This window comes from Microbispora sp. GKU 823 (assembly GCF_002027145.1).
Taxonomy (GTDB): Bacteria; Actinomycetota; Actinomycetes; order Streptosporangiales; family Streptosporangiaceae; genus Microbispora; species Microbispora siamensis.
This window is the reverse complement of the sequence record NZ_MWJN01000028.1, coordinates 1-88462: the sequence shown is the minus strand read 5'-3', so window position 1 is coordinate 88462 and position 88462 is coordinate 1. Positions and strand designations below refer to the sequence as shown.

Genomic DNA, 88462 nt, shown 5'->3' with positions numbered 1-88462 from the left:
ATCGCCGACATGTCGTAGGCGTACATGAGGTTGCCGTTGACCAGGCCGTAGAGCCGGTGGCCCGCGTTGTACTCCTTGGCCGTCGTGGTCCGCGCGACCACGTCCGTACGCAGCTCGATCTTGTGGAAGACGACCTCCCCCACGTAGATCTCCACGATGCCGGTCGGGTGCGCGAGGCACACCTCGATCTGGCGCTCGGGCTGGATCCGCCAGAACCCCGTCTCCGTGGACAGGGGCCGGACCTTGTTGCCCTCGGCGTCGAGCAGCCACGTACGGCTCTGATAGGTCAGGAACGGCTTCCCGTTGTGCCCGAAGACGATCTCCTGGCCGAAGTTGGCGCTCTCCATGGTGGGATAGCCGATCACCCCGGCCCCCTCCCAGCGGCCCAGGAGGAAGGCGATCGGCTCGAGGTCGGGATGTACGTCCATGGAGACGAGCTTAGAGGCGCGCGGACGGCCCCTCACACCACGCACGGCATGCGCGGAATGCCCAACTTGTACGGCATGCGCCGACACACCGGCGACCCCGGCGGACTAGGCTCGCAGCATGGCACGATCACTGGTGATCAAGGTGACGGCGGGGGCGGACGCCCCGGAGCGCTGCAACCAGGCGTTCACGGTCGCGGCGGCCGCGCTGGCGAGCGGTGTCCCGGTCTCGTTGTGGCTGACCGGCGAGTCCTCGTGGTTCGCGCTGCCCGGCCGGGCCAAGGAGTTCACCCTGGCCGAGGCCGCCCCGCTGGAGGACATGCTCGACGCCGTGCTCGCCGCGGGCAGGGTCACGCTGTGCACCCAGTGCGCCGCCCGCCGGGACATCACCGTGGACGACGTGATCGACGGCGTGCGCATCGCCGGGGCCTCCACGTTCGTCGAGGAGGCCCTGGGCGAGGGCGTGCAGGCGCTGATCTACTGACCGGCCGGGGTCTGCTGAGCGGCCAGGACCTGCTGACCGATCAGCTCGGCAGCACCGCGCGCAGGCGTTCGTCGCGCAGCGCCTGATACCAGCTGTCGTCGATCGGGGGCAGCGGTCCGGTCACCCAGCTCAGCAGCAGGTCGGCCAGCGCGGGGTTGCGGGCGAGCGCCGGACCGTGCAGATAGGTGCCGATGACGCGGCCCGCGTAGCAGCCCTCCGTGCCGTCGCCGTTGCCGGTGCCGACGAGGGTCCGCGACAGCGGGCGCACGCCGGGGCCGAGCCTGGTCACGCCCATGTGGTTCTCGAAGCCCGTCAGCGTGGGCAGCCCCAGGGCCGGATCAACCTCGGCGGCCAGCTCGCCGACGGCGCGCCGCTCGCCCCGTCCCGAGCTGATGTCCAGCAGGCCGACGCCGGGCACCGGCTGCCCTTCCTCACCGCCGAACACCGTGCCCATGATCTGGTAGCCGGCGCAGACCGCCAGCATGGCCGCGCCGCGCTGGATCGCGGCGTGCAGACCGCCGTCGCGGCGCAACCGCTCCGCCCCGAGGATCTGCGGCCGGTCCTCGCCGCCGCCGATCAGGTAGACGTCGCCCTGCTGCGGCACGGGGTCGGACGAGCGTACGTGTACGGTCCTGGTCGGGATGCCCCGGGCCCGGGCCCGCTGCTCCAGCACCAGGACGTTGCCCTGGTCGCCGTACGTGCTGAGAAGGTCGGGATAGATCCAGACGATGGACAATTCAGACTGCACGGCCGAACTCCGCTCGGATCTGCTGGAACGCGGTGTAGTTGGCGATCACGTCGATCTTGCCGGGCGCGAGGAGGCCCATCGCCTGCTCGAACGAGTCGCAGAGCTGGAAGGGGACGCCGGCGACGGCCAGCCGCAGCGCGAGGTCGAGGCGGCGCTCGCCGGTGACGAGGACGGGCCGGCCGCGCAGGATGCGGTAGTCGACGTCCCACAGCCAGGAGGTGTCGCGGCCGTCCGGCCCCTGCGCGTTGACCGACAGGATGATCGGCAGCGCCGGATCGGCGACGTCGAACGCCTCCAGCCAGCCGGCCGGGTTCTTGGCCAGCAGCAGCCGCAGCGACCTGCCGTCCCGCTCGACGGTCGTGTAACGCCCGGCCACGGAGGTCACCGTACGCAGCCGGGGCAGCGCCCGGCCGGGGTCGAGGCCGAGCGTCGCGGCGACCGCCAGCGCGACGGCGGCGTTCGCCCGGTTGGCCTGGCCGGGAAGCTGGATGTCCAGGCGCCAGTGCTGACCCCAGGGGTCGGTCACGTACTCCCCGTCGAGCACCCAGTTGGGCTGGGGCCGGCGGAAGGTGCACTCGCGGCACGCCCAGTTCGTGTCGGCCATCTGGGCCGGAGTGAGCCCCTGACCTCCGTTGCCGAACCCGGCGCGGTCGAGCGGGCCGCCGCACTCGGGGCAGCACCAGGAGTCCTCCCGCCAGCGCTGCCCCGCCGCCACCCAGGTGACCCCGGCCGCGGCGGACGCGGCCCAGGTGACCAGCGGGTCGTCGCAGTTGGCGATCACGTGGACGGGCCTGCCGGCGAGCGCGCGGCGCCACTTCTGGGCCAGCAGCCAGATCTCGGCCGCCCGGTCCATCTGGTCGCGGCTCAGGTTCATGAGGCAGACGATGCCGGCGTTGGTCGTGTCGAGGACCTCGGGAAGGTACTTCTCGTCGACCTCCAGCACGCCGTACGGCGCGTCCTTGTTGGAGGCGAGCGCCGACACGTGCCCGGCGGGCATGTTGGCGCCGAACGCGTTCGTCGCCACGTCGCCGAGCTCCTGCAGCGCCGAGGTGATCAGACGCGTCGTCGTGGTCTTGCCGTTCGTGGCGCTGACCAGGACGAGCTTGCGGTCGGCCGCGAGCTTGCGCAGCAGGTCGGGCTCCAGCATGAGGCCGACCCTGCCGCCGATCACCGAGCCGTCGCCACGCCCGGTGGCCCTGGACAGCGTCGCGGCCGTGCGGCCCAGGGCGCTGGCGAGCTGCGCCCGCAACGGAAGCTGACTCATGCCGCGATCCTAGTCGGCCACGCGGATGTCACGATCCGAAGGACAGCTCCGCGGGGGTGTCGCCGTCGAACGGCAGCACGAACCGGCGCGGCCAGGACAGAACCGTCTCCAGCCAGCCCGCGCTCATCGTCTGGGCCACGTATTTGACCCGCTCACGCGGCTCGACCCCGATGGCGACCGTCGTCACGTCGCGCTGGATGCCCTCGTGCTCGTCGTCGCCCAGGATGACCCGCCAGGCCAGTGCGCGGTTGCGGTCCACCTCCATCGACAGCGGGTGGTGGCGCAGCGCCTTGGCGCGGTGGCCGAGCAGCTCGGTGCGTACGCCGACCGCGACCCCGCCCTCGGCCGGCTCGGCGCCGTTGACCCCCTGGTGGGGGTACGGCCGGCCCGCGGGGTCGGTGCCGAACAGCGGATACTCCATCGCCGGGGCCGGGCTGCGCAGGTTGGGCGCGGGATGCCCGAACGGGAACAGCCGGTCCACCTCGTGCAGCCAGCGGACCTGGGGGATCACCCAGGCCGCGCCCGGCCGCTCGCCCGCCCGCATCGGCGGCTCGCTCTCCGCGCCGTCCGCCTGGCCCGCCGCGAGCAGCCCGGCGGCGACCTCGGCGGCCTTCTCGGTGAGCAGCGCGGGGTCGAACCACGTGCGCAGCGACCAGGCGCGGCGCGAGACCGACCGCTCGACCAGCGTGGCCAGCAGGCACTCGCGCCGCTTGGCCGGCAGCTCCGCCCAGATGTCGGCGAGCACGCGCGGCACGCCCGGCAGCGACCGGTTCGTCACGAACGCCAGGACGACCGTGTCGGTCCAGATGCGCAGCCACGCCCACTCCGGGGCCACCGCGAGCAGGTCGGCCTCGCGCAGCTCGACCAGCGTGCACGCCTTCCCCGTACGGCACTCGCGCCCGCAGGCGGCCGAGCGGCGCCCGCAGATGGGCGGCACCGGGCCGAGCGTCTCGCGCTCGCGGTCCTCGCCCAGCGGCACCTGGACGCGCAGCGGACGGTCCATGCCGTCGGCGAACACCGCGGCGAAGCCCGGCTGGAGCGACACCACCTGGCGCGACTGGTCCTCGCTCAGGTTCATCGCCGCGCCGACGAGCGCGCGGTCGTCCTCGGCCGGGAGCCGGTGCACGACCTTGAGCGCGGTGTTCTTCACCACGTCGGAGACGAGCTTGGTGGGAATCTGCTCGGCCACGATGATGCCCTCGCCGTACGCCCGGATCTCGGCGAGCATCCCGGCCAGCAGCTCGACGGCGTGGGTGGAGGCCCGCTGGGAGCCCCGGTCGCGCAGCAGCCGGTGGGCCTCCTCGATGACGATGACGTGCCGCAGGCCGCCGACGCCGTCCTCGGCCCGCGGTTCCGAGCGGGCGCGCATCCGCAGGTGCTCGACGATGCGGATGATGAGCGTTCCCATGAGGAACGCCTTGTCCTCGTCGTTGGCAACGTCCTCGATCGCGAGCACGACGTTGCGCTGGAGCAGCCCGCCGATGTCGGCCGGGTGGCCGCCCTCGAAGAACCGGCCCGCGCTGCCGACGCGCAGGCTGCGCAGGCGCAGGCTGATGAAGCCCTCGACGTCGGCCTGGACCTCGTTGCCGTACCCGATCTCCTGGATGACCTCGAGAGCGTGCTGCTGGAGCTGCTCCAGGGTCGGTACGGCCGGCTGCACGGCGGCCCCCGGGATGCCGCCGCCGGTGACCACGTCCCAGCCGTTGGCCTCGTAGACGCGCTGCAGCGCCAGCGACATGATCTGCGGGAACGGCTCCTCAGCGTCGAAGGCCGCCATGAACAGCGCCCTGACCATGTCGATGTGGGCCTGCACCGGATAGCCGGGCTCGGGCGCGAGCGGGTTGACGCTGATCGGCACGTTGTCGGGCGCCGAGGGGTTGATGACGGTCAGCGGCGCCAGGTGCTCGACCCGGCCGGCCATCGCGGCGTACTCCGACTTGGCCGGCTCGATCGCCAGCCACGGAATGCCCGCCTTGGTGAGCTGCTCGAGCAGGTGCCGCACGGTCTGCGACTTGCCCGAGCCGGTGGCGCCGGTGACGAAGGCGTGGCGGTTCAGCGTGGCCAGCGGCACCCGGAATGTTCCGACGGCGCGGTCCTGCCCGTCGACGATCGCGCCGAGGTCCACGGTCTCCGCCGAGCCCTCGACCTCGGCCTCGCTCGTCACGTCGAAGAAGCCCGCGTCGAGCACCCGGACGCCCGGCACCTCGCGGCGCGCAGCCCGGCGAGCGCGGCGAGGGCCCCGGCCGTCGCCGCGAACGGCGCCGCCGCCCCGTCGGCCGAGTCCTGCAGGTTGACGGCCAGCGCCTCGCTGAAGCCGTACACCGACTCGCAGGTGCCGTCGCCGCTCAGGGCGGGCAGCGACATCGCGCTGCGCAGCCGGTAGGGGTGGTGGCTCATCTCCACCGAGCCGACCAGCACCGGAGCGATCTGGCGCAGTTCGTCGGGGCCGGCCGCACCGGCGAGCACCCGGACGTTCCACAGCCCGGCCTCGCGGAAGGCGTCGAGCTCCTGCATCCGGCGCTCGGCCCGCTCGGCGTCGAACCGCGACCGCTCCGAGGCGTCGCCATACTGGCGCAGCACGTTGAGCTGGGTGCGCAGGTGGGCCACCTCGGCGTCGAGCAGGTCGGTCGGCTCGGCGACCACCACCCACGCGAACGGCCGGGACATGAGCGTGACCAGCGTCGACTCGAACAGCGTGGGCCGCTTGGTCTCGTCCGGCTCCGGCTCGCGCCTGCCGTAGAGCGGCGGAGCCTGGCGGCCGGGGCACGGCGTCCAGACGAGGTCGGCGAGGTCGGCCAGCCACTCGTCACCGATCTCCACGCCGCGCGCGCCGCCGGGGAACAGCAGCGGCTGCGGGCCGGTGACCGGCGGCTCCGGCGTGGTCGCCGCGCGCTTGGGCGGCTTGGGCGGCGTGAGCGGTCCCGCGTTGGTGATGAGCTCCAGCGGCGCACCCGAACCCCGCGACAGCCAGCCGATGACGAACGGCCGGTTGCGCTGCGCGGCGGACAGGACCGCGGGGAGCACCGTGACGAAGTCCCACTCCGCGGACGAACTACGCGATGGGGCGGTGATCGCCTGAATCCGGTACCACGGCCCGCTCAGGGGAAACGGCTGCATCAGACCCCTCAGTTAACGACGAACAGGGGAGAGACTCCTTCAACGATCACGCCCGCACACCCCGGTTGACGATGCCCTTACCGACAGCGGACGGTGTCATGGGCGCGTACGACGTTTCGGGAGCCGTCATGGCCGCTTGCGCCAGTCGAGGCGCGGCGGCGGCGGGCCGAGGTTCGGGGGCACGTCGGGCAGCGCGGGCTCCTCCGGCTCCGGCTCGGGCTCCGGTGGCGCGAGGGCGGCCCGGCGGATCTCCTCGAACTCCCCCAGCGTCGTCTTCGGAAAGGTGAGTATCGCCGGATTCGCGTCCGCGAGGCGCACCTGGCGTCCCTCCGCCGTCGAGTAGGTGACGATCACGGAGGTCGTGGGGAGCTGCTGGAGCTGGTGCGGCTCGACCAGGAACTCCCGCGACCGCTGCAGGACCCCGTCGGCGACCGTGGGCGCGCGCCGCCCCCACTCGGTCGACTCGGTGATGTCCTCCCGCAGGTCGCCCTCGCTCTTCTCCTCCCCCTCCGTACGGCTCTCGCCGACGGTGGAGGTGTAGAAGCCGCTCGGGCCGTTGACCGCCGAGCTGAACGTCTCGGTGAGCTGGGCGAGCTCCAGGCGGTGCTCGGTGCCGACGTGCTCGCTGGCCACCCGGGCGTCCTCGGCGTTGCCCAGGCGCATGAACGCGACCGCCGCGTGTCCCCGGCCGAGCCGCTCCCGCACGGTCGGGGTGAGGCTGCGGTAGGTCAGCACGAGCCCGGTGCGCGAGGTCTCGCAGGCGTCCATGAGCCGGTCGAGCACGTCGCCGCGCAGCTTGTCCGCGCCCGCCACGATGATCGTGTGATACCAGGGCCGCTCGCTCGCCGGCGACTGGCGCAGGATGTGCGTGAGCGCGGTCGCGACGTACGTCCCGAGCACGCGGTTGCCGAAGACCCCCGCCTGCCGGTCCATGCTGACGACCCGCAGCCGCGCGGGCGGCAGCCGCACGGCCTGCGAGCCGAGCGTCTCCAGCTTGCGCAGCTGCGATTCCAGCGCCCACGCCCGCTCGATGACCACCCGGTCGGCCACGCCCCGGCCGAACAGCGTGCCGATGCGTTCGAGCTGCGACGCCGTGAGCAGGCCGCCCTTCATGTCGTCGCGCGGGTCGCCCACCTGGGCGAGCGCCCGCAGGGCGGCGGTGACCTGGCTGATCGTCGCGTTCTCGCCCAGGACCTCAAGCACGCGCTCAAGGATCGCGTTGTCGAAGCCGATGTCCCTGCTGGTCTCCTCGCTCACGCTCACCACGTGGGCGAGCACGTCGGCGAACGCCTCGGGCTTGAGCGTCGCGCCCAGGTCGAGCCGGGGCAGGTCCACCGGGAGCACCCAGACGAGCGGGTCGTCCCCGCCCCTGCGCGCCAGCTCGATCAGGTCCTTGGCGATCGCGCCCTCCGACAGGTCGAGCACGGTCAGGTGGCCGCCGCTGTAGAGCCGGGTCGCGCCGATCAGCGTGACCAGCGCCGACCAGCCGGTCAGCGTGCCCCCGGCGACGTCGACCCGGTCGATGTCGTCGGGCACCGCCACGGCATACCAGGTGATCTGCCTGTCGAAGCGGTTCTTCTTCTCGGCCCAGTCGCGGTATTTCGCGGCGTGCTCCTCCTGGGCCGTGACGATCTCCCGCTGGCGGCGCTCCTGCTCCCGCAGCGCCTTGCGGCGGCGCTCGTCGAGCCGCTCGTTCACCGTACGGTCGCCCTGCCGGATGGCGTAGGTGCAGATGGCGGCCACGCCGCCGGCGGCGACCAGGCCGAGCGCCACGAACGACCAGGTGAGCAGGCCGGTCACGCCGAGGACGAGGATCCCCGCGGCCACCACGGCCATGAACGTACGGAAGATCCGGACCGGGCGGTTGAGCAGGTCCTTCTGGAGCCGCTCCCGGTGGATCCACTCGGTGTCCACCGGAGGCTCGGTGACGTCCTCCCTTGCCGGTCGCTTCGGCGGCGGCCCGGGATCCGGGTACAGCAGCGCGTACTGCCAGCCCAGGTAGATCCGGTCCGCCTGCAACTGGGCATGCTCGGGGTGCGGGTCGCCCACGGGCCCTCCATGTCCGCCTCGGTCACAGCGTAGGAGCTGGAAGCCCTGTCAGGGCGCGCTTCTCGCCATTCGGACGTATTTCCGCGCGGGGGTCCGAACCATTGCGACCAATGGGGCAACTGTGGTCGTACTACCATCGCTTGCCATGACGTCATCCCCCAATGGCGCCCGCCGACGACGCCCGGTCCTCGTCCCGGTCGCCCTCGCACTGGCCGTGGTGGGCATCGGCGTCACGGCCGCCTTCGGCGGCTTGAAGGAGGCCCCGGAGAAGCCCCCGCCCACGGTCTCGCCCGGGGACACGATCGACCAGGGGCAGTTCCACACCCAGTTCATCAAGGCGATCGACACCACCGAGAAGGGCGACTTCGGCGACACCAAGCGCTATCTGGAGCTCGTTCTCAAGGTCACCAACATGGGCGACAAGACGGCCTCGGTCGGCGTCATGCCGGATGCCGGGAAGTACTCGCCGTTCGGCTCCTTCGCCGGCTCTCTCCTGCGGACCCGTCCGGAGATCAAAACCAAGTACGGCCCCGACGTCTCCGTGCTCAGTCTCGGCGTCGAGAGCCACCAACTGCATCCCGGAATCACCACCACGGTCGTGGTGAAGTACGAGCTCGAGCCCGCTGCGACCGCGCCCCCCGAGATCAGCCTCGACGTGGGCTCGTTCGAATACGAGGAACTCGGACTGCTGAACCAGGGCCATGACTGGATGCTCGTGGGCGAACGCAAGGACGACAAGGGCCCCTTCGAGCCTGAGGTGGCCGCCCGGATCACCCTTCCCGTACGGAAGGAGAGCAGCTGATGACGCTCACCCAGGCGGACAGCCGTACGGCCCGTCGTGCCGCGAGCCGCAGGCCGCCCAGGCGCGGGCTGGCGCGGCGTTTCGCCGCCGGGGTGGCGGGGATCGCGCTCGCGGCCGCCGCCGTGTACACACAGCAGAACTTCGCGATGTCCTTCGAGCAGCGTGTCTCGTACCTGACCTACAAGGGCCGGATCGGCGAGACGGTGGAGACCAAACGCTTCACCGTGAAGGTCCTGTCGGTCGCGGCCGCCCGCGCCGTGGACACCACGGACTACTCGAACAAAGTGACCAAGGTGGCCACGAGCAACCTGTTCCTCCTGGTCGACGTCTCGGCGACGAGCGCGCGCGAGCCCTTCAAGCTGAGCAGACTCAGTCCCCCCGTCCTCCTGACGGCGGACGGCCGGCGCTACCAGCCGACGGACAAGGTCAACGACGCGCTGACGCTGTTCAACAAGTACATCCAGCCCGGGTTCTGGTCCAGCGGGCTGCTCGTCTTCGAGGTGCCCGAAGACGAGGTGCCGGGTGCCGACCTCGTCTTCATCCCTCCCGTCAGCCCGTTGGTGAGCGACACCTACGCGCCCGAGGCGCAGATCGACCTGGGGCTGTCCGGTGCCGCCGCCGACCGGCTGATCTCACAGGCGAAGGACTACCACTCTCTCGTGAGCGCGAGCCGATGACCGAGACGCCCATGGACGGAACCCCGCCGACGGAACGGCCCGGACGCCCGCGACTGGTTCGCTCCCCCGGCCGACGCAGCCCTCCGACATCACCTACAGCGGCGCGCTTCCCCCGCCCGTGCCGACGGCGCCGCCCTCCGTCCCCATCCCCGGCACGCTGAAGCCGCCGACGGACCTGCGCGTGTGGCCGCCTCTGGAGCCCGAAGGCGAGGACAGGTCCACGCAGCCCTTCCCCGCGCTGCGGACGAACCGGCAGCCGCCTCCCGCAGCGCTCGCAACCGCTCGCCCATCCGCGGAGGCGCCCAGGGAAGCGCCCACGGAGCCGCCCGCCGAAGTGTCCGCGGAGGAGTCCGCAGAGGTCTCCGCGGAGGAGTCCAGAGCGCCCGCGCGGCGTACGGGCCTGCTCGTGGGGGGAACCGTGCTGTCCGTCGTGCTCGCCGTCGGCGCCCCCACGGTGTTCGGCTACCAGGCGTACAAGTACGGCCGCCCCGACTACACCGTCCATGTCGTGCCGCCCGGCCAGGCGGGAGTCTGGCAGCACGTGTCGTGGCGGGTGACCGTGGAGAAGGTCAAGGATCCCACCGGCAAACCGGAGCGGTCCGACCGCCAGTGGCTGAAGGTCGTGGCGACCAGGACCGCGCTCGACGCCGAGGGCGCCATTCGTCACGGGGAGCCGGCGGAGGTCGCGTTCACCGACCGAGCCGGGCGCACGTGGCGAGTGGAGACGGTGAACAACGAGACACCGCCCGACACCAAGGACAACGTGATCGGCAGGCCGTACCGGCTGGAGATGATGGGGGTGGTCCCGCCCTCCGTGGCCGACGAAGTCGAGGTCGCCCTGCGGCCGAGCAGCTACCGGGACGTGCCCGGTCAGTCCGCCGAGGATTTCGTGAAGGCCGCCTTCACCTCGACGGAGAGGGACGATCAGGTTCTGCGGTTCCGCCGGTGACCGGTGCTCCGTCGTTCGCCCTGGCGCGCGCCCGCGTCGCGGCCAGGTCGAACGTGGCGGCGATCAGGCACATCGTCACCAGGGTCACGACCAGGTCCACCACGTAGACGACCGGCTCGCCGGTCGCGAACCACAGGTACGGTTCCTCGCTCGCGGTGAGATAGCGGCCGGCCCTCAGGAGATAGTCGCCGCCGATGTGCAGGCCGACGTAGCAGAGGGCGAACAGCCCGAACAGCGGGGCGCCCCCGCGCGCCGTCAGGCGCAGGGAGTTGAGCAGCGGGATCCAGCGAGCGGTCCAGCCAGCGCTCAGCTTCGCGAGGGCGAGACGCGTCCAGTTGTGGGTGCGCTCCAGGTGCACCGCCGCCTGCTCCAGGCGGGTTCCCTTGATCGTTGTCTGGGTGTCCTCCGCGTACGCGCCGTAGACGAGGATGCCGACGGTCAGCCACGTGAGCGGGATGGCGAGGGCGTCGATGACGTGCGGCCAGACGTCGCCCAGCCACACCGAGACCTGCTTCCATCCCGGGACGCTGTCCTCGGCGCCGGCGGCGAAGTCGTGCCAGGCGGAGACGGCGGACCGGTGGCCGATCCAGTCGGAGCGCGCCCCCACCGCGGCGGCGATCGCGTTGAGCCCGTAGAACGCGAACGCCAGCTCCCCGAACGTGGCGAGCATGCCGGAGAAGCGGCCCTCCCCCGCCTCGTGACGGCGGCCGAAATACCACTTGACCGCGTAGGCGACGGCCATCGTCGCCAGGGAGACCTTCGGATCGAGGTTGAGCAGCCCGGCCGCCACCCCGCTGTCGTCACCGCTGCCGGCGTCGAGCACGTACCGGTCCGGCTGCCGCATGATGTCGATGCCCGAGAACTCGCGGGCGTCCTCGGCGACGAACCCCCAGGTCGTGTAGATGCCGGCGAAGACGAGCGCGGTCCGGTTGAGGGCGTTCAGGAGGCTCTCCTTGGCCTCGCCCCCCGCGCGCCGGGCCTGGGTCTCCAGCAGCGCCTCACGGACGACGTACAGCATGCCGACGGTCGTGGCGAGCGACGTCATCACGACCAGCGTGAAGAGGAACATCACCACGACGAGGCGGGCCTGGTACCACGAGCCGTGCGAGATGGTCGCGGCCAGCAGGAGCAGCGCCCACCGCACGAGCCGTCCGGCGGAGAACCAGAAGATCAGTGGCAGGGCGCACTTCGCGAGGATCCGCAGGGCGTTCAGCGGCAGCGCGTACGGCGACAGCGCCCAGGAGGCCCGGCGCGGCGCGGCATCCTGGCGAGGGGCGGCAAGTGCGGACGTTCCGGACACCTGCCGCATGTTATCGGCTCCCGCTCCTCCCTACGGAGCGATGAGCTCGACTGTGGGGAAGTAAGTCCGATATCGAGCGGTGTCACGAGTGAGCAGCCGGTATTTCCGCACCGCCGCGTGCGCGCCGATGAAGAAGTCGGGCAGCGGCGACCTCTTCTCACCTCCGCGTCTGCGATAGGCGAGAAAGGCCTTCCCGGCCAGAAAGGCCGCCTCGAAGGGGACATCCTCGCGCTCGTAGTCCTCGGGCGGCAACGCCTCGTTCAAGCTCTCGATGCTCTCGTAGCCGACCGACACCTCGGAGTACACGACCGGATTGACGACCAGCCGTCCTTCGTCCAGCGCCCGTGCCAAGGCGTCGGCGGCCCAGGCCGCCCACTTGGGGTCATCGGTGGCGACGTCGAGCAGGACACAGGAATCGACGAGGGTGACCCGCTCACGGACGACGCGCAAGGTGTTACTCGTCACGCAGCAGTCCCATGATCTCGTCGGTCGTCATGGACGTCGTCGCACTGCCCCTGAGCCGCTGAGTGGCGCGCTGACCCCGAGTGCTGCTGCTTTCCCGGCGCACGATCTGCAGGGTGTTGCCCACTTCGATCACATCGACCTCGTCACCGGGATGCAGGCCGTACTTCTCGCGCATCTCGGCGGGGATGGTGACCTGTCCCTTGCTGTTCAGCCGCATCGCGCCCGTTCCCATCACGTATTACATGTAGCACGTAATACTAGCCGCCGACAGGAAAACCGAGAAGGCCGGTGCGTTCACGGAACGCACCGGCCTTCTCGTGAAGCGGTGGATCAGACGGTGACCGAGAGCTGGGCGACCTCGCCGAGCTTGGCCTCGACGGGGACGTCCTTGGTGACGCCGCCGCCGGCGATGATGCGGACGGTCCACTGGCCGGGCGCGGCGAAGAAGCGGAAGATGCCCTCGTCGGAGACGACGACCTCGCCGGTGAACTCGCCGCTGTGGTCCAGCAGACGGGCGTACGCCGTGCCGGCGCCGGTGACGACGCCCTGGATCACGGCCTGGTTGGACAGGTCGATGCCGGCCGGCAGCGCGACGGTCTGCTCAGGAGCAGCGCAACCCTGGGTGGTAGTCATCAGCGGGCCTCCCCCAGCTCGATCGGCACGCCCACGAGCGAGCCGTACTCGGTCCACGAACCGTCGTAGTTCTTGACGTTGGGCTGGTCGAGCAGCTCGTGCAGCACGAACCACGTGTGCGCGGAGCGCTCGCCGATGCGGCAGTAGGCGATGGTGTCCTTGGCGAGGTCCACGCCGGCGCCCGAGTAGAGCTCGCGGAGCTCGTCGTCGGAGCGGAAGGTGCCGTCGTCGTTGGCCGCCTTCGACCACGGGATGTTGCGGGCGGTGGGCACGTGGCCGCCGCGCTGCGCCTGCTCCTGCGGGAGGTGGGCCGGGGCGAGCAGCTTGCCGGTGAACTCGTCGGGCGAGCGGACGTCCACCAGGTTCTGCTTGCCGATCGCGGCGACGACGTCGTCGCGGAAGGCGCGGATGTCGTTGTTCGGCTCCTTGGCCACGTACTGGGTGGCCGGCCGCTCCACGACGTCCTCGACCAGCTCGCGGGACTCCAGCTCCCACTTCTTGCGCCCGCCGTCGAGCAGCTTGACGTTCTCGTGGCCGTAGACCTTGAAGTACCAGTAGGCGTAGGCGGCGAACCAGTTGTTGTTGCCGCCGTACAGGACGACGGTGTCGTCGTTGGCGATGCCCTTGGCCGACAGCAGGGCCTCGAAGCCGGCCTTGTCGACGAAGTCGCGGCGGACCGGGTCCTGCAGGTCGGTCCTCCAGTCGATCTTCACGGCACCGCGGATGTGACCCTTGTCGTAGGCGCTGGTGTCCTCGTCGACCTCGACGAGCACGACACCCGGCGTGTCGAGGTTGGCCTCGACCCAGTCGGCGTCCACCAGAACGGCGGAGCGGCTCATTGGATTCTCCCAGGTTGTAGACGGCGAATGAGCAGGTACATTTCGCAGCCCAGGCAGAAGCCGAACGCTGCGTTGAGGAAGGCGGCCAGCAGTGCCGCTGCTGTCGCACCCAAGGCCAGTGCGGTGATCCCCGCCGCGAACCCGATCAGTCCCACCACCGCGAACCCCAGCCCGACGGCCTGCGCGAACCGCGGCGGCGCCGCGTCCTCCGTCTCGGCCGGCGGCCCCAGCCTCGGCCGCACGAACCGGCGGAAGACCAGCCCGTACGGCGACGCGCCAGCGGCGCCGAGCGCGAAGACGATCGCCTGTGCGGCGAGCAGCCAGGGATTCTGTGTGACCAGTACGACCGCGAGGACCGCAGTGGTCACGGCCGCGCCGAAACGCGGGCCACGAGGGTCTATCTGCATCGTGGGGATGCTCCTGAAGGATTCTTGGAACGCGGCACGAAGCCGCAGGAATCACCCTCAGGCCATGCGACAGAGCGAGGTCGCGACGCGGCAGAAGTCCACCGCGCGCCGCTTCGTGAGCAGCTCTGTCGTGGGAGTCATGGCCACGACAGTACCTTCCGTCTCGGCATCTGTCACACCTTGTCCGATGGATGAGACGCCCCGTGAGACGCGCCGTCCACGGCCGCGCCGAGCGCGGCGATGACGTCGGCCTTGCGCGGCTGGCCGGACGCCCTCTTCACCACGTTGCCCGCGCCGTCGAGGACGAGCACGGTCGGGGTGCGCAGCACGTCGAAGCGCCTGACCAGGTCGAGGCGCGACTCCGCGTCGATCTCCACGTGCCGTACGCCGGGAACCATGCCGGCCACCTCGCCCAGGATCCGGCGGGTCGCCCGGCAGGGCTGGCAGAAGGCGGTCGAGAACTGCACCAGCGTGGCGCGCTCGCCGAGGTCGGCGCCGAGATCGCCGCTCGTCACCGGGGCGTGTTCCACGACCCGCATCCTTCCGTCGCGCCGTCTCACGACCAGCCCGAGGACCACGCCCAGGACGAGCGTGGCTACGAGGGTCGCGATCCCTGCCATCACCGTCTGCAACCGCAGGCCCGGTGCGGCTGATTCCCGGAGTCAGGTCACGGCGAGGTCACAGCCTGGCGGACGCCAGGACGCGGCCGCCCGAGTCGGCGAGCTCGATCCGGTCGATCTGGCCGGGCCGCAGCGCCGTCGAGCCTTCGAGGACCATCTTCTGCCCGCGATACTCGCCTCTGCCCACGGTCCAGCTGCCGAGGGTCGAGACCGTGCCGTCCTTGGCGACCGCGCGCAGCGTGCAGACCGTGCCCGCCGGGACTCCGGCGATCCTGGCGACGACCTGCGTCCCGCCGTCGTGCGGCACGAGCCGTACGGCGATGCGTACGTCGCCGCTGCTCCCGCGCGCCTCGGACGGCACGGGCGACGCGGTGACGGTCGCTTCTGCGGCCGGCGGCTGGACCTTCCTCGCCACCGCCCCGCCGGACGACGTGGCCGACGGCGCGGACGAGGACACGGGCGGCTCGGGCGATGCCGGGGCGACGAACGGCTGTGTGAGCGATTCCGCGCTCGGCTGGTCGGCCTGGCCCGCCTCGTCCTGTGCCGCCTGCTTTGGGGCCGCCTGCCCTTGGACCGCCCCGCTCGCCCGGTCCGGAGCCGCGGCGGCCGACCCCACCGCCGGGCTCTCCGACGCCTTCTGCGCCGCCGACACCCACGCCGTCCCGCCCGCCGCCGCGACGACGACGGACGCGGCGAGCGCCAGCAGCACGCGGGACCGGCGCCCGCGCCGGGGGGACGACACGCCCGGGGGCGCGACCGCCGCCGAGCCCGGACCCTCCGGGGCATTGGCTGGAACATCCGCGGCCACACTCGCGAAGACATCCGCGAACACACCGTCGAGCACGGCGCGCGGCGGCGCCGCGGCGCGCTCGATGTCCTCGGCCGACACGCGGGCCAGCAGCGGCGGCAGCCCGGACAGCTCGGCCAGCTCCGCCCGGCACGCCGCGCAGGTCTCCAGGTGGGCCTCGACCTCGGCGGTCTCCTCGGCGTCGAGCGCCCCCAGCACGTACGCGCCGAGCGAGATCCGCACCTCCTCGCAGGTCATGGCGCCAGCCCCCGTTCCTCCAGGGCGAGCTTCAGCGCCCGGAGGGCGTAGTAGGTCCGCGACTTCACCGTTCCCGGCGGGATGCCGAGGATCTCCGACGCCTCCTTCACCGATCTCCCCCGGTAGTACGTCTCCAGGAGCACCTCGCGGTGCTCCGCCCTGAGCGAGGCCAGCGCCTCCGCCACCCCCCACGACTCGACGGCCCGTTCCAGCTCGTCGTCGGCGGGCAGCACGGCGAGTGCCTCGTCCCCCGTCTCCTGTGGCCTGGACTTGCGGGCCCGGTGCTGGTCGACGACGAGATTGCGGGCGACGGTGAACAGCCACGCGCGAACCGGGCGTCCCTGGAGCCCGGAGGGATGCCGCCAGGCCCGAAGCAGCGTCTCCTGCACCACGTCCTCCGCCCTGCCCGGATCACCGGTCAGCCGCAGCACGTAGCCGTACAGCGGCCCTCCGTGATCCTCCCAAAGTGCGCGTATGAGCTCCTCGTCGGCGGTTCCGGCTGGACTCACATCCTCATCACGTACGCCGGGGCGTGACGGTTCGAGGGTGTGACGATCGTCACGCGAGCCTTCACCGGAGGGGGACATCGGACGCGGTGCCCTGGACCGCGAGCCCTTCGCTCGTCGACTTCACCCGCGTGATCTTGAGGTTGAGCGGCAGGTTCTTCACCGGCACCGTGAACGAGATGAGCCGCTCGGGGTTCGGCACGGGGATGGCACCGGCGATCTTCACGTTGGCGGGCGTGAGCCGTATCCCGCCCTGGACCACCTGGATCTTCATGTCGGCGGTGACCGGCACCTGGTTGCCGAGCACGGGCACGTTGCCCGAGACGCGGAGTTTGTCGTCGCCGGCTCCTTCGACCTTGATGCCGCGCGGCGCGTGGGCCGACAGGGTCTGCCGGGAGATGACCACGGTCCCCGTCACGCGGTCGGCCCTGATCTCGGTGGCCGCGGCGTTCTGGATCAGGTCGGAGAGCGGGGCGGTGACGCCGTACAACGTGGCGTCGATGCGCTCGAGCTGGACGCCCTCCCGCTCCACCTTCCCGATGCCGATGCTGATCTCCTCGTACCGGCCCGAGATGGCCTGGGTGAGGAACGGTATGCCCTTCACCTGCACCGACGGCGTCTGCGCCAGGTCGTACTTCGCCTCGATCTGCCGGGCGATCTCACGCTGCACCCCGACCACGGCGACCCGGTCGAGCACGACGAGCAGGATGGCCAGCAGTGCCACGGCAACGACCAACTTGCGCATCCGACCCCTCCGAAGGCGCCTTTGTGATCAGAGTAGTCGCTCATCCCCCCGCGAAGGGGGGTAAAACCTCGACCACGGCGCCTTCGGGGAGGTCGATCGTCGCCGGATCACGTGTGCCCACCGGGGCGCCGTCGACGAGGAAGGAGCACCGGCGCAGCACGCGCTCGACGGCCGGGTTCCGCGAGATCCCCGCGAGCAGGTCCCCCAGCGTCTCGGCGTCGAACGGCTCCTCCGGCACTCCGGCGGCCTCCTTGGCCGCCGCCCAGTAGCGGATCGTTCCCCTGGCCATGACGCGTCGCTCCCCTCACTCTCACGTCACCCTTCGGAAGCTCTCCGTCACCGTCACGTTACGGCGGTAAACCACGTGACGTGTTGTTCACACGGGTGACGCACATTGGACGCAAACTTCGTGTGGGCTACCCTACGAATTAATGGACTCGGGCGATGTGGCCCCCGGGTCCTTACGTGTTTGTACGGCTGTCGCGGTTTCCAGTGCTGCAAACGGCGCCGAGCCGACATGGTGCGAGGAGGCTCATGTGAGCAATCTGCTCCTGCTGACCAACGCTCTGGAGCCGTCGGCGGAGGTGCTCCCGGCACTCGGACTGCTGCTGCACTCGATACGGGTCGCGCCCGCCGAGGCCTCCGCGCTGATCGATACGCCCCCGGCCGACGCCATCCTGGTGGACGCGCGCCGTGAGCTCGTGCAGGCCAAGAGCCTGTGCCGGCTGCTGCGCACGACCGGCGTCACCTGCCCGCTGATGGCGATCGTGACCGAGGGCGGCCTCGCGGCGATGACGGCGGAGTGGGGTGTGGACGACGTGATCCTCGACACCGCGGGACCTGCGGAGGTCGAGGCCCGGCTGCGGATGGCGGTCGGGCGGCTGTCGCTGGCCGCCGCCGACGAGGTCCCCGACGAGATCCGCAGCGGCGACCTGTCGATCGACGAGGCGACCTACACGGCCCGGCTGCGCGGACGCGCGCTGGACCTCACCTTCAAGGAGTTCGAGCTGCTGAAGTACCTCGCCCAGCACCCGGGCCGGGTCTTCACCCGCGCCCAGTTGCTGCAGGAGGTCTGGGGCTACGACTACTTCGGCGGCACCCGCACCGTGGACGTGCACGTACGGCGCCTGCGGGCCAAGCTGGGCGCCGAATACGAGGCGCTCATCGGAACGGTCCGCAACGTCGGCTACCGCTTCGTCCCCGACCGCGGCGAACAGAACGAGGCCGAACCCGCCAGACGCTGATGGCCCGCCCCCGACGGGGGCGGGCCATGGCTTTCTCCGCGGCTACCGGATGAGGTTGATCCGGCCGGTGGCCGGCGGGGCGATCGGCGAGTGCGCGCCCATGTAGGCGACGAACGCGTCGATGTCCAGCGGGCCGCTCCACAGGTTCGTGCCCTGGGTGAAGACGGTGAAGCCGTCACCGCCGCCGACGAGGAAGTTGTTGGCGGCCACCCGGATCTGCTGGGTGTCGGTCACCGCGGTGCCGTTGATCTTGATGTCGGAGACCCGCGAGCCCACCGGCTTCGTCGTGTCGAAGGTGTAGGTCAGCGACGAGGACGGCTGGAGGATCCGCTGGGTGATGCCGCCCGTCACCGGGTCGACCTTCCAGATCTGCTGCTCGAGCAGCGCCTTGAGCTGGGCTCCGGTGAGCGTGACGACCTGCATGAGGTTGTTGAACGGCTGCACCTGGAAGGCCTCGCCGTACGTCACGACGCCGTCGCCTTCCGAGCCGCTCTGGGCGTAGGTCAGGTCGGTGCGGACGCCGCCCGGGTTCATCAGCGCGATCTCCGCGTTGCCGCCGGCCTTGGTCGCCTCGAGCTGCGCGTCGGCGATCAGGTCGCCGAGCGGCGTCTCGCCGACGTTGTTACCGCGCCCGATGTTGGCGGTGATCTTGCCGATCGGCTTGTTGGCGACGGTCGAGACCCGCTCCTGCCAGGTCTTGATGTACGCCTCGGTGTCGGAGTCCGGGGTGACGGTGCGGGTCACCACGTTGTTCTTGGCGACGACACTGGAGCGGATGACGTCCCTCGTCCTGCGGTCGACCCGGAAGTCGATCTGGGTGATCGCCCGGCCGAACGACGAGCCCTGGGTGTAGACGCGGTCCTGACCGGCCGGGTCCTTCACCTTGCAGACGTACGCCTGGTGGCTGTGGCCGCTGATGACCAGGTCGATCTGCGGGTCGAGGCCGGTGGCGATCCGCGAGCCGTTGCCGGGGATGACCGGGCACGAGCTGGGGTCCTGGTTCGGGGTGATGTTGTCGCCCTCGTGGACCAGCACGACCTGCGCCTTGACCCCGTGCTTGGCGAGGTACTTCGACACCTTGTTGGCCGCCGCCACCTCCTCGGTGAACTGGAGGCCCTTGATGCCGGCGGCGGTGACGATGTTCGGAGTGGTCTGCGTCACCAGGCCGATGAAGCCGATCTTCACGCCGTTGATCTTCTTGACGTAGAAGGGCGGCAGGGCGTAGTCGCCGTTGCCCTCCTTGAGGACGTTCGCCCCGAGGTAGTCGAAGTTCGCCCCCTGCCACTGACCCGCCGGGGAGCAGCCGTCGACCGGGTGGCAGCCGCCGTTCATGATGCGGTTGAGCTCGTCGATGCCCTCGTCGAACTCGTGGTTGCCGGCCGAGGAGGTGACCAGGCCGAGCTTGTCGAGCAGGGCGACCGTCGGCTCGTCGTGGTAGGCGGCGGACAGCAGCGGCGACGCGCCGATGAGGTCGCCCGCGGCCACCAGGAGGGTGTTGGCGTCGCGCAGCTGCTTGAGGTGGGCGGCCAGGTAGGACGCGCCGCCCGCGATCGAGTACTTCGCGCCGGCGATGCCGGTCAGCGAGCCGTCGGTGTCGGTGAGCGGGCCGTTCGGGTCGAGGATCCGGGAGCTGGACCCGGTCGGGGGCTCCAGGTTGCCGTGGAGGTCGTTGATGGTCAGCAACCGGACGGGAACGGAGGGACCGGGCTTCTGGTCGTGCTTGCCGGATTGGGGAGCGGGAGATGCGGCGGCCGTGCCCATCGTGAGGGCGGCGACGCCCACCACGGCGGCGCCGGCGACGGCCAGTCGCGTCAGGGATGCTCGGGTCATGACCCCCGACAGTAGAGCGGGGATCTAAGCAGGAAATGGCGCAAAGATAACGATTCAGGGAGGGAACCCATGGCGTCTATTGCCAAAGCCCGGTAGGGGAATCGACGAGCCTTCACTTATCGTGCCAGACATGGACGTACGCGTGGAGATCACGGAACGGCTCGATGACGAGCAGGTGGCGGCGGTGCTCGCCCTGGTGGAGGCGGCCGCCGAGGCCGACGGTGTCGCTCCGCTCAACGAGCACGTGATGCTCCAGGTGCGGCACGGCGGCGATCAGGGCGCGAGAGCCGTACTGCTGTACAAGGACGGGAACGTCGCGGGCTTCGCCCACCTGGACCCGGCGGACCCGGAGGAAGGGCCGAGCGGCGAACTCGTGGTGCATCCGGCGTTCCGCCGGCTCGGCCTGGGCCGGCGGCTGCTGGGCGACGTGCTGGAGGCGAGCGGCGGCAGGCTCCGGTTGTGGGCGCACGGCGACCTGCCCGATGCGGCCCGCCTCGCCGCGAGCGCGGGCCTGACCCGGGTGCGGTCCCTATGGCAGATGCGCCGCCCGCTGTCCGAGCCCCTGCCCGCCGCCGCCCTCCCCGAGGGCGTACGGCTGCGCACGTTCGAGCCGGGACGCGACGAGAAGGCGTGGCTGGCGCTCAACGCGCTGGCCTTCGCCACCCACCCCGAGCAGGGCTCCTGGACGGAGACCGACCTCGAACTGCGGAAGAGCGAGCCGTGGTTCGACCCCGCCGGCTTCTTCCTCGCCGTACGGGGAGACGCGCTGGCGGGCTTCCACTGGACCAAGGTGCACGGCGGCGACGAGCCGATCGGGGAGGTCTACGTGGTGGGGGTCGCGCCGGGCGAGCGCGGCACGGGCCTCGGCCGGGCGCTGACGCTCGCCGGGCTCGCGCACCTGCGCGCGCTCGGCCTCGCCCAGGTCATGCTCTACGTGGACGAGGAGAACAGCGCGGCGGTCCGGCTGTACGAGTCCCTCGGGTTCACCCGGTGGAACACCGACGTGATGTACCGGCGCTGAACGCCGACGGGCCGGTCCCCCGCACGGCCGGCCGTCTCGTACAGGGATGTCCTCTATCCGAGGACGAGGTTGAGGATGAAGTAGCCGATCGCCGCGACGATGGCCGCGGCCGGGATCGTCAGGACCCACGCGGTCACGATGTTGCCGGCGATACCCCATCGCACGGCCGACAGCCGCTTGGTGGCGCCGACGCCCATGATGGCGCTGGTGATCGTGTGCGTGGTCGAGATCGGCGCGCCGAACCCGATGGCCGCCGTGTAGAGGACACCGGCCGCCGCCGCCTCGGCCGCGAAGCCCTGCGGCGGGTCGAGGTGAATGATCCTGCGGCCCAGCGTGCGCATGATGCGCCAGCCGCCGGCGTACGTGCCGAGGGAGATCGCGAGCGCCGACGCCGTGATGACCCACTCGGGGATGCTCGCGTCCTTGGGGACGTACCCTCCGACGACCAGGGCGAGGAAGATCACACCCATCGTCTTCTGCGCGTCCTGCAGGCCGTGGCCGAGGGCCATCCCGGCCGCCGACAGCGTCTGGGCGTACCGGAACCCCTTGCCCGCCTTATGAGGGTTGGCCTTGCGGAAGATCCACAAAATCGCGATCATGATGAGCGCGCCCAGGAAGAAGCCCACGACCGGCGACAGCACCATCGGGATGACGACCTTCTCGACTACCCCGTCCCATTTCACGGCCTCGGTCGCGGCCAGGGCTGAACCGATCAGGCCGCCGATGAGAGCGTGACTGGAGGACGAGGGCAGGCCGAAGTACCACGTGATGAGGTTCCACACGATGGCACCGATCAGCGCGGCGCCAACGATGATCAGGCCGTGCCTGCCGTCCGGCGGAGCGATGATCCCCTTACCCACGGTCGAGGCGACCGACGTGCCCAGATGCGCGCCGATGAAGTTCATGACCGCGGCCATGAGCAGCGCCAGCCGGGGCGTGAGGGCGCGGGTCGAGACGGAGGTGGCGATGGCGTTGGCGGCGTCGTGGAAACCGTTCGTGTAGTCGAACACCAGCGCGATGACGACCACGCCGATGACAAGCGCGAGCTCCACTTAGCTTTCCTTGACCGCGATCGACTCGATCGTGTTCGCGACGTGCTCGAAGGCGTCGGCCGCGAGCTCGAGCTGCTCGATGACCTCGCGCATCTTCATCACGGTCAGCGCGTCGTACTCGCCGCTGAACAGCTTCGCCAGCAGCCTGCGGTAGACCTGGTCAGCCTGGTTCTCGAGCCGGTTGATCTCGATCCAGTACTCGTTGAGGTGCTGCATCCCGCGCAGGCGCGGCATCGCGTCCGCCGTGAGCTCCGCAGCCCGTTCGAGGACCTCCACCTGACGTACGACCTCCTTGGGCAGGTGGTCGATCTGGTAGAGGACGATCAGGTCGGCGGCGGCCTCCATGTAGTCCATCACGTCGTCGAGATTCGACGCGAGGCGGTAGATGTCCTCACGGTCGAAGGGCGTGATGAAGCTCTCATTGAGCCGGTTCATGATCGCGTGAGTGCGCTCGTCGCCCGCGTGTTCGCAGGCGCGCATCTTCTCGGCCAGACCCTCCCGGTCCGAACCGTCGCTGATGATCTCGACCAGCAGACGCGAGGCGGTGACGAGGTTGTTCGCCGAGTCGGCGAACAAGTCGTAGTAGCTGTCCTCACGGGGCGTGAGACGCAGACGCACGTCGTTTCTCCAGATGTGCGGGGACGGTCCGCAGAGAAGAGTACGGGTTACCAGTGGAAATGCGAAGTTCAGGCCATGCAAGCCCGCTTGTAACCTACTCTTCCCCTTCCCGCTGCCCAGAACGTCTCTCGTAACACACTTGTTGCCCGAGGCACTTCAGATCTTGGTGCGGTGGAAGTTCAGGAACGACCTGCTCGGCGTCGGCCCCCGCTGCCCCTGGTAGCGCGAGCCGTACCGGTCCGAGCCGTACGGGAACTCGGCGGGCGAGCTGAGCCGGAACATGCAGAGCTGGCCGATCTTCATACCCGGCCACAGCTTGATCGGCAGCGTGGCGACGTTGGACAGTTCGAGCGTGACATGCCCCTCGAAGCCGGGGTCGATGAAGCCGGCCGTCGAGTGCGTCAGCAGGCCCAGCCGGCCCAGGCTCGACTTGCCCTCCAGCCGCGAGGCGATGTCGTCGGGCAGGCTGATCACCTCGTACGTGCTGGCCAGCACGAACTCCCCCGGGTGCAGGATGAACGGCTCGTCGCCGTCCGGCTCCACCTGCCGGGTGAGGTCCGGCTGCTCCATCGCGGGGTCGATGTGCGGGTAACGGTGGTTCTCGAACACCCGGAAGTAGCGGTCCAAGCGCACGTCGATGCTGGACGGCTGGATCATCGCCGGGTCGTACGGGTCGAGCTTCACCCTGCCCGACTCGATCTCGGCACGGAGGTCACGATCGGAAAGCAGCACGGGTGCAAGGCTAGTGGGCCCCCTGACCGGCGGGTATCGGGGATCTTCGCGTCGGGACTGCAGGAGCACGCCCCGGATCCGCTACAGTAGGGGCAGCGACGGGCTCCACAGCCGGTCACGCGGGTGTAGTTCAATGGCAGAACATCAGCTTCCCAAGCTGACAGCGCGGGTTCGATTCCCGTCACCCGCTCCACGAACGAAGGCCCAGGTCAGGAGCAGATTCCCGACCGGGGCCTTGATTCTTTTCGGGGTCATTTCGATCTTCCGTGCCCGTTACGTGCCCGATCCGTCTGGATCTTGCTTGCTCAGCGCCTCCTCGGCGAGCTTCCCGAGCGCGTCGGCGATGGCCCTGTCCCGCTCCATCGCGGTGTGCTGGTAGATCAGCGCAGCCCGCGTGGTCGAGTGCCCCATACGGTTCATCAGCTCCCGCAGAGTCGCGCCGGACTGCGAGGCGAACGTGTTCCCGGTGTGACGGAGATCATGGAAGTGGAAGCCGCTGAGCTTCGCGTCCTTGAGTGCCTTGCTCCATGTCCGGGTGAAGTTCGCCCTCCGGAGCTGGGCGCCCTTCGGCCCGACGAAGACGAAGCCCTCCTCCCCCGTCTCGGCGTACATCTCCAGGTGCGCCCGGAAATCGGGGAGCAGCACGGCCGGGACGCTCACGATGCGCTTGCCGGCCTCCGACTTGGGCGGCCCGATGGTGACCGACCCGTCCTTGAGTTCGGTCGTGGTCCCGGTGACGCGGATCGTCCCGGCCTCCGCATCGACGTTCTTCCGCTTCAGGGCCGCGAGTTCGCCCCATCGCAGGCTCGCGAAGGTCGCCAGGAGGATCAGCATCCGATATCGGGGATCGATCGCGTCGGCCAGGGCGAAGACCTGCTTCATGGTCAGCACCGGCCGCTCCGGCGATTCCTCCTTGCCTGCTCCCTTGATCTTGCACGGATTTGACTTGATCAGCCCGTCCTCTATCGCCGTGTTGAAGATCGCCTTGAGCAGCCGATACGCCTTTGCCACGGTGACCGCCCCGACGCCGCCGTCCAAGAGGCTCTTGCGCCACTTGCGCACGTGCGCCTCGCGGATCTCGTTCACGGCCTGATTGCCGAAAGTCGGAACCAGGTGAAGGCGAAGCAGCCCCTCATAGAGCTGTGCCGTCTTGGGACGCAGGCCCGGCCGCTCGTCCACCCAGGCCGCGCCGTACTCCTTGAAGCTGACCTTGCCCCGGTCCGGGTTCAGCCAGTCCCCCGAGTGGATCTCGGCTTCTTTCTTGGTCAGCCAGATGTCGGCCTCACGCTTGGTGGCGAAGGTCGTGGGCGCGGGACGGTCGAGGCCATCAGGCCCCGGATAGCGCGCCTGGAACCGGCCCGAGGGAAGTTGCCGAACACGGCCGAACCGCCGCTTACTCATGCCGCCCTCCCGGCCCTCGTGGTGATGGGCGGCACCATGCCAGCGGCGATGAATTCGTTCAGCACGGATTCGGGGATGCGCACCTTCCTTCCGAGGCGGACGAAGGTGATCCGGCGTTCCTCGATGAGCCGCCGGGGGAAACGCTCGGTCGTACCGAGCCGTTCGGCGACCTCGGCGACCGTGAGCAGGCGGTCAGCGGGTGGTCTCGCCGGGGTCTTGCTCATGCTGCCCTCCCTTCAGTTGCCGAAAAATCTTGGCCGTCTCCGAGTGCCTGGAGGTGGTTCATGTGATTGCGCAGCGCTGGCGTTCGTGGACCGAGCGGAGCAGCCGGACGCCGATCGGGGCCAGCTCGGGATCACCGGGCTTGACCGGTCGCCAGATGTAGCGGTGGGGGTCGACCGGCTCGTCTTCGACGCCGAGGGCTTCCAGGACCCACGTGCGACGGTCCTGCTTGTGCTCGGTCAGGGTCTTGTTCGACCACTTGCGCGAGACGAGCACGCGGCGGCCCGCGTAGCCGAGGTGATCGGGCTTGTGCGCCTTGCCCTTGCACCGACCCGGAGCCATCCCCCGCTTGGCGCCCTTGGGCTGCACCCCGTAGCGCAGCCAGTTCGGGCAGGTCGGCGAGCACGGCTCGAACCGCAGGGCCTCCAGCAGCCGTTCGGCGTGCGCCTTGCGGCGGGGGTCGTCGGTGCCGAGCGCGTCGCCGAGGGACTTGGTCAGGTACTTCGACAGGTACCCGATGAGCTGGTCAGCGTCCGGGGTCCCGGCGAGCACGCCTTTGACGTCCGTCTGGTCGCCGAAGCGGAGCACGTGCAGGGGTTCGGCGTCCTCGTCGGCGTCGAGAGCGTCGAGGGCCTGTTCCCAGGTCGGCAGGACCTCCCCCGTGGTCGGGTCGAGGTAGCCGGCCCCGTCCTCCCAGACCGGCAGGTGGTCCCCTTCGAACCGGACTTCATCGGTCGAGGGCCACCAGACCTGGTGATACGTGGCGGCGATGATCTGCCGCAGCTCCGCACGCGGGAGGGTGCCGCGGATCGCCATGTGCAGATGCGGCGCGAGGCGCTTCTGGGGTTCGACGGTGGCGAAGTACTGCACGTCATAGCCCGCCACGCGGCGGAGGTTCTGCACGAAGCGATCCACGAGCTTGGAGAAATGCAGCGCGTCGCGGGCCGCCCGCGCGTAGTCGTAGGCGTCCGGGTCGAGGGGCGCACCCTCCAGCACCCGCCCATAGGACGGCAGGGTGAGCGTGACGAACATCGACGGCCGGTAGGTCTTGCCGTCCGAGCCGGTGAAGGTCCGCCCGAGCGTGGTCTTGGCCATCTGCCGCTTGGGTAGGTCCGGCGCGTCCTGCCGCCGCTTCGTGGACCGCGACCGCTTCCCACTGGTCCGGCCGAGGACGTTGCCGCGCATCCCGGCGGCGTTGATCTCCTCGTCCAGCTCCACGATCGCGGCGTCCAGGTCGGTGGTGTCACCGCCGGCCCTTTCGACCTCATCCCGCCACGCTTGGGCGTCGGCCCGCAGTTCCACGAGGTGACGCTGATACTCATCGGCGTTGTCCGGGAGGTTCACCGGCTCGGCTTCCAGGTGCCAGCCCTCCCGGCACTGCGCCCGCCGCAACTGGCGATTCCGCTTGGCGCACAGCGGGCACTTGCTCTCCAACGTGGCCCCACACGGCACGTCGATGACCTCAACCTGCCCGGTGAGGATGTCCTGCCGCCGCAGCGGGACCGGCCGGATGCACACCCCGTACTGCTTGGCGATCTCTTCCACGACCTCACGGGCCAGCGGTTGAGCCATCCGCACGGCGCGGGGTGTGGAGCGGTCGTGCGGGTTGGTCACCGGTCACCGTCCCAGGCCCCGACGGGGTCGAGGAGGTCGGCCGGGCCGAGGCCATCGACCATCACGGCGGCTTTCTCGCCGCACTCGTGGCACTCGACGATGCCGCGCACCGGGTCGAGCCACAGCACATCGAGCGCACCGCAGCACGAGCAGCGCAGGCCGTCGAGGATGTGAGCCAGGCGCATCATCGGCCCACCCCCGCGAACTCGGCGACCATCGCCCGGATATCGGTGTCGGAGACGTAGGCGGCCCGCACCCGCACCGGATCAGGGCTCGTTTCGAGGCGGACGTAGCCGACGCCCGCGCCCAGTTCGGGGACGGGTGAGATGTGGTCGGCCAGTGCGCCCCGGTCGCGTGCGCCGTCGCCGAGGACCATGTCCACCTGTTCGCTCTCATCGAGCCGGAGTGCGATCTTGTCGGGGAACAGGTTGCGGATGTTCATGACCTCCTTGCGCGGGTCCTGCAAGGCCGCCATCACCCCGACGCCCACCGCCCGGCCCTGCGTGGTCAGGGTCGCCAGGGCCGCCGTGATGCGCTGCCTCAAGTGCTTGTCGGGCTGGTAGGCGGTGAGGAACGCGACCTCGTCGACGAGCACCAGAACGAACGGGTCATCAACGGTTGGGGTGTGAGAGCGCTGGAGGCCGGCGAACCGGTCGGCCCGCTCCTGCATCACGGAGACCGCCTCATCGAGCAGATCAGCGCACTCCTTCGGATCAGCGGCGTATCTCGCGCCGAACAGCGCCCGCCCGAAGGACAGTTCCATCCGCTTAGGGTCGAGCGCCCAGACCTGCACCAGCCCGGCCCGCATCGCGGGAAGCAAGCCGCGGATTGTCGACCACAGGTAGGAGCCTTTGCCCGCGCCCGTGGCACCGGCGATTAGCACGTGCGTGCCGTGGACCTTGAGCCGCAGCGGCGTCCCGTCCTCGCACCGGCCGATCTCGACCGGCCCCACCAACGCCACCTCGGGAACCGGCAGCGCGGGAAGGGGTTCGGCGAGCGGGTCGCGCCGGGGGAAGGTGAGCACGAGCCGCCCGGCACGAGCGACGGCCACCCGACAGGAGGGTGCGCCGAAGCCGTGGGCCAGGTGCTCGATGCGGTCGGCCCAGTCGGTGACGGCTTGGCCGTTGAGCATCTTCACGCTGACCCTGTCGGCCCAGCCGTCGCACTCCACGCGGACCAGGCGGGGAAGGTAGTCGCGGCCCCGGATGTGCCGTCCGAGGCCGGAGACGACCATGACGGGTTGCCAGTGCCGCCGGTACACGGCGACCAGCCGCCACCAGGCCAGCAGCGGCCAGCCGACCAACCTTAGGAACGAGTCCCGGTCCAGCAGCAGCCAGGACAGCCCGGCCGAGGGAAGGAACCCGGCCAACACCAGGGCTTGGCGCCAGCCGTACAGGGTCCAGATCACCCCGAGGCTGACCGGCACGGCCACCGCGACCGGATGCCGCACAACGAGACGGACCAGGCCCGCGAACAGGCGCGACAGCCAGATCACGATCGTGACGATGGCAGGGGTTCGGACGACGGCCGGGCGGAAGACCACGGCCGTGTCCGGTGTGGTGGAGACGAGGTTGCGTGCCTCGTCGCCGGGAAGTTTCTTGAACATTAGGCTTGGTGTCCTCTCAGGCATTGGCGTGTGTGAGAGATCCGGGGGCCGCTGGAATGCCAGTTCCAGCGGCCCCGCTCGTGTGTCAGGCCGCCGAGTCGGTGGCCTGGGTGTGTTCGGCGTGCAGGCGTTCGCAGTCGGCCAGGTACCGCGCGGCGGCGTTGAAGATCTCCCGCGCGATGTCCAGGTCTGCGGCGGTGACCGGTCCGGCAGCCCCGGTGGTCGAGACGGTCACGTCCGCCTCGTCGGACTGCAGGACCAGGTACGGCCGTCCGGACTCCAGCACCTGAGCACGCGCCCGAGTGATCGAGGCGTAGAACGAGATCCCGATGCGGGGACGCTCGCCGGGGTCGATCGACATCGACAGGTGCGTGTACGGCCGCCAGTTCACGCCGCCGCCTCCTTGCCGCCCGCGTGTCCGGACTTGGCCCCACCTGTCCGAGGCGGACGCATCTCCCGGACGCGGATGGAGTAGGCCAGGCGGCCGTTTCCGTTGACGTACGGGGTAACGGTGACGCCGTCGAACTCGACCGGCGTGAAGGGCAGGCCCGCGACCGGGGCCGGAGGCACCGGCTGAACGGGCGCGATGATCTTTACAGCGACGGTCTTCTGAGCGGGCTTGACCTGTGGGTCGGCGTCCATGACGGCGATCTGCCAGACCAGTTCGCCGCTCTGCTTGTCCCGTGCCTGCACGAATCGGCCGTTGGTAGAGGCGTCGAAGTCCTTGACCGCCTCCACCTCACCGACGAGGTAGCAGCCGTGCGGGAAGACCATGTCGAAGCTGACGGGGATCGGACCTTGTAGAGCCATCAGGCGTCTTCCTCTCTCGACTGATAGTCACTTAACCTATCGAGTGCCTTGAGCATAAGAGAGCCCACTTGCTAGGTCAAGTGCCTAAGCTAAGTGGGCTCCGAAGGTGAGGCGTTCCTACCCGATGGGATAGGCGTCCTCCAGCTCGTGACGGTCGGCAGGCAGCACGACAGCCAGCACGGCAAGGGGCCGGCCACCGGGGTCACGTACAGCCGCATAGACGTCGAGGACCGGCGTGTTCTTGGGTATGCCGAGCTGCTTGACCTCGTCAGAGGTAGGCATCCGGGCCGTGATCTGCTCGATGACGTGATCGAACCGCACGCCCTTACGCGCCTGGATATGCTCGCGGATGCCCTGGGCCAGCGGCTCGGCGCTTGTGAGGTTCGTCCCCTCCGACAGGTCGAGGGGCAGCCACAGCGAGACGATCTCGGAAGGCTCATCGCCGCGCGAGACCAGTCGGCGACGGAGGAACGCCTTACTCTTTGGCGATAGGTCGAGCAGAGCGGCGATCCTGTTCGGTACGGCTACCGCGCCGACTTCCAGTAGTTCGGCCGAGGGCGTCTCGGCGCTGGTGAGGTAGGCATGGCCGGGCCGGGGTTGTTCGAGTGAGGCGAGGGCGGGGCGGCCCCGCACGAAACGGCCCTTGCCCTGCTGGGACTCGATCCAGCCCTGTTCCCGTAGCACGCGCAGGGCCGCCACGACGGTCGGACGGGAGACGCCGAACTCATTGATGAGCTGATTCTCGCTCGGCAGGAGGGTTCCGGGAGAGTAGTCCCCCGCTTCGATACGCCGCTGAAGCGTCTGCACAAGCTGTGCATACTTCGGAGGCACGGACTCTAGAGACATCACGACCGTCCAGCAGCCGACAGGTTGTTTTACCAAGTTTGAGCCTAGACCGGCTCGATGCTTCTGTCACCTCGTTCGGCTGCACTCGCAGTCCGGGAGGAGAGGTCCGGCAGGACCACACGGGGGGACACGGGGGCGAGTCACTGTGGCCCTGCCGGAGATCAAGGGCGCGACGAGGCAGGGATTGATGGCTGTCGACCGCGCCCCGCCGTCGACTCACTGCCTCGCCGCGCCCGCTCTAACGGCAGATGTAGGCGGCTATCGCCTTCGCGGCGCCCTCCAGATCGGACACCGGGTGCCGCCTACCTGCCGAGTTCCATGAGTAGTACTGGCCGCCGTAGCCAACGAAGACCCACACGGGCATGCCCCGCCCACTTGGCGGGTTGACCATCAGCGCTGTGTTGTTGTCGCGCAGCTCAGCGTTGATGCTGAGCCGGGTCAGCGCGTCGCGCAGTCGGATGAGCTTGTCCGCCTCGTCGCTTCGGTTCATGTAGGCCACCGCCGCAACCTCGATCGGGTTCATGTTCCGCTCCCTTCGGCCCGGCCGTTTCCGAGGCAGTCGAGGCACTCCCGCTCCCCACCCGAGTCGCGATCGTCACTGGTGTCGCCGCCGACGACGAGCTGACGGCGTGAATGGCACTGCTTGGTGCCACGTCCCCGACACGAAGGACAGGGTCTTGCCTCGCTGTTCTCGTCTGGCCGGGTCACCGTCGCCATCTCCTCGTTCATCCGGCGTTCCCTGTGGCGGGAAGCCGCTTGACGTACCGTGGTTGGTTGATGGCAAGTCCACCGGCAAAGCGAGCGCGATAGGACCCCCGAAAAGCCCCCCTCTTAACCCCCTGATGACCCCCCGACGGGAGGAAGACCCCGAGATGCCAGACAGCATCCCGAATGTCCAACTCCGCGCATGGCGCAACGCGCAACAGCTCACCCGCGCCGAATTCGCCGAGCGGATTAACCGGACCCCTGTGGGCATCAAGGAACGCCTCGCCGTCGATGAAGAACGCATCCGACGATGGGAAGCCGGCGAAGTCTCCTGGCCCCGCGCACCATTCCGGCTCGCACTGACGCAAGCCACCGGACTACAGCCCGAAGATCTCGGCTTCTCGCCCACAAAGAGAGGCAACGGCAATAGCCGCCTCATCGAGGCACACATCATGCCGGTCGACGCTCTGCGAGCCGAGGCCGACCTGTACGGCACGATGGAACTCGCCCAGCAGCTCCAGGCGTCCGATGTCGGAACCGGCACCCTCGAAGCCCTCGCCGAGGCCGTCGACCTGCTGTGCCGCGCCTACCCGGTCGTTCCCGCCGCGACATTGCGCGACCGGACACAAAAGCGCCTCGCCCAGGTGACCCGGCTCCTGTCCGGCAGGATCACACTCGACCAGCACCGCGAATTACTGGTCATCACCGGATGGCTCACCGCCCTGCTCGGCTGCGTCCATTACGACCTGGGCGAGCGCGAGGAAGCCGAGACGGCCCGCCAGGCCGCCTACGAAATGGGCCGCCAGGTCGGACACGGCGAACTCATGGGCTGGGCACACGAGATGTCCGCGTGGTTCGCGCTGGTCGAAGGCCGATACGAGGACGTCGTCACCGCCGCCCGCCAGGGCCAGGCCCTCGCCGGGCAATCCAGCGCACAGGTACAGCTCACCTTGCAAGAAGCCCGCGGCTTGGCCCGCATTGGCGACCGCCGCGAGGCCGACAAGGCACTGTCGCGCGGGGCCGACATCCTCGCCAAGCTCCCGATCCCCGAGAACCCGGACCACCACTTCGTGTTCGACCACGCCAAGTGGGTGTTCTACGCCGCCACCGCTTACACCTGGCTGGAAGACAACGACCGGGCCGAGGAACACGCCCTGGAGACGATCCAGATGCACACCCGACCGGACGGCACCTCAAACGCTCCTATGCGGGTCGCCGACGCTCACATAGATCTCGGCATCGTCCACGCCCGACGCGGAGACCTTGATGCTGCCGTAGATCAAGGCATGACCGCATTCGACATCGAACGCAAGTCCCTCACTGACCTCGTGAACAGAGCCGGGGACCTTGACCGCGTCCTACGCCAGCGCTACCGCCGTGAAGCCCTTGCGGATGAGTTCCACGAACGCTATGTGATGGCCCGGCGAGCACTCAATACCCGGCGTCCCGAACTGCTCGACTAAGAACACTACAAAAGAAGGCGCCACGCTCAAAAATGCTACCCGAAAGATTAGCCCTGCTCGAAAAACAGCTGATGTCGACGCTAGAGCATGCACGCGCATCCTTCCAGCATGCCGGCCTACGAGGAGATCAGGTAGAGGCAGCGGTTCGCGAGTTCCTCGGAAAACATCTACCACTACTCTCATTTGTCGGCACCGGAGAGATTATAGACAGCTCTAGTAAGGTTTCCCATCAGACAGACATCGTCATCACCAACACCTGGCACCCTTTCCAATATGGCCTACATGAGCCAGGGGTCTACCTGATAGAAGGAGTAGCCGCCGCAGGAGAGGTCAAATCTTGCCTCACACACAAAGATCTCGATGACGCCCTACAGAAGGGCAGAGCGTTTAAGGATCTGCACAATAGAGTAGCTAAAGGTACAGATGATCAACTAACGGAAGTTTTAGAGGTGACCAGCGCGCCATTCTTCGTGGTCGCATTTGAAACCAGGGTCGCCGCCGAGACTCTGATAGCCAGATTGGCAGAGGCGACGACCTACACGGATGACGGTAATAAGATTTCGTCACCGGTCGATGCCGTCTTCATCCTGAAGAAGGGAGCTTGCATCGACTACGGCGACGGCAACCAGCAGTACCGTTCCCGATACCCCACCAAAACACCTCTTGGCGACTTAGACATCAGCGGATGGTGTTGGTATTCATTAGATAACGTATTAACTCGACTTCTTGCCTGGCTTCACGGAAGTATCAGCTTTGACTCATGCGCCCATCCGTCGGCGATACTGCGGTATCTGCAACCACCGGGACAGCCAGGAATGTGGTCGATTCGTCACACGCGCGTCAGAAGAGACTACCCTGTAGATATATGGGATCCTCGGTCGTGGCCCGGGATTACGTGGAAGCAATCCGAGTAGTGAGCCCGCAGTGCACGAAGTTGCCGAATTACGCTCATAGAAATCAAGGGCGGCGCTTCGCGCCGCCACCGCGCGGGCCTACGCTCGGCCGCACGCTGCGCGTGCGGCCTGGGGGCCGTTCTCGCGTGCGCCGGCTCGGCCCGCGCGAACGAGAGAGGCCCTAGGCCCACGGTTCACAAATCAGTGGATGGCCTTCGGCCCCAGAAGCAAACCCACTGCTGTCATACCGGGTGCCGGAAGCCCACCCCACCAGCCACTCGGTCATAGTCTCTGAGAACTCTATCTCCTGGTCACCGTGAAGGATGAGCATCACCGGCCACTCCTCCGGAGCACCTACCGTCATCCAGCCGAGATAGTCACCGTCGATGGTGGAGCCCCACGGATAAAACCCCTCAGGCTCAGGCCACATGGCCAGCGTGAAGCCTTCGGGTGAATCCTCCCTGAGGTCCCGGTAATGATCCATTGACAGCGACGCTAGAGCACACTGCTCTGGTGTGAGCATCCGCTCGTCGTTGATGCCGAGCCAGCGAGCGAACTGACAGCTCCCATATCGCTCAACGAATGCGACATAATCGGCCGGAAGCCGGAGCCCAAGGTCAGCGAAGACCTCATCCCAATTACGGGTGCCAAACACCGGCGTGGCGACGGAGGAACAAGGACAGTAAGCCGATCGAGGGGTGAAAAATCCTGAGCCACGACGGCGACTGTAGCGGGGCGAAGCCGGGACAACCATGCCTCCGGCGGGGGCGCTCCGGCTCCGGGGTGATCGCCCAGGACCGCGCATTGGCTCTGACCGTAGGTGGCTGAGGTAGGGGCCTGATCACCCGCCCGCCATCGACCCGGGACAAGCCGAGCAGGCCAAGGCCGCCGGGTCCAGGTCGTTCGTCCAGCAGGGCGCTCCACCTGGACCCGGCGGCCTTGGCCCGCTTCCCTTCGGGCGGGTCGACGGCAGACGGGGTGATCAGGCAGGCGCGCCATGCCATGCAAAAGCGCCTTTCGTTTACGGCCCCTACACTAATTAAGCGCTCACTCGGGCCCTTGGTCCAGAACTGGCATACAGAGCCAAAACGAACACCGCCGCTGCAAGCCAGCTTCTGTCTGAGTGTAATTTCATTGTCGATATCAGCCACACAAGCTGGTCGAAGCAGTTTAAGGTGAGCCTTGCAGGCAGGCATAGAGGCACGCACGAGTAGACTGGAAACTCCCGTTGCATCCTGAGTGACGCCGTTGTCACCACACCCGTCGTTCAGCCTTCATTAAAACTTCCCGGATTTTCGGCTGCGACTTCGCGCCACGAGGCTCCCGGCCACCGACCCCGCTGCCGTGATCAGGGAGACTAGCCCAAACTGCGTATCAGACCTCGCGAAGGAGAAGATGGCGACAGCGAAGTAGCCTAGGCTTAGAGAAATCCAAAGCCATTTGATCGGCACTGCTAGTGCCAGAGGCCGCTGGCTGGTAGCTGCTGCTATCTCTTCACGTGCTTGCGTCTGTGCACGCCGTCGGCCATCACTAATATACTCCTCTGCAGTGATTTTGCCGGTAAGGAAGTCCAGGCCCTCCTGCGATATAAGTGGTATGCTTTCCGACTCTGGCTCTTCTGAAGAGACCGAGGAACGGAGATGTGAAATCTGCATCTCTTGCTTCCTTTCCTAAACTAGTTACAACCCTTTCCATCATGTCGCATTCTGGCCAGTTGATGCGGTTTGACCGTTGACGTCTCTGGAGCCCGAACCTAGAGATCCCGTGTCAATATCGGCCAGCTTTTCACTTTCCACTTGCGCGAGACCTGCGGCAAGCAGCCCTGCCATCAGGATAAGAAAACCCTTATCGAGTTCACCTAAACTATTGGCCTCGTCAGAGTCGGCCGTAAGTAGCCCGTAACTCCTCCCGCAAGCGCGCACCGGAACAGCTATAAAAGATTTATAGCTTCTCCCCATATTATCTTGAAAGTGGGCCGGAGGTTTATTTACGAGATCCGCCACGAGAGTCGCATTCTCGTTCTCGGCGATTAGTATTGCCTCATTATCATGCGCACTTCTATCTTTTACGAAGTCGTTTCGCGGTGCCGTATCCCTCGATCGCCCTTCGTAATATTCGCGTACAAGCTTTACCTGCCCCGGTTTTCCATTACCATCAGGGGATTCATGAGCAAGCCGATAGAAGGCCGCCCGGGTATTGCACTTAACTCCCATACTTCTCGCTCTGCGGCCCAACTCCGTCTGCGCAAGTGCGACCGTGCGGTTTATAAGTATGCTTATCGCGTGATTTCTCTTATCACGACTCTCAGCTCCCGCTACGTCACCCAGCGCCCTGACAAGCGGCTGACCGCCATCAAATAGCGTTGTATGAAGCTCAGCATAAGCTTCGATCGCTCGATCGCGAGCGGTAGCAGCTGCGCGCTCCTGAAGTGCGTTGTATACGCCGTTAGCGATGATCATGCCGAGGGAGCCCAACGTCCAATAGACGCGAACAGGCCCTTGGTTCATCGCTGCAATCGCGGACAGGGCCGCTACCGCAAATGGAAATAGGATCGGGGGGGCGTATCGCTTCACATTCTTCTTGATCATTTGGGGCGCACAGACCTCGATACAGGGAACCAGTGTGCGCATATGGTACATGCTGAACCTAGAACAACCAGAGGTTTCGCACCGATTAGGTATCTCCAGGTCAAGGCCTATGCCTGTCGCGTCCCGATAGGCCAGCTTTGTGCCAACTTTTAGAATGGCCGTAATACCAGATAAAGTGCTGACCAGAATAGTCGTGATGGCTAGGGGACCCCACATCGATATACCCCCACTCACGGCTATGGGCCAGGGCCGTCGACTTCCCATTGTTACCCAAGCACCATGATCGCTACGCCATTTTACAGGTTATCGGCAACTCTTAAGCAACGAGAAACCTGCCCGAAAAGGATAGTGCCTGCTGGGGCGTAATCTGCGACCTTGCTTGCCCCGTGAACGGCCAACAGTGCCGGCAGCTAGAAACGGGAAGCTCTAGCTGAGTAACCCCACAGTGCGCGTGGCTGGAGTTGCGGCCGGGACCGCAGCATCTCGTCGTAGTCCTAGGGTCGTGTCAGGCAAGTGCATAGCCGTGGAACCCGGCCGTCTACTGAGCCATTTTCATCCTGATCGCGCTGGTCAGGATGGTGGCAGGAGGCGGGCGGGCAGGAGGAGTTGGGGGTGAGGTGAGGCTCCCGGTAAGACAGCAGTCGACCAAGATCCGATGCCCCAACCGGAAGCCTCGATGCTGTCTTACCCTGCCGCGATTCCCCTGTCGAACCGCACCCTTGCCCATCTCGCCGAACTCATCCGCGTCCGCCGCGCCGAGCGCCGCAGCCGGTGGCGGCGCCTGCAGCCAGGACAGCAGGCGTTGCTGGTGCTGGCTCACCTGCGTAACGGGGACACCTACGCTCGCCTTGCCGCGGGCTTCGCGATCGGAACCACCACCGCCTGGCGGTACGTGCGCGAGTCGGTCGACCTGCTCGCCGCCCTGGCCGACGATGTGCAGGCTGCCGCGCTCCGGGCCGCCCGGCTGGCCTACGCCATCGTCGACGGCACGCTCATCCCGATCGACCGGGTTGCTGACCAGAAGCCCTACTACTCGGGCAAGCACAAGCGCCACGGGGTCAATGTCCAGGTTCTCGCCGATCCCGCCGGCCGCCTGGTATGGGCCTCTCCGGCTCTCCCCGGGGCCGTGCACGACCTGACGGCAGCCCGCATCGTGGGCCTGATCGATGCTCTGACCGCCAACGGCGTCATGACCTTTGCCGATAAGGGCTACCAAGGCGCGGGGGGCACGGTCCGCACTCCGTTCAAGCGCCGCCGACACCGCCCGCGGCTGTCGCGCGGGCAGAAAGCGGTCAACCGAGCGCACGCGCGCATCCGGGCCCTCGGCGAACGCGCCGTCGCGACCCTGAAAGCGTGGAGGCTGCTGTCAAAGCTCCGCTGCTGCCCGCACCGCGCCACCCCGATCGTGCAAGCCGTCCTCGTCCTGCAAGCCGTCGAAGACGACCGCTACTCAGGATGAAAAGGGCTCACTGTCATGCAGCCGTGCCCGATGCGTGCCCGTTCGGTTAGCGATCAGCGGGAAGCTGCGGTAACTCACGGTGACTCGACCGCCGTAGGCCCAGGTCAACGTTCTCCCAGCTCAGAGGGCATGATCTAGAAAGACTTCCCAAGCTGACAGCGCGGGTTCGATTCCCGTCACCCGCTCCACCCACGAAGGCCCCGGTCAGGGAGTAGATCCCCGCCCGGGCCTTGATTGTTTTCGGGGCGCTTTGATCTCCGCGTGTCATTAGCATGCCATTCGGAGCCAGAGCATCAGACAGCCGACGGTGACGCCAGTGAGGTAGCGGCTGACGAGCTTGTCGAAGCGGGTGGCGATGGCCCGCCACTGCTTGAGCTTGCCGAAGCAGCGCTCGACCAGGTTGCGCTGCTTGTAGGCCTCGGCATCGACTGGAAATGCCGATGGGCTTCGGCCGCTGAACCTCGCGTCGACCACCTACGTCTCAAGACCGAACACCGCGGAGACCCGCCGTCCGAGATCTTCCTCGGTGTCCCCGGAAGCCACCCTGAGCCCGTAGAGGCCCAGATTCCGGGTCTGCTTGCTGAGCCGATCGGTGAACAGTGCGTCGCGCTGGAGCAGGTTCTGCAGCGCCCGCTGCGGGTCACCAGTCTTGGCGAGGAATCCCCATGCCGGTCCGCCACGGCTGTCGAACACCGCCTGGCGAAACTGGGGAGTCGGCAGCAGCCACACGGCATGGCGCAATTCGGCGAGCAGGGGTTGGACGAGCTCGGGCAGCAGCCGAAATCCCTCGGCGACCACCGGCAGGTCGGCGGGGAGGGCTAGAAGGTCTTCGACGATCAGCTTGAATCCTTCGCCGTGGAACCAGTGGAAGGTATCGAGCATCTCGCGCGGACTTCTGGCCACCCAGCGTTCGTCCATGTCCATGGCAGCGAACTTGCCCAGGTAAGGAGCTTGTTCCACGGGCATGCAGCGGGCGTGGTCGCGCATGACCGCGTCGGTATCGTACAGACGCATCCCGTACCGATCGGCGATGCGTCGGGCGATGGTGGATTTTCCGGCTCCACTCCCGCCGCCGATCCAGTAGACGTGGCGCAACCGCTCCCTCCAAACCCTGAGAGAAGCACCTTCGTACGGTTCAGAGTGCATTCGTTAGCTCCTATCGACTGCTGCCCGGTGGCGTTGAGGACGAACGCCTGGTGCACAACCGGCCGGCCGTAGCTGGCTGCGGCAGGGGGCCTGATCACCCCGCCCGCCATCGACCCGGGACAAGCCGAGCAGACCAAGGCCGTGCCAGATAGGTGGATCGCGGGGACTCAGTGATCGTCCTATCGGCACCGCACCTCGCGGCCGAGTCGGGCGCGGGACTCAAGGACCTCATAGCCCAGATGGACACGACAACTCCGGGCGGCCATGATCCACCAGCACGCCGTACCCCTACGGGTGTTGAAGCCGCTCCGCCACAGAGGACAGCCGGTGGCGCGGCGTCCTGTACTACACAAGGAACTTCGGCAGGTCGGTCGTTCCCGGGCATGGGACGCGCTCGATCTCCGAGAAGACCCACGCGGGTCACTTATCCGCGGCTTACGGGAACGATGTCCTTGCCCAGCGGCATCAGCGAGATCGGGATCATTTTGAGGTTCGCGATCCCCAGCGGGATGCCGATGATCGAGATGAACAGCGGGATCGCGGTGACGATGTGCCCGATCGCCAACCAGATCCCGGCGACGAGCAGCCAGATGACGTTGCCGAGCACCGACCACGCGCCGGCGGACGGCTTGTCGGCGACGGTCCTGCCGAACGGCCACAGGGCGTAGCCCGCGATCCGGAACGACGCGATGCCGAACGGGATGGTGACGATGAGGACGCAGCAGATGATCCCCGCCACGACGTAGCCTAATGCGAGCCACAGGCCGGCGAAGATCAGCCAGATGACATTAAGGACCGTGTTCATAGTGCTCACTGTCCCACCCGGCCGGCTCAGCAGGTAGTGGACCGTCCTTACACAATCGACAGTTACCGCCTGGCGGTCAAGGGGCACGCGAAGCGCGAAAAACGAACTCGATGCCTCCGGCGGGGGCGCTCCGGCTCCAGGCTGATCGCCCGCGGGTCACTGCCGGCCCGTAGGAGCGAACATCTCCGCGGCGAAGGACTCCAGTTGCTGCCGGACATGAGCGAGGTGCTCGGGGTCAGGCCGGCATCGCACCACTGCACACCGGCACCGACCAGTCGCAAGGCCGACCTGACAAAGCACTACCAGGCGGATCCGCTCCGACGAGCCAGCCGACGCAGGAGGCGCGAGACCAACCATGCCTGGGACCATCCCGCACCCATGAGAAGCATGGTGAGCACGATCGGATTCGTCAGCTCGACCGGCAGCAGGTCCCATGCCTGCCAGATCAACCAGCCGAGGGGGAACGTGAGGTAGATGAGCGCTACCCCAGAAAGCAGAATCGGATCCCGAACCGTCAGCAGGACCACTATCGAGTAGACACCCAGGGCCAGCACAAGGGCGGAATAGGCGAGAGCAAGGCACCCGACAGGACCGACCTTGCGAGGCTTCGGCATTTCGGCTCCGTGCTTTGATCTTGACAAGAGCGCCGAGTGTACCGAGCCGGACGATCCTGGACAGGCGGCTGAGCGGAACGCTGCGCCCACTGCCGATAAAACCCGTTACGGGCGTACGACATCACGGGCCACCCGAAGCGCAGAGCCCTCGATCCGTGTCGGCCAAGAGCTCGTCGCGGTCGCTCACCCGCCGTGGCCGCGCGGCCGGCGCCGCCGTCCCGGTGACGGGCGCAGTCCGCCGATCGCGGCCACGGTGTGGGCGCCCCCGCCCGTGCAGCGCCACACGGCCGCGCCCCGTACCAGTTCTGAGTGCAGGCCGAGGCCGTGGTCCGGGCAGGTGGGCCAGACGCCCCAAATGACCTCCATGACGGCGTCCTGGGTGGCGTCGGCGATCTCGGCGAGCGCCTGCCCGGGATCCTCGCCGGTGCGCGGCCAGATGGGGGGTGAGCCGTGGCAGCCGCGGAACGCCACCCGGGCGCAGCCGCTGTCGTCCCAGTCGGGGACGGTGAGTTCGAGCGAGCCATCGATCCCGAAGGCGCGCAGGTCGGCCCGGACGACGTCCACCGCCGTCTCCAGGGCCGTCCACAGTTCCGGCGCCAGGTCGAAACCCGGCTGGAAATCCAGCGCGGCGAGCAGGGCCCGTCCGAGGCGGGTGACGTCCTCGGCGGTCAGCTCCGCCGCCGGGCGTTCCAGGACCTCCCGTACGGGAGGTCGGCTCAGGCCGCCCTCCTCCATCAGGCAGGCGAGCTCCACCACCGGGCCGGCGGCGAGGTCGCCGTCGCGCAGGCCACGGTAGATCCGGGCGGCCACGCTGTCGTCGGGGTACACGGGAGGAATCATTCCCCACCGCGCTCAGGACGGCGGTGCGTCGGCCGGGAAACGTTCGTGACCCAGTACGGCGAGCAGGCGCAGCTTCTCGTGGGCCTCGGTGTGCGGCGGAGCGGTGAGGACGAGCAGCGCCTGGGACTGGTCCTCGGTGAACAGCACCTGGCAGTCCACCTCGATCGGGCCGAGTTCGGGGTGGACGAGCGTCTTGTGGTCCTCGAAACGCCGCGCGACCTCCTGCCGGTCCCACAGCTCGGCGAACTCGGGGCTAGCCTTCCGCAACGCCCGGACGAGCTCGCCGGCCCGGGACTGCGGACCCATCGTGCCGTAGGCGGCGCGCAGGTTCGCGACCTGAGCGCGGCTCTGCCGGCGGCGGTCGTGCTCCGGGTACCGCAGGCGCGCCGCGGGGTCGGTGAACCATCGGTAGACCTCGCTGCGGGCGAACCCGGTGTAGCCGGAGTGGTCGCCGAGCAGGGCGGCGGCCATCCGGTTCTGCACCAGCGTCTCGCCCAGGTTGGACAGGATGAGCGCCGGGGTGTCGTCGAGGCGGTCGAGAACCCGCAGCAGCGCGGGGGCGACGTGCGTCGCGGTGGACGCCGGCGCCGGGGCGGTGTGCCCGGCCAGCCGGAACAGGTAGTCGCGTTCGTCGGTGGTCAGCCGCAGCGCGCGGGCGAGGGACGCGAGCATCTGCTCGCTGGGCCGGGGGCCGCGCCGTTGTTCCAGCCGCGTGTAGTAGTCGGTGGACATCGCGGCCAGCGACGCCACCTCCTCGCGCCGCAGGCCGGCGGCCCTGCGGCGGGCACCGGGCGGGAGCCCGACGTCCTCGGGCCGCAGCGCCTCACGGCGGTGGCGCAGGAAGTCGGCGAGCGCATCACGGTCCATGCTTTCGAGTATCGGCTCCGTGCGCAGGTCCGGCGGCCCGCCAAGCAGGGATTGCCGATCCCCCGATGAGCGCTCTCTGCCACCGCCGGATCCGCCGTCCCAGACTGGGTCCATGAACATCTCGGGCAACACCGTCTTCACCCCCGGCTCCACCAGCGGCATCGGCCTCGCCCTGGCGCTCGAACTGCAGGCACGGGGCAACACCGTCATCGTCGGCGGCCGGCGGGCCGACCTGCTGGAGCGGATCGCGGCCGAACACCCCGGCATCGGCACCGTACGGATCGACACGACCGACCCGGCGAGCATCGAGTCCGCCGCGAAGCAGGTGCTGGCCGCGCACCCGGACCTCAACGTCCTGGTCACGATGGCCGGCATCATGCGCGTCGAGGACTGGCACCGGCCCGGGTCGTTCCTCGCCTCCGCGGAGGAGACGGTGACGACCAACGTGCTCGGTCCGATCCGGCTGATCGCCGCGTTCGTCGAGCACCTGCAGACCCGGCCGGACGCCACGATCGTCACCGTGTCCTCGGGCCTGGCGTTCACGCCGCTCAAGGTCACGCCCAGCTACAACGCCTCGAAGGCGGCGATCCACATGCTCAGCGAGTCGCTGCGGCTGCAGCTCGCGGACACGTCCGTGAAGGTCGTGGAGCTGGTGCCGCCGGCGGTGCGCACCGCGCTGCTGCCCGGCCAGGAGACCAGCGAGTTCGCGATGCCGCTGGAGGAGTTCGTCGCGGAGGCCGTCGGGCTGCTGGAGTCGCAGCCGGACGCGAAGGAGATCCAGGTCGAACGGGTGAAGTTCCTCCGCTACGGCGAGGTCCGCGGCGACTACGACCAGGTCGTCGCGACGCTCAACGCGGCCGACCCGCACGGAAAGTAACCCCGGCGGAACGGTAAGCGGACCCACCCATTCCGATGCCGGGTGACCGATCCGGAATTCATCGGAAGCGTCGCATCCAACGGGAACCGGTTTCCGGCTGGAGACCGCAGTTGCGCGCCGCGCCTCCCGCCCGTGCAGGTACGTCGTGGCCGATCGGACGTGCCACCGGGCTGCTCCCCGCGGGCCCACAGTTGGGAGGCTCGCGCCGGGCGTGGAGCTGCGCGCCGTGGACCCCTCGGGTCGGGACGTCGAGCCGGGCGAGGTGGGCGAACTGCTGCTGCACGGCCCGGAGATGATGCTCGGGTACGTGCGCGAGGAGCTGAACGCGCACGCGTTCACCCCCGACGGCTGGTTCCGCACCGGGGACCTCGGCTCGCTGGCCGCCGACGGGCAGGTGCGGATCACCGGGCGGCTGAAGGACGTCAGGCCCTGGCCCGGCTCGGCGGCTCCGCCGTGGTCTGAACGCCCCTTGTCCACCCCGGCCCGGGTCCGCGGCCGGACCACCGTTCGAGACGAAAGCCACCGCTTCCGGCGTCTGCGGCGGACGACATGCGGACGGCGATGTCGATGATCATGTCCTCCTGGCCGCCCACGTAGCCGGCCGCCCCGACCTCGCGGAGGATCTCGTGGGCCGCACGCCGTACCGCTCCTCGGCGCGCTCGGCGTGCCGGAGGAACGACGAGTAGACCCGGCGTAGCCCTGGACGATCGCGGTGCGCTCGGCCCACGGCAGCCGTGGGATGAACGGCAGCGCCACCTCCGCCGCCGCGTCGAGCAGCGCGGGCACGTCGAGGCCGGTCCGCACTCCCATCTTCTCGAACACCGCGGCCAGCACCTCGGTCGGCGAGTTGCCCGCGCCCGCGCCGAGCGCGCACAGCGTGCCGTCGATCTGCCGGGCGCCCTCCTGATAGGCGACCAGTGAGTTGGCGACGCCGAGGCACAGGTTCTGGTGCCCGTGCAGCCCGACCTGCGCGTCCCGGCCGAGCTCGGCGACGAGCGCGGCCACCCGTGCCCGCGTGTCGTCGGGCAGCAGCGCGCCCGCGGAGTCGATCACGTACACGCACTGGCAGCCCGCGTCCGCCATGATCCGCGCCTGGCGGGCCAGCGCCTCGGGGGTGGTCATGTGCGCGAGCATCAGGAAGCCGACGGTTTCCATGCCGAGGTCGCGGGCCGCGCCGAAGTGCTGCACCGAGATGTCGGCCTCGGTGCAGTGGGTGGCGATCCGCGCCACGGTCGCGCCCGCGTCGTGAGCACGACGCAGGTCGGCGACCGTGCCGAGGCCGGGCAGCAGCACCGCGATCCGCGCGTCACGGGCCGCCTCCCCGACCACCCGCACCAGCTCGACGTCGTCCACGGCGGAGAAGCCGTAGTTGAACGAGGAGCCATGATCGCCTTGCCCCGTTCCGCACCGCCCACCTCCTCGATGGCGCGGGCGGTGGTCTCGGTGAACTCGTCGATGTTCGCCCGGGTGCCCGGCCCCGCCGAGCGGGAGGCGATCGAGGCGACGATCTCCGCGTACGGCACCGGCGTCACGTCCGCCACCGCGCGCATGATCGGGATCGTGGCCTGCCCGCCACAGGTGATCATGTTGACGTTGGGTGCGTCGAGGTGCTCGGGCAGATTCACGGGTGGGCAGACGAACGGCCCGGCGGCCGCCGGAGTCAGATCGACCGCCTGGATCCCGCCTCGGCATAACGCGGCGCGTTGGCCAGGTGGGCCCGCGCCGAGGTCGCCTCGAACACGATCCGCGGCGGCTCCGGCCGGGACAGCAGCCAGTCCACTCCCTCGGCGCTCGCCTCGACGCCGAGCGCGCGGGCCCGCGCCAGGCCGGCGGAGGCCGGGTCCACGCCGACCATGTACCGCACGTCGATCACGTCGCTGCGCAGCAGCTTGACCAGCAGGTCGGTCCGATGTTGCCCGGCCCGACGATCGCCGCGGTGACCCTCATCGATCCTCCCCGAACGCCGCGGTCACCGACCCCAAACCGGCGAAAGTCGCCTGGACGATGTCGCCGGCGGCCACCGGCACCGCGGCGGTGACCGAGCCCGGCAGGATCGTGTGCCCCGCCTCCAGCGTCACACCGCGTTCGCCGAGCGTGTTGGCCAGCCAGACGAGCGCGTTCAGCGGCGAGCCGAGCACCGCCGCACCCGCTCCGGTGCCGGCGATCTCGCCGTTGCGCCGCAGCACGCATCCGGCCAGCCGGATGTCCAGGCCGGACAGCCGGGCCGGGGTGCCGCCCAGCACCACGCCACCGGAGGACGCGTTGTCGGCGATCGTGTCGATCAATGTGATCCGCCAGTCCCTGACCCGGGAGTCGATGATCTCCAGCGCGGGCAGCACGAAGTCCACGGCCGCCACCGCGTCGGCCGCGGTCACGCCGGGGCCGCGCAGCGGCCGGGAGAGCACGAAGGCGATCTCGGGCTCGATCCTCGGCTGCAGGAAGCGCGACACGTCGATCGGCGCGCCCTCCGGATGGAACATCGTGTCGGTGAGGTGGCCGTAGTCGGGCGCGTCCACCCGAGCTGCCGCCGCATGGCCGCGGACGTCAGGCCGACCTTGTGGCCCTTGACGACCGCGCCGTCCGCGAGCAGGCGGTCGATCTGGCCGAGCTGGATCGCGTACGCGTCGTCGATCGTGAGCCCGGCGAGCCGGTCGGTCGGCGGATCGACCGGTTTGCGGGTCCGGTAACGAAAATCCCGAGGCGATTTCCATACAATGGGAACCGGAATTAGGGGTTTCGGGACGCCGGTTCGCAGACTGGGGCCCGTGCTTCGACTGACCTCTGTGCTCGCGTGCTGCGCCGTGCTGGCCGCGGCCTGCGCGACCGCGAACGCCGAGCGGCCCGCCGGGGGTGCCCTCACCGCGGGGCTGGCCCAGGCGGTGAGCTGCCTCGACCCGCACCAGACCCCGCAGACCCAGAATCTCAACGTGTCGCGTCAGCTCGTGGACTCGCTGACCGACCAGGACCCGCGCACAGGAGAGATCGTGCCGTGGCTCGCGACGTCATGGAAGGTCGACAAGCAGGCCGAGCGGTTCACCTTCACCCTGCGCGACGGCGTGACGTTCAGCGACGGCGCACCGCTGGACGCCGCCGCGGTCGTCGCCAACCTCGACGACATCGCCAAGCTCGGCGCGCGGTCCCCGCTCGGCTCGGGCTACCTCGCCGGGTACGCCGGGGCCTCAGCGCTCGACGCCAAGACCGTCGAGGTGCGGTTCGAGGCGCCGAGCGCGCAGTTTCTCCAGGCCACCTCGATGGTGACGCTCGGCATGCTCTCCCCGGGCACGCTGGGGAAGACCCCCGAGCAGCGCTGCGCGGGCGGGCTCGCCGGCTCCGGGCCGTACGTGCTGGACCGGGTCGCGCTCAACGAGGAGGTGCGGCTGTCCGCCCGCACCGGCTACGCCTGGCCGGGCGCGCCGGCCGCCAACCGAGGCGTCCCGCGCGTGCGCACGCTGACCTTCGCCATCGTCACCGACCCGAGCGCCAGGCACGGCAGCCTTCTGTCCGGGCAGCTCGACGCCGACCTGCAGGTGCTCCAGCAGGACCAGCGGTCCTTCGGCGAGCAAGGTCCCCGGCTGCTGTCCGCCACCCGGCCCGGCATCGTGTACACGCTGCTGCCCAACGAGTCGCGACCCGCGCTGCGCGACCCCTCCGTACGGCGGGCCATCGGCGCCGCCCTCGACCGGTCGCGATTCGCGCCGCTGCTCGCGGCGGGCGAACGCCCGGCGACCGACGTGCTCGCCACCACCACACCCGGCTACAAGGACCGCTCGGCCGGCCTGGCGTACGCGCCCGACGAGGCGGCCCGGCTGCTCGACGCGGCCGGGTGGCGGCGCGGCCCGGACGGCGTGCGCGTCAAGGGGTCGCAGCGGCTGTCCTTCGACCTGGTCTACTCGGCCAACGAACCCTACGGCTCGTTGTATCAGCTCATGGCCCAGCAGCTCGCCGAGGCCGGGATCGAGCTGCGGCCGACGCCGCTCGACGACGCCACCAACAGCGCGCGGCAGGGCTCGGGCGACTACGACTTCGTCGCCTGGGCGGTGACCAGAGGCGATCCCACGGTCCTCGCCAGCGTGTATCCGGTGAAGAGCGCGAACCCGCTGCGGCGCACCGGCCGGACGAGGTGGACAGCACGATCGCCCGCATCGCCACGGTGCTCGATCCCGCCGAGCGCGCCCGCGCCGTCGACGCCGCCGCCGAGGCGATCCTCTCCGGCGGGCACGGCATCCCGCTCTTCGAGCAGGCCTCGTCGATCGGCCTCGCGGGGCGGGTGACAGGGGTCCGCCTCGACGCGTCGGGGCGGCCGATCTTCCAGGACGCGGAGGTACGGGCATGACATGGAACGACTTCGCCGGAGGCCGCCCGGTGGACCCGGCGACCTTCGTCGCCGCCGCGGGCACGCTGCTGGAAGCGGCGGTCGCCGCCGCGGGCGGCGGGGAGGCCACCAGGGCCGACTTCATCGCCGGGCTGGAGGCATGCCTGAGCATGTCCGGCCCCTACGCCACGCTGCGGCTGGACGCCGGGCTCGCCGACCAGGACGTCAGGGGCGAGCTGCGGGACAACGCCATCGCGGTCTCCGAGGTGGTGCTGGACCTGGTGCGGAGCACGCCCGGCACGGGCGCGCCGGGTTTGCTGGACATCCACAGCAACTGCGTGGGGTACGCCTGGATCCCCCCGGTGGTGGAACGGCTCATCGGCGAGCCCGGCCTGCACGCCGCGCGCAACCTGTACAACGAGTGGCTGTGGCAGCTCGTGCTGCTGCGGGACGCCCTCATCCCGTTCACCGACCCGTCGCGGGTGCGGGTGCTCGCCGACGCCGACGGCCTGACCCGGCTCCGGGACGCCCGCGACTGGTTCATCGTCCAGGTGATGACCCGGCGGATCGCGCACGCGGCGATCGTCCGGTTCGCCGCCGAGGCGGTGACGGGCGGGTACGCCGAGGGGGCCTACGGGTTCCAGCACGGGGGCGCGGTGGTCCTGCCGCCGGTCGCCCTCGACGGCGACCTGCTCGGCCCGGCGTATCTCCTGGGCCTGCGCGAGGGGACGCTGGTCGCCGAGGACACGGCGTACTTCGTCCAGGGGCAGGAGGACGGGGAGACCGCGAGCACGCTGTCCGTCCCGGCGCGGGCGATCGGTGACGTGGAGGTGGTCGGCCTGACCGACCGGCTGGTGCCCGGCGCGCCGGCGGCCCCGGCGCCACCCGCACGCTCAGCCTGGTGGTGGGCTTCGACGGCCACGAATGGACGACCGACCTCGGGCGCGCGCTGCGCGGCCACCGCTACGCCACCCGCCCGGCCGCCGCGGAGGCCACGACGGAACCGGGGGATGCGGCCGCCTGGCCGGGCTGCGCGGTGCTCCGGCAGGACGGGGAGGTGGCGGTGCCCGGCGGCGGTGTCATCCCGACCGGGGGTCAGCGCGCGCTGACCCTCGCGCTGCTCGGCAGGCTCCGGCCGGGCAACGTGGTGCTCTACGCCGGCCAGGAGGTCGGCGGGCAACGGATCCTCCTGGACATCCGGGGCTGAGATGACCCGGTTCGTGGCGCGGCGGCTCGCGCAGGCGGCGGCCGTGGTGCTGGCGGCCTACACGCTCACCTTCGCCGCCTTCTACCTCCTTCCCGCCGACCCCGTGCGGATCATGATCGGCCCGGAGAACGGCGTGGACGAGGCGCGGGTGGCCGCGCTGCGCGCCGAGTACGGCCTGGACCGCCCGGCGATCGAGCGTTATCTCGACGGGCTGCTCGGTGCCCTGCACGGCGACTTCGGCACGTCATTTCAGACCGGGCGGGGCGTCGGCTCGACGATCGCCGAGGCGGCGCCACGCACGCTCGCGCTGGCGGGCGGCGCGCTGCTGCTGGCGATCCCGCTCGGCTTCCTGATCGCCTGGTGGGCCGCGCACACCCGGCGGGTGTGGCTGCGCCGTCTGCTCGGCGCGCTGCCCGGCCTGTCGCTGTCCGTCCCGACGTTCTGGCTCGGGCTGGTGCTGTTGCAAACGTTCTCGTTCGGGCTGCCGCTGTTTCCCGCGAGGGCCGAGGACGGGCTCGCCGGTCTGGTGCTGCCGGCTGTGACTCTGGCGGTGCCGTCGTCGGCCTTCGTGGCGCAGGTTCTCCTCGAACGGCTGACCGTGGAGATGCGGCAGCCGTACGTCGACACCGCGCGGGCCAAGGGCGCGTCGCGGGCACGGGCGGTGACGGCGCACGCGCTGCGCAACGCCGCCATGCCCGCGCTGACGATGACCGCGCTGCTGGTCGGCTGGCTGGTGTCCGGGTCGGTCGTGGTGGAGACCGTCTTCGCGCGCAACGGGCTCGGCCGGCTGGTCGAGTCGGCGGTCACGACCCGGGACCTGCCCATGCTGCAGGCCCTGGTCGTGGTGACCACGGCGGTCGTCACGCTGCTCACGCTCGCGGTGGACCTGGCGCACCCTCTGGTGGACCCCCGGTTGCGGGAGCGTGCCGCATGACGTTCGTGAGGCGGCTCGGCGTCGTGCCGTCGGCCCTCGTGCTGCTGGCGGCCACGGCCGCCGCGCTCGCGCCCGCGTTGTTCTCCCCCGCCGACCCGCTGCGCGGCGATCTCACGCAACGGCTGCTGCCTCCGGGTGCCACGCATCCGTTCGGCACGGACGAGCTGGGCAGGGACGTGTTCGCCAGAGTCGTGCACGGATCCGCCCCCTCGCTGCAGGCCGCCGTCATCGCGGTGGGCGTCGCCGTCCTCGCCGGCTCGGTTATCGGGCTGGTGGCCGGAACCGCGCGGGGGCGGTTGGACGGCCTGGTCATGCGCGCGGTGGAGGTGTTGCTCGCCGTGCCGTCGTTCCTGCTGATCCTGGTGGTCGTGGCGGTGCTCGGGCCGGGGACGCGCGAGGTGGCCCTCGCCGTCGGCGTGTCGGCCGCAGCGGTGTTCTCCCGGGTCATGCGCGCCGAGGTCGTCAGGGTCCGCGGGTCGGGGTACGTCGAGGCCGCCGCGGTGTGCGGGACCGGGCGTGCCACCGTGCTGCTGACCCACGTGCTGCCCAACGCCGCGGGGCCGGTCGCCGCGCTGGCGACGCTCGAACTGGGCAACGCCGTCCTCACCGTCGCCGCCGTGAGCTTTCTCGGCTTCGGGGCCCCGCCTCCGGCGCCCGAATGGGGCTCGCTGGTCGCCGCGGGACGTCCCTTTCTCGCCTCGGCCTGGTGGCTGACGACCGTGCCCGGTCTCGTCATCGCCGCGGTGGCGCTCGCGGTCAACCACCTCGGGCACGTCCTGCGTACGCGATCGGAGACGCGATGACACCCCTGCTGGCCGTACGCGGCCTGACCGTCCGCTACGGGCCGCCCGGGCGCGGCCGGCCGGCCGTGGACGGCGCCGACCTGACGGTGGAGGCCGGGGAGATCGTGGCGGTGGTCGGCGAGTCGGGATCGGGCAAGTCCACGCTCGCGCACGCGCTGGCCGGCCTGCTGCCGGACACGGCCAAGGTGACCGGGGGCGTGGTCGCCTTCGGCGGCGAGCGGGTGGACGGCCTGCGGGAGCGGGCGTGGCGGCGGCTGCGCGGACGGCGGATCGCGTTCGTGCCCCAGGACCCGGGAACCGCGCTCAACCCGCTGATGACCGTGCGCGCCCAGCTCGCCGAGGCGCTGCGGCTGACCGGCACCCCCCGGCCGGGCGAGGACGCACTCGAAGAGGCGCTCGGCCGGGTGGGCATCCCCGACCCTGCGGCGGTGCTCGGCCGCTATCCGCACCAGCTCTCCGGCGGTTTCCGGCAGCGCGTGCTGCTGGGCATGGCGCTCGCCGGGCGACCCGCGCTGCTGATCGCCGACGAGCCGACCTCCGCGCTCGACACCCCTGTGCAGAAGACCGTGCTCGACCTCGTCCAGAAGGTCGCGGCCAGGGACGGCACGAGCGTCCTCCTGATCACTCACGACCTCGGCGTCGCCGCGGACCGTGCGGACCGCGTGGCTGTCATGACCGAGGGCCGCGTCGTGGAGGAAGGCCCGGCGGAACAGGTGCTCGGCAGTCCGCAGGCCGCCTACACCCGGCTGCTGCTCCGCTCTGCCCCCCAGCCGCTCACCGGGCCCGCACCGGCCCCGGGAGAGCCGCTGCTCGTGGTCCGCGACCTGCGGAAGGTGTATCCGGGCGGCACAGTCGCCGTCGAGAGCGCCTCGTTCACGCTGGACCGGGCGGGCACGCTCGGGCTGGTCGGCGCGTCGGGATCGGGCAAGTCGACCATCGCCCGCGTCGTCACCGGGCTCGTCGAGCCGACGAGCGGGAGCGTGCTGCTGGACGGTGCACCCGTCAGGGCCGGTCGGGTGCAGTTCGTCGCGCAGAACCCGTACGCGTCACTCGACCCGCTGATGAGCGTGGGCCGCATCGTCGCGGAACCGCTGCGGGCACTGCGCGCGGGCACCCGGGCCGAGCGCCGGGAACGGGTGCGGCGCCTGCTGGAGGACGTCGGCCTGCCCCCCGAGGTCGCCCGGCGGCGGCCCTCGGCGCTGTCCGGCGGGCAGCGCCAGCGCGTCGCCATCGCCAGGGCGCTGGCGCCGTCACCCGACGTGATCGTGCTCGACGAGCCGGTGTCCGCCCTGGACACGGTGACGCAGGCCCAGATCCTCGTGCTGCTGCGCCGCCTTCAGGACAAGCACGGGATGGCCTATCTGCTCATCTCGCACGACCTCGCCGTGGTGGCCGCCGCCGCGGGACGGCTCGCGGTGATGCGGGACGGCAGGATCGTCGAGTCCGGCCCGACCGCCGGCGTGCTCGCCGCCCCCGAGGCGCCGTTCACCCGCGAGCTGCTCGCCGCCATCCCCGGCGGGGGGCGTGGTGGATGACGTCCGCCACCTCGGCCGGGCGCCGGCGAAAACGGCGTGCCCCGCCTCGATGGTCGCCTGGGCGAACGCGGTCGCGGGGGCCAGCTCGTCGGCGTGCCGGATCATGACGTCCTGGAGCGCGACGGGCAGCGCGCGGTCGAGGGTGGTGCGGATGTACGTCCGGGGCACGGTCCCCCAGCGCCCGGCCGTGGCGCCGGTCGCGGTGGTGAGAAACGACATCGGCTGGTCGGGAGTGAGGGAGGCGGCCATGGCCAGAAAGCCCGGGCGGTCGAGGTCCGAGAAGTAGGCCGCGTGCAGTTCGTCCTGATAGGCGGGGTCGGTGCTGCGCGGGTCGATGCGCACGGCGCCGAGGGCGCTGGGATCGCCCAGGTACAGGCCCCCGCCGAGCGCGGTCCTCGCCTCCGGCAGGTCGAGGTAGGCGCCCGAGGAACCCAGCAGGGTGGGGACGAACGCGGCGACGTACACCAGCCCGGCCACCAGCTCGGGGGCGATCTCGGCGACCCGGGTGGCCACCGCCCCGCCCATGCTGTGCGCGGCCACGACCGGCGGGGCGGCGAACCGGCGCAGCGTGGCCACGACATCCTCCGCCACGTCGTCCAGGGGCAGGTCCGCAAGGGGGGGACACCTCTGCCCGCAGCGCGGCGACGTCCCTGGTGAGGTAGCTCGCCGGGAAGCGGGCCCGGGTGCCGTGGCCCGCCAGGTCGAGCGCCAGGACGCGATGGCCCATGGCGGTCAGCTCCTTCGCGAGAGCCGCGAAGTGCCCGGCCCCGTGCCAGGCCCCGTGGATCAGCACCACGTCACTCGTGCCGGTCATACGCCTCGACCTCCTGCCACGCCTCCGTCAGCAGCCGCGCCAGCTCGGCGGGACGCTCCTCGGGCACATAGTGTCCGCATTCCTCCACCCAGCGCGCCGACACGTCCGCCACGGCCTCCTGGACCGTGTCCAGCCAGCCGAGCCCGACGCCGTGCCGCGCGCCCACGACCAGCGCGGGCACGCGCAGCGGCCCGGCGGCGCACAGCTCGCGATTGTCGGCGATGTCGGCCGGCAGCGCCCGGTAGTAGCCCATCGTGGCGCGTACCGCCCCGGGGGCGGCCAGGGCACGGGTGTAGACGTCCATCGCCGCGTCGTCGATCGCGTCGGTGACGTACAGGCCCACCGTGTCGCGGCGGAACATGAACTCCAGATAGCCGCGCTCGCGGCCGGCGAGCAGGAACTCCGGCAGGTCGGGCACCATGTTGAAGCCGAAGTGCCAGGACCCGCCGGTCAGCGGATTGGCCGCCGCGAGGCTGTCGCCGAGGCCGGGGATGCCCGCCTCGACGAACGTCAGGCTGCGTACCGCCTCCGGGTGCAGCGCGGCGAGCGGGTAGGCGACCTGGCCGCCGACGTCGTGGCCGACGAGGTGGTAGCGGGTCAGCCCGAGCGCGGCCATGAGCCGGGCGAGGATGCCCGCGACCGTGCGCTTGTCGTATCCGCCGGCCGGCCGCGAGCTCGCCCCGAAGCCCGGCAGATCGGGGGCCACGACGGTGTGGCGGCCGGCGAGCAGCGGCACCACCTCGCGCCACGCGTGGGCGGTCTGCGGCCACCCGTGGAGGAGCAGCACCGCGGGCCCCTGCCCCGCGACCACGCAATTGATCACGTGTCCCGGGAGCCGGACGCGTGTCGAGGAGAACCCTTCCGCCATGGCGCCCATGGTGCCGGACCGGTGGCCCCGCCCGGCGTGGCGCGTTTCCATCCACCGGGAACGCGACGTTGGGTGCCGGAACCCCGCGTTCCTACGGTCGGCGTGCGGGGGGTCGCGCTGCCGGGAGGTTACATGATCGACACGATGAGGGTCCTGAGTTTCTCGCACTTCGTCCAGGGGCCCGCGGCCTCGCAGTATCTGGCCGACCTCGGCGCCGACGTCGTCAAGGTCGAGCCGCCCGGCGGGTCGTGGGAGCGCAGGATCGGCAGCGGAGGAATCCGAGCCGCCGGGCGCAGTGTGACGTTCCTGGCGGTCAACAGGAACAAGCGCTCGATCGTCGTCGACCTCAAGCATCCGGACGCCCGCACCGTCCTGCGCCCGCTCATCGAGCGTGCCGACGTGCTGCTGGAGAACTACCGGGGCGGCGCCCTGGAGAAGCTCGGCCTCGGATACGAGGCGGTGCGGACGATCAAGCCCGACATCATCTACGCCTCGGCCAGCGGCTGGGGGTCGCGCGGCCCGATGGCCGGGCGGCCGGGGGTGGACCTGCTCGTGCAGGCGCGCACCGGACTGGTGGACGTCACCGGCGACCGCCCTACCGCGGCCGGCACACCCGTCGTGGACCAGCACGGCGCGGCGCTGCTCGCCATGGGCGTGCTGGCCGCCTACGCGCGCAAACTGACCACCGGCGAGGGCACCCGGGTCGAGTCGAGCCTGCTCGGCGCGGGGCTCGACCTGCAGGCGGAATCGCTCGCGCTGTACTACTCCGGCCGCAGGACGGAGACGGACGTCCGACGCCCCGCCGAGCTGGCGTGCTGGTCGATCGACGCCCCCTACGGGGTGTACCGGCTGCTGGACGCGTCGATGGTGATCGCGCTGAACGGGTCGGAGGACGATCTCGGCGACGCGCTCGGCTCACCCGCGCTGGCCGGTTACGACCAGCGGGCCAGGCGGGCCAAGCGGGAGGAGTACACCGCGGCGGTGGTCCGGGTGCTCGCCGGGATGACCTACGCGGAGGCGGCCTCCCGGCTGGAGCCGCGCGGGTTCTGGTTCGAGCGGGTCGCCACCTACGACGACGTGCGTGACGACCCCCAGGTGTCCGCGGAGGAGCTGCTCGCCGAGTTCCCGGTGGGCGAGGAGCGGGCGACCGTGCTTCGGCACCCGGTCCGCTACGACGGCGAGCTGCCCGGTCTGCGCGCGGCGCCCCCCGAACTCGGCGCGCACACCGTGGAGGTGCTGCGCGAGGCGGGGTTCTCCGCGGACGAGGTGGACGGTTTCCTGTCCGCCGGCGTCGTGTTCGGGCCCGGAGGCGGGAAGTGAGCGGACGCGCGCTGGTCTGCACCCGGCTCGGCGGGCCCGAGGATCTGGAGCTGGCCGACGTGGCGACACCGCGCCCGGGACCGGGCGAGGTGGTGGTCGCGGTCAGCCACGTGGGGCTCAACTTCCACGACACACTGATCATCGCGGGCACGCACGTGGTGCGGCCGGAACCGCCGTTCTCCCCCGGCAGCGAGTACGCGGGGACGGTGCTGGCCGTCGGCGAGGGGGTCACGTCCGTACGGCCCGGCGACCGCGTGGCGGGTAACGAGGAGTACGGGTGCGCCCGCGACGCCGTGCTGGTCCGGGCGGACCGGGTCACCGTGCTGCCCGGCCACGTCACCGACCGGGACGCCGCGGCGATCCTGGTGGCCTACTCGACCGCCTATCACGCGCTCGTCCAGCGGGCCGGGCTGCGCGCGGGCGAGACGCTCGCCGTCCTCGGCGCCGCCGGCGGGGTCGGCTCCGCCGCCGTGGACGTGGGAAACCTGCTCGGCGCCCGGGTGATCGCGGGCGCCTCCACGCCGGAGCGGGCGGAGCGGCCCGCCGGTACGGCGCGCACGAGACCTTCTCCTACGGCGACCCGGCGGACGCGAAGGCCAGGATCAAGGAGTTGACCGGCGGAGCCGGCGCGGACGTGGTGTTCGATCCCGTGGGCGGTCCGGTGGCGGAGGCGGCGGTGCGCGCCGTCGCGTGGGGCGGCCGATACCTCGTGATCGGGTTCGCCTCCGGCGGCATCCCGCGCGTCGGGCTGAACATCCCGCTGGTCAAGGGCTCCTCCGTGGTCGGGGTGTTCTGGGGCGAGTTCGTACGGCGCGAGCGCGCCGTCCACGAGCGGAACCTTCGCCAGATCTTCGACTGGGCGGCGGCCGGACGGCTGCGCCACCGCGTCCACGACGTGCTCCCGCTCGGCCAGGGGCCGCGCGCCCTGCGCGAGCTGGCCGACGGCCGGGTCCGTGGCAAGCTGCTGCTGCGGGCCGGCGGCCCGGCGGCATGACGACCGCCGTACGGCGGCGCCCAGGACGAGGACGGCGCTCGCGGCGCTGCTCTGCGGCACCCTGCTCGCGCCGCTCAACTCCTCGATGGTCGCGGTGGCGCTCGCGCCCATCCAGCGCGACCTCGGCCGGCCGCTGGCCACCACGACGTGGGTCGTCACCGTCTTCTACCTGACCGCCTGCGTCTGCCAGCCGTTGCTCGGCCGGGTGGCGGACCGCGTCGGCCCACGCAGGCTGTTCGCGGCCGGGATGGCGCTGGCGGCGCTCGCCTCCGCGGCGGCGGTCACGGCCACGTCGCTGCCGCTGCTCGTGCTGTGCCGGTGCGCGCAGGCCGCCGGCGTGTCGGCGGCGTTCCCGTGCGCGATGGTCGTCATCCGGCGCCACGGCGACGTCGCGCGGCTGTCCGCCGTCGCGACGGTCAACACGACCGCGGGGGCGGTCGGCCCGGTGCTCGGCGGGCTGCTGACCTCCTGGGCCGGGTGGCAGGCCATCTTCTGGGTCAACCTGCCCGTCATGCTGGGTGCGCTGGTGCTGGCGTGGCGCGCGATCGGCCCCGAGGAGCGGCGGCCCGCACGCGGGGGCCTGGTCCGCGCGATCGACCCTGTGGGCGTCGTCCTGTTCGCGGTGGCGATGGTCGGCCTGCTGGCCGTGATGCTCGCCCTCCCCGCGGTCTCGGTTCCGGGCGCGGTCGCGGTGGTCGTCGCCGGGACCGGGTTCCTGTGGTGGGAACGGCGTGCCGCCGAGCCGTTCGTGGACGTCCGCTCGCTCGCCGCGCCGGGCGGGCCGGTGCCGGTGCTCGGCACGTTCGTGCTGTTCAACCTGGCCTACTACGGCGCGTTCTACGGGCTGCCGCCGTGGTTGCAGACCGCGCTCGGGTTCGACGCGGCGCACGCCGGGCTGCTGATCATGCCGATCGCGGCCACGAGCGTCGTCGCGACCGTGCTCGGCGGGCCGGTCATGCGCAGGTTCGGTGTCGGGCTCACCCTGCTGGCCGGCGGCGGGCTGCTGCTGGCGGGAGTCGCCGCGATCACGACGTTCGGTGCGGCGACGCCCGTGTGGGCCGTCGTGCTCGACGGCGTGGTGCTCGGCGTTCCGTACGGACTGTGCAACCTCGGCCTGCAGAGACTGATGTACGAGCGCGCGCCCGCCGGTATGACCGGTGTGGTCGGCGGCCTGTTCCAGTCGGCCCGCTACGTCGGCGCGATCCTCGCGGTCGGGCTGGTCGGCGCGTCCGCCCCCGGCGACCCGTCCACGCCCACCGACCCGCGCGGGCTCGCGGTGGCGATGACCGCGGTCGCGGCGGCCGTGATCGTCATACTCGCCCGTGACCTGCGACGCCCTGAAAGGTAACATCGGTGAACCGGACGGCTGAATTTTCGACGACCGAAACCACGATTATCACCATGACCGCGCCACGAGACGCCCACAAGGCCGGCCGGACGGTGTCCAGCCGGGTCTTCGCCCTGCTCAACGCGTTCTCCCAGGAGCGGCCCGCCCTCCGCCTCGTGGAGCTGACCGCCGTCACCGGGCTGCCGGTCTCGACGGTGCACCGCATCGCGACCGAACTGGTCGAGCTGGGGGCGTTGAAGAAGGAGCGCGACGGGACCTACCGGATCGGGCTGCGCATGTGGGAGCTGGGCTCGCTGTGCCCGCAGCCGCGCACCCTGCGGGACGTGTCGCTGCCGTTCATCCACGACCTCTACGAGACCACGGGGGAGAACGTCCACCTCGCCGTGCTCGACGGCGACGAGGTCCTCTATGTCGAGCGTGTGTGGGGACGCCGCTCCGTCGGCGTGGTCAGCCGCGTCGGCGGGCGCTCGCCGCTGCACGCCACGGGGGTCGGCAAGATTCTGCTGGCCCACGCGCCCCGCGAGCTGCAGCAGGCCGTGCTGGCCGCCGGGCTGAAGCGTTACACGCCGCACACGATCGTCATGCCCGGCCTGCTTATGCGGTCGCTTCAGGAGATTCGCGAGACCGGCATCGCCCGCTGCGCCGAGGAGCTGTCGCTGGGGACCGTCTCCGTAGCGGCCCCCATCCACGGGCCCGACCGCCGGGTCGTGGCCGCGCTCTCCGTCGTCTCGCACACCGTCACGCACACCCGGTCGCTGGCGGCGGTGGAGCCCGCGCTACGGCTGGCGGCGATGTCGATCTCCCGCGAGCTGGCCAAGGGCTACGCGGGCGGGCCGGAGGCCGCCGGCCCGCCCGGCACCGTCACGTCGATCCGGTCAGCAGCGCGTTAGCCGTCCCCGCCCGGACGCCGCCGCGTCCCCGGGCCCGAGCCCGAGCGCCGCGACCGTCCCGAGCGGGTCGGTGTCGGCGAGTTCGAACGGATAGTCCGTGCCGACCAGCACGTGGTCGACCCCGAAGTCCTCGACGAGCCGCCGCAACAGCGGAGCCGAGAAGGTGGCGGTGTCGTAGTAGAGGCGGCGCAGGTAGTCGCTCGGCGGGAGCGGCGTGGTGCGGGCGACCGGCTTGCGCGACCAGCCGAGGTCCAGCCTGCCGGACAGGGACGGCAGGCACCCCCCGCCGTGCGCCAGGCACAGCCGCAGGTCGTGCCGTTCAAGGACGCCGCCGAACACGAGCCGCGAGACGGCGAGCGCGGTCTCCATCGGGAAGCCCGCGAGCTGGGACAACCAGTAGTCGGCGAGCCGGGGGCCGCCGGGAACGCTGTTGGGGTGGAGGAAGACGAACGTGCGGCGGTCCGCGAGGAGCTCCCACAGCGGCTCGTGCACGGGATCGTCCAGTTCCCTGCCGAGGCCGCGGGTGCCGATGGCGATGCCCGCGCACCCCAGCTCGTCCAGGCAGCGGCGGGCCTCGTCCGGCGCGGCCGGCGTGCCGAGGGGCACGTACCCGAGCGGGTCGAGCACCCCGCGATGCCCGGCGAGCAACTCGGCGAGCGCGTCGTTGCCCCGGCGGACCACGGCGAGGACGTCCCCCTCGTCGACGGTGTCCGCGCACGTCACGAACGGCGGCACCGACACGAGCTGGCGGGTGACGCCCATGCGGCGCATGTCCTCCAGCCGCTCGGCGACGTCGTACTGGGCGGGCGACAGCGGGATCGGCGCGCCCTTCGGTATCCCGGACACCAGTGGGTCGATCCTGACCACCCCCTCTTCGAGGCCGGACAGGTCGGCGAGGCCGCGGCCGGCCAGCCAGGTCAGCAACGGCGTCGGCAGCGCGTGGGCGTGCACGTCGGTCACCCGTCCGGGCACCGGCGGAGTCTCACTCATCGGACCGCCTCGGCGAGCCGGGCGCGGTCGAGCCGTCCCATGAAGTCGCGCGGCAGCCGCTCGGCCGGGACGACCGCGTCGATCGAGACAGGCACGTCACGCAGCGCGGCGCGCACTGCTTCGTCCACGCTCTCGAGCACGCTCTCGAGCACGCTCTCGCCCTCGACGAGGACGGCGACGCTCCCGGGACCGGTCGGCACGACCGCCGCCGGATGCCCGGTTCGCCGTGACACGGCCGCCTCCAGGTCGCTCGGGCACACGTACGCGTCCGCGATCCGCAGCACGTCCTGGACGCGGTTCACGTAGTGAAGGCGGCCGTCGGCGTCGCGCCGGCAGACGTCGCCGGTGCGCAGCCACCCGTCCACGACCGGCGTGCCCCCGGGGAAGGCGTAGGTGTGCGCGATGGTCGCGCCGCGCACCCACAGCTCCCCCGCCTGCCCCGCCGGGAGGTCACGGCCGCCGGGGCCGCACACGCGGACCTCGGTGCCGGGGAACGGCAGGCCGAGCGAGGAGCGCAGGCGCGGGTCCAGGTGGTCGGCCGGGTGGGTCCACGCGATCGTCTTGGGCGCCTCGACCTGGCCGAACACCCCGCACAGCACCTCGCCGAAAAGCGCGTGCGCGCGGTCGACCTCCTCGTCGGTCAGCGAGGCCCCGCTGTAGATCACCAGCGCCAGGGACGACCAGTCGTGTGAGGCGGCGTCCGGGTGGGCCAGCAGGGCGCGCAGCGCGGGCGGCATCGCCATCAGCACGGACGGGCGGTGCCGGGCGGCGGCCTCCAGCAGCCCGTCAGGGCCCGGACGCTCCGGGATGACGAACGTCCCGCCCAGCATCAGCGTCGGCAGCACCATGTTGCCGAAGCCGCCGGACACCGACTCCGGGCACAGCACACGCGGCCGTTCCGGCCACGGAAGGGTGTCGCGCAGCGTGGTCGCCACCGCGCCCAGCGCACCGCCGGACAGCTCGACGCCCTTGACCGGCCCGGTGGCGCCGGAGGTGAACGCCAGCCGTACCACCGCGTCCGCGGGCGGGGCCGGACGTACGGCGGGGCCCGGCTCCCGCGCGGCGGTCAGGTCACGATCGGTCAGCACGCGGACCCCCGGATGGGCCCGCAGCCACGCGTCCAGATCCGGGTCGCCCGGCTCGGCGAGCACGGCGTCGGGCGCGACGAGGTCCAGCCGCTCGGCCAGTGCCGCGCCGCGCAGGGCACCGGGCGGCAGGGCCGCCGACCGGTGGCCCGCGACGTAGCAGGCCGCGTTCACCAGCCACTGCAGCGGGTCGTTGGGCCGGGCCTGCAGCACCGTGTCACCCGGCCGCAGGCCGGACTCGGCCAGCGCGTCCGCCACGCCAAGCACCAGCCGCTCCGCCTCACCGTAGGTCAGCTCGGCGCTTCCGTGCCGGAACGCGACGTGTCCGGGGTGGGCGCGCAGCGCGCCGAGTACCAGCTCGCCGATCGCCGTCACAGCCGCTCGTCCGGCATGACCGTGCCGCAGGACTTGCACGTCCTCGCGTCGAGATTGCCGTAGAACCGCTGGTAGGCGCCCGCCACCGGGTCGGTGCGGTAGTCGCTGACGTGGACGGCCTCCTCGTGCAGGAACTCATCGCAGGCAGGACAGAACCAGCGGAAGCGGTCCAGTTCGCCCGGCCGCCGGAGCCGTTCGATGACCAGCACGAACGCGTCCGGCGCGAACCGGGGCGAATGGGCGATGCCGGTCGGTGTGAAGATGGTCCCGCCCTCGGGGATCACCGCGATGTCCGAGCCGCCCTCCGGCTTGCGGTAGTGGAGGTTCATGGAGCCCCGCACCATGAACATCACCTCGTCGCTCGGGTTGAGGTGGAACTCGCTGCGGTATTCGCGCCCACGGGCGAGGAAGGCGAGTGACTCGCTCTCCTGCCACAGCACCTTGACCCGCCTGCCGCTCTCCTGTAGCTCGTCGGCCGCCCTCCGCAACTCGACGATGGGCATCTGGCTGGGGTGCATCGTTACCTCCTGGTGTGCTGCTCAGCCGAGCAGGCCGGTGTCGTACACGATCTGGCCGTCGACGACCGTCATCAGGACCTCGATCGCGCGGAGCTCGTCGTCGGACGCGGTGAGCGGGTCGGCGTCGAGCACGACCAGGTCGGCGAGCGCGCCCACGGTCAGCCGGCCCTTCACCCCCTGCTCACCGGTGTGCGCGGCGCCGGACGTCGTGTAGAGGCGCAGCGCCTCCGTCCGGGTGACCGCCTGCCCGCCGCCCACGACGTCGCCCGCCGCGTCGCGCCTGGTCGTCATGGCGTAGATGTTCTGGAATGGGTCGAGGGCGTTGATCGGATAGTCGGTGCCTGCCGCGACGCCGTCGAGCCCGAGGCCGTCCACGAGGTCGCGCAGGGGCACGGCGGCCTCGGTGCGGGCATCCCCGAGGTGACCGGCGATGGCCACCCGGTTGCGCCACAGGAACGGGATCTGCGCGGCCACCTGGACGCCCAGCGCGCGGGCGCGGGCGATCTGGTCACGCTGGATCAGGCTGGCGTGGATGAGCACGTCCGGCGGGAGGCCCCGGTGCCGGGTGGCCTCGTAGACGTCGAGGGCGAGGTCGATCGCGGCGTCGCCCACCACGTGGGTGCCGACCGCCCAGCCCGCGCGGTGCGCCGCGCCGACCAGCTCGGCCAGCCGGTCCTTGCCGGCGAACACCTCGCCGTGGTAGCCGGGATCGGCGCGGTACGGCTCGCGCGTGGCCGCCGTGCCGAGCGTCATGCCGCCGTCCACCTGGAGCTTCACGCCCCGGGTGAGGTAACGCCTGCCGACGGGCGCGGGCGGGCCGGAGGCCAGCAGCGCCTCCCAGTCCGCGAGCGTGACGGACGGGTTGAGCTCGCCGGTGGGCGTGATCATCGCGGCCACGCGGAGGGTGGACCGTCCGGCCTCGGCCAGCTCTCGTATCACCTCGACGTCTGCCGGCGGCAGGGCGCCCGCCACGACCGAGGTGATCCCGCGCCGGTTGAGCGCCCGCATGGCGGCGGTGAGCTGGGCGGCCCGCTCCTCGCGGGTCCATTGCGGCACCACGCGGGCGACGGCGTGCGCCGCGCCCTCGATCAGCCTGCCGTCGTGACCGCCGGGGTCGATGCCGGCGAGCTCCAGCGCGGCGGTGCTGGCCGTCGCGGCGTGGCCCTCCGGCAGGTACACCGGACGGCCGCCCGCCGCGCGGTCCAGCTCGTGCCGGTCGGGCCCGCGGCCTTCGGCGAGCTGGAGCGCAGGGTTCCACGGTTGTCCCAGCACCCACGCGCCGGGCTCGCGGCCGGCGGCCAGCGCGGCGATCCGGTCGAGCGCGGCGTCGAGCGTGCGGACACCCGCGAACGACACGGTGTGCCCGTCCATGCCCGCGTTCTCGAAGTGGCAGTGCGAATCGATCAGCCCGGGGATCACGGCCCGGCCCGCCAGCCGCACCACCTTGGTGGAGGGGCCGGCCAGGCGTGCGATCTCGGCGTCGGAGCCGACCGCGGTCACCCGGCCACCGGTCACCGCGACCGCCTCGGCGACCGTGCCGCCCGCGTCCAGCGTGTGCACCCGGCCGCCGAGCAGGACCAGGTCGGTCATGGCCGGATCACGGCGGCGACGCACTCGACCTCGACCTGCACCCCGGTGCGGTGCGGCGTCGCGATGACCGTGGTCCGCGCGGGGAAGTGCGGGTTTCCCTGGAAGAACTCCCGGTAGACGGCGTTGAACACCGGGAAGTTGGCCACGTCGCGCACGAAGCAGGTGCACTTGAGAATGGTCTCCCGGCTGCCGCCCGCCGCCTCCACGACCGCGACCAGATTCGTGAGCGTCTGCCTGACCTGCTCGGCGAAGTCGTCGGAGACGATGGTGCGGGTCTGCGGGTCCAGCGGCCCGGTGCCCGAGCAGTAGATGGTGTCGCCGTGCACGATCGCCTGGGAGAGCGGCGCTGCCGTCCCCGTGGAGAAGCCCACTGTGGGTGCGTTGCGGGTGCTGACGGGTCGGATGTCGGTCATGATGTGCTCCTTGCCGGTCGGACGTGCGGCCGCGGTGCGGCGACCCCCGTCACGAGATCTCCATGATGACGGCCTTGGGTTCGGTGAAGAACTCCCGGCTGTACGTTCCGCCCTCACGGCCGACGCCGGAGTCCTTCGCACCGCCGAAGGGTGCGCGCAGGTCCCTGACGAAGAAGCAGTTCGTCCACACCGTGCCGACCCGCAGCGCGCGTGCCACCCGGTGGGCGCGGGAGAGGTCCTGGGTGAACAGCATGGCGTTCAGGCCGTACGGCGTGTCGTTGGCCGCCGCCACCGCGTCCGCCTCGTCGTCGAACGGGAGCACGACCACGACCGGCCCGAAGATCTCCTCCTGGGTGACCCGGTCGCGCTGTCCCGCGCCGACCACCACGGTCGGCCGTACGGTCCACCCCTCGCCCACGCCGCCCGTGTGCAGTCGCGCGCCTGCCGCCGTCGCGATGTCGAGATAGCCGGCCACCTTCGTGAAGTGCTCCCGGGAGGACAGCGGGCCGATCTGCGTCGCCGGGTCCTTCGGGTCGCCGATCACCAGCGCCTCGGCGGCGGCGGTGAACCTGGCCAGGAACTCGTCGTACACCTGGCGCTGCACGTACAGCCGGCTTCCGGCCAGGCAGACCTGCCCGCTGTTGCTGAAGACCGCCTGGATCGACCAGCCGACCGCCTGGTCGAGGTCGGCGTCGGCGAAGACGATGTTCGCGCCCTTGCCGCCCAGCTCCAGGCTCACCGGGGTCAGGTTGGCCGCCGCGGCCCTGGAGATCAGCCGGCCGGTGGCCGACTCGCCGGTGAAGGTGATCCGGTCGACCAGTGGCGACTCGGTCAGTGCCTGGCCCACCGAGCTCGGCCCGAACCCGTGGACGACGTTGAGCACGCCGGGCGGCAGGCCGGCCTCGATCGCCAGCCGGGCCAGGATGGTGGCCGAGGCGGGCGACTGCTCGGCGGGCTTGAGCACGACCGTGTTCCCCCATGCCAGCGCGGGCGCGACCTTCCAGCTCGCCATCATGAGCGGGAAGTTCCACGGCGCGATGGCGGCCACGACGCCCGCCGGGTCGTACTCGGTGTAGGCGTGGTGCCCCGTCGGCATCGGGAACGTCTCGGCAGGAGTGAGCTGCGCGTGGTCGGCGAAGAATCGGAAGTTCCGCGCCGCGCGGGGGACGTCGTGGCCCCTGGTCTGAGTGATCGGCTTGCCCATGTCCGTGGTGTCGGCCGCCGCCAGGTCGTCGGTGTGCTTGTCCAGCAGGTCGGCGAGGCGGTGCAGGATCGCACCGCGCTCGGTGAAGCTCATCCGCGGCCACGGACCCTCGTCGAAGGCCGACCGCGCGGCGCGTACGGCGCGTTCCGCGTCGCCGGCCGAGCCGAGCGCCACCGTGGCCCACGGCTCCCGCGTCCACGGGTCCACGGACTCGAACGCCGTCCCGTCGGCGGAGGCGACCTCCTCGCCCGCGATGACGTGTCCGAACGATTCCACGCTGGTCCTCCTCTTTATCGCTGTGCCGTAACTCTCCGCGCGCGACCGGCGTGCGCTCAACGACCGGTTTCCATTCGCCGGGAAGAGCTGCCGCGCACCGCGCGCGACCACTCCGCCCACCGCCGCCCGAACTCCGGAGAGTTCACCGCCCGGATCTGCTCGGCGACCTCCCGGTCCACCGCCTCCGCCAGCCCGCCGCCGGCCGCCGCGGCGATCAGGCGCTTGGTCGCCCTCGCCGCCTCGGGGGGCGCCGCCGCGAGCGTCTCGGCGCGGCCGAGCGCCTGCGCGAGGGGGTCGTCCGCGACGACGTCGAGCAGGCCGATCCGTACGGCCTCCTCCGCCGCCACCTTCCGCCCGGACAGCGCCAGCTCCGTCGCTCGCGCCGCGCCGACCGCCCGCGTGAGCAGCCACGTCACGCCGAAGTCGGGGACCAGCGCCATCTTGATGAACGGGCTGGCGAACACCGCGCCGGGCGAGCCGATCCGTAGGTCACACGCGAGGGCGAAAGCCATCCCGGCGCCGACGGCCGCGCCGTCCACGGCGGCGATGGTCGGCGCGTGGAAGTCCAGCAGCAGCCCGGCGGCGGAAAACTCGCGCGTCATGCGCTCCCGGGCATCTCGCGGCGCCTCGTTCCCCATGTCGCCGATCGCGTCCAGGTCGCCGCCCGCGCAGAACGCGCCGCCGCGCCCGGTCACCACCAGGGCCCGTACGGCGCAGTCGCCGTCCAGCTCGCGCAGCACCGTGGGCAGTCCGTCGAGCAGCGCGCGGTCCAGCGCGTTACGGCGGTGCGGCCGGTCCAGTTCCAGCAGCGCGACCCCATCGGAGGGGAACGTCACCCGCAGTCCACGTACGTCCATGGTCCGAAACTGACCTGACGCGTGCTCCGGCCACCAGGACCGGTTCTCATTGAGCGGAAGCCCGCAGGTGGCCGGGCATCGAGCCACCGCGCATCATCGGAGCGCATGGCATCGAGGTTCGGGAGGACATTCGTGAACGGGCAGCTGCGCGGTAAGACGGCGATCGTCACCGGGGCGGCGTCGGGCATCGGACGCGCGACCGCCGCGCTGTTCGCCGCCCGCGGCGCGGCGGTGCTCGCCGTGGACCGCGACGAGAAGGGCCTGCTGGAACTGGCGAGACGAGGTGGCGGCGGCCGGTGACGAGGCTGGCCGTGCTGGCCGTCGACCTCACCTCGGCGGGCGCGGCCGAGCGGGTCTTCGACCACTGCGCCGAGGTCGTGGGCACGCCGGACGTGCTCGCCAACATCGCGGGCAGGGCCGGGGACCGCCCGGCGGCCGACACCACGGACGAGGACTTCGAGTTCTTCCTGCGGACCAACCTCGGCACGACGTTCGCGCTCAGCCGCCGCGCGGTGATCGCGTTCGGCGACGCGGGCGGGGCGATCGTCAACACGTCCTCGACGTTCGCGCTGACCGGGGTCGCGGGGTCCGCGCCTTACTCGGCGGCCAAGGGCGCGGTCTCAAGTCTCACCCGCCAGATGGCGGCCGAGTATGGCCGGCGCGGCATCCGGGTCAACGCGGTGGCGCCGGGCCTGATCGAGACCCCGGCGACCCGCGCGAAGATCGCCGCCGGTGTCTTCGACGACCTGGTGACCCGGTCGCGCCCACTGCCGAGAGTCGGGCAGCCGATCGACGTCGCGCGGGTCGTCGCGTTCCTGGCGTCGGACGAGGCGGCGTTCGTCACCGGCCTCACCATCCCGGTGGACGGCGGCTGGAGCAGCACGCACTTCCGCGGCTGACGGCGACGTGAGACGGCCGGGGCCGACGTCGGCCCCGGCCCGTCCCGGCTTCCTAGGAGCGCGCCCTGCGCTCGGCGATCGTCTCGCCGCCCGCGGCCCAGTGGGTCGGCGGCAGCTCACGCACCAGGATCCGCACCGACTCGGGCGGGACCCCGAGGCTGCGCACGACCGCGTCGTGGACGGCCGAGATCATCTCGCGCAGCTCGGACTCGGTACGGCCGGCCAGCAGTGAGACGTCGATGATCGGCATGAAGCCTTACCTTTCTGGATGCGGTTCCGGGACGGATGCGACGATCAGCCGGCCTGGCGTACGACGGGCTCCACGGCCTCGTCGCCGGCCAGGCGCACATCGGCGAGATCCACACCCTTGGTCTCCGGCAGAGTGAACACCAGGATCAACAGACCCAGCGCCATGGCCCCGACCGGGTACCACAGTGCGGTGGTGGTGCTGCCCACTTCGGCCCCGATGGCGACCATCGTCGCCGGCAGGAGACCGCCGAACACGCCGACGCCGAGCTGGTAGGGGATCGAGAGCGCCGTGGCCCGGACGCGGGTCGGGAACACCTCCGCCATCGCCGTCGCGGCCGGTCCCTGGGCCATCTGCGCGAACGCGACCAGCGCGAGGAGCAGCAGCGCGACCGCGAGGACGGGCCCGCTGAAGAGGTCCCCGAAACCGGTGATCTTGATCGTGCCGCCCGATCCGCCGACCGGATATCCGGCCGTCCTGAGCGCCGACAGCAGTTCGTCCGTCATCCGCGGGCCACCGGAGACCTGGGTGTCGTTCACGAGGACCCTGGTAGGACCGGTCGCGTCCTGCCGTTCGAAGGTGACCGAGTTGGCCTGGAGCACATTCCGTGCCCGGTCGCAGTCGGAGGTGAAGGTGGCGGTGCCCGTGGGGTTGAACTGGAAGGAACACTCGGCCGGGTCGGCCTGGATGACGACCGACACGTTCTCCTGGGCCCGGGCGAGATCCGGGTTCGTGGTCGAGACGATGGCGCCGGTGATCGGGAACACGAGCAGCGCGGCCAGCCCGAGCCCCGCGAACAGCACCGGCCGGCGCCCGATCCGGTCGGACACCCGGCAGGCGAGGACGCACAGGAAGAACCCGATCAACATGATCACCATGAAGATCGCGTTGACCGTGAACGAGTCGGCCTTGAGGTAGGTCTTCATCGTGGTCACCATGTACACGGTGGACAGGTAGCCGATGAACGACTGCGTCGCGGCCATCACGAACACGATCGCCACCATCCGCACCCGCGCCCGCGAGCCGAACGCCTCGCGCAGCGGCGCCTTGGTCTGGGTGCCCCCCTCCTTCATCTTGAGGAACATCGGGCTCTCGTTCAGCTTGGTGCGGATCCACACGGAAAGCGCGAGCGGCACGACGGAGATGACGAACGGCACCCGCCAGCCCCACTCCTCGAACGCGTCCGCGCCCACGACGGCCTGCACCAGCAGTTGCACGCCCAGCGACAGACTGAAGGCGAGAGCCGTGGTGCCGGTGAGCCAGCCGACGAAGTACGCGCGCTGCCGCGCGGGGGCGTACTCCGAGACGTAGGTGACCGCCGCGCCGAACTCGCCGCTGACCGCGAGTCCCTGCAGGATGCGGCAGGTCACCAGCAGGATCGGGGCCAGGATGCCGATCTCGTCCGCGGTGGGCAGCAACCCGACCGCGACCGTCGAGGCGCCCATCAGCACGAGCGTCATCAGGAACACGATCTTGCGGCCGACCAGGTCGGTGATCCGGGCGAACACCAGCGCGCCGATCGGGCGGACGATGAACCCGGCGGCGAAGGTCAACAGCGCGAACACGGTCTGCGCCGCCGTGCCGTAGTCGCTGAAGAACCTGCTGCCGATCACGGGGACGAGCGCGCCGTAGAGGAAGAAGTCGTACCACTCGAACGCCGTGCCGACGGCCGACGCGCCGACGACCTTGAGTTCCTGTCTGTTCATCGACGGATTCCTCCAGCCTGGGATGTTTCCCCCGCCTCAAGGCACGACGGCGGGTTGGAGTGACCGTAGGACCGATAGTGACGGACGCAACTATCCGGATTTCCGGTATGCGGGAACGCCAGGTGGAAGCCGCGGCCGCCCCGGTCCACCTTGGCCACCATGACGGCGAACACATGGACGGTCGATCGGGCCGTCGAGGAGCTGCGCGCGGCGGAGTCGACCCGTACGGCGCGCCACCCCATCACCGAGGACTGGCCCGGCCTGGACCTCGGCACCGCCTACCAGGTGCAGTCGGAGCTGGTGGCGGCCAGGGTCGCCGGAGGCGAGAGGATCGTCGGCGTGAAGCTGGGCCTCACTTCGCGCGCCAAGCAGCGGCGGATGGGCGTGGACGCCCCGCTGACCGGCTGGCTCACCGACGGCATGATGCTCGACGCCAGCGCGCACGTGCGGACCGAGCGCCTCATCCATCCGCGGGTGGAGCCCGAGATCGTCTTCACGCTCGGTCGGCGGTTGGAGGGCCCCGGGGTCACCCCGGCCTCGGCGATGGCGGCGGTGCGGAGCGTGTCCGCGGGCCTCGAAGTGATCGACAGCCGCTACCGCGACTTCCGGTTCACCCTCCCCGACGTGGTCGCCGACAACGCGTCGTCGGCCCAGTTCGTGGTGGGTGACGTGGAAGTGGACCCGGCCGGCCTCGACCTCGCGCTCGAGGCGTGCGTGCTGAGTGTGGCGGGGACGGTGGTGGACACCGCGACGGGCGCGGCCGTGCAGGGCCATCCGGCGCGGGCGCTCGCGCTCGCCGCGAACTCCCTCGCCGAGCGAGGGCTGGCCCTGGAGGAGGGTTGGATCGTCCTCACCGGCGGGATGACCGACGCGGTCCCGCTGGAACCGGGCCGCCCGGTCACCGCCGAGTTCGCCCACCTGGGCACGCTCACGGTGTCCTGCGGCTGACCGGTTCGCGCCGCCACGCCATCAGCGGTCCGGATGTATCACTCGGGCCAGCGGTAGCGACGGCGGCTCCGTCCGATCGGGTGCAGCCCGTCAGCGCGAGCGGACCGAGGCACGTGAGCATCGAGACGACGACAAGCGCTCGGCGGACCGGCCGGGCGCGGATGGGCGGTGGCGACTGGAGTATCAAGCCGTCCGTGCCCACAGCCGCAGCTTCTCCGGATTGCGGACCGCCCAGATCCGGGTGACGCGGCCGTCGGCGACATCGAACGAGGCTACGGTCACGACGACGCCGGCACGCTGGGCCACCAGGCCCGGCACACCGTTGACCGACCGCTCCAGGAGTTCGAGCCCCGGAGCCTTGTCGGCGATGGAGACCATGTACCGGGCGATGCGCGCGCCGCCTTCTATCGGGCGCAGGACGGTATCGACCATGCCACCGCCGTCGGCGGTCATCACGGCGGCCGGGTCGAGGAGGTCGACGAGGGCCGCGATGTCCTTCGTCTCCCATGCCTTCTTGACATGCCGCACCACGTCGGCCTGCCCGGCCGCCGGCACCGGGGCGCGTGCGTCGCCGACCCGCCGCCGGGCGGAGGCCGCCAGTTGCTTGCAGGCCGCAGCGGTACGGCCGAGGACGCCGGCGATCTCGGCGAAGGGGTAACGGAAGACGTCGTGCAGGACGAACGCCACCCGCTCGGCGGGCGTCATCGTCTCCAGGACGACGAGGAAGGCCATGGTCACCGATTCGTCCAGGACCATCTGGTCGGCGGGGTCGGTGCCATGCCCGTGGTCCCACTCGGCGCGCCCCGGCAGCGACTCGGGCAGCGGCTCGGGCAGCCACGCGCCGACATAGCGTTCACGCCGCGCCCGCGCCGAGCCGAGCACGTCCAGGCAGATGCGGCCGGTCACCGTCGTCAGCCAGGCGCCAGGGGACACGATCTCCTTCCGCCGACTCGGTGGCAGCGCGTACCAGCGCGCGTAGGCCTCCTGTACGGCGTCCTCGGCCTCGGCCAGTGAACCGAGCAACCGGTAGGCGACATTGATCAGTTGGCGCCGCTCACCGGCTATCTCATCGGTGCTCGTCCCAGCCATCCCCGTGCTCCCGACCGCTTCCGCACCTTACCTTTCGCAGGCCCGCGTCGTCGGGCTGGTGAGACCTTACCGATCTACTGCCCCCGGGGGCGGAATGGGGGACCGTGACATGGCCACCCAGGCGACGGCGCGGCGCAGCTTCTCGTTTCTGCGGATCGCGATCACCTTGCAGACCCTGACCATCTTCCTTCAAGCGGTCTCCGCCGGACTGCTGCTGACCTCGTCGTACGGGGGGACGCTGCACAGTGTGGGAGCCCGCGTGATGTACGGCGCGTCGATGCTGTACGTGCTCGCGGCGGTGCTGGCGTGGAAGCCGGGCGGCGGCTCGCCCCGGCCCGTCTGGCACGCGTCCGGCTTCCTTGTCCTCGCCTCCGTCCAGGTCGTGCTCGGCATCGCCCACGTACCGTCGGTCCATCTCCCCCTGGGCGTCCTGATGTTCGGGCTGAGCGTGCTGGCGCTGGCGCGGCGCTGAGATCCGGTATCGGCCAAAGGTGAGAAACGGGTGGAAGGCTCGGTGAAGCCTAGACTTGCGCCATGCCGATCCACCTGAGCCTGCTCGACGGTGTGCGGTGGCGAGGGCAGCCGGTGGTCGGTGAGAGGGCTCAGGCGCTGCTCGCAGCCCTCGCGCTCGCCTGCCGGACCGTGAACGCGGACCAGCTCGTCGCGGAGGTGTGGGGGGACAGCGAACCGGCCAATCCGGCGAAGGCGCTGCAGGTCCTGGTATCCCGGACCAGGTCCGTCGTGGGGCCGGAGGCGCTGGTCACAGAAGGGGGCGGCTACCGGCTCGAGGTCCCGCCCGACCGGGTCGACGCCTCCCGGCTGCACGGTCTGGCGGACCGGGCGCGGGCGCTGCTCGCCGAGAATCCGGCCGCGGCGGCCGCGGCGGCGGAGGAGGCGCTCGCGCTTGGCGTCGGGGCGCTGCCGCCCGAGGGCGAGGGCCCGCTGGCCGAGGTGCGCCGGCGCGCGGAACGCGACCTGGCGTCCGCGCGGGTCGTGCTCGCCCGGGCCCGGAGCCGGAGCGGCGACCACGGCCCCGCCCTGCCCGAGCTCGAGGAGGCCGTACGCGTCCACCCCGAGGACGAAGGGCTGCTCGCCGACCTCCTGCACAGCGAGGCGGCGGTGCGCGGAACGGGCGCCGCGCTGGACCGCTTCGAGCGCTACCGCTCGGACCTGCGCGACCGGATCGGCGCCGACGTCGGCCCTGAGCTGCGGCGGGTCCATCGTGAGCTGCTGGCGCTCGACAGCCCCGTACGCTCTGGAGTGCGGTTCGACACGACCCCGCTGCTCGGCCGCGACGACGACCTGCGACGAGTGCGGGCACTGCTCGCCACCTCCCGGGTGGTCTCGATCCTCGGCCCGGGCGGGCTCGGCAAGACCCGGCTCGCCCACGCCGTCGCCCGCGAGGCTCCGCAGCCGGTGGTGCACTTCGTCGAGCTGGTCGGCGTGACCGCGCCCGAGGACCTGGTCGGCGAGGTCGGGTCGGCGCTCGGCGTCCGCGAGTCGGTGACCGGACGCCGCACGCTCACGCCGCAGCAGCGCGCCGACGTCCGGGCCAGGATCGCCCAGCAGCTCGATCTGGCCCCGACGCTGCTGGTGCTCGACAACTGCGAGCATCTGGTGGAGGCGGTCGCCGACCTGGTCGCCTATCTGACCGCGACCACACGGGAGTTGCGCGTCCTCACCACGACCCGCTCGCCGCTGGCGATCGCCGCCGAACGCGCCTATCCGCTGCCCCAGCTGGGAACCGGTGACGCCGTCGAGCTGTTCTGCGACCGCGCGACCGCGGCCCGGCCCGGTGTGCACCTCGACGAGGACGACGTACGCGCCGTCGTGGCCCGCCTGGACGGCCTGCCGCTCGCGATCGAACTGGCCGCCGCCAAGGTGAGGGTGATGTCACCGGTCGAGATCGCCCGGCGGCTGGATGACAGGTTCTCGCTGCTGCGCGGCGGTGACCGGAGCGCCCCCTCCCGGCACCAGACGCTGCTGGCGGTGATCGACTGGTCCTGGAACCTGCTGGGCGAGCGGGAGCGCCGGGCCCTGCGCCGTCTCTCGGCCTTCCCGGACGGTTTCGCCCTCGACGCGGCGGAGGAGGTGCTCGGCGACGACGCTCTCGGCGACGTCGAGGAGCTCGTGGAGCAGTCCCTGCTCACCGTCGTGGAGACGGCCGACGGCGTCCGCTACCGGATGCTGGAGACGGTGCGCGAGTTCGGCCGGGTGCGGCTGGACTCGGCCGGCGAGACCGCCGAGGCGCGAGCCGCCGTACGCGCATGGGCCGTCGGTTACGCCGAGCGGCACGGCGCCCGGCTGTACTCGCCGGAGCAGGTCGACGCGATGGGCCGGCTGCGTGCCGAGGAGACGAACCTCGCCGACATCCTGCGCGATGCCCTGGCCGATCCCGATCCGGAAGCGGTCGTGGTGCTGTTCTCCGCGCTGGGCGGCTACTGGACGATCCGCGGGGACCACACGCGCGGCATCGTCCTCACTCCCGCCATCGCCGCCGCCCTGAGCGGCTGGACGCCGCCGCCCGGGCTCCTCGACCGGACCCGGGTGGCCCTGAGCATGGTGCTGTTCCACAGCATGATGATCTCCTCAGAGGAGATCGGAGGGCCGGCGGAGATGCTGTCCGCGTTGGGAGCCGACTCGGAGAACCGCGCCGTCCGGGCGCTGGTGACCGCACTGCTCACCACTTTGGCGGAACCCGAGAGCGGCTTCGACATGCTGATCGCCGATCCCGACCCGCTGATCCGTCAGATCGCGCTGCACTGGCTGAGTCACGGCCGGGAGAACTCCGGCGACCCGGTCGGCGCGATCGAAGCGGCCCGGGCCTCCCTCCAGCTCATCGATGACGACGACGTCCCCTGGCGCCGGGCGGTGCTGCACACCCAGCTGGCCGGCCTGTACGCGCACCTCGGTGACTCCGCGTCGGCCTCCAGGCATGCCACCGAGGCGCTCCCGGTGCTCGAACGCCTCGGGGCGATGGACGACGCCGTCCAGCTTCGCGCCGCCCTCGCCATGGGGGCGCTCACCGAGGGGCGCCGCGACGAGGCGGCGAGGATGGTCGGCGACCTGGAGACGCTGGCCGCCCAGGGCACCTACAGCGAGGTCCTGTCGGTCGCCACCGCCAGAGCCGAGCTGGCCCTCGCCGACGGGGACGTCGCCGAAGGACTGCGACGGCACCGCGAGACCGCCGAGGTGCTCCGGAACCTGCGCGTCCCCGGCGCGCCTGACGGCTCCACGCTGTGGGCCATCCTGGGCGAGGTCATCGCGCTCTCGGCGTTCGCGCAGTACGGCGAGGGCGACGACGGCGCGGACCTCTTCGAGTCGCTGCGGGCCAAGGTCCTGGTCGGGTTCGACCCGGACCACATGTTCAGGGACTACCCGGTGATGGGGATGGTGCTCGCCGGGCTGGGCATCTGGGGCCTGCTGAAGGGGGCGCTGCCCGCCGAGGAGGCGGTGCGGCTGCTCGTGCTCGCCGACCGGTTCGCCTACAACCGGTTCACCCCGACGATGCAGTGGTCGGTGCTGTCCGCGCACGCCGAACGCATCGCCCCCGGCGTCCTGTCCCGAGTCGAGGCCGAATACGGCGAACGGCGCGGCCCCGACCTGCTGGCCGAGGCCCGCGCCGTCCTGGAGCGGGTGCTCTGACACCGGCTACATCTTGCGGGAGTACGAGCGGACCGCCAGCGGGGCGAAGACCGCGACGACGATCGCGCAGCCGATGACCGCCCAGCCGACCTCGGCAGTCACGGCCCCGTCGTTGAGCAGGTCGCGCACCGCGGAGACGACGTGCGACACCGGGTTGACCTTCACGAACGCCTCCAGCCAGCCGGGCAGCGTGTCAGCGGGGACGAAGGCGTTGGACAGGAAGGTGAGCGGAAACATGATCATCATCGAGATGCCCTGGACGCTCTGCGCCGAACGCGCCATCGTGCCCAGCCAGGTGAAGATCCACGCCAGCGACCAGCCCGCGATCACGGTGAGCGCGACACCGCCGACGCAGCCGAGCACGCCGCCGCCGGGGCGGTACCCGATGAGCAGCCCGGTGACGACCGTCAGCACCGACGCGATGCCGTACCGGATCAGGTCGGCGATCATCGGGCCGGCCAGCGGAGCGATCCTCGCGATCGGCAGGGACTTGAAGCGGTCGAAGACCCCCTTGTCCATGTCTTCGCGCAGCTGCACGCCCGTCGCCATGCAGACGGTCAGGGCCGTCTGGGCGAGGATGCCGGGGATCAGCACCGGGAGGTAGTTCGACACGCTGCCGGAGATCGCGCCGCCGAAGATGAACGCGAACATCGCCGTGAACAGCAAGGGCTGGATGAGGACGTCGAAGAACTGCTCGGGCTTGCGGCGCATCTTCTTCAGGGCTCGCCATGCCATCGCCAGGACCTGGACCCAGGTCGCCTGAAGCGAGCTGCGGGACGTGGTGCGGGCGACCGCGGCGGACGGGTCGATGCGCTGGGGGGCGCGGGTGGTCGGGGTCGCGGTGGTCGAGGTCGCAGTGCTCGTGGTCATCGGGCCGCCTCCATCTGGGGTTCGTCGGCGCCGTGGCCGGTCAGCGCCAGGAAGACCTCGTCCAGCGTCGGCTTGGCGACGCTCACCGAGGAGATGCCGAGGCCTGCTTCCCGCAGGCCGATCAGGACGTCCGCGGCCCGGTCGGGGTCGGGGAGGGGGATGTTCATGCGTCCCGATTCCGGGGTCAGGACCGGGTCCTCACCCAGCACCCGGCGGACGACGTCCGCGGCCAGGGCGGTGTCGGCGCCGTCCGCGAGCCTGAGCTGCAGGGTTGAGTCCCCGACCTGGGTCTTCAGGGCGTCGGGGGTGTCTTCGGCGACCTTCCGGCCTCGGTCGATCACAGCCACGCGGCCGGCCAGTTGGTCGGCCTCGTCCAGGTATTGGGTGGTGAGAAGGATCGTGGAGCCGTCGGTGACCAGCTCACGGATCGTGTCCCACATCTGGCCTCGGGTCCTCGGGTCGAGGCCGGTCGTGGGCTCGTCCAGGAAGATCAGGGGTGGGCGGGTGATCAGGCTCGACGCCAGGTCCAGGCGGCGGCGCATGCCTCCGCTGAACTGGGACAGGGGACGGTTGGCCGCCTCCTGGAGACCGAAGCGTTCGAGCAGGTCACCGGCGATCGTCTTGGCTCGGGTGCTGGTCAGGCCCTGGAGGCGGGCGAACAGCCAGAGGTTCTCCCGGGCGGTCAGGTCCTCGTCCACCGAGGCGTACTGGCCGGTGACGCCTACCAGTTGCCGGATGCGGTGGGGTTCCCGCCGGACGTCGACGCCGAAGATCTCCGCATGGCCGCCGTCGATCGGGAGCAGGGTGGCGAGCATCCGGAGCATGGTGGTCTTGCCTGCTCCGTTGGGGCCCAGGACCCCGAAGATCTCGCCTTGCCGTACGTGAAGGTCGATGCCGTCCACGGCCCGGAAGTCGCCGAAGTTCTTGACCAGACTGTCGGCCCGGACGGCACTGAGGTCCGCCATGACGCGTCTCCTCTCTCCGCCGGGTACCTCCCGGCGTACGAGAAGAGCTTCCGCGTCGCCGGCTTCATCGCGGCTTCACGCTGGTTTCACCTCTGACCTGGCGGTTTCACCGGGCCTCGTCGGTCAGGGCGGCGCGATCAGGCCTGCCAGACAACCGGTTCAACCGGGTCGGCCACGGCGCTGAGAAGGGGGAAGGTCGGGCCGGGCTGCGCACGCGGCGCACGTCACTCCCCGCCACTTTCACTGTATAGCAGACGCGCGGGCCTCATGAGGCGCCGGAAAGTGGTTCATACTTGCGCGTTGCGAACCGGCCCGACGAACGATGGAGCAGCGAATTGCGCTACGTGCTGGGATTCGAGGACATCGACTCGACGAATGCCGCAGACGTCGGCGGAAAGGGGGTGCACCTGGGCGAGCTCTCGCGAATCGATGGCATCCGCGTGCCGGACGGCTTCTGCGTCACGACGGACGCCTTCCAGCGGGTCGTGGCCGAGGTGCCGTCGATCGACGCTCAGCTTGACCTGCTGTCGCGGGTGAAACCGGACGACCGGGCGGCGATCCGCACCCTGAGCGCGGATATCCGCCGCGCCGTCGAGGGCGCCGCGATGCCTGACGATCTCGTGGCGGCGATCCGTGAATCGCTCGCCCGGCTCGGGGAGCACGCCTCCTACGCGGTGCGTTCCAGCGCGACGGCCGAGGACCTGCCGACCGCGTCCTTCGCCGGCCAGCAGGACTCGTACCTGAACGTCGTGGGCCTGGCGGCGATCCTTCGGCACGTCCAGCGGTGCTGGGCCTCGCTGTTCACGGAGCGGGCGGTGACCTACCGGCACCACAACGGCTTCGACCACCGGAAGGTGCGGATGGCCGTGGTCGTACAGCGGATGGTGTTCCCGGACGCGGCCGGGGTCCTGTTCACCGCGGATCCCGTGACGTCGAACCGGAAGATCGCCACCGTGGAGGCCGGTTGGGGGCTCGGCGAGGCGCTCGTCTCCGGTCTGATCACCGGGGACGTCTACACGGTGCGCGACGACCAGGTCGTCACCAGGGCGGTCGCCACCAAGCCGCGGTCCGTCCAGGCGTCGCCGGGAGGCGGCACTCAGGACGTGCCGATCGAGCCGCAGCGGCAGACGCGGCCGGCTCTGACGGATGCACAGGTCGTGCGCCTGGTGCGGCTCGGCCGGCGGATCGAAGCGCACTTCGGCCGGCCCCAGGACATCGAATGGTGCCTGGTCGGCGACGACTTCCACATCGTCCAGAGCCGGCCGATCACCACCCTGTTCCCCGTCCCTGCGACCGATGACCAGGAGAACCACGTCTACGTCTCCGTCGGTCACCAGCAGATGATGACCGACGCGATGAAGCCGCTGGGACTCTCCCTGTGGCAGCTGACGACCCCACGGCCGATGCACGAGGCGGGCGGACGGTTGTTCGTGGACGTAGCCCCCGTCCTGGCGACATCCGCGGGCCGCGCGCGCCTCCTCGGGACCTTCGGAAACTCCGACCCGCTGGTTCGGGACGCGCTGCAGACCGTCCTCGACCGCGGTTTTGTCCGCGCGCTTCCTGACGAAGGGCCTGGCCCCGCACCCGCCGGTGGCGCACCCGCCCCGATCGAGACCGATCCGGCCATCGTCACGGAGTTGATCCGGCACAGTCAGGAGTCCGTCGCCACCCTGCGGCGGGAGATCCAGGGTCTGTCCGGGCCGGCGCTGCTCGACTTCATCCTGGCCGACATCGCAGAGCTGAAGCGCATCCTGTTCGATCCGCGGAGCTCCCAGGTGATCATGGCGGGGATGGAGGCGACCTGGTGGCTCAACGACCACATCGAGGCGTGGCAGGGCGAGAAGAACGCGGCCGACGCGCTCACGCAATCCGTCCCCCACAACGTCACGTCGGAGATGGGGCTGGCGCTCCTCGACGTCGCGGACACGATCCGGCCGCACGCGGACGTCGTGGCGTTCTTGCAGCGCGTCGCGGACGAAGGCCGGGAGGGCGACGGCTTCCTGGACGAGCTGGCCGGGCTGCCCGGCGGACGGGAAGCGCGTGACGCCATCCGGAGCTACCTCGACCAGTACGGCATGCGCTGCGCCGGCGAGATCGACATCACCAGAACGCGCTGGAGCGAGCAACCTGCCACGCTCGTGCCCACCATCCTCGGCAACATCAGGAACTTCGAGCCGGGCGCCGGCAAGCGACGCTTCGAACAAGGACGCCAAGAGTCGCAGCGGAAGGAACAGGAACTGCTGACGCGCCTGCGCGCCCTGCCCGACGGGGAGCGGAAGGCCGCGGAGACCAAGCGGATGATCGACCGCGTCCGCGCCTTCGCCGGATACCGGGAGTACCCCAAGTACGGCATGATCAGCCGCTACTTCGTGTACAAGCAGGCGTTGCTGCGGGAAGCCGATCGCCTCGTCCAGTCCGGCGTCCTGCGCGAGAGGGAAGACATCTTCTTCCTCCGGCTCGAGGAGTTGCAGGAGGTCGTGCGCACCAACGAGGTGGACGCCGAACTCATCCGGGAAAGGCGGGAGGCGTTCCGGTCGTACGAGGCGCTCACACCGCCCCGGGTCCTCACGTCGGACGGCGAGGTCATCACCAGCCGGTATCGGCGTGACGACGCCCCGCCCGGCGCGCTGGCCGGCCTCCCGGTCTCGGCCGGGACCGTCGAGGGCCGTGCCCGTGTCGTCATGGACATGGCACAGGCCGATCTTGAGGCCGGCGACATCCTGGTCACCGCCTACACCGACCCCAGCTGGACGCCCCTGTTCGTCGCCGCCGCCGGACTGGTGACGGAGGTAGGCGGCCTCATGACGCACGGGGCGGTGATCGCACGAGAGTACGGCCTGCCGGCCGTCGTGGGTGTGGAGCAGGCCACCCGGCTGATCCGGGACGGGCAGCGGATCCGCGTTAACGGAACCGACGGGTACGTCGAGATCCTCACCTGAACCGGGACTCCGGCCGCCCTCCACGGGCCCGGCGACGAGCTCCATGGCACTGCCTGCGTACGGGTGACACAATGATCATCTGATGCTCCCGTCTCCGTCCGGTTGCACTGTGTCGGCGACGACTGCAGCCGTGACGAAGAACCCGCCCTCAGCGATTTGTGTCACCGCATCAAGCCGAACTCCTCGCTCGTTCGTCGCAACCGTATGGGCTTCGAAGTACCGGTACCTAAGATCCCTCAACCAAATCCGTTCTAGCTCCTCCGCGATCTCTGTGACCGAACATCGGGGTGTGGCTTGGCACTCGGCCGTGATCAGGTGGCTCGTGTCACCGGTTAGTCGAACCACCACCTGGCTGATCAAGGGCGAGTGCCAGAGATAGGCGTCGAAGTCGAGTGCCATGCCGTCGAGGTCATTCCCGTCGCTGGGAAGCGACTCGCTCATCACCCGCTGCTTCGCTGCGGCGAACTCAGAAGCCTCCATTCCGTCAGTCGAACCATACGACCAAGCGCACACCTTCAAGTCCGAACCGCCGCGCCAACGCCTGCATCACCCCGAAGACGTGTTCCCACCCGGTGCCGGGTCCCAGCACGTCCAGTCGCGTCATCGGGCGATATTCGAGTGTCACTCCGGAAACCTCCCAGCGACCCATCGGAGCCTCGACGGGCGAGGCGCCCCAGGGCGGGATGCCGTACTCCTCCACGACATCGTCAGGCCATTGGTCGTCCACCCGATAGCGGCTGATCGACCAGCCATGCACTGACTGAACATCAAGCACCCCCCGAGCGGCAGGACGGACAGTCATATCCAGGTCACGAAGCTCCGCCCAGGAAACCCACGTACAGCCATGTATGGCGGCATCGATCCGGACATATTCCTCGTAGCGGCTACGGACAGGTTCCGACGCGTCGGCGGGTAAACCACGGCCGGCCGCGACTGGGGTCCATCCGAGCCGGTTACGAACACCGAAGAGGCAGCCGTATGACTCATAGTCATGGCCGTCATAGAGCGGGTAGAGAGGCATGGAAACGGCCCATGCGTCCCACTCCTCGTCAGCGCACGGGTGGCGAGCCTCGATGAAGCCGTAAATATCGGTGCCCACATCGACAGGTTAAACAGTCAGATCAACTGGTTTCTGGCATCATCCGCCACGTGCAAACTTGAGGATGGATCAATCACGGTCATTCGCGGGCGGCCGCGCCAAGCGGCTATCTCAGGAACTCCCGGGCGCCGCGCAGCCTGGTCCTCAGGTGCCGCTGAGTCAGGCCGCAGTCCAACCGCACATCGAGCGGCCCAGGCAGGTCGGTGTCCCCGCGCCGGCCGTACGGCAGCCGAGCCGGATCGATGCCGTCACGCTGCGCGACAAGACATCCAAGCTCATATCGGCTCACCGCGTCTGCGCCGGCCACGTGGTGGATCCCCGCGCGATCAGAGGCCGCTAGCTCCAAGAGAGCCGCTGCCAGGTCGCGGACATGCACGGGGCAGCGCACGTCGTCGGTGAACAGCACCCCGTGCATGCCGCCCGCGGCCAGCGCGTGCACCAAGTCTTCGTGCGGAGAGCCGCCGTCCCCGATGATCAGAGAGGTACGGGCGATCACCGCCGTGGGGGTGATCGCCTGCACAGCCACCTCTGCGGCCGCCTTCGCCGCTCCGTACGGAGTCACCGGATCGGGGACGCTGTCCTCGGCGTAGGTGATCGCCCTACCGGAGAAGACCGCATCGCTCGACACGTGCACCAGGCGCCCGCCGTTCCCGGAGGTTGCGATGGCCACGTGAGCGGCTCCGACGGCCGTCGTCACCCAGTCCGGCTGACGGTAGGCCGCGTTGACGACGACGTCAGGGCGGAACGCGCCGATCAGGTCGACCACGGCGGTACGGTCACGGACATCGAGCGGCACCCAGTCGGCTCCCGCGGCCGTGCCCGGCCGGGTCAGGTAGGTCGCGGCCACGACATGGCCATCCGCCGCGGACTGCCCCACGAGTTCGTCGCCGAGAAAGCCGCTGCCGCCCACGATGAGGATCCTCATGAGCCGTGACCGTACTTCAGCGAGGTGGCCGCCTCCGGGTCGCTGTCCCCGCCGAACGCGCTGACATCGCTCTGGAAGCGCGTCATGCCGCGGAGGAGAAGAGTGGCCAGCGGCACGGCGAACCCGGCGACCGCGCCGATCGCCAGCAGTGCCGGTCGGCCGATCGCGGCGCCGGCCGGACCGGTGAGCGTCAGACCGAGGGGCGTCATGACCGAGGCGGCCAGCCAGTCCACGGAGGTGACCCGGGCGAGCCGTTCCGGAGGGATCTCCCTCTGGAGGTTCACCACCCACTGCACGGCGAAGATCTCCAGCCCCAGACCCGCGGCGATGTAGCAGGCGTCTACGAATCCCGGCGACACCGGCCAGGTGAGCGCGAGCGGCACGACGCCGTAGAGGGCGAGCCCGCCGATCGCGGCCAGTCCCGGCCGGTCGGGCTTCCATCTCATGCTGAGGAGCCCGCCCGCCAGGCCGCCGACCGACAGCAGGGCGAGGGCGGTTCCGTACACGGCGTCGCCGCCGAAGGTCTCGCGGGAGACGAGAGGCAGCAGGACCTGCGCCGGCGCGATCGTGAGCATCTGCTGGAGCGCGACTGCGACGATCACCCCCAGGACCCACCGCCGCCGTACGACCTCGGAGAGACCGTCGGCGATCTCCCGTACGGCGGACGCCCGCCGCCCCGGCGTGACGACGGGCTCACGCAACGGCAGGAGAAGGACGAGACCGAGCAGGTAGGCCGTCAGCACGGCGAGAAATCCGATCCCTGCGGACCACGCCGTCACCACGTACGCGCCGAGACCGGGCCCGATGATGGCGCCCAACCGCCAGGAGACGGCCGTCAGCGCCGCACCGGCCGGACGCTGGGCGGGGGTGAGGACCGACGACAAGCAGGCCTGGTACGCGGGCCGGTGGAAGGCCTCCGCCCCTCCCACGAGGAAGACCAGGAGCGCGAGAAGCCACGGGGAGGCATTGCCGCACAACCCGACGGCGGCCACGCAGCACTGGAAACCCAGCGAGGCGACCATCACCGTACGGCGTGGCAGCCGGTCCGCCCACAGCCCGCCGAGCAACGCGAACACGATCAACGCGATCCACCGGCAGGTGAAGATAGCGCCGACGGTCGAGGCGGTGCCACCCGCGTTGAGGGCCGCGATGGTGACCGTGACCGGGAAGATCTGGTCGGCCGCCACCGACATCGTGAAGCTGAGCCACAGCAAGCGGAATTCGCGATTTCGCGCCAGAGAGCCACCCGCGGAATCAGTCAGAACGCGCATGCTACGCAATGAATCCCGATCAGGCGGAAGGCGCAAGGAAACGACCCCTCACCGCCTCGCCGGTTCGAGATGATCCACTGGCGGGCTACGACGAGGGGTAGGCGGGGTCAACGGGCCTGAGCGGCGGATTCGAGTATGTGCTTCAAACGGGCGAGGTCGGCCTGCACGAGGCCCGCGTCGCGGGCGAAGTCCTCGTCACTCACACCTGGAAGGCGGCGCAGGGTGAAGACCACCTCGCAGGCGTCGCCGTCGGGGATGACCCGCATCGGGTTGTAGACGACCTGCCCGGAGGGCAGCGTGACGTCGTGGTCGAGCACGCCGTACTCGTTGTGCTTCGCGAAGGCCAGGCCGGCCCGGCCCGACGGGGTCTCCACGTACCACTGGCCGTCGACGTTCTCCACCGAGGTGCCGAGCCCCGGAGCCCATTCCGGGAGGTTGGCCGGGTTCGACGCGTATTCGTAGACGTCGGCCGCGTGCCGGTCGATCCACACGCTGACGTGCCTGGATTCGAGAGCCATGCACGCCATCATGCCGGAGATCAGGGCTCCAAGGCCGCCAGGCCGGATCGCACCGCTTCGGCTTCCCGGTCGAGCAGGCTTCTCTCCCTGGTGCCCCAGTCGGCCTCTATCCGGAAGGCGTCCCCCTTGAACCGGGGGAACACATGCAGATGGAAATGGAAGACCTCCTGGAAAGCGGCCTTGCCGTCCGCCAGGAAAACGTTCACGCCCTCGCAGCGAAGCCCCGAGCGTCGCAGAGCCCGCCCCATGCGATGGCCGATCCTCCACACATGTGTGCTCGTCTCCTCGTCCAGGTCTTCGAGGCCGACGGCGTGGACGCGGGGAATCACGAGAAGATGGCCGGGTGTCACCGCCCCGATGTCCATGATCACCATGACGCGGTCGTCCTCGTAGGGGATGCTCGCCTCGGCCTCCCCGCGGAGGATCGCACAGAAGACGCAGCCCGGTCCCTCATGCTCTCCCATACGTCCATGGTGCGGAGTCGGCCAGAAGACGGAAGAGGGTCTCGGGGTCTTCGATGTGCGGATCGTGCCCGGTCGGCAGAGTCATCGCCACCGGGCGGGACTCTCCCGGACGAAGCCGCAGACTATCGGCGGGGTGCAGACTGGTCCGTATGGCGACGGGGGAATCGACGGGAGAGTTCGGCAAGGCGGTGCGCCGCTGGCGTGACCGGGTCGCGCCCGAGACCGCCGGACTGCCGGCGGCGGGACAGCGGCGCGCGGCCGGACTGCGCCGTGAGGAACTGGCCCTGCTGGCCGGGATCTCCGTCGACTACGTCACCCGGCTCGAACAGGGCCGCGCGTCCCATCCGTCGGCCCAGGTCGTCGAGGCCCTGGCCCGGGCCCTGCGGCTGTCGGGCACCGAGCGCGCACACCTGTTCCGGCTGGCCGGGCTGGCGCCGCCGGAACCGGAGACGGTGCCGACGCACATCACTCCGAGCGTCCTGCGGCTGCTGGACCGGCTGACCGGCACGCCCGTCGCGGTCTTCGACGCGTGCTGGACGCTGCTCCTGGCCAACCCTCCGTACGCCGCGTTGATGGGCGACCCGTCGGAGGAGCCGCGCGGCGACCAGCGCAACGCGGTGTGGCGGCATTTCCTCGGCTCCGGCACCCGGGCCCGGCACACCGCAGAGTCCCTGCGGGCGTTCGAGACGGTCCTGGTCTCCGACCTGCGCGCGGCCGCCGCTCGCTATCCGGGCGACCAGCGGCTGCGGCGGCTGGTCGCGGATCTGCGCGCGAACAGCGAGCGGTTCGCCGAGCTGTGGGATTCCGGTGCCGTCGGACGGCACGACGCCGCCCGCAAGATCATCGACCATCCCGACGTCGGCCCCCTGACGCTGGACTGCGACGTGCTCACCGTGGCGGGCGCCGATCTGCGCATCATGGTCTACACGGCCGAGCCCGGCACCGAGGACGCAGAACGCCTCGCATCGCTCACCGCGCTCGGTACGCCGACACTCGCCGGATAAACCGGTTTCCGAAAGTTTTCGCAGTTGGTATCAGTATGAACTTGGTGACTGTCTGAAATTATTCGGCGAATCGCCGAAACATTCAGAGCCACACGCACACCTCGACGTTAGACTGCGGCTTGTGACCGTTGTCGACGAGCCGTCCGCATCCGTCCCCGAGCCGCTGACCCTCGCGCAGCTCGCCGAACTCGCCGGAGTATCCAAGGCGACGGTCTCCAAGGTGGTGAACGGCCGCTCCGCGGTGGCGCCGGAGACCCGTGCCCTGATCGAGGGCCTCATCCGGGAGCACGGCTTCCGCAGGCAGCGGCGGCGCTCCAGCCCGGCCGCCGTGCTGGAGCTGGTCTTCCACGAACTGGCGGGCGACTACCCGACGAGATCGCCCGGGGGGTGGGGCAGGTCGCGCGCGAGCACCACATGGCCGTGGCCATCTCCGAGTTACAGGGCAACCACGTCCCCGGCGCCGACTGGCTGGAGGACGTGCTCGGCCGCCGTCCCGCCGGCGTCATCGCGGTCTTCTCCAACCTGACCGACGTCCAGCGTGATCGGCTCGCCACTCACAAGATCCCCCTCGTCCTCCTGGACCCGACCGGCGACCCGGGACACCGCGTCCCCTCGGTGGGCGCGGGCAACTGGAACGGCGGGCTCACCGCCACCCGCCACCTCCTGGAGCTGGGCCACCGGCGGATCGCCATCATCACCGGGCCGTCGCACGCGTTGTCCAGCCGCGCCCGTCTCGACGGCTACCGCGCCGCGCTCGACACGGCCGGGGTGCCCGTCGACCCGGACCTGATCTGCCAGGGCGACTACCAGATCGAGGACGGCCTGACGCACACGCACCGGCTGCTGCGCCTGTCCGACCCGCCCACGGCCGTTTTCGCCTCCAACGACGGCCAGGCCATCGGGGTCTACCACGCGGCTCACCAGATGGGGGTGCGCATCCCGGAGGACCTCAGCGTCATCGGCTTCGACGACATGCCCCCGGTGCGGTGGGCCATTCCGCCGCTGACCACGATCCACCAGCCGCTGACCGAGATGGCGGGGGCGGCGGCCGCCATGCTGGTGACGCTCGCCAGGGGCGAGCCCCTCCCCCACTACCGCAAGGAGTTCGCCACGACCCTCGTCGTACGCGAGAGCACCGCTCCTCCGAAGCGCTAGAGGCGAGACCTCCGGCACGACGGGGGTCCGCCGCACCGGAGGTCAGCTTCCCCGGGGAAGGATCGGGAAAGGACGGCTCAGCAGGTGGAGTTGGTCTGCGTGAGCAGGCCCAGCCGCCACGGCAGGGAGTTGTAGTCGCCGCCGGAGTTGGGGTCTCGGCCCTGGTACAGGTACTGCATCTTGCACGGGCTGATGGTCAGCGTCTGGTCCACCTGGGTGCGGACCATCTCGCCGTGGCTGATGTCGTTGGTCCACGCGCCGCCGGGGAAGGTCACGTTGCTCGATCCGGCGAACGGGCTGGACTCACTGGCCGCCAGCGGCGTCCACGACCCGGCGATGCTGTTCGACGTCCAGGACCGGAAGTAGCGCCGGCCGCTCGACCCGATCGCCTCGACGATCAGCAGATAGCGGTTGTCTCCCTGCACCTTGTAGACGTTGCTCGCCTCGAACACGTTGTTCCGGTTGGAGTCCTGCAGCGCGATCACCGTGTTGCCGAACCCGTTGGGGAAGTTCGCGAGCGTCGTCTGCGACCGGTACAGGTGCCCGTTGTCGTCCGAGGAGAACAGATAGCAGTTGGCGTTGTCGCAGATCACCCACATGTCGACCCAGTAGCCGTTGCCGATGTTCTGCCGGATGATGTCGGGCATCCCCGAGTAGAAGTTCTTCGGCGCGCTCCACCCGTTGGGGTTGCCGATGTCCGGGTTGGTGGAGTACGAGGCGTTGCCGGTCTGGTACACGAGATACCACAGCTTCTGCGGCGCGAAGTAGAACACCTCGGGCGCCGCCCGGTATCCCGAGCCGATCGGGGTGCGGTCCAGGTAGTAGTGCGTCGCCGAGCCGGCCTGCGACCAGTCGGAGAAGCTCAGGTACACCAGGTTGTAGCCCGAGGCCTGGGCCGTGCTGGCGAACACGTGGTACTTGCCGTTGTAGTACACCACCGTCGGGTCCTTGATGCCCGCGATGTTGTGCGACGAGTCCGGCTTCGGCGCGATCAGCACACCGCTCGAGCTCCACCGGAAGCTCGACGGCAGCGTCCCGCCGCCACCCGTCGGACTCGCCGACGGGCTCGGGCTCGGGCTGGACGTCGGGCTCGGGCTCGGGCTGGACGTCGGGCTCGGGGTCGGACTGGACGTCGGGCTCGGGCTGGGCGACCCCGGATTTCCGGTGCAGGGCACGCCGTTCAGGGAGAACGAGGCAGGCACCGGGTTGGAGCCGTTCCAGGCGCCGTTGAACCCGAAGGTGACGCTGCCGCCCGAGGGGATCGTTGCGTTGTAGCTGACGTTCGTCGCCGTCACCGACGACCCCGACTGGGTGTGGGTCGCGTTCCAGATCTGGGTGATCTGCTGGCCGGCCCCGAACGTCCAGGACAACTGCCAGCCGTTCACGGCGTCGCCCAGGTTGTCGACCACCACGTTGGCGCTGAAGCCACCGGCCCACTGTGAGGCGATGGTGTAGTCGACGCGGCAGGCGACGGCGGCCTCCGCGCTGTGGGCGTTCAGCAGCCCGGTCGCCGCCAACAGGAGCGGCATCGCCGTCATCGCCAGCTTCCGGCGCAGGGACACCCCAGGCGGCGCCGCCGGTTCGGCGGAGCGGCGCGGCGGCCGCGCTCGCCAGGGTAGGCGCATCAGTGTCTCCTCATGTCACGGGCTGGTGCAGGTCGCGGTGGGGGTGGCGGCGCTGCCGTTGGCGGTGAAGCCGAAGGTGGTGGACGAGCCGGCCGCGATCGAGCCGTTGTAGGAGGCGTTGCTGACGGTCACGCTGGAGCCGGACCCGCTCTGCGTGCCGTTCCACAGGCTGCTGATGCTCTGCCCGCTCGGCCAGGTCCACTTCACGGTCCAGCCGTTGACCGCCGAACTGCCCGCCCGTACGGTCACCGTCGACTGGAACCCGCCCGGCCAGCTGTTGGTCGTCTCGATGGTCGCCGAGCACGCCCCGCCCACCGGCGGCGTCGGGGACGGACTGGTGTTCGGGGACGGACTGGTGTTCGGGCTGGTTGTCGGGGATGGGCTGGTGTTCGGGCTGGTGGTCGGAGACGGGCTCGTGTTCGGGGTCGCGGCGTTGAGCGCGTCGAGGACGGCCGTGTACGCCTGCTTCTTGTTGAAGTTGCCGTCGAACAGCAGCGGGGTGTCGCCGCTGCGCCAGGAGTACTTATCGGTGATGCCCCACACGGTGATGCCGGTGCAGCGGGGCACCGCCGTGCAGGCCTGGGTGACGCGGCGGTAGGCGTCGGCCTGGGCGGAGCCCGAGCCACCGATGTCGAGCTCGGTGATCTGGACGTCGACGCCGAGCGCGGCGAACTGGGCGATGTTCTGCTGGTAGTTGGACGGCACCGATCCCGACGACAGGTGCGACTGCAACCCGACGCAGTCGATCGGCACGCCGCGCGCCTTGAAGTCCTTGATCATGTTGTAGACGCCGCGGGTCTTGTTCGCGTTGGCGTCGTCGATGTTGTAGTCGTTGTAGCAGAGCTTGGCGTTCGGGTCGGCCGCCCGCGCGGCGCGGAATGCCTCCTCGATGAAGCCGTTGCCGAGCTTCTGGGTGAACACCGAGCTGCGCAGCGTGCCGACCGCGCCGCCGTCGGCGAAGGCCTCGTTGACCACGTCCCAGGCGTAGATCTTGCCCTTGTAGTGGCCCATCACGTTGTTGATGTGGTTGGTCATCGCGCTGCGCAGGTCACTGGCCGACAGGCCGCCGACCCAGCTCGGCAGCTGGTTGTGCCAGACCAGCGTGTGTCCGCGGATCTTCATGCCCTTGCTCTGGGCGTGGCTGACGATCTGGTCGGCGGAGGTGAAGCGGAACGAGCCGCGCGAGGGCTCGGTGGCGTCCCACTTCATCTCGTTCTCGGGGGTGACGGCGTTGAACTCCCGGTCCCAGGTGGCCACGTAGGTCGAGTCGTTCATGTGCCCGGCCGCGATCGCGGCGCCGTAGTAGCGGCCGCTCTGGGCTGCCGCCGCGCCCAGCGTGCCGGCGGCGGCGCCGGCGGGGACGGACGCCGCGAGTGCGGTGGCCGTGCCGAGTACGCCGAGGGCGCCGGCGACCAGCAGCCGGCGGGTGCCGACGAGCCGTCGTCCGCCGTCGGCGGGTAAGGGATTTTCGCCCATGCCTGAGCCTCCACTGCGGAATCGATGAGGGAACGCGGATAGACGCCCGCGGGAACAGCACGCGATCCGTCGTCGCGTCGAAACTGCGGCCCCTGCCGCTCACCACCGACCCCGGCAGGAGGAGCCGCCTTGGGGAGTCAGTCTGGAAATCATCCCGAAACGTGTCAAGGGCGTTTCCAGAAAGTTTCGATGCCAGCTTGGTCCTCTACGGCTACACGCTGCACCGATGTCGTCAACCTGGCATGTAATTTTTCCCGGCACCTCTGTCAGTGGCCCTCGATGCGCGGGTCTCGGTGAACGTTTCATCGCCGCGCCTCCTCTCAGCGGCGGGTTCGCGTCTCATCGCGGCAGTTGAGACGGGCAGGCCGGACGGAAGGGCGGGGCGGGGGCGGGAGCTGGAGCTTGACGAGGGCTCGTCACGTCGTATTTGCTCCGGCGCACCACCACCCCCGGTCATCCCGAGGAGAGGAGCGATCGACTCGTTGAGCCGTTGTTAGCGCTAACAATAACGTCTACGAGCGCTACCGGTGCTCGGCCCCGGCCTCGTGCGGGTCGGCCACGGCGGGAACCCGCCCACCCACCTCACTCTTGTCGAAAGGGGTTGACCAACCAGCGATGTTAACGCTCACAAATCGGCGCGGATGGAGACGGTGGACACGCCGGCTGACCACCGCGCTCCTGGCCGCGACCGTCGTGGCGACGGCGCCCGCCGTCGCCCGCGCCGAGTCCAACGGCGGGGTGCGGGTCATGCCGCTGGGCGATTCGATCACCGAGGGTACGCAGGTGCCGGGCGGTTACCGGATCGGGTTGTGGCAGCGCCTGGCCGCGGGTCGTTACACAATCGACTTCGTCGGGTCGCAGTACAACGGGCCGGCCAATCTGGGCGACCACGACCACGAGGGACACCCCGGGTGGCGGATCGACCAGATCGACGCGAACATCACCGGCTGGCTGCG

The 88462-nt window shown here is 70.2% G+C and carries 90 protein-coding genes, 1 tRNA gene and 6 pseudogenes; 33 read left to right on the top strand and 64 right to left on the bottom strand.

The features are described from left to right. Window positions 1-428 (bottom strand): FABP family protein (locus B1L11_RS17255; RefSeq protein ID WP_079315430.1); only part of this gene is annotated, 428 nt, incomplete at its 3' end. Between the two features lie 118 nt (window positions 429-546). On the opposite strand from B1L11_RS17255, the gene B1L11_RS17250 reads away from it, so the two are divergent. Continuing rightward, on the top strand, window positions 547-909 hold the full coding sequence (locus B1L11_RS17250; protein WP_079315429.1) for a DsrE family protein: 363 nt from the start codon (window positions 547-549) through the stop codon (window positions 907-909). A 40-nt stretch (window positions 910-949) separates the two neighbouring features. On the opposite strand, the gene B1L11_RS17245 is transcribed toward B1L11_RS17250, so the two are convergent. The 5 genes from B1L11_RS17245 to B1L11_RS17225 form a co-directional block, all read right to left on the bottom strand. Beyond that, entirely contained in the window at window positions 950-1657 is a 708-nt protein-coding gene (locus tag B1L11_RS17245) for a type 1 glutamine amidotransferase (RefSeq protein WP_079315428.1), read from the bottom strand. Then, entirely contained in the window at window positions 1647-2921 is a 1275-nt protein-coding gene (locus B1L11_RS17240; protein WP_079315427.1) for a MurT ligase domain-containing protein, read from the bottom strand. The genes B1L11_RS17245 and B1L11_RS17240 overlap by 11 nt, the downstream gene beginning before the upstream one ends. A 28-nt stretch (window positions 2922-2949) precedes the next feature. Continuing rightward, complete coding sequence (locus tag B1L11_RS17235) at window positions 2950-5109, bottom strand: ATP-binding protein (RefSeq protein ID WP_079315426.1); 2160 nt, start codon at window positions 5107-5109, stop codon at window positions 2950-2952. Then, window positions 5082-6038 carry a hypothetical protein gene (locus B1L11_RS51070; RefSeq protein ID WP_079315425.1) on the bottom strand — a complete coding sequence of 319 codons (957 nt, stop codon included), beginning with the start codon at window positions 6036-6038 and terminating at the stop codon, window positions 5082-5084. The genes B1L11_RS17235 and B1L11_RS51070 overlap by 28 nt, the downstream gene beginning before the upstream one ends. A 126-nt stretch (window positions 6039-6164) precedes the next feature. After that, entirely contained in the window at window positions 6165-8087 is a 1923-nt protein-coding gene (locus B1L11_RS17225; RefSeq protein ID WP_079315424.1) for a hypothetical protein, read from the bottom strand. Between the two features lie 145 nt (window positions 8088-8232). Here B1L11_RS17225 and B1L11_RS17220 point away from each other — a divergent pair, with 145 nt between their 5' ends. The 3 genes from B1L11_RS17220 (at window position 8233) to B1L11_RS17210 (ending at window position 10515) form a co-directional block, all read left to right on the top strand. After that, window positions 8233-8889 carry a hypothetical protein gene (locus B1L11_RS17220; protein WP_143737333.1) on the top strand — a complete coding sequence of 219 codons (657 nt, stop codon included), beginning with the start codon at window positions 8233-8235 and terminating at the stop codon, window positions 8887-8889. After that, window positions 8889-9566, top strand: coding sequence for a DUF4352 domain-containing protein (locus B1L11_RS17215; RefSeq protein ID WP_079315422.1), 678 nt, complete (start codon window positions 8889-8891; stop codon window positions 9564-9566). Before B1L11_RS17220 ends, B1L11_RS17215 begins: the two co-directional genes overlap by 1 nt. A gap of 334 nt (window positions 9567-9900) precedes the next feature. After that, on the top strand, window positions 9901-10515 hold the full coding sequence (locus tag B1L11_RS17210; RefSeq protein WP_079315421.1) for a hypothetical protein: 615 nt from the start codon (window positions 9901-9903) through the stop codon (window positions 10513-10515). On the opposite strand, the gene B1L11_RS17205 is transcribed toward B1L11_RS17210, so the two are convergent. The 11 genes from B1L11_RS17205 to B1L11_RS17155 form a co-directional block, all read right to left on the bottom strand. Next, window positions 10469-11815 (bottom strand): hypothetical protein, encoded by a 1347-nt coding sequence (locus B1L11_RS17205; RefSeq protein WP_143737331.1) that lies wholly within the window; start codon window positions 11813-11815, stop codon window positions 10469-10471. The genes B1L11_RS17210 and B1L11_RS17205 overlap by 47 nt on opposite strands. 30 nt (window positions 11816-11845) lie before the next feature. Further along, a complete protein-coding gene (locus tag B1L11_RS17200; protein WP_204051493.1) occupies window positions 11846-12280 on the bottom strand; it encodes a type II toxin-antitoxin system VapC family toxin in 435 nt (144 codons plus the stop codon). Beyond that, window positions 12270-12512: an AbrB/MazE/SpoVT family DNA-binding domain-containing protein gene (locus B1L11_RS17195; RefSeq protein WP_256862632.1), complete on the bottom strand. Its 243-nt coding sequence runs from the start codon at window positions 12510-12512 to the stop codon at window positions 12270-12272. The genes B1L11_RS17200 and B1L11_RS17195 overlap by 11 nt, the downstream gene beginning before the upstream one ends. A gap of 98 nt (window positions 12513-12610) precedes the next feature. Then, window positions 12611-12913: a DUF1416 domain-containing protein gene (locus B1L11_RS17190; protein ID WP_079315418.1), complete on the bottom strand. Its 303-nt coding sequence runs from the start codon at window positions 12911-12913 to the stop codon at window positions 12611-12613. Beyond that, window positions 12913-13752 (bottom strand): sulfurtransferase, encoded by an 840-nt coding sequence (locus B1L11_RS17185; protein ID WP_079315417.1) that lies wholly within the window; start codon window positions 13750-13752, stop codon window positions 12913-12915. The genes B1L11_RS17190 and B1L11_RS17185 overlap by 1 nt, the downstream gene beginning before the upstream one ends. Further along, entirely contained in the window at window positions 13749-14159 is a 411-nt protein-coding gene (locus tag B1L11_RS17180) for a DUF4395 domain-containing protein (RefSeq protein WP_079315416.1), read from the bottom strand. The genes B1L11_RS17185 and B1L11_RS17180 overlap by 4 nt, the downstream gene beginning before the upstream one ends. 173 nt (window positions 14160-14332) lie before the next feature. Beyond that, window positions 14333-14698 (bottom strand): thioredoxin family protein, encoded by a 366-nt coding sequence (locus B1L11_RS17175; protein WP_256862631.1) that lies wholly within the window; start codon window positions 14696-14698, stop codon window positions 14333-14335. Between the two features lie 139 nt (window positions 14699-14837). Then, window positions 14838-15824, bottom strand: coding sequence for an anti-sigma factor (locus B1L11_RS48380; protein WP_079315414.1), 987 nt, complete (start codon window positions 15822-15824; stop codon window positions 14838-14840). Beyond that, window positions 15821-16333, bottom strand: a complete 513-nt coding sequence (locus B1L11_RS17165; protein ID WP_256862628.1) for a sigma-70 family RNA polymerase sigma factor — start codon at window positions 16331-16333, stop codon at window positions 15821-15823. Before B1L11_RS17165 ends, B1L11_RS48380 begins: the two co-directional genes overlap by 4 nt. A 61-nt stretch (window positions 16334-16394) precedes the next feature. Beyond that, a complete protein-coding gene (locus tag B1L11_RS17160; protein WP_079315412.1) occupies window positions 16395-17075 on the bottom strand; it encodes a DUF2993 domain-containing protein in 681 nt (226 codons plus the stop codon). Window positions 17076-17115: 40 nt separating this feature from the next. After that, window positions 17116-17364, bottom strand: a complete 249-nt coding sequence (locus B1L11_RS17155; RefSeq protein ID WP_079315411.1) for a MoaD/ThiS family protein — start codon at window positions 17362-17364, stop codon at window positions 17116-17118. Between the two features lie 247 nt (window positions 17365-17611). On the opposite strand from B1L11_RS17155, the gene B1L11_RS17150 reads away from it, so the two are divergent. Continuing rightward, complete coding sequence (locus tag B1L11_RS17150; protein WP_079315410.1) at window positions 17612-18319, top strand: response regulator transcription factor; 708 nt, start codon at window positions 17612-17614, stop codon at window positions 18317-18319. Between the two features lie 42 nt (window positions 18320-18361). Here the strand turns inward: B1L11_RS17150 and B1L11_RS17145 are convergent, their stop codons facing one another. Beyond that, the gene (locus B1L11_RS17145) at window positions 18362-20149 is read right to left on the bottom strand and encodes a bifunctional UDP-sugar hydrolase/5'-nucleotidase (protein WP_079315409.1); all 1788 of its coding nucleotides are present in this window, start codon (window positions 20147-20149) and stop codon (window positions 18362-18364) included. Between the two features lie 130 nt (window positions 20150-20279). Between B1L11_RS17145 and mshD the strand changes: the two genes are divergently transcribed. Then, window positions 20280-21170 (top strand): mycothiol synthase, encoded by an 891-nt coding sequence (gene mshD, locus B1L11_RS17140; protein ID WP_079315408.1) that lies wholly within the window; start codon window positions 20280-20282, stop codon window positions 21168-21170. Window positions 21171-21223: 53 nt separating this feature from the next. Here mshD and B1L11_RS17135 read toward each other — a convergent pair whose 3' ends face one another. The 3 genes from B1L11_RS17135 to dcd all read right to left on the bottom strand — a co-directional run bounded on the left by B1L11_RS17135 (window position 21224) and on the right by dcd (window position 23572). After that, window positions 21224-22222 (bottom strand): inorganic phosphate transporter, encoded by a 999-nt coding sequence (locus B1L11_RS17135; protein ID WP_079315407.1) that lies wholly within the window; start codon window positions 22220-22222, stop codon window positions 21224-21226. Then, window positions 22223-22840 carry a DUF47 domain-containing protein gene (locus B1L11_RS17130; RefSeq protein ID WP_079315406.1) on the bottom strand — a complete coding sequence of 206 codons (618 nt, stop codon included), beginning with the start codon at window positions 22838-22840 and terminating at the stop codon, window positions 22223-22225. A 156-nt stretch (window positions 22841-22996) separates the two neighbouring features. Continuing rightward, a complete protein-coding gene (gene dcd / locus B1L11_RS17125; RefSeq protein WP_079315405.1) occupies window positions 22997-23572 on the bottom strand; it encodes a dCTP deaminase in 576 nt (191 codons plus the stop codon). A gap of 119 nt (window positions 23573-23691) precedes the next feature. Here dcd and B1L11_RS17120 point away from each other — a divergent pair. Further along, a tRNA-Gly gene (locus B1L11_RS17120) sits at window positions 23692-23765 on the top strand. 80 nt (window positions 23766-23845) lie between these two features. Here B1L11_RS17120 and B1L11_RS17115 read toward each other — a convergent pair. The 9 genes from B1L11_RS17115 to B1L11_RS17075 all read right to left on the bottom strand — a co-directional run bounded on the left by B1L11_RS17115 (window position 23846) and on the right by B1L11_RS17075 (window position 30594). Further along, the gene (locus B1L11_RS17115) at window positions 23846-24973 is read right to left on the bottom strand and encodes a tyrosine-type recombinase/integrase (RefSeq protein WP_143737330.1); all 1128 of its coding nucleotides are present in this window, start codon (window positions 24971-24973) and stop codon (window positions 23846-23848) included. Then, a complete protein-coding gene (locus B1L11_RS17110; protein WP_079315404.1) occupies window positions 24970-25197 on the bottom strand; it encodes an excisionase family DNA-binding protein in 228 nt (75 codons plus the stop codon). Before B1L11_RS17110 ends, B1L11_RS17115 begins: the two co-directional genes overlap by 4 nt. 58 nt (window positions 25198-25255) lie before the next feature. After that, complete coding sequence (locus B1L11_RS17105) at window positions 25256-26809, bottom strand: replication initiator (RefSeq protein WP_372974686.1); 1554 nt, start codon at window positions 26807-26809, stop codon at window positions 25256-25258. After that, window positions 26806-26997: a hypothetical protein gene (locus tag B1L11_RS17100; protein ID WP_079315403.1), complete on the bottom strand. Its 192-nt coding sequence runs from the start codon at window positions 26995-26997 to the stop codon at window positions 26806-26808. The genes B1L11_RS17105 and B1L11_RS17100 overlap by 4 nt, the downstream gene beginning before the upstream one ends. Next, entirely contained in the window at window positions 26994-28415 is a 1422-nt protein-coding gene (locus B1L11_RS17095) for an FtsK/SpoIIIE domain-containing protein (RefSeq protein WP_079315402.1), read from the bottom strand. Before B1L11_RS17095 ends, B1L11_RS17100 begins: the two co-directional genes overlap by 4 nt. An 85-nt stretch (window positions 28416-28500) precedes the next feature. After that, the gene (locus tag B1L11_RS17090; RefSeq protein WP_079315401.1) at window positions 28501-28806 is read right to left on the bottom strand and encodes a hypothetical protein; all 306 of its coding nucleotides are present in this window, start codon (window positions 28804-28806) and stop codon (window positions 28501-28503) included. Continuing rightward, a complete protein-coding gene (locus B1L11_RS17085; RefSeq protein WP_079315400.1) occupies window positions 28803-29225 on the bottom strand; it encodes a plasmid replication, integration and excision activator in 423 nt (140 codons plus the stop codon). Before B1L11_RS17085 ends, B1L11_RS17090 begins: the two co-directional genes overlap by 4 nt. 117 nt (window positions 29226-29342) lie before the next feature. After that, the gene (locus B1L11_RS17080) at window positions 29343-30032 is read right to left on the bottom strand and encodes a GntR family transcriptional regulator (RefSeq protein WP_218671175.1); all 690 of its coding nucleotides are present in this window, start codon (window positions 30030-30032) and stop codon (window positions 29343-29345) included. A gap of 277 nt (window positions 30033-30309) precedes the next feature. Then, window positions 30310-30594 carry a hypothetical protein gene (locus B1L11_RS17075; protein WP_079315398.1) on the bottom strand — a complete coding sequence of 95 codons (285 nt, stop codon included), beginning with the start codon at window positions 30592-30594 and terminating at the stop codon, window positions 30310-30312. Window positions 30595-30943: 349 nt separating this feature from the next. On the opposite strand from B1L11_RS17075, the gene B1L11_RS45310 reads away from it, so the two are divergent. Together B1L11_RS45310 and B1L11_RS45305 are read left to right on the top strand one after the other, a co-directional pair. After that, a complete protein-coding gene (locus B1L11_RS45310; RefSeq protein ID WP_179155199.1) occupies window positions 30944-32239 on the top strand; it encodes a helix-turn-helix domain-containing protein in 1296 nt (431 codons plus the stop codon). A 71-nt stretch (window positions 32240-32310) separates the two neighbouring features. After that, window positions 32311-33153 carry a DUF6602 domain-containing protein gene (locus tag B1L11_RS45305; RefSeq protein ID WP_143737328.1) on the top strand — a complete coding sequence of 281 codons (843 nt, stop codon included), beginning with the start codon at window positions 32311-32313 and terminating at the stop codon, window positions 33151-33153. 160 nt (window positions 33154-33313) lie between these two features. On the opposite strand, the gene B1L11_RS17065 is transcribed toward B1L11_RS45305, so the two are convergent. Together B1L11_RS17065 and B1L11_RS45300 are read right to left on the bottom strand one after the other, a co-directional pair. Beyond that, the gene (locus B1L11_RS17065; protein ID WP_256862627.1) at window positions 33314-33886 is read right to left on the bottom strand and encodes an SMI1/KNR4 family protein; all 573 of its coding nucleotides are present in this window, start codon (window positions 33884-33886) and stop codon (window positions 33314-33316) included. Window positions 33887-34826: 940 nt separating this feature from the next. Next, window positions 34827-35720: a GAF domain-containing protein gene (locus B1L11_RS45300; protein WP_143737327.1), complete on the bottom strand. Its 894-nt coding sequence runs from the start codon at window positions 35718-35720 to the stop codon at window positions 34827-34829. Between the two features lie 676 nt (window positions 35721-36396). Here B1L11_RS45300 and B1L11_RS17060 point away from each other — a divergent pair. Further along, window positions 36397-37179 (top strand): transposase family protein, encoded by a 783-nt coding sequence (locus tag B1L11_RS17060; protein WP_079315395.1) that lies wholly within the window; start codon window positions 36397-36399, stop codon window positions 37177-37179. Between the two features lie 267 nt (window positions 37180-37446). Here B1L11_RS17060 and B1L11_RS17055 read toward each other — a convergent pair whose 3' ends face one another. The 6 genes from B1L11_RS17055 to B1L11_RS17030 form a co-directional block, all read right to left on the bottom strand. Next, window positions 37447-37653 carry a transposase gene (locus B1L11_RS17055; RefSeq protein ID WP_079315394.1) on the bottom strand — a complete coding sequence of 69 codons (207 nt, stop codon included), beginning with the start codon at window positions 37651-37653 and terminating at the stop codon, window positions 37447-37449. Beyond that, complete coding sequence (locus B1L11_RS17050) at window positions 37654-38274, bottom strand: shikimate kinase (protein ID WP_218671174.1); 621 nt, start codon at window positions 38272-38274, stop codon at window positions 37654-37656. 475 nt (window positions 38275-38749) lie between these two features. Next, on the bottom strand, window positions 38750-39130 hold the full coding sequence (locus tag B1L11_RS17045; RefSeq protein WP_079315392.1) for a YccF domain-containing protein: 381 nt from the start codon (window positions 39128-39130) through the stop codon (window positions 38750-38752). Window positions 39131-39429: 299 nt separating this feature from the next. Beyond that, a complete protein-coding gene (locus B1L11_RS17040; protein WP_079315391.1) occupies window positions 39430-39744 on the bottom strand; it encodes a hypothetical protein in 315 nt (104 codons plus the stop codon). Between the two features lie 183 nt (window positions 39745-39927). After that, window positions 39928-40572: a hypothetical protein gene (locus B1L11_RS17035; RefSeq protein WP_079315390.1), complete on the bottom strand. Its 645-nt coding sequence runs from the start codon at window positions 40570-40572 to the stop codon at window positions 39928-39930. A 24-nt stretch (window positions 40573-40596) separates the two neighbouring features. Next, window positions 40597-41451: a helix-turn-helix transcriptional regulator gene (locus tag B1L11_RS17030; RefSeq protein ID WP_079315389.1), complete on the bottom strand. Its 855-nt coding sequence runs from the start codon at window positions 41449-41451 to the stop codon at window positions 40597-40599. A 112-nt stretch (window positions 41452-41563) separates the two neighbouring features. Here B1L11_RS17030 and B1L11_RS17025 point away from each other — a divergent pair, with 112 nt between their 5' ends. Both B1L11_RS17025 and B1L11_RS54900 read left to right on the top strand, forming a co-directional pair. Continuing rightward, window positions 41564-42328 carry an SDR family oxidoreductase gene (locus B1L11_RS17025; protein WP_079315388.1) on the top strand — a complete coding sequence of 255 codons (765 nt, stop codon included), beginning with the start codon at window positions 41564-41566 and terminating at the stop codon, window positions 42326-42328. 145 nt (window positions 42329-42473) lie between these two features. Beyond that, window positions 42474-42623: pseudogene (locus B1L11_RS54900) on the top strand (AMP-binding protein); the annotation flags it as partial. Between the two features lie 127 nt (window positions 42624-42750). On the opposite strand, the gene B1L11_RS54895 reads toward B1L11_RS54900, so the two are convergent. The 4 genes and pseudogenes from B1L11_RS54895 to B1L11_RS17005 form a co-directional block, all read right to left on the bottom strand. Then, window positions 42751-42921: a hypothetical protein gene (locus B1L11_RS54895; protein ID WP_372974685.1), complete on the bottom strand. Its 171-nt coding sequence runs from the start codon at window positions 42919-42921 to the stop codon at window positions 42751-42753. A 154-nt stretch (window positions 42922-43075) separates the two neighbouring features. Then, window positions 43076-43681 (bottom strand): annotated as a pseudogene (locus B1L11_RS51060) (4-hydroxy-2-oxovalerate aldolase); the annotation flags it as partial. Beyond that, a pseudogene (locus B1L11_RS51055) lies at window positions 43681-44275 on the bottom strand (acetaldehyde dehydrogenase (acetylating)); the annotation flags it as partial. The pseudogenes B1L11_RS51060 and B1L11_RS51055, both read right to left, overlap by 1 nt. Then, entirely contained in the window at window positions 44272-44844 is a 573-nt protein-coding gene (locus B1L11_RS17005; protein ID WP_256862624.1) for a 2-keto-4-pentenoate hydratase, read from the bottom strand. The gene B1L11_RS17005 and the pseudogene B1L11_RS51055, both read right to left, overlap by 4 nt. A 249-nt stretch (window positions 44845-45093) precedes the next feature. On the opposite strand from B1L11_RS17005, the gene B1L11_RS17000 reads away from it, so the two are divergent. The 6 genes from B1L11_RS17000 to B1L11_RS16980 are packed head-to-tail and all read left to right on the top strand — an operon-like array spanning window position 45094 to window position 51119. Next, the gene (locus B1L11_RS17000) at window positions 45094-46599 is read left to right on the top strand and encodes an ABC transporter substrate-binding protein (protein ID WP_256862623.1); all 1506 of its coding nucleotides are present in this window, start codon (window positions 45094-45096) and stop codon (window positions 46597-46599) included. A gap of 58 nt (window positions 46600-46657) precedes the next feature. Then, a complete protein-coding gene (locus B1L11_RS16995; RefSeq protein WP_079315385.1) occupies window positions 46658-47749 on the top strand; it encodes a hypothetical protein in 1092 nt (363 codons plus the stop codon). Beyond that, the gene (locus B1L11_RS46890) at window positions 47704-47847 is read left to right on the top strand and encodes a hypothetical protein (RefSeq protein WP_179155195.1); all 144 of its coding nucleotides are present in this window, start codon (window positions 47704-47706) and stop codon (window positions 47845-47847) included. Before B1L11_RS16995 ends, B1L11_RS46890 begins: the two co-directional genes overlap by 46 nt. Window position 47848: 1 nt before the next feature. Beyond that, window positions 47849-48781 carry an ABC transporter permease gene (locus B1L11_RS16990; protein WP_079315384.1) on the top strand — a complete coding sequence of 311 codons (933 nt, stop codon included), beginning with the start codon at window positions 47849-47851 and terminating at the stop codon, window positions 48779-48781. Next, window positions 48778-49584 carry an ABC transporter permease gene (locus B1L11_RS16985; protein ID WP_079315383.1) on the top strand — a complete coding sequence of 269 codons (807 nt, stop codon included), beginning with the start codon at window positions 48778-48780 and terminating at the stop codon, window positions 49582-49584. The genes B1L11_RS16990 and B1L11_RS16985 overlap by 4 nt, the downstream gene beginning before the upstream one ends. Further along, the gene (locus tag B1L11_RS16980) at window positions 49581-51119 is read left to right on the top strand and encodes an ABC transporter ATP-binding protein (RefSeq protein WP_143737326.1); all 1539 of its coding nucleotides are present in this window, start codon (window positions 49581-49583) and stop codon (window positions 51117-51119) included. The genes B1L11_RS16985 and B1L11_RS16980 overlap by 4 nt, the downstream gene beginning before the upstream one ends. A 36-nt stretch (window positions 51120-51155) precedes the next feature. On the opposite strand, the pseudogene B1L11_RS51050 reads toward B1L11_RS16980, so the two are convergent. Further along, window positions 51156-51839, bottom strand: a pseudogene (locus tag B1L11_RS51050) (alpha/beta fold hydrolase); the annotation flags it as partial. Window positions 51840-51916: 77 nt separating this feature from the next. Then, window positions 51917-52801: an alpha/beta fold hydrolase gene (locus B1L11_RS16970; protein ID WP_179155194.1), complete on the bottom strand. Its 885-nt coding sequence runs from the start codon at window positions 52799-52801 to the stop codon at window positions 51917-51919. 144 nt (window positions 52802-52945) lie between these two features. Here B1L11_RS16970 and B1L11_RS16965 point away from each other — a divergent pair, with 144 nt between their 5' ends. The 5 genes and pseudogenes from B1L11_RS16965 (at window position 52946) to B1L11_RS16950 (ending at window position 57353) form a co-directional block, all read left to right on the top strand. Beyond that, a complete protein-coding gene (locus B1L11_RS16965) occupies window positions 52946-54121 on the top strand; it encodes a CaiB/BaiF CoA-transferase family protein (protein WP_218671173.1) in 1176 nt (391 codons plus the stop codon). After that, window positions 54118-54378, top strand: a pseudogene (locus B1L11_RS51045) (alcohol dehydrogenase catalytic domain-containing protein); the annotation flags it as partial. The gene B1L11_RS16965 and the pseudogene B1L11_RS51045, both read left to right, overlap by 4 nt. A gap of 20 nt (window positions 54379-54398) precedes the next feature. Beyond that, window positions 54399-55115, top strand: a complete 717-nt coding sequence (locus B1L11_RS51040; RefSeq protein ID WP_256862622.1) for a zinc-binding dehydrogenase — start codon at window positions 54399-54401, stop codon at window positions 55113-55115. After that, window positions 55075-56463: an MFS transporter gene (locus B1L11_RS16955; protein ID WP_079315379.1), complete on the top strand. Its 1389-nt coding sequence runs from the start codon at window positions 55075-55077 to the stop codon at window positions 56461-56463. The genes B1L11_RS51040 and B1L11_RS16955 overlap by 41 nt, the downstream gene beginning before the upstream one ends. Window positions 56464-56516: 53 nt before the next feature. Beyond that, a complete protein-coding gene (locus B1L11_RS16950; protein ID WP_079315378.1) occupies window positions 56517-57353 on the top strand; it encodes an IclR family transcriptional regulator in 837 nt (278 codons plus the stop codon). Here the strand turns inward: B1L11_RS16950 and B1L11_RS16945 are convergent. From B1L11_RS16945 to B1L11_RS16915, 7 genes are read right to left on the bottom strand one after another with little or no spacing between them, the layout of a single operon-like run. After that, entirely contained in the window at window positions 57339-58343 is a 1005-nt protein-coding gene (locus tag B1L11_RS16945; RefSeq protein WP_079315377.1) for an amidohydrolase family protein, read from the bottom strand. The genes B1L11_RS16950 and B1L11_RS16945 overlap by 15 nt on opposite strands. Continuing rightward, on the bottom strand, window positions 58340-59803 hold the full coding sequence (locus B1L11_RS16940; RefSeq protein ID WP_179155193.1) for a class I adenylate-forming enzyme family protein: 1464 nt from the start codon (window positions 59801-59803) through the stop codon (window positions 58340-58342). The genes B1L11_RS16945 and B1L11_RS16940 overlap by 4 nt, the downstream gene beginning before the upstream one ends. Next, window positions 59800-60321, bottom strand: coding sequence for a 3-hydroxybutyryl-CoA dehydratase (locus tag B1L11_RS16935; RefSeq protein WP_079315375.1), 522 nt, complete (start codon window positions 60319-60321; stop codon window positions 59800-59802). Before B1L11_RS16935 ends, B1L11_RS16940 begins: the two co-directional genes overlap by 4 nt. Before the next feature lie 21 nt (window positions 60322-60342). After that, window positions 60343-61911, bottom strand: a complete 1569-nt coding sequence (locus B1L11_RS16930) for an amidohydrolase (protein WP_079315374.1) — start codon at window positions 61909-61911, stop codon at window positions 60343-60345. Next, window positions 61908-62324: a RidA family protein gene (locus tag B1L11_RS16925; RefSeq protein WP_079315373.1), complete on the bottom strand. Its 417-nt coding sequence runs from the start codon at window positions 62322-62324 to the stop codon at window positions 61908-61910. Before B1L11_RS16925 ends, B1L11_RS16930 begins: the two co-directional genes overlap by 4 nt. A 49-nt stretch (window positions 62325-62373) precedes the next feature. Continuing rightward, on the bottom strand, window positions 62374-63804 hold the full coding sequence (locus B1L11_RS16920; protein ID WP_079315372.1) for an aldehyde dehydrogenase: 1431 nt from the start codon (window positions 63802-63804) through the stop codon (window positions 62374-62376). Between the two features lie 56 nt (window positions 63805-63860). Continuing rightward, window positions 63861-64661, bottom strand: a complete 801-nt coding sequence (locus B1L11_RS16915; RefSeq protein WP_079315371.1) for an enoyl-CoA hydratase/isomerase family protein — start codon at window positions 64659-64661, stop codon at window positions 63861-63863. 132 nt (window positions 64662-64793) lie between these two features. Between B1L11_RS16915 and B1L11_RS45295 the strand changes: the two genes are divergently transcribed. Together B1L11_RS45295 and B1L11_RS16910 are read left to right on the top strand one after the other, a co-directional pair. Beyond that, entirely contained in the window at window positions 64794-64961 is a 168-nt protein-coding gene (locus B1L11_RS45295) for an SDR family NAD(P)-dependent oxidoreductase (RefSeq protein ID WP_256862621.1), read from the top strand. Next, window positions 64958-65560 carry an SDR family NAD(P)-dependent oxidoreductase gene (locus B1L11_RS16910; protein ID WP_143737324.1) on the top strand — a complete coding sequence of 201 codons (603 nt, stop codon included), beginning with the start codon at window positions 64958-64960 and terminating at the stop codon, window positions 65558-65560. The genes B1L11_RS45295 and B1L11_RS16910 overlap by 4 nt, the downstream gene beginning before the upstream one ends. A gap of 52 nt (window positions 65561-65612) precedes the next feature. Here the strand turns inward: B1L11_RS16910 and B1L11_RS16905 are convergent, their stop codons facing one another. Both B1L11_RS16905 and B1L11_RS16900 read right to left on the bottom strand, forming a co-directional pair. Next, window positions 65613-65810: a 4-oxalocrotonate tautomerase family protein gene (locus B1L11_RS16905; RefSeq protein WP_079315370.1), complete on the bottom strand. Its 198-nt coding sequence runs from the start codon at window positions 65808-65810 to the stop codon at window positions 65613-65615. Window positions 65811-65854: 44 nt separating this feature from the next. After that, window positions 65855-67513: an MFS transporter gene (locus tag B1L11_RS16900; protein WP_079315369.1), complete on the bottom strand. Its 1659-nt coding sequence runs from the start codon at window positions 67511-67513 to the stop codon at window positions 65855-65857. Between the two features lie 159 nt (window positions 67514-67672). On the opposite strand from B1L11_RS16900, the gene B1L11_RS16895 reads away from it, so the two are divergent. Further along, window positions 67673-68461 (top strand): 2-keto-4-pentenoate hydratase, encoded by a 789-nt coding sequence (locus tag B1L11_RS16895; RefSeq protein ID WP_079315368.1) that lies wholly within the window; start codon window positions 67673-67675, stop codon window positions 68459-68461. Between the two features lie 183 nt (window positions 68462-68644). Here the strand turns inward: B1L11_RS16895 and sigJ are convergent, their stop codons facing one another. Then, the gene (sigJ, locus tag B1L11_RS16890) at window positions 68645-69550 is read right to left on the bottom strand and encodes an RNA polymerase sigma factor SigJ (protein ID WP_079315367.1); all 906 of its coding nucleotides are present in this window, start codon (window positions 69548-69550) and stop codon (window positions 68645-68647) included. 109 nt (window positions 69551-69659) lie between these two features. On the opposite strand from sigJ, the gene B1L11_RS16885 reads away from it, so the two are divergent. Next, the gene (locus B1L11_RS16885) at window positions 69660-70022 is read left to right on the top strand and encodes a hypothetical protein (protein ID WP_079315431.1); all 363 of its coding nucleotides are present in this window, start codon (window positions 69660-69662) and stop codon (window positions 70020-70022) included. A 62-nt stretch (window positions 70023-70084) separates the two neighbouring features. Then, window positions 70085-73195: a BTAD domain-containing putative transcriptional regulator gene (locus B1L11_RS16880; RefSeq protein WP_079315366.1), complete on the top strand. Its 3111-nt coding sequence runs from the start codon at window positions 70085-70087 to the stop codon at window positions 73193-73195. A gap of 6 nt (window positions 73196-73201) precedes the next feature. Here the strand turns inward: B1L11_RS16880 and B1L11_RS16875 are convergent, their stop codons facing one another. Together B1L11_RS16875 and B1L11_RS16870 are read right to left on the bottom strand one after the other, a co-directional pair. Next, complete coding sequence (locus B1L11_RS16875) at window positions 73202-74065, bottom strand: ABC transporter permease (RefSeq protein ID WP_079315365.1); 864 nt, start codon at window positions 74063-74065, stop codon at window positions 73202-73204. Then, on the bottom strand, window positions 74062-75030 hold the full coding sequence (locus tag B1L11_RS16870) for an ATP-binding cassette domain-containing protein (RefSeq protein WP_079315364.1): 969 nt from the start codon (window positions 75028-75030) through the stop codon (window positions 74062-74064). Before B1L11_RS16870 ends, B1L11_RS16875 begins: the two co-directional genes overlap by 4 nt. Before the next feature lie 344 nt (window positions 75031-75374). Here B1L11_RS16870 and rph point away from each other — a divergent pair, with 344 nt between their 5' ends. Further along, window positions 75375-77969 carry a rifamycin-inactivating phosphotransferase gene (gene rph, locus B1L11_RS16865; protein ID WP_256862629.1) on the top strand — a complete coding sequence of 865 codons (2595 nt, stop codon included), beginning with the start codon at window positions 75375-75377 and terminating at the stop codon, window positions 77967-77969. Window positions 77970-78044: 75 nt separating this feature from the next. On the opposite strand, the gene B1L11_RS16860 is transcribed toward rph, so the two are convergent. The 6 genes from B1L11_RS16860 to B1L11_RS16835 form a co-directional block, all read right to left on the bottom strand. Further along, complete coding sequence (locus B1L11_RS16860; RefSeq protein ID WP_079315362.1) at window positions 78045-78449, bottom strand: hypothetical protein; 405 nt, start codon at window positions 78447-78449, stop codon at window positions 78045-78047. Window positions 78450-78453: 4 nt separating this feature from the next. After that, on the bottom strand, window positions 78454-79068 hold the full coding sequence (locus B1L11_RS45290) for a hypothetical protein (protein WP_143737323.1): 615 nt from the start codon (window positions 79066-79068) through the stop codon (window positions 78454-78456). A 106-nt stretch (window positions 79069-79174) separates the two neighbouring features. Further along, window positions 79175-79993, bottom strand: a complete 819-nt coding sequence (locus B1L11_RS16850; RefSeq protein WP_079315360.1) for a sugar nucleotide-binding protein — start codon at window positions 79991-79993, stop codon at window positions 79175-79177. Then, window positions 79990-81264: an MFS transporter gene (locus tag B1L11_RS16845; protein WP_079315359.1), complete on the bottom strand. Its 1275-nt coding sequence runs from the start codon at window positions 81262-81264 to the stop codon at window positions 79990-79992. The genes B1L11_RS16850 and B1L11_RS16845 overlap by 4 nt, the downstream gene beginning before the upstream one ends. A 107-nt stretch (window positions 81265-81371) precedes the next feature. Beyond that, complete coding sequence (locus B1L11_RS16840; protein ID WP_179155191.1) at window positions 81372-81782, bottom strand: SRPBCC family protein; 411 nt, start codon at window positions 81780-81782, stop codon at window positions 81372-81374. Window positions 81783-81802: 20 nt separating this feature from the next. Next, window positions 81803-82246 carry an HIT family protein gene (locus tag B1L11_RS16835; RefSeq protein WP_079315357.1) on the bottom strand — a complete coding sequence of 148 codons (444 nt, stop codon included), beginning with the start codon at window positions 82244-82246 and terminating at the stop codon, window positions 81803-81805. A 149-nt stretch (window positions 82247-82395) separates the two neighbouring features. Between B1L11_RS16835 and B1L11_RS16830 the strand changes: the two genes are divergently transcribed. From B1L11_RS16830 to B1L11_RS16825, 3 genes are all read left to right on the top strand, one after another. After that, window positions 82396-83250 (top strand): helix-turn-helix transcriptional regulator, encoded by an 855-nt coding sequence (locus B1L11_RS16830; protein WP_079315356.1) that lies wholly within the window; start codon window positions 82396-82398, stop codon window positions 83248-83250. 121 nt (window positions 83251-83371) lie between these two features. Then, window positions 83372-83776, top strand: coding sequence for a LacI family DNA-binding transcriptional regulator (locus B1L11_RS54055; RefSeq protein ID WP_306291669.1), 405 nt, complete (start codon window positions 83372-83374; stop codon window positions 83774-83776). Then, window positions 83671-84405 (top strand): substrate-binding domain-containing protein, encoded by a 735-nt coding sequence (locus B1L11_RS16825; RefSeq protein WP_306291668.1) that lies wholly within the window; start codon window positions 83671-83673, stop codon window positions 84403-84405. The genes B1L11_RS54055 and B1L11_RS16825 overlap by 106 nt, the downstream gene beginning before the upstream one ends. 77 nt (window positions 84406-84482) lie before the next feature. Here the strand turns inward: B1L11_RS16825 and B1L11_RS16820 are convergent, their stop codons facing one another. Continuing rightward, on the bottom strand, window positions 84483-86030 hold the full coding sequence (locus tag B1L11_RS16820) for a non-reducing end alpha-L-arabinofuranosidase family hydrolase (RefSeq protein ID WP_079315355.1): 1548 nt from the start codon (window positions 86028-86030) through the stop codon (window positions 84483-84485). Between the two features lie 15 nt (window positions 86031-86045). Further along, window positions 86046-87506 carry an endo-1,4-beta-xylanase gene (locus tag B1L11_RS16815; RefSeq protein ID WP_079315354.1) on the bottom strand — a complete coding sequence of 487 codons (1461 nt, stop codon included), beginning with the start codon at window positions 87504-87506 and terminating at the stop codon, window positions 86046-86048. A 615-nt stretch (window positions 87507-88121) separates the two neighbouring features. Between B1L11_RS16815 and B1L11_RS16810 the strand changes: the two are divergent. Beyond that, window positions 88122-88462: pseudogene (locus B1L11_RS16810) on the top strand (hypothetical protein); the annotation flags it as partial.

Coding starts and splice junctions, on each gene's coding strand:
- B1L11_RS17250 (WP_079315429.1), top strand. CDS start 547: ATGGCACGATCACTGGTGATCAAGGTGACGGCGGGGGCGGACGCCCCG.
- B1L11_RS17240 (WP_079315427.1), bottom strand. CDS start 2,921: ATGAGTCAGCTTCCGTTGCGGGCGCAGCTCGCCAGCGCCCTGGGCCGC.
- B1L11_RS51070 (WP_079315425.1), bottom strand. CDS start 6,038: ATGCAGCCGTTTCCCCTGAGCGGGCCGTGGTACCGGATTCAGGCGATC.
- B1L11_RS17220 (WP_143737333.1), top strand. CDS start 8,233: ATGACGTCATCCCCCAATGGCGCCCGCCGACGACGCCCGGTCCTCGTC.
- B1L11_RS17215 (WP_079315422.1), top strand. CDS start 8,889: ATGACGCTCACCCAGGCGGACAGCCGTACGGCCCGTCGTGCCGCGAGC.
- B1L11_RS17195 (WP_256862632.1), bottom strand. CDS start 12,512: ATGGGAACGGGCGCGATGCGGCTGAACAGCAAGGGACAGGTCACCATC.
- B1L11_RS17190 (WP_079315418.1), bottom strand. CDS start 12,913: ATGACTACCACCCAGGGTTGCGCTGCTCCTGAGCAGACCGTCGCGCTG.
- B1L11_RS17185 (WP_079315417.1), bottom strand. CDS start 13,752: ATGAGCCGCTCCGCCGTTCTGGTGGACGCCGACTGGGTCGAGGCCAAC.
- B1L11_RS17180 (WP_079315416.1), bottom strand. CDS start 14,159: ATGCAGATAGACCCTCGTGGCCCGCGTTTCGGCGCGGCCGTGACCACT.
- B1L11_RS17175 (WP_256862631.1), bottom strand. CDS start 14,698: ATGCGGGTCGTGGAACACGCCCCGGTGACGAGCGGCGATCTCGGCGCC.
- B1L11_RS48380 (WP_079315414.1), bottom strand. CDS start 15,824: ATGACCTGCGAGGAGGTGCGGATCTCGCTCGGCGCGTACGTGCTGGGG.
- B1L11_RS17160 (WP_079315412.1), bottom strand. CDS start 17,075: ATGCGCAAGTTGGTCGTTGCCGTGGCACTGCTGGCCATCCTGCTCGTC.
- B1L11_RS17155 (WP_079315411.1), bottom strand. CDS start 17,364: ATGGCCAGGGGAACGATCCGCTACTGGGCGGCGGCCAAGGAGGCCGCC.
- B1L11_RS17145 (WP_079315409.1), bottom strand. CDS start 20,149: ATGACCCGAGCATCCCTGACGCGACTGGCCGTCGCCGGCGCCGCCGTG.
- mshD (WP_079315408.1), top strand. CDS start 20,280: ATGGACGTACGCGTGGAGATCACGGAACGGCTCGATGACGAGCAGGTG.
- B1L11_RS17115 (WP_143737330.1), bottom strand. CDS start 24,973: ATGAGTAAGCGGCGGTTCGGCCGTGTTCGGCAACTTCCCTCGGGCCGG.
- B1L11_RS17110 (WP_079315404.1), bottom strand. CDS start 25,197: ATGAGCAAGACCCCGGCGAGACCACCCGCTGACCGCCTGCTCACGGTC.
- B1L11_RS17100 (WP_079315403.1), bottom strand. CDS start 26,997: ATGATGCGCCTGGCTCACATCCTCGACGGCCTGCGCTGCTCGTGCTGC.
- B1L11_RS17095 (WP_079315402.1), bottom strand. CDS start 28,415: ATGTTCAAGAAACTTCCCGGCGACGAGGCACGCAACCTCGTCTCCACC.
- B1L11_RS17085 (WP_079315400.1), bottom strand. CDS start 29,225: ATGGCTCTACAAGGTCCGATCCCCGTCAGCTTCGACATGGTCTTCCCG.
- B1L11_RS17075 (WP_079315398.1), bottom strand. CDS start 30,594: ATGAACCCGATCGAGGTTGCGGCGGTGGCCTACATGAACCGAAGCGAC.
- B1L11_RS45310 (WP_179155199.1), top strand. CDS start 30,944: ATGCCAGACAGCATCCCGAATGTCCAACTCCGCGCATGGCGCAACGCG.
- B1L11_RS45305 (WP_143737328.1), top strand. CDS start 32,311: ATGTCGACGCTAGAGCATGCACGCGCATCCTTCCAGCATGCCGGCCTA.
- B1L11_RS17065 (WP_256862627.1), bottom strand. CDS start 33,886: ATGGTTGTCCCGGCTTCGCCCCGCTACAGTCGCCGTCGTGGCTCAGGA.
- B1L11_RS45300 (WP_143737327.1), bottom strand. CDS start 35,720: ATGATCAAGAAGAATGTGAAGCGATACGCCCCCCCGATCCTATTTCCA.
- B1L11_RS17060 (WP_079315395.1), top strand. CDS start 36,397: ATGCTGTCTTACCCTGCCGCGATTCCCCTGTCGAACCGCACCCTTGCC.
- B1L11_RS17045 (WP_079315392.1), bottom strand. CDS start 39,130: ATGAACACGGTCCTTAATGTCATCTGGCTGATCTTCGCCGGCCTGTGG.
- B1L11_RS17040 (WP_079315391.1), bottom strand. CDS start 39,744: ATGCCGAAGCCTCGCAAGGTCGGTCCTGTCGGGTGCCTTGCTCTCGCC.
- B1L11_RS17030 (WP_079315389.1), bottom strand. CDS start 41,451: ATGGACCGTGATGCGCTCGCCGACTTCCTGCGCCACCGCCGTGAGGCG.
- B1L11_RS17025 (WP_079315388.1), top strand. CDS start 41,564: ATGAACATCTCGGGCAACACCGTCTTCACCCCCGGCTCCACCAGCGGC.
- B1L11_RS16995 (WP_079315385.1), top strand. CDS start 46,658: ATGACATGGAACGACTTCGCCGGAGGCCGCCCGGTGGACCCGGCGACC.
- B1L11_RS16990 (WP_079315384.1), top strand. CDS start 47,849: ATGACCCGGTTCGTGGCGCGGCGGCTCGCGCAGGCGGCGGCCGTGGTG.
- B1L11_RS16985 (WP_079315383.1), top strand. CDS start 48,778: ATGACGTTCGTGAGGCGGCTCGGCGTCGTGCCGTCGGCCCTCGTGCTG.
- B1L11_RS16980 (WP_143737326.1), top strand. CDS start 49,581: ATGACACCCCTGCTGGCCGTACGCGGCCTGACCGTCCGCTACGGGCCG.
- B1L11_RS16970 (WP_179155194.1), bottom strand. CDS start 52,801: ATGGCGGAAGGGTTCTCCTCGACACGCGTCCGGCTCCCGGGACACGTG.
- B1L11_RS16965 (WP_218671173.1), top strand. CDS start 52,946: ATGAGGGTCCTGAGTTTCTCGCACTTCGTCCAGGGGCCCGCGGCCTCG.
- B1L11_RS16950 (WP_079315378.1), top strand. CDS start 56,517: ATGACCGCGCCACGAGACGCCCACAAGGCCGGCCGGACGGTGTCCAGC.
- B1L11_RS16945 (WP_079315377.1), bottom strand. CDS start 58,343: ATGAGTGAGACTCCGCCGGTGCCCGGACGGGTGACCGACGTGCACGCC.
- B1L11_RS16935 (WP_079315375.1), bottom strand. CDS start 60,321: ATGCACCCCAGCCAGATGCCCATCGTCGAGTTGCGGAGGGCGGCCGAC.
- B1L11_RS16930 (WP_079315374.1), bottom strand. CDS start 61,911: ATGACCGACCTGGTCCTGCTCGGCGGCCGGGTGCACACGCTGGACGCG.
- B1L11_RS16925 (WP_079315373.1), bottom strand. CDS start 62,324: ATGACCGACATCCGACCCGTCAGCACCCGCAACGCACCCACAGTGGGC.
- B1L11_RS16915 (WP_079315371.1), bottom strand. CDS start 64,661: ATGGACGTACGTGGACTGCGGGTGACGTTCCCCTCCGATGGGGTCGCG.
- B1L11_RS16905 (WP_079315370.1), bottom strand. CDS start 65,810: ATGCCGATCATCGACGTCTCACTGCTGGCCGGCCGTACCGAGTCCGAG.
- B1L11_RS16900 (WP_079315369.1), bottom strand. CDS start 67,513: ATGAACAGACAGGAACTCAAGGTCGTCGGCGCGTCGGCCGTCGGCACG.
- B1L11_RS16895 (WP_079315368.1), top strand. CDS start 67,673: ATGACGGCGAACACATGGACGGTCGATCGGGCCGTCGAGGAGCTGCGC.
- sigJ (WP_079315367.1), bottom strand. CDS start 69,550: ATGGCTGGGACGAGCACCGATGAGATAGCCGGTGAGCGGCGCCAACTG.
- B1L11_RS16885 (WP_079315431.1), top strand. CDS start 69,660: ATGGCCACCCAGGCGACGGCGCGGCGCAGCTTCTCGTTTCTGCGGATC.
- B1L11_RS16880 (WP_079315366.1), top strand. CDS start 70,085: ATGCCGATCCACCTGAGCCTGCTCGACGGTGTGCGGTGGCGAGGGCAG.
- B1L11_RS16875 (WP_079315365.1), bottom strand. CDS start 74,065: ATGACCACGAGCACTGCGACCTCGACCACCGCGACCCCGACCACCCGC.
- B1L11_RS16870 (WP_079315364.1), bottom strand. CDS start 75,030: ATGGCGGACCTCAGTGCCGTCCGGGCCGACAGTCTGGTCAAGAACTTC.
- B1L11_RS16860 (WP_079315362.1), bottom strand. CDS start 78,449: ATGGAGGCTTCTGAGTTCGCCGCAGCGAAGCAGCGGGTGATGAGCGAG.
- B1L11_RS16850 (WP_079315360.1), bottom strand. CDS start 79,993: ATGAGGATCCTCATCGTGGGCGGCAGCGGCTTTCTCGGCGACGAACTC.
- B1L11_RS16845 (WP_079315359.1), bottom strand. CDS start 81,264: ATGCGCGTTCTGACTGATTCCGCGGGTGGCTCTCTGGCGCGAAATCGC.
- B1L11_RS16840 (WP_179155191.1), bottom strand. CDS start 81,782: ATGGCTCTCGAATCCAGGCACGTCAGCGTGTGGATCGACCGGCACGCG.
- B1L11_RS16835 (WP_079315357.1), bottom strand. CDS start 82,246: ATGGGAGAGCATGAGGGACCGGGCTGCGTCTTCTGTGCGATCCTCCGC.
- B1L11_RS16830 (WP_079315356.1), top strand. CDS start 82,396: ATGGCGACGGGGGAATCGACGGGAGAGTTCGGCAAGGCGGTGCGCCGC.
- B1L11_RS16820 (WP_079315355.1), bottom strand. CDS start 86,030: ATGCGCCTACCCTGGCGAGCGCGGCCGCCGCGCCGCTCCGCCGAACCG.
- B1L11_RS16815 (WP_079315354.1), bottom strand. CDS start 87,506: ATGGGCGAAAATCCCTTACCCGCCGACGGCGGACGACGGCTCGTCGGC.